We start from the raw sequence: 113,143 nt of genomic DNA, 5'->3' as shown, positions 1-113,143 counted from the left end.
CTGCACCAGGCCCTGCTTCACCGGGTGCGTGACGGAGGCCGTGGCGCCCGCGTTGGGGGCGGAGCCCAGGCCCGCCTCGTTGGAGAACATGCCGCGCTTGATGCCCTGCAGGATGACGGTTCCGAGACCGCCGCCGATGGCCGACTGGAAGTTGAAGGCCTCGGAGTAGATCAGGCCGAACACGCGGGGCAGCTGCTCGATGTTCAGGGCGACGATCACGAGGCCCAGGATGATGTAGAGCACCGCCATGAGGGGCACGATCGACTCCGTGACCTTCGCGATCCGGCGGATCCCGCCGAACACGACCAGGGCGGTGAGCAGCGCCAGCACGGCGCCGACCGCGATCGCGAGCCCACCGTCGGCGGCGTCGGCGCCGACGGCACCGGCGACCGCTTGGGTGATGGTGTTGGCCTGCAGCGAGCTGAAGGCGATGGGGAAGGTGACGAGCAGGATGATGGCGAACAGGATGCCCATCCAGCGCGCGCCCAAGCCGCGCTGCATGTAGTAGGCGGGCCCGCCGCGGTAGCCGTCCTTGGTGCGGACCTTGTACAGCTGGCCGAGGGTCGACTCGACGAAGCTCGAGGCCCCGCCGATGAACGCCATCGTCCACATCCAGAACACGGCGCCGGGACCGCCGACGGCGATGGCGGTCGCCACGCCCGCGACGTTGCCGACGCCGACCCGGGAGGCGGCCGAAACGGTGAACGCCTGGAAGGCCGAGATCGACCTGCGGTGCCCGTCGACGTCGACCATGGCGCGGTCCGTGAGCGTCCGCAGCATGTTCGGCAGCAGGCGCAGTTGGACGGCCCCGGAGCGGATCGTGAAGTAGAGGCCGGCGCCGATGACGACCGGGAGGATGATCCAGGTCCACAGCAGGTCGCCGTTGTCGGCGAGCCATGCCTCCAGCGCGGGATTCGAGAAGAGTTCCATGGCGGCGAGCCTAGCGAACGGGGTGGCCTCGATCACCCCCTGCCGCCGCGGCTCGCCGGACGGCTTCGTGTTGACTGCCCCACACCGGTCGCATATCCTGACTGAACGAACGGTCAGTAAATATTTCCCTGTCTTGAACGACTTGAAGAAGAGGTGAGCACGATGGCCGCACTGAACGACGCCGGCGGGCACCTGTCCGCCGTCCTGTCGCCCGAGGACGCGGAGGGCCAGGCGCGCTTCGACGCGATCATCGCCGAGGACTCCCGCATCGAGCCCCGCGACTGGATGCCGGAGGGGTACCGCAAGACCCTCACCCGGCAGATCTCGCAGCACGCGCACTCCGAGATCATCGGCATGCAGCCCGAGGCGAACTGGATTACCCGCGCCCCGAGCCTGAAGCGCAAGGCCATCCTCATGGCCAAGGTCCAGGACGAGGCCGGCCACGGGCTCTACCTGTACTCGGCCGCCGAGACGCTCGGCACCGGGCGGGACACGCTCAACGAGCAGCTCCTGACGGGCCGCGCCAAGTACTCGTCGATCTTCAACTACCCGGCGCGCACCTGGGCGGACATGGGCGCGATCGGCTGGCTGGTCGACGGCGCCGCCATCGCCAACCAGGTCCCGCTGTGCCGCGCCTCCTACGGCCCGTACGGCCGTGCCATGGTGCGCGTCTGCAAGGAGGAGTCCTTCCACCAGCGCCAGGGCTTCGAGATCCTGCTCGAGCTCTCGCAGGGCACCCCCGCGCAGAAGCAGATGGCGCAGGAAGCCGTGGACCGCTTCTACGAGCCGGCCCTGATGATGTTCGGCCCGCCGGACGCGGATTCCCCGAACTCGCAGCAGTCGATGGCGTGGAACATCAAGCGCTTCTCCAACGACGACCTGCGGCAGCGGTTCGTCGGCATGATCGTCGAGCAGGTCAAGGTGCTCGGGCTGACGCTGCCCGACCCCGAGCTGCGCTTCGACGAGGAGACCGGCCAGTGGATCCACAAGGACCTGAACTGGGACGAGTTCACGCGCGTGATCGGCGGCGGCGGCCCGTGCAACGCCCAGCGCATGGCGCGCCGGCGCGAGGCCCACGAGAACGGCGCCTGGGTGCGCGAGGCCGCGGCGGCCTACGCCGCGAAGCAGAACGAGGAGAAGGTGGCGTAGCGATGACCCAGACCGACGGTTGGCCCCTCTGGGAGGTCTTCGTGCGTTCGTCCCGCGGACTGTCCCACGTCCACGCAGGCTCGCTGCACGCGGCTGACGCGGAGATGGCCGTGCAGAACGCCCGCGACCTCTACACGCGCCGCAACGAGGGCGTGTCCCTGTGGGTCGTGCGCTCCGAGGACATCATCACCTCCGACCCGGGCGACAAGGACGCGCTGTTCGAGTCGCCCAAGGGCAAGGACTACCGCCACGCCACGTACTACAAGAAGAGCGAAGGGGTGAAGCACCTGTGAGCAGGCCGGACACCGACCACTCCCTGGACAGCTTCGGCGACTCCGCCGCCTCCGCCACCCGCGTGACCCCGGGCAACGCCCTGCGCCCCGAGGACATCGCCCTGCGCGAGGACCGCCCCGGCAGCGAGACCGTGGCCCAGTACGCCCTGCGGCTCGGCGACGACGCGCTCGTCCTGGCCCAGCGGCTCTCCCACTGGATCTCGCGCGGCCCGGAGCTGGAGGAGGACATCGCCCTCGGAAACATCGCCCTGGACCAGCTCGGCCACGCCCGCTCCTTCCTGACCTACGCCGGCAAGGCGTGGGGCAAGACCGAGGACGACCTGGCGTACTTCCGCGAGGAGGAGGAGTTCCGCTCCCTCCACCTCGTCGAGCAGCCCAACGGCGACTTCGCCGAGACGATCGTGCGCCAGCTGTTCGTCTCCATCTACCAGCACCTGCTCTACACGCGGCTGCTCGACTCCGCCGACGCCACCCTCGCGGCCATCGCCGCGAAGGCCGTCAAGGAGGTGGACTACCACCTCGAGCACTCCGAGCTGTGGACGGTGCGCCTGGGCCAGGGCACCGAGGAATCCGCCCGCCGGATGCGCCGGGCCCTGGAGATGCTGTGGCCCTACACCGAGGAGCCCTTCCTCGACGAGCCGCTCCACGACGAGCTGGAGGGCACGGCCGTGCGGCCGTCCACCCTGCGCGCCGACTGGGAGCGGGCACTGACCGACATCCTGGGCCGCGCGGGCCTCGAGGTCCCGCAGGTCCCGTACGCATGGTGCGCCGGCCGCGACGGCGAGCACTCGGAGCACCTCGGCTACATCCTGGCCGAGATGCAGGTGCTGGCCCGCAAGCACCCCGGCGCCACCTGGTAGGAGGCACCGCATGACCGCCGGAACCCGCACCGACCACCTGCTCGGCATCGCCGCCCGGGTCACCGACCCGGAGATCCCGGTGCTCACCATCGAGGACCTGGGCATCCTGCGCGGGGTGCGCGAGGACGACAGCGGCGCCGTCGTCGTCACCATCACCCCCACCTACTCGGGGTGCCCCGCGATGGACGCCATTCGGCAGGACCTCGAGCGCGAGTTCGCCGCGGCCGGGTACGCCGACGTCCGCGTCGAGCTCGTGCTCTCCCCGGCCTGGTCGACGGACTGGATGACCGACGCCGGCAAGGCCAAGCTGGAGGAGTACGGCATCGCGCCGCCCACCGGCAAGGGCCACCGCGGCCCGGTCACCCTCGGCATGGCGGTCAAGTGCCCCCGCTGCCACTCGCTCAACACCCAGGAACTCTCCCGCTTCGGCTCCACGTCCTGCAAGGCGCTCTACACGTGCCGGGACTGCCTGGAGCCCTTCGACTACTTCAAGGTGCTGTCATGACGGAAACCACCACCCCCGGCACGCCCGCCGACGCCGACCAGCCGGGCACGGGCGAGCCCGCCGGGCGCCGCCGCGCCGCGTTCCACCAGCTCGAGGTCGCCGAGGTGCGCCGGCTGACGGCCGACGCCATCGAGGTCACCTTCGCCGTGCCCGAGGACCTGGCCGGGGAGTTCGACTACCTGCCCGGCCAGTACGTGGCCCTGCGCAAGGAGCTGCCGGACGCGGAGGGCACGCTCCACGAGGTGCGGCGCAGCTACTCGATCTGCGCCGAGCCGCGGCCCGGCGAGGTCAAGGTCGCCATCAAGCGGGACCTCGGCGGCGTCTTCTCCACGTGGGCGAACGAGCAGCTGGCCGCGGGCGACACCATCGACGTGATGAGCCCGTCCGGCGCGTTCATCTCCAAGCACAAGATGACCGGGCTGAACGACCCCGAGTCCATCGACACGGACACCGAGCACACCTTCGTCGCCGTCGCCGCCGGCTCCGGCATCACGCCCGTCATGGCCATCGCGCGCACCGTGCTGGCCGCCAACGAGAACGTGCGCTTCGACTTGATCTACGCGAACAAGGCCGCCATGGACGTGATGTTCCTCGAGGAGCTCGCGGACCTGAAGGACCAGTACCCGTCCCGCTTCGCGCTGCACCACGTCCTGTCGCGCGAGCAGCGCATCTCGCCGCTGCTGTCCGGGCGCATCGACTCGGAGAAGCTCAAGACCATGCTCTCGAGCGTCATCCGCACCGACCAGGTGGACGAGTGGTTCCTGTGCGGGCCGTTCGAGCTCGTCCAGCTCGTCCGCGACGAGCTCTCCGGGCTCGGCGTCGACGCCGAGAAGGTCCGCTTCGAGCTGTTCACCACCGGGCAGCCGAGCAAGCCCGAGGGGCACATCGGCCGCCCCGTCGTCGTCGACGAGGCCGGCGACAACTTCGAGATCTCCTTCAAGCTCGACGGCCTGCAGGGCGAGGTCAAGTCGCCGCGGGACGCCCGCGAGACGGTCCTCAACGCCGCCCTGCGCGTCCGCCCGGACGTGCCGTTCGCCTGCGCCGGCGGCGTCTGCGGCACCTGCCGCGCCAAGGTCGTCGAGGGCAGCGTCGAGATGGACGAGAACTACGCGCTCGAGCCGGACGAGATCGAGCGCGGGTACGTACTCACCTGCCAGTCGCACCCCACCACCGACAAGCTGCTCGTCGACTTCGACGCCTAGGAGGCACCCATGATCGAGCTGGCCATCGCGGACGGCGTCGCCGAGGTCGTCCTCAACGCCCCGGAGAAGATGAACGCCCTGGACGAGGCGGCCCTGGCCGAGCTGGGACAGGCGTACGACGACGCCGCGGCCGCCGCCGGGCGCGGCGAGGTCCGCGCGCTGCTGCTGCGCGGCGAGGGCCGCGGCTTCTGCGCGGGGCGGGACATCTCCGGGGTGGTGCCCGCCGACGACGACGTCCTGGGCTACCTCGGGGGGAAGGTCCAGCCCCTGCTGGAGAAGATGGCGGCGTTCCCGGCCCCGACCTTCGCCGCGGTCCACGGCCCGTGCCTGGGCGTGGGGCTCGGCCTGGCGATCGCCACCGACGTCGTCTACGTGGCCGAGAACGCGAAGATCGGCTCGCCGTTCGCCAACCTCGGGGCCACGCTGGACTCCGGCGGGCACTGGCTCTTCACGGAGCGCCTCGGCGCGCACCGCACCCTGGACCTCATCTACACCGCGGAGCTGATCGGCGGGGCCGAGGCCGTGGCGTCCGGGCTCTTCTCCCGCGCCATGCCCGCCGAGGAGCTGCTCGAGGCCACCCGGGGCATCGTCGCGAAGGTCGCCACCGGGGCCACGGGGGCGTTCCTGGCCTCCAGGGAACTCGTGTCCCAGATCCGCGACCGGCGGATCGGGCTGTGGGAATCGATGGCCGCCGAGAACCAGGCCCAGGCCGACCTCTGCGCCACCGACGACTACGCGGAGGGCTTCAGCGCGTTCCAGGAGAAGCGCAAGCCCGTCTTCCGGGGAGCGCCCGCCCAGGCGTAGCGCCCGCACGCAGTCCGGAGGCCCCGGGGAGCACCGCTCCCCGGGGCCTCCGTGCGTTCACGGGCGGCGCGCGCACCGGTGGCCGGCGGCGGCCCGGGGCTCCGGCTCGGCCCGCAGGACCCCGGCCGCTCAGCGGGTGTCCAGGTCCTCGAAGATCAGGAACGTCTGGGTGTCCAGGACCCCCGGCATCGACTGGAGCCGGTCGAACACGACGCGGCGCAGGTCGACGTTGTCCCGGGCCCGCACCAGCAGGATCACGTCGAAGTTCCCGCCCACCAGCCCGATGTGGTGCACCTCCGGGATGGCCGCGAGCTTCTCCCGCAGTTCCCGCCACGAGTGCTGGCGCAGCTTGAGCGTCACGTACGCCGACGAGCGCAGGCCCGCCCGCACCGGGTCCACCACCGCCGTGTAGCGGGTGATGACGCCCTCTTCCTGCAGCCGCCCGATCCGCGAGTAGGCGTGCGCGCGCGAGACGTGGACCTTCTGCGCGACCGCGGTGACCGATTGGCGCCCGTCGCGCGTGAGCTCGGCAAGGATCCGCTCGTCGACGTCGTCCAGCCGCACTGGCGTCTTTTCCATGGCCACCTTCCCTGCCCCCGACGAAACGGACTGTCGTCGGCCTCACACTCTTCAATCGTCCACCAGAATACGGACAGTGGACGCAATCTTCCAGAGTTTTCCGCACGACTGGATACGATCCGTCTCCTTGGAGAGACTTGAGCCACCAAAACGCCATGTGTCGTGGCGTGAGTCACAGCCACCGGAAGGGAGAGGCCATGGGCCACCCGCCACAGGAGGGGACGACGGCGCTCGACGACGTCGCCCGGCGCTTCGGGATCACCCCCGAGGACTACATGCTTCCGGCCCGCCACCTGATCCGGATGGTGGACCCGGAGGGCAACCTGCTGCCGCCCGGCGAGCAGGGCACCGAGCCCGGCCACGAGTACCCGCTGCCCGACGACGCGGACCTGCTGCGCGCGTACGCCCAGCTCGTCGCCGGCCGGCGCATCAACGACCAGAACTCCGCGCTCGTGCGCCAGGGCCGGATGGCGGTCTACCCGTCCAGCCACGGCCAGGAGGCCTGCCAGGTCGCCGCCGCCGCCTGCCTGGGCGGGGACGACTGGATGTTCCCCACGTACCGCGACGCCGTCGCCGTCATGTCGAAGGGCGTGGACCCCGTCGAGGCCATGACCATCTTCCGCGGCGACTGGCACGGCGGCTACGACCCGAGCGAACACCGCGTGGGGATCCAGTGCACGCCCCTGACCACGCAGCTGCTCCACGCCGTCGGCGTCGCCCACGCGGCCCGCCTGCGCGGCGAGGACACCGTCGTCCTGGCCATGTGCGGCGACGGCGCCACCAGCGAGGGGGACTTCCACGAGGCGCTGAACTTCGCGGCCGTCTTCAAGCTGCCCGTGGTCTTCTTCGTCCAGAACAACCAGTACGCGATCTCCGTGCCGCTCGCGCACCAGAGCGTCGCCCCGTCGCTGGCCCACAAGGCCGTGGGCTACGGGATGGCCGGCGAGCGCGTGGACGGCAACGACCTGGTGGCCCTGCTGGCCGTGCTCGAGCGCGGCATCCGGCTGGCCCGCGAGGGATCCGGACCGTTGCTCGTCGAGGCCCAGACGTACCGCATCCAGGCGCACACCAACGCCGACGACGCGACCCGCTACCGCGAGGACGCCGAGGTCCAGGAGTGGCTGGCCAAGGACCCCGTGAAGCGGATGCGCGCCTACCTGACCGGCCGCGGCCTGCTCGACGACGCGACCCAGGCGCGGATCGACGCGGACGCCGAGCGCATCGCCGCCGCCCTGCGCGAGGGCCTCAACGCGGACACCACCCCCGACCCGGGGGAGCTGTTCCGCCACGTCTACACGACCCCCACCCCGCAGCTGGCCGAGCAGGCCGCGAAGCTCGCGGAGGAACTGTCCCGCGAGGAGGCCCAGTGAGCACCGCGAGCCCGGACACCGGTCCGCTGAAGATCGCCGTCGAGGCCGCCCGCGAGGCGACCACCCGCGCCGGGGGCGCCGGCGTCCGCCGGGAGCAGGCGGCCGCCGCCCCCGTCACGTTCGCCAAGGCGCTCAACGCCGCGCTGGCGGACGCGCTCGAAGCGGATCCCGCCGTCGCCGTCTTCGGCGAGGACGTGGGGACGCTCGGCGGCGTCTTCCGCATCACGGACGGGCTCACGGCCCGCTTCGGGACCGAGCGCTGCTTCGACACGCCGCTCGCCGAGTCCGGCATCGCCGGCATGGCCGTGGGCATGGCGATCAACGGGATGCGCCCGGTCATCGAGATGCAGTTCGACGCGTTCGCCTACCCGGCGTTCGAGCAGATCGCCTCCCACATCGCGAAGATGCGCAACCGGACCCGCGGCGCCCTCGGCATGCCGCTGGTCATCCGCATCCCGTACGCCGGCGGCATCGGCGGCGTCGAGCACCACTGCGACTCCTCGGAGGCGTACTACGCCCACACCCCGGGGCTGAAGGTCGTCACGCCCGCCACCGTCGCGGACGCGTACACGCTGCTCCGCGCGGCGATCGATTCGGACGACCCGATCGTGTTCCTGGAGCCGAAGAAGCTCTACTTCTCCAAGGACCAGGTGGACCTGGCCGCGCTGCGCCAGCAGTACGAGTCCGACCGGGACGGGGGCGCGCCCGCGGCCCTGGACGCCGGGGGCGCCGCCGTCGCCCGCACCGGCACCGACGCCACCCTGATCGCCTACGGCCCGTCCGTGCCGACCGCGCTCGCCGCCGCGGCGGCCGCCGCGCAGGAGGGCCGGTCGCTGGAGGTCGTCGACGTGCGCACCATCGTGCCGTTCGACGACGCCACCGTCGCCGAGTCCGTCCGCAAGACCGGCCGCGCCGTCGTCGTCGCGGAGGCGCCGGGCTTCGCCTCCGTCGCCAGCGAGATCGCCGCGCGGGTGCAGGAGCGCTGCTTCCACTCGCTCGCCGCGCCCGTGCTGCGCGTGACCGGCTTCGACGTGCCGTACCCGGCCCCCAAGCTGGAGCACCACTTCCTGCCGAGCGTCGACCGCATCCTCGACGCCGTCGACGACCTGCAGTGGGAGGACTGACCATGGCCGTGCGCACGTTCCTGCTCCCCGACCTGGGGGAGGGCCTGACCGAGGCCGAAATCGTGGCCTGGATGGTCAAGGTGGGCGACACCGTGGCCATCGACCAGCCGATCGCCGAGGTGGAGACCGCCAAGTCCCTCGTCGAGGTGCCCAGCCCGTTCGCCGGCACCGTGCGCGAGCTGCACGGCGCGCCCGGGGACACGATCGACGTCGGCAAGCCGCTGCTGTCGGTCGCCGAGGGCGACGACGACGGCGGCGCCCCGGCCCCGGAGGCCGCAGGGGCGGAAGCCCCGGACGGCGTCGCGGAGGCGGGGGCGCCCCGGGGCGGCGCCGTCGGCGGGGCGCAGCCCTACCGCGAGGAGGAGCGCGCCGGCACCAGGCCCGAGGCCGCCGCCGAGGCGCGGCCCACCGCGGCGGGGGAGTCCGCCGCGGCCGCCCAGGGGGCCGAGTCCGGATCCGGCAACGTCCTCATCGGCTACGGCACCCCGGGCGGGGCGGCCCGCGGCCGGACGCGCCGGCCGAAGCGCGCCGCCGCGCCCGCCGGGGCCGGCGAGGCCCCCGCCGGGGCCCCGGACGACCAGCGCGCGCCGCTGGTCGTGAACCCGCTCGTGCGCAAGCTCGCTCGCGAGCGCGGCGTCGACGTGTCCGCGCTGCGCGGCTCCGGCCCGGACGGGCTCGTGCTGCGCGCCGACGTGCTCGCCGCCGCCGAGGGGGCCGCGGCCCCCGCGGGCGCAGCCGCCGCGGCCCAGGCGGCCGCTGGCCCGGGCCCCGGAACCGCCGCCCCGGAGGCCGGCGGGCAGGACGCCCGCACCGGTCTGGGCGTGGCCGCCGTCGCCCCGGTCACGGGAGTGCGCAAGGTGGTCGCCGCGGCGATGGCCCGCTCGCGCACGGAGATCCCGGAGGCCACCGTGTGGGTGGACGTGGACGCCACCCCGCTGCTGGAGCTGCGCGCCGCGATGAAGGCCCGCGGCGACGCCGCCGTCCCGGGCGTGCTCGCGTTCGTGTCGCGCTTCGCGCTCGCCGGCCTCGCCCGGTACCCGGAGCTGAACACCCGCATCGAGGGCGACGGCGCCGGCGGGCAGCGGATCGTCTCCTTCGACGGCGTGAACCTCGGCTTCGCGGCGCAGACGGACCGCGGGCTCGTCGTCCCGTCCATCCACCGGGCGGACACGCTGAGCGCCCGGGGGCTCGACGCCGAACTGCGCCGGCTCACGGAGGTCGCCCGCGCGGGCAAGGCCACGCCGCGGGAACTGGGCAGCGGCACGTTCACGGTCAACAACTACGGCGTCTTCGGCGTCGACGGCTCCGCGGCGATCATCAACCACCCGGAGGCCGCCATCCTGGGGCTGGGCCGCATCGTGGACAAGCCGTGGGTGGTCGACGGCCGGCTCGAGGTGCGCAAGGTCGTCCAGCTGACCCTGGCGTTCGACCACCGGGTGTGCGACGGCGGGACCGCCGGCGGCTTCCTGCGCTACGTCGCCGACTGCATCGAGAACCCCGGCGGCGTCCTGGCCGACCTCTAGGGGCCCCGGCCGGGGGCGGCGGGCGCGTGCCCCCCGTCCCCGGCCGGCCCCTATCGTTTGCGGCGGCCCGGGCCTACCCTTGGGCCATGGAAATCCTTCCCGCCTCCTACGAGGACTACCTCAAGACGCTGGACCCGCACCTCGCGGCGGCCCTGCGCCCGATCTTCCTGGAATCGGCCGCGGACGGGGAGCACGGGGTCCACATCCGCGGGCTCGGCACCCACTACGACCAGGCCTTCGTGGACGACCGCGTGCCGTACGGCGAGGTCCGCGTCGAATAGCGTCCACGTGCCGTCGCCGAGTGGGTCCCCGGCCCGCCCGGCCTGTAGTTTGGTGTGTCCGGGAGAACGTCGGAGACACCAAGGGGACCCATGAGCACGAACATGCCGAGCGACGAGTTGCGGGAGCGGGCCGAGGCGGCCGGCTGGGAGTACATCGGCGAGCGCAGCTGGGTGCTCGTCAACGCCGGCTGGGACATGAACACCGGCCTGGTCGTGGGGGAGGAGCGTGCCCTGGTCATCGACCCCGGCGCCGGCCCCCGGGAGGCGGCGCCCACCTACGAGGCCATCCGCGCCGTCACTGACCTGCCGCTGTCGCTCGTGAACACGCACGCCCACGGGGACCACTTCTTCGGCAACGCCTACTTCCGCGCCCAGGGCGCGGACGCCGTCTGGGCCCACCACCGCACCGCGGAGGCCATCGCCACGCGGGGCGAGGACCAGCGCGCCCTGGTCGCCCGCACCGAGCCGGAGATGGCCGCCGGCCAGGGCGAGCACACGGACATCGTGGTGCCGGACCACCGGGTGGAGACCCACCCGGTCGACCTGGACCTCGGCGGGCACACCGTCACCCTCTTCCACCTGGGCCGCGGCCACACGGACGGGGACCTGCTCGTCTCCGCCGGGTCGGTCCTGTTCGCCGGGGACCTCGTCGAGCAGGGCGCCCCGCCGTCCTTCGAGGACTCCTACCCGCGCGAGTGGCTGAAGGTCCTCGGCAAGCTCATCGCGATCGACGACCTCTACACCGTCATCGTCCCGGGCCACGGCCGGCCCGTGGACCAGGACTTCGTGCGCTCCCAGTTCCACCAGCTCTCCCTGGCGGTCCGCACCTGCACGGGCGCGATCCACGAGCACGCGGACGACTACACGAAGGCCGTCCCCGTCCTGCCGTACGGGCCCGTCCAGTCCCGGCACCTGCTGAACCGGCTCAAGGCGGAGGAGGGGGCGGCCGCCTAGGCGGCGCGCCGTGGCCGGAGCGCATCCGCTGCGGCGCAGCGTCTTCCGCATCTACGCGCCGTCCGTCCTCTACGCCGTGGGCGTGGGGGCCATCCTGCCCGTCATCCCGCTGACGGCCCGCGACCTCGGGGCGAGCCTGGCCCTGGCCGCGCTCGTCGTGACGCTGGTCGGGGTCGGCGGGCTCCTGGCGAACCTGCCCGCCGCCGTGCTCACGGACCGCTACGGGGAGCGGGCGGCGATGGTGGCCGCCGCCGCGTGGGCGGCAGCCGGCATGGTGGCCGCGCTGGCCGCTCCCGCCGCCGGCGGCGCGGCGCTGGCGCTGTTCTCGCTCGGCGTGCTCATGGTGGGCATGGCCGGATCGGTGTTCAACCTGGCCCGGCAGAGCTACCTCACCGTGGCCGTGCCCCTGGCCTACCGGGCGCGCGCCATGTCCGGGCTCGGCGGCAGCATCCGGGTCGGCACGTTCGCGGGGCCGTTCGCCGCGGCGGGCGCGATGGCCCTCTGGGGCCTCTCCGGGGCCTACTGGACGGGACTCGCGGCGCTGCTGGCGGCGGCCGCGGTCTGCCTGCGGATCCCGGACCTGGCGGCACCGGCCGGCACCGCGGCGCGGCCCGGTCCCGCGGAGTCCCCGGCCGGCCCCGCGGCGCCGGCGCCGCGGGCGGGGTTCCGCGGGATGGCCCGCGCCCACCGGGGCGTCTTCGCGACCCTGGGCACCGCCGTCGTCCTGCTCTCCGCCGTCCGGGCGGCGCGGCAGGCCGTCATCCCGCTGTGGTGCGAGCAGCTCGGGCTCGACCCGTCCGCGGCGTCGCTGGTGTACGGGCTGGCCGGCGCCGTCGACATGCTCGTCTTCTACCCGGCGGGCAAGCTGATGGACACGCGGGGCCGGGCGTGGGTCGCCGTGCCGTGCATGGCCACCATGGGGCTGGCGCTGGCGCTGATGCCCTGGGCTCCCGGCGTGCCGGCGCTGGTGGCCGCGTCCATGCTCCTCGGGTTCGGGAACGGGATCGGGGCCGGGATCGTCATGACGCTCGGGGCGGACCACTCCCCGGACTCGGGCCGGGCCGCGTTCCTGGGCCTGTGGCGGCTGCAGTCCGACGCGGGGACCATGGCCGGCCCGGTGCTGCTGTCCGCGGCGACGGCGGCCGCCTCGCTGGCCGTCGGCACGTGGGCCGTGGCGGCGGTGGCGTTCCTCGGGGCGGCGGGCTTCGCCTACTGGATCCCGCGCAGCGGCTCGCCCGCGTCGCGGTAGCGGGCGGCCCGGGACAGCTGGCGCGTGGTCCAGCCGAACACGAGCGTCGCGGAGCCCGCGATGAGCAGCAGGCCGAACACCAGGTGCCAGAAGAGGCCGTCCGCGCCGGTGACGGCCGCGTAGCCCGCGCCGGTCAGGGCGACGACGGCGGCGCCCGCCAGCCCGAGCAGGCCCGGGCCCCAGAGGAGCCGCTCCCAGAGCCGCGCGGAGCCGACGCGTCCGTCCGGTCCGTCCCAGCCGTTCCAGTGGGGCTGGAGGCCGACGACGACCCAGCCCGAGAGCAGGGCCCAGAACGCGGAGACCAGGAAGGCACCGGCCACGTCCGCCGGGCGGTGCCAGCCCAGCGCGAGCGTCGCCCCGCCGGCGACGGCGGCGAACCACCCGCCCAGGGCGCCGACGAGGGGGCGCCACCGCGGCGCCGCCACCAGCAGGACGGCGAACGCCGCGGACGCGGCAAACGTGGTGTGGCCGGAGGGGAAGGAGTTCAGGGCGGCCTCGGACACGCCGTGGTCGGGGCGGTCCAGGACGAGGTTCTTGAGGACCTGGGTGGTGGCGACGGCGGCGCCGAACCCCGCGGCGGCGACGGCCGGGGCGAGCCAGGAGCGGCGGATGAGGCCGGCCGCGACCAGCGCGACGGCGCAGACGAGCGCCGCCACCGCCGGCATTTCGCCGAGGAAGGAGACGGCCGGAAGGCGCGTGGCGTCGCCCCCGAGGTACTGGTCCGCGCCGCGCAGCGCGCGCTCGTCGAGGACCTGCCCGGCGTGCGTGGCGATGAACGCCCAGTACAGGGCCGCGAATCCGGCGGCGCTGGCGGCCAGTCCGGCAAGCCAGCCCAGCGGGTTCAGCCGGCGGGTGCGCGGCGTCCGGGCCGGACGGGGCGGTGCCGAGGCGTCCCGCCGGGCGTCGTCCAGCGGGCCGTCGTAGGGCTCGACCGCGGGCACGGCCGCCGGCGCCGGCTCCAGGGGGCGCGACGCCTCGATCCGCTCGGTCTGCGGGTGCGCGGACCCGACGGGGCGGGTCCGCGGCTCCCCGGGCCGCGCGGTTTCGGCCGCGGGGGCGGGGGAGCGGAGGGCCTCGGTCGGGGCGCCCGCGAGGCCCACGGGGCGCGTCTCGGGGGCCGCGTCCCGTTCGGCCGCGCCCGCCGGCGCGGGCGCCTGGCGCCGGGGCACGGCCGGCTTCCGTGCCGGGGCGGCCCGGTGGGGGAACGAGGCGGTCGGGGCGTCCGCCCGGGGCATGGCCTGGGTCCGGTCCGGGTTCTGCTCCGCGCGCGCGGGGGTGCGGTTGCTCGTGTCCATCCCGTCGAGGGTCCCACAGGTTGCTGTGGAATCGCTGGGGCGCACGCCACCCGCGGCCGTGGGGCCCGCCACGGCGGCGTAGGTTGGGAGGCGTGGACGCGACCGAGACCCCCCTTCCGGACCTGGACGACGTGCTGGCGCGCACCCACGTCGTCGCCCTGCCGCTGCGCGTGCGCTTCCGCGGCGTGACCGTGCGCGAGGCCGCGCTGCTGGACGGCCCCGCGGGCTGGGCCGAGTTCTCGCCGTTCACCGAGTACGGCGACGCCGAGGCGTCGGCCTGGCTGCGTTGCGCGCTCGAGGCCGGCTGGGAGGGCCACCCGGCCCCGGTCCGGGACTCGGTGCCCGTCAACGCGACCGTCCCCGCCGTCGGCCCGGACCGCGTCGCCGACGTCCTGGCCGGGTTCGACGCGGCCCACACCGTCAAGGTCAAGGTCGCCGAGGCGGGCCAGGACCTGTCCGACGACGTCGCCCGGGTCGCCGAGGTGCGGCGGCTGCTGCCGGACGCGGCGCTGCGGGTCGACGCGAACGCCGGCTGGGGGCACGAGGCGGCCCTCGCCGCCCTCGAGGCCCTGGCCGGATTCCGCCTCCAGTACGCGGAGCAGCCCGTGCCCGGCATCGACGGGCTGGGCCGGCTGCGCGCCGAGCTGGCCCGCCGCGGCCTGCCCGTGCCGATTGCCGCCGACGAGTCCGTGCGCAAGGAGGACGACCCGCTCGCCGTCGCCCGCGCCGGGGCCGCCGACCTCATCGTCGTCAAGGCCCCGCCCCTGGGCGGGGTGCGCCGGGCCCTGCGGATCGTCGCGGAGGCGGGGCTCCCCGCCGTCGTCAGCTCCGCGCTGGACACCTCGGTGGGCACGCGGACCGGCGCGGCCCTGGCCGCGGCGCTGCCCCGGCTCGAGCACGCGTGCGGGCTCGGAACCGTGGCCCTGTTCGCCGCGGACGTCGCCGCCGAGCCCTACACCGCGCGCGCGGGCGCCCTGGACCTGCGCACGGTCGCCGCGGACCCCGGCCTGCTCCGCGCCCACGCGGCGCCCGCGGAGCGCGTCCAGTGGTGGCGGTCACGGATCGCCCGCTGCCACCGGCTGCTGGTGGCCCGCGCATAACCCCCGGTTCACCTGCGCGTGGCCGTCCGGTCGCCCTCCGCTGAAACGGTGTGAAGCACCCATGAATCAACCACACGAAGGGACCCGCCACCATGGCCCCGGCTCTCAAGCTGCTCCCGATGTTCGGGCACACCCGCGGCAACCGTTCCGCCGCGACCTGCCACTTCAAGTGCGGCAACGCCTGCGCGAAGGACGTGTGCAACACGTCCACCAACAACTACTTCCGCGACATCGCCGACGCGGCCCTGTCCCGCCGCGCCCTGCTCGGCTTCTCCGGGGCCGCGGCGGCCGCCGTCGTCATCGGGGCCGACCTGGGCCAGGCGCCCGCCGCCGTTGCCGACAACGGCGGGTTCGGCCAGGGCGGCGGCAAGCTGCCGTTCGGGGCCATCAAGCCGGTCCCGCGCACGGTCGACGACGTCACCGTCCCGGAGGGCTACGACTGGGACACGATCATCCGCTGGGGCGACCCGGTCTTCGCCGACGCCCCGGCGTTCGACGCGGAGCGCCAGTCCGCGGCCGCCCAGTCCCGGCAGTTCGGCTACAACTGCGACTACCTCAACATCCTCGCCGACGGTGGCAACGGCCGCACCGGCGTGCTCGTGGCCAACCACGAGTACACGAACGAGGACATGATGTTCGATCCCGAGTGGTTCGAGGCCAACCTCGACGAGGCCCGCCGCACGGCGATCGCCGCCCACGGGTTCTCCGTCGTCGAGGTCAGGCGCGCCAAGGCCGGCGGCAAGTGGGAGTACGTCCAGGCCGGGCAGCGCAACCGCCGCATCACCGGCACGACCGAGTTCGCGGTCGACGGGCCGGCGGCCGGCTCCGACCTGCTGAAGACCACGGCCGACCCGTCCGGACGCCGCGTCCTCGGCACGCTGAACAACTGCGCCGGCGGCACCACCCCGTGGGGCACCGTCGTCTCCGGCGAGGAGAACTTCAACCAGTACTTCCAGGGCCGCGGCACCCCCGAGGAGGCCCGCTACGGCATCGGCACCTCGCCGAGCGGGCGCGGCTGGGAGCACGTCGACCCGCGCTTCAGCGCGCAGAACGCCGGCTACGAGAACGAGGCCAACCGCTTCGGCTGGATCGTCGAGATCGACCCGCAGGACCCGACCTCCACCCCGGTCAAGCACACCGCCCTGGGCCGCTTCAAGCACGAGGGCGCCAACGTCACCCTCTCGGCCGACGGCCGCGCCGTGGCGTACATGGGCGACGACGAGCGCTTCGACTACGTCTACAAGTTCGTCTCCTCCGAGCGCTACCGCGAGGGCGACACCGCCCACAACAAGACGCTGCTCTCCAGCGGCGACCTGTTCGTCGCGCAGTTCACGGGCGACTCCCCGGCCGAGGAGTTCGACGGCTCCGGGCAGCTGCCCTCGGACGGCGCGTTCGACGGCTCCGGCCGGTGGCTGCCGCTGGTCCGGGACGGGCAGTCCCAGGTCGCCGGCATGTCCGTGGCGGAGGTCCTGGTGCACACCCGCCTCGCCGCCGACAAGGCCGGCGCCACGAAGATGGACCGCCCCGAGGACGTCGAGCCGAACCCCGCCACCGGCAAGCTCTACATCGCCCTGACGAACAACTCCAACCGCGGCGTCGGCTCGTACCCCGGCGTCGACGAGGCCAACCCCCGCACCGGCAACCGCGACGGCCACGTCATCGAGCTCACCGAGGCGGTCAACGACGCGGCCGCGACCGCGTTCAACTGGAACATCCTGCTGGTGGCCGGCGACCCGGCCAAGTCCGAGTCCGCCTACTTCGCCGGCTACCCGGCGGAGAAGGTCTCGCCGATCTCCTGCCCCGACAACCTCGCCTTCGACTCCCGGGGCAACCTGTGGATCTCCACCGACGGCGCGCCGGGCAAGATCGGCTACAGCGACGCCCTGCACAAGGTCACGCTCACCGGCGCCGAGCGCGGCCGCGTCGAGCAGTTCCTGGCCGTGCCGGTCGGCGCCGAGACGTGCGGCCCGCTGATCCACGACCGCGACGACTCCGTGTTCGTCGCCGTGCAGCACCCGGGCGAGGGCGGCACGTGGAGCGAGCCGACGTCGTTCTTCCCCGACTACCTCTCGAGCCGCAGCCAGGCCGGGGCGAACCGCTTCTACGGCCCCCGCCCGTCGGTCGTGCAGGTGTTCAGCACCCGCGGCAACAAGGGCGTCGGCCAGGCGCGCGGCTCCCGGTAGCGCAGCGCGTCCCACGGCCCCGTGGCGCCGCCACACCGGATGCACCCGGTGTGGCGGAGGCCACGGGGCCGTTCCGCCTTCCCGCCTAGGATGGAGCCATGACCGAGCCCACACCGCCCCTGACGGCCCTGCACACCGCCCGGACCACGCTGCGCACGCTCGTCGACGGCGGGCTCGAGCACCTCGTCATCAGCCCCGGGTCCCGCAGCGCGCCCCTCGCCTACGCGGCGGCCGAGGCGGAGGCGGCCGGGCGCCTGCGCCTGCACGTGCGCGTCGACGAGCGCGACGCCGGGTTCACCGCCGTCGGCCTGTCCCTGGCCACGGGCCGCCCCGTCGCCGTCGCGACCACGTCCGGCACGGCCGTCGGAGAGCTGCTGCCGGCCGTCATGGAGGCCAACCACGCGGGCGTGCCGCTCGTGGTCCTCTCGGCGGACCGCCCGGCGGAGCTGCGCGGGACCGGCGCCAACCAGACCACGCTGCAGGCGGGGCTGTTCGGCGTGCACGTGCGCCACGCCGTCGACATCCCCGCGGGCCAGGACCCGGAGCCGGACGTGCGCCGGGCGCTGCTGGCCGCGGACGGGATCACCGCCAGCGACGGGGCGCGCGAGGAGGCGCACCACCCGCCGCACGGGCTGCCGGCCCCCTCCGGGGTGACCGTCCACGCGACCCCGCCGGGGCCCGTGCACGTGAACCTCGCCTTCCGGGACCCGCTGGTGCCCGGCCCCTCGGACGGGATCGACGCGGGCGCCGACTGGTGGGCGGCCGGCGACGCCGGCCCCGCGCGGCCGGCCGACGGTCCCGCGCCCGGGGACGACGGCGGGGCCCCCGGCAGCGACACGCGCCCGCTGCCGGAGCTCCCGGCCCGGCGCACGGTCGTCGTCGCCGGACACGACGCCGGCCCCTCCGCGGAGCGCTTCGCCCGCGCGCACGGGCTGCCGCTGCTGGCCGAGCCGAGCTCCAACGCCCGCTTCGGGCCCCACGCGATCGGCCCCTACCGGCTGCTGGTCGGCCCCTTCCGGGACCTGATCGAGCGCGTGGTCGTCTTCGGCCGGCCCACGCTCTCCCGGCCCATCGCCGGGCTCCTGAGCCCGGACGGCCCGCCGTCGGCCCTGTACGCCCCGGAGCCGGCCCCCTGGTTCGAGCCGGGGCGCCGCCACGAGCGCATCATCGAGGAGCCCGAGGACCTGGCCCGCTTCGCCGGGCACGGGGCGCCGGGCTGGCTGGACGCGTGGCGGGCGGCCGGCGATGCGGCCATGGAGGCCATCCGGGACGGCCTCGCGGACCGCAGCGTCTCCGGGCTGCACGTGGCCCGCCGGGTCTGGGAGCACGCGCGCGGCCCGCTCGTGCTCGGGTCCTCCAACCCCATCCGCGACGCCGACCTGGCCGCGGCGCCCGGCGCGGGCGGGCGGCGCGTCTTCGCGAACCGCGGCCTGGCCGGGATCGACGGCACCGTCGCGACCGCGGCCGGCATCGCGCTGGGCCTGGGGGAGCGGACGACCCTGCTGGTCGGGGACCTGACCCTGCTGCACGACGCGGGCGGGCTGCTCCACCCCGACGCCGAGGAGGAGCCCGCGCTCGACATCGTCGTCGCCAACGACGCCGGCGGCGCGATCTTCTCCACGCTCGAGCACGGCGAGGTCGCCGAGCGGGGCCGGTACGGCGGCGCCGTGGAGCGGCTCTTCGGGGCCCCGCACTCCGTCGACCTGCGCGCGCTGGCCGCCGCCCACGGCATCGGCTACGTCCGCGTCGACGACGCGGCGCGCCTCGCGGAGCTGCTGGCCGCCCCGCCCGCCGGGCGCCGCATCATCGACGCCGCGATCGACCGCACCGACGTCCGGGCCGTGCACCGGCGGATTGCGGACGCCGTCGCCGCCGCGGTGGCGCCCCACGTCCCGCAGGCGGTCGCCGCCGAGTAGCCGGCCGACGCAGCGGTGCCCCGGGCCGATCGGATCGGCCCGGGGCACCGCTGCGCAGGGGAGTGGCAGGACCCCGCTACAGGACCTTCGAGAGGAAGGCCTGCGTGCGCTCGTGCTGGGGGTTGGCGAGGATCTCGCGCGGGTCGCCCTCCTCGACGACGACGCCGCCGTCCATGAAGACCAGCCGGTCGCCGACCTCCCGGGCGAAGCCCATCTCGTGGGTGACGACCATCATCGTCATCCCCTCCGCGGCGAGTTGGCGCATGACCTCGAGCACGTCGCCGACCAGCTCGGGGTCCAGGGCGGACGTCGGCTCGTCGAAGAGCATCATGTCCGGATCCATGGACAGCGCCCGCGCGATCGCGACGCGCTGCTGCTGCCCGCCGGAGAGCTGGGTGGGGTGGGCGTCCGCCTTGTGCGACATGCCGACCTTCTCCAGGTTCGCGCGGGCCACGCGCTCGGCCTCCGCCTTGCCGCGCTTCTTGGCCCGGCGCTGGGCCAGGGTCAGGTTCTGCACGACGGACAGGTGCGGGAACAGGTTGAACTGCTGGAACACCATGCCGATCCGGGTGCGGACCTTGTCCAGGTCGGTGTCCGGGTCGGTGATGTCGATGCCCTCCACGAGGATCGTCCCGCGGCTGGGCTCCTCGAGCCGGTTCACGCAGCGCAGCAGCGTGGACTTGCCGGAGCCGGACGGTCCGATCACGCAGACGACCTCGCCCTGGTTGACGTGGAAGTCCACGCCCTTGAGGACCTCGTTGGCGCCGAAGCTCTTGTACAGGTCGCGGACCTCGATCGCGGGCTTCCCGGGGTTCTTCTCGGCCACGCCGCTCACCGTCCCTTCTTGGTGCGGCGCTCCATGTGCGCGACGAGCTGGGTCAGCGGGAGCGTGATGATCAGGTACATGAGCGCGGCGGCGACCAGCGGGGTGGCGTTGGCGAACTCGGAGACGCCGTCGCGGGCGAAGGTGGTCAGTTCGCGGTCCGCGAGCGCCATGCCGGCGATGAACAGCAGCGACGTGTCCTTGATCAGGATCACGAGCTCGTTGGTCAGCGGCGGGGTCACGATGCGGAACGCCTGCGGCAGCACGACCGAGACCATGGTCCAGGTCGGGTTCATGCCCAGGGAGCGCGCGGCCTCGCGCTGGCCGGCCGGGACGGCCTCGATGCCTGCGCGGATGGTCTCCGCCATGTAGGCGGCCGAGACGATGATCAGGGCGATCAGGCCGGCGCCGGCGCTGCCTCCGGGCGGGCGCCAGTTGAACGCGATCGGCACGGCGAACGCGAAGCCGAAGATGACCAGCAGCGCGGGCAGCCCGCGGAAGAGCTCGATGTACGCCGTGGCGACCCAACGGTAGGGCGGGACGGGGGAGAGCTTCATCAGCGCCAGGACCAGGCCCAGGAGCAGGCCGCCCGTGAACGCGATGAGGGTGTAGACGATGGTGTTCTTCGCGGCCGTGACGATGATCTCGGGGAACGCGGCGCCGAAGACCTCGGGGTTGAGGAAGTTGGTTTGGATCGCCTTCCAGTCGGCGGCCAGGACGACGGCGACGACGGCGACGGCGAACACCGCGTAGAGCGTGCCGCGGAAGACGCGGCGACGGGTGGTGGGTTTCACAGGGGGCCTTCCGGCTCGGGGCGGCGCTCCGCCCCGGCCGCTCGGGCCGGGGCGGGCGTCTCGGCAGGGGCTACTTGGTGAAGTACTTGTCGTAGATCTCCTGGTACTTCCCGTTCTCGCGCAGCTCGGCCAGCGCCTCGTTGACGGCCGTCACGAGCTCCTCGGAGCCCTCCTTCTTGGCGGCGAAGCCGTACTGCTCGTCGGTCGGGTACTCCTCGACGATCTTGAACTTGCCGTCCTCGGTGTGGCCGAGGTTCACGGGGAGGTCCTGCAGCAGGGCGTCGACCTGGCCGGCCTGGATCGCCTGGTACATCTCGGCGTCGGACGGGAAGGCGCGCACCTCCGCGCCCTCCGGCGCGTTCTCCTGCGTGTAGGACTCGCCGGTGGTGCCGTCCTGGACGCCGACGGTGGCGCCATCGAGGTCCTCGATCGAGGCGACGTCCGAGTCGGTCGGGACCAGCAGCGACTGCAGCGAGTCGTAGTAGGGGTCCGTGAACGCCAGGTTCTTCTCGCGCTCGGGCGTGATCGTGATGGCGCTGACGCCGAGGTCGCACTGGCCGGCCGCCAGGGTCACGCCGGACTGCAGGCCGTCGAAGCCCACGTCCTGGACGGCCAGCTCCAGGTCCATCGACGTGGCGACCTCCCGGATCAGGTCGATGTCGAAGCCGGTGTACTCGCCACCGCGCTCGAACTCGAACGGCGGGTAGGGGATGTCCGAGCACACGGTCAGCGTGCCCTCCTGGACGAGCTGCAGGCCGGTGTCGTCGCCGGCGGCGCCGGCATCGCCGTCGCCTCCGCCGCAGGCGGTCAGGGTGAGACCGGCAGCGGCCGCGAGGGCCACGGCCTTGCCGAGCGTGGGGATGATCCGCATGTGGATTCCTTCAGGGTGTGGGCAACGGTGCCAGTGGGCGACGCCAGTCTATGCCGTCGCCACCGGAATTGAGATGTGCATCACAGGCTACAGGAGTATCCCGTGGGTAACCAGCGTCCGGGGCGATTCGAGTCTGGCCGACGAGACAGCTTACCCGGAGGTAGCGCTCAGGCGTTGAGGGCCTCGCGCATCGGGCGCAGCTTCGCCTCGGTCTCCGCCAGCTCGGCCTCGGGATCGGAGGCCGCGACGATGCCGCAGCCCGCGTAGAGGCGCACGCGCGTGGGCGACTCGACCATCCCGCCGCGCAGCGCGATGCCGAACTCCCCGTTCCCGGCCGCGTCGACCCAGCCCACCGGGCCCGCGTACGGCCCCCGGTCCAGGCCCTCGAGCTCGCGGATCAGCTCCGCGGCCGCGCCCGTGGGGGTGCCGCAGACCGCGGCCGTGGGGTGGAGGGCCTCCGCCAGGTCCAGGGCCGACGGGCGGGCGCCGTCGGCGTCCACGGCCAGCCGGGCCCGCACGTCGGTCGCCAGGTGCCACACGTTCGGCAATTGCAGCACGAACGGCTCGTCGGGCGCCTCCAGTCCGGTCGCCAGCGGGCCGAGCTGGCGCGTCAGCGAGTCGATCGCCAGCTGGTGCTCGTGGCGCTGCTTCTCGCTGCCGACCAGCAGGCGGCGCGCGTAGTCAGGGTCCCCGGCCGGCGCCCCGACCCGGTCCAGGGTCCCGGCGAGCACGCGCGCGCTGGCCGTGTCGCCCTCGACCTTGACGAGCATCTCCGGCGTCGACCCGATCAGCCCGTCCACCGAGTAGGTCCAGCAGTCGGCGTAGCGGACCGCGAGCTCGCGCAGCACCTGCGCGGTCGCGATCGGGGAGGACAGCTCCGCGACGGCGTCCCGGGCCAGGACGAGCTTCGTCAGCCGGCCCTCCGCGATCGCCGCGACGCCCCGCGCCACGGCGGCGCGGTAGGCGTCCGGAGTCACGCCGCCGGGCACGATCCGGCTGCGCGCCCCGGCCTCCCGCTCGGCGGAGGGCTCCTCGAGCCAGGCGGCCAGCCGGCGCTGGGCGGCCGCCTCGTCGACGTCCGCGTCCGGGTCCGCGGTCGTGTAGGTCAGCCACGTGCCCCCGCCGCGGCGGGCGACCAGGACCTCCGGGACCACCATGCGCGAGGCGTGGGCGCTGGTGCGCGAGAACGCGAAGGACGCGAACGCGACGGGGCCGGTCCCCGGCAGGCCCACGGCGTCGCGGACGACGGCGGCGCGCCCCGCCGCCTCCCACCAGCGCCGTGCCGCGGCGAACCGGTCCGGGCCCGACGACGCGAAGCGGGCGGCCTCGCCGAACGCCACCATGCCGTCGCCCCGCCGGCCCCACACGAGGGCCTCGTCGCGGACCAGGTACTCCAGCAGGCCGAACTCCGGCAGCGCGGGCCCCGGCACGGTCACGGAGCGCAGGGTCGGGACGCCGGGTCCGGCGGGCGCGGCCGCCGGGGCGGTGGGCAGGGCCGTGCCCGGGACTTCGAAGCTCATGGTCCCCCTAGGGTACCCGTGCGCCGCGGCCGCCCCGGCCCGCCGGAGGGGCGCGCGCGGGGCCGTGGAGCCGCGCGGGCGGGGCGCGCCGGCGGCCCGGACGGGCGCCGCGTTACGCCCCCGCCGCCGGGTTTGCGACAATGGCCGGGTGAGCCGTGCATCGCTGCAGAAGCGCCCCGAAGAAGTCCAGGCCATGTTCGACGACGTGGCGCCCCGCTACGACCTCGTCAACGACATCCTCTCGCTGGGCCAGACCCGCCGGTGGCGCCGCATCGTCGTGGACGCCGTGGGGGCCGTCCCGGGCCAGCGGGTCCTCGACCTGGCCGCCGGGACGGGAACGTCGGCCGAGCCCTACGCGGACCGGGGCGTCCAGGTCGTCGCCTGCGACTTCTCCCTGGGCATGCTGCAGGTGGGCAAGCGCCGCCGCCCCGACATGGACTTCGTCGCCGGGGACGCCATGAACCTGCCGTTCGCGGACGACAGCTTCGACGCGGCGACCATCAGCTTCGGCCTGCGCAACGTCGAGGACCCGCGCCGGGCGCTGCGGGAGATGCTGCGGGTGGTCAAGCCCGGCGGGCGCCTGGTCGTCGCCGAGTTCTCCCACCCGGTCTTCGCGCCCTGGCGCACCGTCTACACCGAGTACCTGATGCGCGCGCTGCCGGCCATCGCGCGCAAGGCCGCCTCCAACCCGGAGGCGTACGTCTACCTGGCCGAGTCCATCCGCGCGTGGCCGAACCAGGACGGCCTCGCCGCCTGGATCGCCGGCGCGGGCTGGGCCGACTGCCGGTACCGCAACCTCACCGGCGGCATCGTGGCCGTCCACCGCGCCGTGAAGCCCGCCGCGGCCCCCGACGGCGGGGGACGGTAGCGCCCGTGTCCGTGCTGATCATCGGCGCCGGCCCCGCGGGGTCGACGGCCGCGTACCACCTGGCCCGGGCGGGCATCGAGACCACCGTCCTGGAGAAGACGTCCTTCCCGCGGGAGAAGGTGTGCGGCGACGGGCTGACCCCGCGCGCCGTGCGCGAGCTGCAGCTGCTGGGCCTGCCGCACGACGAGGCGGACGGCTGGCGCCGCAACCGGGGACTGCGCCTCGTGGCCGGCGGCCGGGCCCTCGAGGTGGCCTGGCCCGACCTGTCCGACTTCCCCGACTACGGCCTGGTCCGCACCCGGCTGGGCTTCGACGAGGCCCTGGCCCGCCACGCCCAGTCCGCCGGCGCCCGGATCCTGGAGCGCCACGCCGTCACCGCGGCAGTCCGCGACGCGTCCGGCCGCGTCACCGGCGTGCGGGCCAACGTCCTGGACGAGCGCGGCCGGCGCACCGGCGAGGAGCGCGAATTCGCCGCGGACCTGGTCCTGGCGGCGGACGGGAACTCCACGCGCACCGCCGTCAGCCTCGGCTACGAGAAGCGCGACGACCGCCCGCTCGGCGTCGCCTACCGCACCTACTTCGACAGCCCGCGCCACGAGATGGACTGGATGGAGGGCTGGCTCGAGCTGCCCGACGCGTCCGGGCGGCCCCTGCCGGGCTACGGCTGGGTGTTCGGCGTCGGCGACGGGACCTGCAACGTGGGCCTCGGGATCCTGAACTCGTCGAAGCAGTTCGGCCGGATCGACTACCGGCAGGTCCTGCGCGACTGGACCTCCGGGCTCCCCGCCGAGTGGGGGTTCACCGAGCAGAACCAGCGCGGCCCGGTCCGTGGCGCGGCCCTGCCCATGGGCTTCAACCGCACGCCCCACTACTCGCCGGGCCTGCTGCTGCTCGGCGACGCCGGCGGCATGGTCTCGCCCTTCAACGGGGAGGGCATCAGCTACGCCATGGAGTCGGCGCGCCTGGCCGCGGAGCTCGTGGCCGACGGCGGGGCCCGGCTGGCCGGGGCGTCCACGGCGGCCCGGGACGCCCACTACGCCCGGTACGCGCAGATCGTCCGCGAGAGCTGGGGCAGCCACTTCACGCTGGGCCGGGCGTTCGCCCGGCTCATCGGGGACCCGCGCATCATGCGCCTCGCGCTGCGCACCGGCATGTCCGTCCCGCCGCTGATGCGCATCGTCGTCCGCCTCCTGGCGAACCTGTCCGACCGCGACGGGCGGGCCTTTGAGGATAGAGTGATCCATGTCCTCGAGGGGCTCGCGCCCCCGACCAACAACCAGCGGCCGCCGCGCACCCCCGCCGGCCCGGCCCAGGACCACCAGAGATAAGCGCCACCGTGACTGAATCCCAGAGCAACTGGACCGCGGCCGGACACGGCCTGCCCGAGTCCTACGACGCCAACCCGGCCACCGCCGCCCTCGCCGCGGGCATCGCGCTTCCGGCCGGCTTCCGGGCCGTCGCCGAGGACCCGGAGTTCGGGCCCGCGATCAGTACGGCCATGGCCAAGGTGGAGAAGCTGCTGCGCGACGCGGTGGCCAACTCCGACCCGCTGATCGACGCGACCAGCCGCCACCTCGTCGAGGCCGGGGGCAAGCGCGTGCGCCCGCTGCTGGTGATCCTCGCGTCCCTTCTCGGCACGGGCGTCAACGACGACGTCGTCCAGGCCGCCGCGGTGTGCGAGATGACCCACCTGGCGACCCTGTACCACGACGACGTCATGGATTCGGCCCCCTACCGGCGCGGCGCCCCCACGGCGCACGAGGTGTGGGGCAACTCGGTGGCCATCCTCACCGGCGACCTGATCTTCGCGCGCGCGTCCGTCCTCGGCGCGGAGCTCGGGGCCGAGGCGGTGAACCTCCAGGCGCGCACGTTCGAGCGGCTGTGCCTGGGCCAGCTGCACGAGACGGTCGGCCCGCGCGAGGACCAGGACCCCGTCGAGCACTACCTGCAGGTCATCGCGGACAAGACCGCGTCCCTGCTCTCGACCTCCGGCGTCTTCGGCGCGCTCTTCGGCGGCGGCGGCCAGTGGGCCGAGACCATGCGCGACTACGGCGAGAAGGTCGGGACGGCGTTCCAGCTGGCCGACGACGTCATCGACGTCACCGGCGCGCAGGTCCGCTCCGGCAAGACCCCGGGCACGGACCTGCGCGAGGGCGTGCCCACGCTGCCCGTGCTCCTCCTGCGCCAGGCGGCGGCCGACGGCGACGCCTCCGCCGCGGACGCGCTCGCCAAGGTCGACGGGGACCTCAGCGGCGACGCGGAGCTGGCGGACGCGGTGGCCGCCGTCGCGGCCCACCCCGCGACCGAGCGCGCGTGGGCCGTGGCCCGCGAGTGGGCCGACGCCGCCCGCGACGCGCTCGCGCCGCTGCCCGAGGGGCCCGTCAAGGAGTCCCTCGCGGCGTTCGCGGACGCCGTCGTCACCCGCGAGATGTAGGCGCCGGCGGACGGCCGGTCCGCGGGTGCGGGGCGCGGCGGCCCCGGCTCAGCCGGCGCCGAAGGCGGCCCGCAGCTCGGCCGCCTTGCGGGCCCGCTCCTCGACCGCGACCCGGTGGCGCACCTGCCCGTAGAGCATGTCCCCGTGGTAGCGCGGGAACACGTGCTGGTGGTAGTGCCACACGTGCTGGTTCCCGGCCGGCTCGTTGTGCTGGCGCGTGCTGGTGCCCTCCGGGTTCCAGGCCGCCTTCATCGCCAGCGCGGTGCGCCGGGTCGCCAGCATCACGGCCCCCGCCGTCGCGTCGTCCAGGTCGTAGAGCGCCTCGTGGTGGGCCTCCGGGATGACCATGGCATGCCCGCCGTAGGGGCCGAACCCGTCGCACGCCATGATCACGGCCACCCTCCCGTCGCGCCACACCAGGTCCGTGGGCGCGCACAGGTTGCCGGGGGAGAAGGGCCCGCCGGCGAGCAGCTCGCAGAAGGGGCAGGCGTAGCCGTCGGGCGCGTGGCTGCGCCAGGACGCCGCGCCCACCCGGCTAGTCCTCCAGCTCCGGCTCGAGCTCCTCGAAGACCCACGCGAACATGTCCAGGACGTACTCGCTGAACGTCCCGTCCTCGCTCTTCCACGTGCCGCGGGCGTTGTTCCGGCGGTGCACGATCGGGTCCGCGACGTCGAGCTGGTCCGCCCGCACGCCCCACACGTAGCGCTCGTCCTCGTCCTCCATGAACAGCAGGTAGCCGTCCTCGACCTCGAGCTCGTCCGGGTCGAAGAAGAAGTAGTAGGCCTCCATGAGGTCGTCGCACCCGCCGAGCGCGCGGTAGAACTCGCGCATCGACTGCGGCAGCTCCTCGACGCCGGCGTCGTCCAGGGCCCCCGCGAGCTCCGTCGCGGCCAGCCCGTCCTCCGGGACCCACGCGTCGTCGAGGTACTGGGGGACCAGCGAGCGGAACTTGTCCAGGAAGATGTCAGCCATGGTTCCGATCCTATCCGTCCCCGGTGCCCCGCCCCACGTCGCGGGCGGCCAGCGCGAGCCACAGCTGGACCCGGTCCGCTGTGGTCGTCGGGTCGAACCCGGACAGCTGCGCGATCTGGCCCAGCCGGTAGCGGACGGTGTTGCGGTGCAGGCCGAGGTCCTCGGCCACGGCCCCCACGCTGCCGTCGAGCTCCAGGTAGCGGCGCAGCGTCTCCAGCAGGCCCCCGCCGTGCGCGGCGTCGAAGTCCGTCAGCGGGTCCAGCGCCTCCGCGGCGAGGTCCCCGATCGGCACGTCCCGGGCCGTGAGCAGCAGGGACGTCAGGGACAGCCGGGAGGGGTGGTTGACGTCCTGCCCGTGCCGCAGGGCCTCGACCGCCTCGAAGTAGCTCCAGCGCAGCCCGGTCGCCTCCGCGTAGCCGCCGCCGTAGGACACGCGGGCCGGCACGCCGGCCCCGGCGAGGTAGCCGGCCAGTCCGGCCGCGGCCTCGCGTCCGTCGGCGGTGGGCAGGACGACGGCGAGGCGCCGGTCCACGAGCGCCGCCGTCGCATCCTCCAGCCCCGGCGGCAGGGGGAGGGTCGCCAGCGTGCGCTGGGCGGTCCCGTCCGCGTCCGCGACGAGGACCGCGTGCCGCGCGGCGGCGGCGATGCCGACGGACTGCAGGCGCAGGACCGCGTCCTGGCCCGCCACCCTGCCGCGGGCGAGGTCGCCGAGGACCTGCCCCGCCGTCGTCCGCCGCGACTCCCGCAGCCGCGCCTGCGCGGCGAGCTCGACGCCGATCAGCGACTGCGCGTAGCCGACGATCGCGTCGTCCGCCGGGGGGCCGGCCACGTGCAGCGTGCACGCGTCCTTCAGCCCGGTGGCCACCGGGACCCGGTGCCACTCGCCGCCGTCGGTGCGCCCGTGCAGGAACGCGCCGTACTGCTCGAGCGCCACGCGCGTGCCCAGCCGGGCGGCCAGCTCCTCGAGCAGCCGCTGCAGGCCGCCGCCGGAGAGCAGGGCCGACGCCAGCCGCTGGTGGCCGCGCAGCAGCCGTTCGAGCCGGTCCACGTGGTCGCGGTTGATCGACTCGGACACCATGCGAGTGATGGCGACGAACGGCGTCGCGTAGGGGACCTCGAAGACGGGGAGGCCGACCTCGGTGGCGCGCCGCACCGTGGCCGCCGGGACGCGGGCGTGGGTCAGGCCCGTGGCGTAGCCCAGGGCGACGACGCCGGCGGCCCGGGCCCGGTCCACGAAGGAGGTCTGCGCGGCCACGGTCTTCTGGCGCACGCCGGTGGTCAGCAGGATCTCGCCGCCGGAGAGGAAGGGCGAGGGGTCGGCCAGCTCGGTCACGGCCGCCCACGCAATGGGCTGGTCGGCGTCCGGCCCCGGGTCGGTGACGGGGCGCAGGTCGAGGGAGCCGGCGGCAAGCAGCCCGGCGAGCGTCATGGCCATGCACCGATTCTAGTTGTGCATTGGACCGAATCACCGCGCGTGGCACTGGTCGGATGCCCTGCCCCGGAGGACGGGGTGCGCCGTGCCCGGAGTGGTTCGTTGTGGCCAATGTGGCACGGGTCTACCGTATGGCCATGACCACTCACACACCGGGAGGGACGGCGCCGGCCCCGGCGGCCCGCGAGACGTTCTCCTCGCGCAAGCTGTTCATCCTCTCCGCAGTCGGCTCCGCCGTCGGGCTCGGGAACATCTGGCGGTTCCCGTACGTCGCCTACGACAACGGCGGCGGGGCCTTCCTCATCCCCTACCTTGCGGCCCTGCTGACCGCGGGCATCCCGCTCCTGTTCCTCGACTACTCGATCGGCCACAAGTTCCGCGGCTCCGCGCCGCTGGCCTACCGGCGCCTCCACCGGGGCGCCGAGTTCCTGGGCTGGTGGCAGGTGCTCGTCTGCTTCATCATCGCCATCTACTACGCCGTCATCATCGCGTGGGCCGCCATGTACGCCGGGTTCTCCGTCACGGAGGCCTGGGGCGACAGCCCCGGGGACTTCCTGACGGGCGAGTTCCTGCAGGTCGCCGCGGCCCCCGGCATCGAGCTCGACTACGTGCCGGCCGTCTTCTGGCCGCTGCTGGTCGTCTGGCTCGTGGTCATCGGCATCATGGTCGGTGGCATCCGCAAGGGCATCTCCGCGGCCAACTCGATCTTCATGCCGCTGCTGACCGTCATGTTCCTCCTGCTCGTCGTCAGCGCCCTGTTCCTGCCCGGCGCCGTCGAGGGCCTGAACAACTTCTTCACCCCGGACTGGGCGGCCCTGGCCGACCCGACCGTGTGGGCCGCCGCCTACGGCCACATCTTCTTCTCGCTGTCCGTGGCCTTCGGCATCATGATCACCTACTCGTCGTACCTCAAGCGCAAGACGGACCTGACCGGTTCCGGAATGGTCGTGGGCTTCGCGAACTCCGGCTTCGAGCTGCTGGCCGGCATCGGCGTCTTCGCGGCGCTCGGCTTCATGGCGCAGGCGGCCGGCCAGAGCGTCGGCGACGTCGCGACCGCGGGCGTCGGCCTGGCGTTCGTGGCCTTCCCGACGATCGTCTCCCAGGCCCCGTTCGGCGCGGTGCTGGGGCTGCTCTTCTTCGGTTCGCTCGTGTTCGCGGGGCTCACGTCGCTGATCTCCATCCTCGAGGTCATCGTCGCGGCCGTGCAGGACAAGCTGGGCTGGGCCCGCGTGCCCGCCTCGCTGGTCGTCACGGTCCCCGTCGCGCTGATCTCGATCGTGCTGTTCCCGACCGTCACCGGGCTGTACCTGCTGGACACGTTCGACGCGTTCGTCAACAGCTTCGGCATCCTCGCCGGCGCGCTGGTCGCGGTCATCGTCGTCGCCTGGATCTTCCGCAAGCTGCCGACGCTCTCGGGCCACCTGAACAGGGTCTCGTCCGTGAAGATGCGCGGCACGTGGATGGCGCTCGTCGCCGTCGTCGTCCCGCTGGCGCTGGCCTACATGCTCTACAACGAGTTCGCCACGAAGATCGCGGAGCCCTACGAGGGCTACCCGCTGGACTTCCTGGCCGTGTACGGGTGGGGCATGGCCGGGGCCCTGGTCGTCGTGGCGGTCCTGCTCACGCTCATCCCCTGGGGCCCGAGGTCCCGGGCCCACGATCCCGAGTACGACGCGATCCGCGACCGGGAAGAGAAGGAGGCCTCCCGATGACACCGCTTGCCATCACGTTCCTGGTCATCGCCATCGTCACCATCTGGGGCGGGTTCGTCCTGGCCCTGGTGAACCTGGCGCGCCATCCCGAGGACGAGGAGGCCATGCCCGACGAGCTCCGCACGGAGCTCTAGGCCGCAGGCCAACACACCGCGCCGGCCGCCGCGCCCGGTGCCCGACAGGGGCCGCCTCCCACCCGTGGGGGGCGGCCCCTCGCGCGTGCGGCCCCTCGCGCGTGCGGCGCCGGGCTCCATGCGGGCGCCGGCCCCGGGCCCCCGCGCACGGGCCGGCGTCACACGGGCGCCCGCACCGGGGCGGGGACGTGAATTCCTGGGGACGGCGAGGCGGCCGCGAGGGAACCGGCGGCCGCGCGGCGGCCCTCCCGACGGAGGGGCTGTGCACCTGCACTGCGTTTTCCGGGATCCCCTGTCGCCTTGGCCGTGGCACCGGTTGGCGCCGTCCGCGTAGTCTCGATAGCGAGACGGGGATCACGCCCCGCCGGGGCGCTCCGCGCCCGCAGTCCAGACCGACCGCCCCACCAAGGAGCCACCGCCCGTGGAGACCACCACCAGCCACCGCCTGGAGCAGAAGCGCAACATCGTCGGCCCGTTCCCCGGCCCCAAGTCGAGGGCCCTGGCCGAGCGCCGCGACCGGGCCGTCGCCGCCGGCGTCGCCTCCGTCGCCCCGGTGTACGCCGCCGACGCGGACGGCGGCATCATCCTGGACGTCGACGGCAACAGCCTCGTCGACATGGGCTCCGGCATCGCCGTGACCACCGTCGGCGCCTCGCACCCGAAGGTCGCCGCCGCCGTCGCCGAGCAGGCCGGGCGCTTCACCCACACGTGCTTCATGGTCACGCCGTACGAGGGCTACGTCGAGCTCGCCGAGCAGCTCGCCGAGCTCACCCCGGGCACCCACGCGAAGAAGGCCGTGTTCTTCAACTCCGGCTCCGAGGCCGTGGAGAACGCCATCAAGGTCGCGCGCCTCGCCACGGGCCGCCAGGCCGTCGTCGCCTTCGACCACGCCTACCACGGCCGCACCAACCTCACGATGGGCCTCACCGCGAAGTCCGCCCCCTACAAGCGCGGCTTCGGCCCGCTGGCGCCGGAGATCTACCGGGTGCCGATGAGCTACCCCTTCCGCGAGGAGAACCCCTCGATCACGGGCAAGGAGGCCGCCGAGCGCGCCATCCTGGCCATGGAGAAGCAGATCGGCGGCGACCAGATCGCGGCCATCATCATCGAGCCCATCCAGGGCGAGGGCGGCTTCATCGTCCCGGCCGAGGGCTTCCTGCCCCGGGTCGCCGAGTGGGCCAAGGAGCAGGGCATCGTCTTCGTCGCCGACGAGGTCCAGTCCGGCTTCTGCCGCACCGGCGCGTGGTTCGCGTCCGAGCACGACGGCGTCGTCCCCGACATCGTCACCCTCGCCAAGGGCATCGCCGGCGGCATGCCGCTCTCCGGCATCGTGGGCCGCGCCGAGCTGCTCGACGCCGTCCACCCGGGCGGCCTCGGCGGTACCTACGGCGGCAACCCGGTCGCCGTCGCCGGTGCCCTGGCGGCCATCCAGGCCATGCGCGACGAGGACCTCAACGGACGGGCCCGGGCCATCGAGTCGGCCTTCTACGGCCGGCTGCGCCCGCTCGCCGGCGAGTTTGCGTCCATCGGCGACCTGCGCGGCCGCGGCGCCATGCTCGCCATCGAGTTCGTGAAGCCCGGCGGCAAGGAGCCGGACGCGGACCTGGCCAAGGCGATCGCGGCGGACTGCCTCGCCGAGGGCGTCCTCATCCTGACCTGCGGCACCTACGGCAACGTCATCCGCCTGCTGCCGCCGCTGGTCATCGGAGACGAGCTGCTCGCCGACGCGCTCGACGTCCTCGAGGCGGCGATCCGCAAGAACGCCTAGCGCGCCACGCACCACGCGGGCCGCGGTGCGCCCGAGCCGGTGACGCGCCGGCGACGGGGGGGCGTCAGGCGCGGACGACGGCGGGGTTGGAGCGCTGCCGCCGCCACATGTCCACGGCCAGCAGGACCACCGCGACCCAGACGAGGACGAAGCCGGCCAGCCGCTCCGGCGGCATCGGCTCGCCGAAGACGGTCAGCGCCAGGATGAACTGCAGTGTCGGCGTGATGAACTGCAGCGTGCCCACGGTGCTCAGCGGCAGGCGGCGGGCGGCGGAGCCGAACAGCAGCAGCGGCACGGCCGTGACCGCCCCGCTGGCCACGAGCAGCCACGTGTGCAGCGGCCCCACGGCCAGGAACGTCCCCTCGCCGCGGAGGCCGAGCCAGACGAGGTAGGCGACCGCGGGCAGCACCACCAGCGCGGTCTCCACGGTCAGGCTGGCCGCGGCCCCGACGCTGCGGCCCACCCGGTTCTTCACGAACCCGTAGAGACCGAACGAGCACGCCAGCGCCAGGGCGATCCACGGCACCGAACCGTACGCGAACGCGAGCACGAGGACGGCCGCCAGCCCGAAGCCCAGGGCCGTCCACTGCAGCCGGCTCAGGCGCTCCTTGAGGAGGAGGACGCCGAGCCCGGCGGAGACGAGCGGGTTGATGAAGTAGCCGAGGGCCGCCTCCACTGCGTGCCCGGTCAGCACGGCCAGCGCGTACACCACCCAGTTGACGGAGATGAAGACCGCGGCCAGCGCCAGGGTGCCCAGCGCGCGCGGGGTGGCCGCGGCGGTCCGCACATTCCGCCAGCCGCGCGTGGCCGTGAGCAGGACGGCCAGGAACAGCAGGCTCCACGTGATCCGGTGCGCGACGATCTCGGTCGGCGCGGCCGCCGACACGGACAGGAAGTACAGCGGGAACAGGCCCCAGAGGCCGTACGCCCCGAGCCCCTGCAGCAGGCCCGTCCGGTCCAGGGACGGCGCGGCCGCGGGGGAGTGGGCACGGCGGGCCGCCGCGGGCTGGGAGGGGCTCATGTCCGCACCAACCGCCGGCGGCCCGGTCCTATTCCGCCTCACCCGGGGGTGCCCGGGTTCAGGAACGTCTGGATCGTCTGCACGGGCCGGCCCGTCTGGACCAGTTGGCCGCGGCCCGGGGGCAGCGGGCGGGCCCGGATGTTGTTCACGAGCGCACCCTCGGAGCGCTCCCCGTTCATGACCAGGGCCGAGGTGCCCGAGTCCCGCAGGGTCGCGAAGAACGACTCGTACAGGCCGCGGCTCGCGCCGCGCACCTTCCGGGTGAGGACCACGTTCAGGTCGAGCTCCGCGGCCATCGGCAGGTACGAGCCCAGCGCCCCCAGGGGCCGGCCGCCGCCGGCGGTGAGGATGTCGTAGTCGTCGACGAGGACGACGAGCCGCGCAGTGCCCGGCCGCTCGTCGCCGGAGCCGCCCGTCGTGCGCAGCTGCAGCTCCTTGGCCAGGGCGGCGGAGAGCTGCTCGCCGACGGCGGCGCTGCCCGCGTACCCGCCCAGGTAGTCGTCCGGGACGACGTCGTCGAGGCCCTTGCGCGGGTCGTACACGGCGAACAGCAGCTCGTCCGGGGTGTGCTGCTCCACGAGCGTCGAGACGACCGTGCGCAGCAGGTTCGACTTGCCGCTGCCCTCGTCGCCGAGGACGACGAGGTGGCGGTCCTTCGACGTCGTGTCCAGCAGCAGCGGGGACAGGTCCACCTCGCGCAGGCCCAGCGGCACGACGCCGCGCGCGGCCGGGACCGGCACGGAGGACAGCGGGGTGGCGGGCGGAAGCACCCGCACGCGCATCGCCGTCTCGCGGGTGGACTCCGCCACCTGGGCCACGAGCGCCGCGAGGCCCTCCGGGAGGTCCTCCACGCCCGCCGACCCGTCGATCCGGGGCAGGGCGATGTGTCCCACCAGCCGGCTGTCGTCCAGGCCGCGGCCCGGCGCCTCCTGGCTGACGCCGGCGGCGGCCTTGCGGTCGATCGCCGAGTCGGCCGGGTCCGTCAGCGCCAGCTCGATGCGGTGGCCGAAGAAGCCCTGCTGGGCCATGCGCAGCTCGGCGCTCCGGTTCAGGGTGGCGACCACGTGGATGCCGTAGCCGCCGCCGCGCGTGATGAGCGTGTTGACGCCCTCCCGGAGCTCCTCGAAGTCCTCCGCGACCTGCCCGAAACCGTCGACGACCAGGAACACGTCGGCGCTGGGCAGTTCGGGCAGCCGGCCCTCCGCCTTGAGCCGGCGCATCGTGGCGAGGGAGTCGATCTGCCGCTCCTCGAACACGCGTTCGCGCACGAGCAGCATGCCGAGCAGCTCCTCGACCGTGCGGCGGACCACCTCGCGGTTGGTGCGGATCGCGGTCCCGCCGACATGGGGCAGCCCGCCCAGCGGGAGCAGGGCGGACCCCAGCAGGTCGACGCAGTAGACGCCGACCTCGCGGGGGGAGTGCGTCAGCGCCAGCGCCGCCACGATGGTGCGCAGGGCGGTGCTGCGGCCGGACTGGGGGCCGCCCGTGATGGCGAGGTTCCCGCCGGCGGCGGCGAAGTCGATCTCCCACAGGCCCTGCCACTGGCGGGCCGGGTCGTCGAGCAGCCCGATCGGCACGCGCAGACGCCCGCCGGCGGCCAGGCGCAGGCCCTCCTCGCCCGGGCGGATGCCGCCCGCGGCGGCGTCCAGGGCCACGGCGTCCGGCAGCGGGGGCAGCCAGATCTCCTGCACGGAGCGCGGGAACGTGCGCAGCGTGTCCATCAGCGTGGACATCACGGTCGGGCCGGTGGAGCGCCGCGGCGCGCGGCTGGCCGGAGCGGCGCCAGCGCCGCCGTCGGCCTCCCCGCCCGCGTACAGCGGGACGGGGACGACGGCGGGGACCTCGGCGGCCACCGGCCGCTCCGGCTCGCGCTCCGCCTCGAGGGGGCCGGAGACGTAGCCGGACTTGAACCTCGTGTAGACCGTCGTGTCTACCTTGAGGTAGCCGTAGCCCGGCACCGGGGGCAGGTGGAACGCGTCGGGCGTGTCCAGGACGGTGCGGGACTCGGACTCGGACAGCGTGCGCAGCCCGATCCGGTAGGACAGGTACGTCTCCAGGCCGCGCAGCTTGCCGGACTCGACGCGCTGGCTGCTCAGCAGCAGGTGCACGCCGATCGAGCGGCCGATGCGCCCGATGGAGAGGAACAGGTCGATGAAGTCCGGGCGCGCGGTGAGCAGCTCGCCGAACTCGTCGATGATGACCACCAGGTGCGGCAGCGGCTCCAGGTGCTCGCCGCGGGCCAGCGCCTCCGCCCGGCGGGCCTGGTAGTCCGTGATGTTCGCGATGTTCCCGGCCGCCTTGAGGACCTCCTGCCGGCGCAGGATCTCCCCGTTGAGGCTCGCGTACACGCGCTCGACCAGGGACAGGTCGTCGGAGAGGTTCGTGATGATGCCCGCGACCTGCGGGGCCCCCTCGAACGGGGCGAACGTCGCGCCGCCCTTGAAGTCGACAAGCACCAGGGCGAGCCGGTCCGGGGAGTGCGTGGCCAGCAGGCCGAACACCAGGGAACGGAGCATCTCGGACTTCCCGGACCCCGTGGCCCCGACGCACAGCCCGTGCGGGCCCATCCCGAGCTGCGCGGACTCCTTGAGGTCGAGCATGGCGGGCCGGCCCCGGTCGTCGGGCCCGAGCGGGACGCGCAGGAAGTCTGCGTCGGAGCGCGGACGCCACGTGCGCTCGACGTCGGCCCGGTCCAGCCGCGGCGTGAGCCCGAGCATCTGCAGGAAGCTGGCCGACCCCTCGCCGGCCCCCGGGTGCTCGAGGGAGTCCGGGCTCAGCCGCAGCGGCGCGAGCTCGCGCGCCAGGGCCTCGGCCGTCGCCACCGGCAGGGCGTCCAGCCGGCCCTCGACGGTCTCCGGGTGGACGCGGTCGCGCCGGTAGTCCTGGACGCGGAAGCCGTCGCCGGTCTCGGTGATGCGCACGGCGACGTCCGAGGGCTCGTCCGCGCGGTCGGCGACCAGGTGCACCACCGTCAGGGCCATGACGGCGGGGTCGGCGAACGCGTCGCCCAGCGGCAGCTCCGCGCTGCGGGAGCCGTGCGTGTCGGAGACGACCAGCAGGCGGGACAGGGCCTGCCCCAGGGAGCGGTCCGTCTTGCGGGCCTCCACGGCGGCCTTGGCGCGGGCCGCCAGATCGTCCGCGGCCAGGGCGCCCAGGGACTGGAGGTCCGGGGCGATGCGCCGCGCCGGGCCCGTGGGCTCCTGCCGGCCCTGGTCCGCCAGGTGCGGCAGCCACGTGACCCAGTCCCAGTCCGCGTGCGCGTGCCGCGGGACCGCCAGCCCCAGCTCGAGGTCCTCGGGCGAGTGGAACGCGGCGGCCCCGGCGAGCAGGTTCCGGGCGACGGCCAGGGCGAAGCCCCGGGACCCGACGACGCTGACGTTGCCGACCGAGTCCAGCGGGACCGTGATCGGCAGCTCCGGGCTCGCCGCGTAGCGGCGGCGCAGGAACTCCGCCTCGGCCACCATGAACGCGTCGGCCTGCTGCGTCGAGGCGGCCTGCTCCGTGACCGTGATGGCGCGGCACGGGCGCTCGCCGGTGCCGAGGCGCACCGAGAGGAAGTCCTCGTGGCCGCGCCGGCGCTCCCACAGGCGCAGGGGCGTGCGCACGATGTCGAAGAGCGCCTGCGGCGGCGGGCAGCTGGCGCGGGCGGCGGCGACGGCCTCCTGTTCGTCCGCGCGCAGGGCCACGCGCGTCCGCTCGAGGTAGTCGGTGTAGGCGCCGCGGGCCTCGGCGCGCTGCCGCTGCCGCCTGCCGCGCTGGCTGAAGAGCATGAAGACCGCGATGACCACGGTCAGGACCATCATCATGGCCCCGACCGCCGCGAACGGTGAGTTGCGGAACACCATCATCACCGTCATCGAGACGGCGCCGCCGAGCATCGGCACGATGCCCATGAGGTTCAGCCCGGGGGCCTCGCCCTCGACCGGCGGCGGGCCCTCGATCGCGAACGGGCGGAACGCGCGCAGCGGCGGGGTGGTCCGGGCGGGACGGTGGACGATGCGCTGGCCCACTACGCCCTCCCGTTGGCCAGGGCCAGGGCCTTCGCGGCCAGCCCCGCCGCGGCCTGGCGGTGCCGCGGCGCCATCCGGGCCGGATCGAGCGTCGAGCCCGCGGCCAGGTGCGCGTCGTAGCCGAGCGCGTAGGCGGGCAGGCCCAGCCGGGACAGTCGGCCGGCCTGGTCCAGGGCGGCCAGGGCCGAGGCGCGGTCCTGCTGCAGGACCAGCACCGCGAACGGGATCGGCGCCAGGCGCGGGTCGGCGCGCCACTCGGCCAGCCGGTGGAGGGCGTCGTCCAGGCCGGAGAGCGTCGCCGGGACCGCATACACGGCGGCGTGGCAGTCCGCCAGCGCCGCCTGCGCGGCCGGCGACTCGGTCCCGGTCGGGCAGTCCAGCAGCGTGATCGGGAAGTAGCGGGAAACGGCCGCGCAGGTCTGGCGCAGCGCGGGCGCCTCCGCCGGCGCCACACCGGAGCGCGGCCCGGTCGCGAAGAGGTTCGGGGCCGCGGGGGCGAGCAGGCCCCGCAGGTCCGCGGCGGACGGCGCGCGCCCGGCCGTGGTCCGCGGGACCAGCGCATCGACCGGGGCCGCGCGGTCCAGGCCCAGGCGCAGCGCGAGGCTCCCGTGGCCGGGGTCGAGGTCCAGGACGGAGACGGAGTCGGGGCGCACGGAAGCGTAGACGCGTGCCAGCAGGGCCGCCGCCGTCGTCTTCCCGGCGCCGCCGCGCGAGGAGACGACGGCGATCCGCCGCCCCGTGGTGACGGCCGCCTGGGCGCCGGCCGCCGCCTCGGCCAGGTCCAGCGGCGTCCGGTCGGACGTGAATAGGGCGCGCAGGGCGCCGAGCGGTCCGCGGCCCGCCGCCGTCGTGCGGGCCAGCCGGAGGCGGTCGGCCTCGAGCGGCGCGCCGACGCCGTCCGGGGCGGACGCCGGAGGTGCGGCGCCGGGGTCCCGCGGCCGGGACTCCTCCGTCTGCCGGCGGCTTCTCCGGGACGGAGGGGCGGGCGCCCAGGGGTCGGCGGGGCGCCCGTCGGCGCCGTGCGGCTGCCCGGGGGACTGGTGGGGGCTCATGCGCGGCGCTTCCTTAGAACGACTCGAGCAGCCGGGCGAAGACGCCGTAGTGGCCGATCAGGAGGGGGACCGTGGCGAGGATGGCGAGCGTCTCGAGGCGCTCGAAGACCTGGCGCATCCGCGCCTGCGTGTGGTCCGGCAGGCGCACGGCCAGGCCGAAACCGATGCACAGGGCCAGGGCCAGCAGGCCCGCGGCCACCAGCCAGGCCAGGCCCGGGGCGAGGGCGACGACGGTGCGCAGGCCGGACCACGCGCCGGCGGCGGCCGCGGCGAACAGGGCGTGGCGCTGCACGGCCAGCGGGAAGGAGCGGGCCCGGAGCGCCGTCGCGAGCACCAGGGCCAGCAGCAGCGGCAGCGACCATTCGGGGTGGGCCGTGCCGGCCCCGACCAGCCACAGGGCCACGCCCGCCGAGGTGGCGGCCGCCAGGACGGCCAGGCTCAGGCCGTGGTGGGCCGACTGCAGGGCGGCAACGGCGTCCGTGCGCAGGATGCTCCCGCCGCGGGCCCGCGAGTCGTCCAGCGTGGCCAGGCCGGACGCGGACAGGGCGAGCGGGGGCAGCGCGCCGAGGAGCAGGACGGTGGCCACGGCGGCGAATCCGCCGACCCCCGCGGCGTCTCCGGGGCCCGTGGACGCCCACGACGCCAGCGGAACGGCGACGGCCCACGCGGCCGTGAGGACGGCGGCGACGGCGGCGCCGGTGAGCGGTCCCCGCGGGCGGCCGGCGATGGCGCCGAGCGCGGCCAGCAGCGCGACGGCGGCCGCGGCCGCGGCCAGGGCGCGCCAGCCCGCCTCCGCGTCCCAGCGCAGGACGCCGAGCACCGCGGCGGCGAACCCGGTTCCGGCCAGCGTGGCCGCGACCGGCCGGGACGCCCGGCCCAGCGCGGCGCCGAGGCCCAACAGCACGGCCCCCGCCGCGAGCAGCACCCACCACCCGGCCGCCGGCAGGGAGCGGGCGACGAGCAGCTCGAGCCCGGCCAGGAACGCCGCGCCGGAGAACACCCCGGACGCGGCCACGAGGTGGCTCCGCGTCCACAGCCCGGGCACGCGCCCGGTGCCCTCGACGACCGTGTCCGCGAGGTCGTACACCACGGCCGGGGGAGGGGCCTCGTGGCTGTTGAGCAGGGTCAGGCGCGCGCCGTCGGCCACGCCGGCGTCCGCGAGGGACGCCTGCGCCGCGATCGGCTCGCCCGCCGGGTCCAGCAGGACCTTGGCGGCCAGGCGCTCGCCGGGCCCGTCCCCGAGCAGGTCCAGCAGCTGGGGCATCAGCGTCCCCGTCGCGGCCGTGGACGGGAGGAGCAGGTCCACGTGGCGGCGGGCGCCGAGCAGGGTGACGCGGGTGTAGGGCCCGGACACGGTCAGGCCCCCCGGGCCGTCGCGGGCGCCGGCCGGACCGGCTCCAGCTCGAGGACGACCGCGGGCCCGGCCTGGCCGCGGCGGCGCTCCTCCTCGGCCTGCCGGTCGGCGAGCAGGTCCGCCACGAACGCGACGCCCACGCACACGGCGGCGACGAGCGCCGCGGCGACGAGGCTGAACAGGAAGTGCCGGGCGCTGGGCCGGTACCTGCGCTGGATGGGGTTCTCCCCGAACAGCAGCGCGTTCGCCAGCCGGCTCCGCCGCACCGCCACCGACTCGATGAGTTGGCTGTCGAATTCCGTGGCCAAATCTGTCCCCTCCGTCTTCCCGCGCCGAGCGATCGTTCCGCGCTCCATCATGTCAGGCCAGGGCCCCGCGGGGCGGCCGCCGCGGGCCGGAAGGGCGGTTCCGCCCTGGGGGAGAACTCCCCATGGCCGGTCCTTGACCCCGTCTTGCTCCCGGCGTTGGATTAATCCCGGACCACACACCACCCGGACAGCGTCCGGGCAAGCGAAGGGGAACCAGGGGCATGGGCTTCAAGGGCAAGATGAACGTCGACGCGATGGGCAGCGCCGTCCAGCAGTCCGAGGACTCGGGCGTCCAGCTGATCAAGCTGGTCGAGGAGCTCGCCGACGGCGTCGAGGACCTCAAGAGCACGTTCAAGGGCAACGCCGCCGCGGCGTACCACGAGTTCATGCGCGAATCGAACCGGGTGCAGGGCCAGCTCGTGGCCGCGCTGGCGTCCATCAACCGCGGCCAGGCGGACACCGCCAAGGCCTACATCGAGATGGACGACACGATGGAGTCCGACGGCAGCTCCGCCGCGGGCCGCGCCTCGGGCGTCTCCGTCCGCGGCTTCAACATCGGCTCCTAGCCGCACCCCCTCCACGACACCGGCGCACCGCGCCCGGAAAGGACCAGACATGACCATCTCATTCGACGAGGGACACGCCGCGCGCATCGAGGGCGACGTCCTCCGCATCGCCGGCCAGATCGAGGGCATCATCGGCGACCGCGAGCAGCAGAAGGCGTTCGTCGCCGAGAACTGGGAGGACGCGCAGAACCGCGAGGGCTACGACGCCAAGGAGAAGGCCTGGATCGACGCGGCCAACGAGACGCTCGACCTCGTCCGCCAGGCGCGCGAGCTGCTGAACAAGAACCAGGTCACGGCCAACCAGACGGGCTCCCGCGTCGGCAGGATCGTCGACGGCATCTGACCGCTCCCGGTGACGCCCGGCACACGCGGGTGCCGCCCGGCGCGCCGGGCAATTAGACTAGGGTGCCGTGCGCTATTCCGGCGCGCCCATCCGGCCCCGACGTGAGGAAGTCCCGTGCCCCAGACCGCAGCCGACCGCCCGCTCCGCGTTGCCATCATCGGCGCAGGACCGGCAGGCGTCTACGCGGCTGACATCCTGACGAAGGCCGAACGCGAGTTCGAGGTCTCGATCGACCTCTTCGACGCCTACCCGGCCCCGTACGGGCTGATCCGCTACGGGGTCGCCCCGGACCACCCCCGGATCAAGGGCATCGTCAACGCCCTGCACAAGGTCCTGGACCGCGGCGACATCCGCTTCCTCGGCAACGTGACCTACGGCCGCGACCTCAAGCTCTCCGACATCCGGGACATGTACGACGCGGTGATCTTCGCGACCGGCGCCATCAAGGACGCGCCGCTGGACGTCCCCGGCGTCGAGCTGGAGGGCTCGTTCGGGGCCGCGGACTTCGTGTCCTGGTACGACGGGCACCCGGACGTGCCGCGCGAGTGGCCGCTGGAGGCCAAGGAGGTCGCGGTCATCGGCAACGGCAACGTCGCCCTGGACGTGGCCCGGGTGCTGTCCAAGCACGCGGACGACCTGCTCTCCACGGAGATCCCGGAGAACGTGTACGCGGGGCTGAAGGCCTCGCCGGTGACGGACGTGCACGTCTTCGGCCGCCGCGGGCCGGCCCAGGTGAAGTTCACGCCCCTGGAGCTGCGCGAGCTCAGCCACAGCCGGGACGTGGACATCGTCCTGTACCCGGAGGACTTCGAGTTCGACGAGGCCTCCGACGCGGCGATCAAGTCCAACAACCAGGTCAAGACCATGGTCAACACGCTGACCAACTGGCTTGTCGAGGAACAGGACACCGGGGCCTCCCGGCGCCTGCACCTGCACTTCCTGCATTCCCCGGTCGAGGTCCTGGGCGAGGACGGGAAGGTGGCGGGCATGCGCTTCGAGCGCCAGGAGCTCGACGGCACCGGCAACGTGCGCGGCACCGGCGAGATGGTGGACTACCCGGTCCAGGCCGTCTACCGGGCGATCGGCTACTTCGGCTCCGAGCTGTCGGAGGTCGGCTACGACCCCCAGCGGGGCGTGATCCCGAACGATGGCGGGCGCGTCCTCGACGCCGCCGGCCAGCACATCCCGGGCCTGTACACGACCGGGTGGATCAAGCGCGGCCCCGTGGGCCTGATCGGCCACACCAAGGGCGACGCCCTCGAGACCATCGGGAACCTCCTCGAGGACCGCCCCGACCTGCCGCCGGCCGAGCACCCGGAGGAGGACGCCGTGGTCGGCCTGCTCGAAGAGCGCGGTGTCGCCTACACCACGTGGCAGGGCTGGCTGGCCCTGGACGCGCACGAGCGGGCCCTCGGCGAGGCCGCCGGGACCGTGCAGACCCCCGCCGGCGAGATCACGCGCGAGCGCGTGAAGGTCGTGCCGCGCGAGGACATGGTGCGCATCTCCCAGGGGGAGTAGCCGCGCCGCCGCCCCTGCCCACCGGGGGCGGCCGACGGGACTTGGGGATCGCAGCGCCGTCGGACACTATTGAGGTGGCCCAAGGACCGGGGAACGCCTTGGGACGGACTGACCGCCAACCGAAGGCCCCCCGTGCACCCAGAACAGACCCCCGAGACCAGCGGAACCGTTCCCGAGCAGGCCAGCGACCCCGAACTGATCGGCCGCGTCCGCGCGGGCGACGCCGAGGCCTACGCGGCCCTGTACGAGCGGCACCACGCGGCCGCCCTCGCCGTCGCGCGCCGGCGCGCCTTCAACGACTCCGACGCCGAGGACCTGGTCTCGGAGGGCTTCGCGCGGGTCTACGCTGTCCTGCGCGACGGCGGCGGACCGGACACGTTCTTCCGCGCGTACCTGTGCACCGCCGTGTCGCGGCTCGCGTTCGCCCGCAACGACCAGGCCGCGCGCCAGCGCCCGACGGACGAGATCGAGCTCTTCGAGCGGGGCGACGAGCACGCCGACCCGGTGATGCGCCGCTTCGAGGCCGGCGTCGTGGTCGGCGCGTTCACCTCCCTGCCCGAGCGCTGGCAGGCGGTCCTGTGGCACACCGAGGTCGAGGGCCTCAAGCCGGCCCAGATCGCCCCGCTGCTGGGCCTGACCCCCAACGCCGTCTCGGCCCTCGCCGTCCGGGCGCGCGAGGGCCTGCGGCAGGCCTACCTCCAGGGGCACGTCGGTGCCGTCGACCAGCGGCGCTGCTCCGAGACGGCCGGCCTGCTCGGCGCCTACGCGCGGAACGGGCTCCGCCAGCGGCAGCGGGCCGCCGTCGAGGCCCATCTGGACGGCTGCGGCCGGTGCACCGCGGTGCTCGCCCAGGTGAATGACGTCGGCGCCTCCCTGCGCGGGATCGTCGTGCCGCTGGTGCTCGGTGCCGGATCCGGAGCCTGGCTGGCCCCGGGCTTCCTCGCGGCCGGCGCCGCCGCGCCGCTCGGCCCCTGGCCAGCGGCCGGGGCCTGGGTCCAGGATGCCGCTGGCCGCGCGGCCGGCGTCGTCCGCGCCAACGCCCCCGCGGCGGCCGCCGCGGCGGCGGCCATGGCCGTCGCCCTCGCCGGGATCGCCGGCTGGACCGTCTGGTCCGGCGGCCAGATCGCCGACGCGTCCCTGGACCGCCCGGCCCGCCCCACTGCGGGGGGCCAGACCCCGGACGCCGGTGCCTCGGCGCCCGCCCAGGGGGCCGAGCCGACGGCCGAGCCCCCGGCCCCCGTCGCCAGCCTCGTCCCTGCGCCGCCCACGAGCGAGCGCCCCGAGGCCACGATTTCGGCCATGCCCTCCGCCGGCGGCGCCGGCGGCGTCCCCGGCCCTTCGACGCCGCGGCACCCGGCCGAAACCGCCACGCGGCCGGCGCCGACGGGGGACCCGTACGTGTCCGGGGTCCCCGCGCCGACCGGCACCGGCGCCGCGACGGGGGAGTCCGTGGAGGATGCCCCAGGTGCGGCGTCCGGCGGGACGCAGGACGGGACCCAGGGTCCGGACGGCACCCAGTCGCCGTCGGAGTCCGGCTCGCCCACGGCCACGCCGTCGGAATCGGCGGTCCCGAGCGAATCCAGCCCGGCCCCGGGCGACCCCAGCCCGACCCCGACCCCGACGCCGTCCGACGACACCTCCCCGACGCCCTCCGACGACACCTCCCCGGCGCCGTCCACGGAGCCCGCCACGGAGACCACTCCGGAGGAGACCGATGCCGCGCCGCCGTCGGCCACCGGCTCCGGCTCCGGGTCCGGGTCCGGTGGGATCCTTGCCGTCGGCACGGCCAGCGGAAGCGGGAAGACCCGCACCGTGGACCTGGTGCTGCCCTGGCGGTAGGCCGCCGGAGGGCCCGGGGGGCCGGCTCCGGCCGCCCCCTTAACGCGCCGGTGGCCGGCCCCCGAAGGGACCGGCCACCGGTCGGTGCGGGCGCGCGGGGCCCGGGCGGTGCGCTAGGCGCGGGCGGCCAGCTCGGCCGCGCCGTCCTTGACACCGGCATCGCCGGCGGCGAAGCGCTCGCGCAGCAGCGAGCCCAGGTTCGCGTCGACGTTCGTCCAGTACTGGAAGAAGCGCTCGCGGATGTCCTCGCGGGTGATCGCGTCGGCCTGGCCCAGGAGCGTCTCGTGGAAGCGTTCCTTCTCCCCGGCGTCGAACACGTCGCGGTACAGCGTCCCGGCCTGGCCGAAGTCGCTGTCCTCGGAGTGCAGCGTCTGGGCCGAGCGGACCAGCGCGCCGTCGGACTCCCACGAGGCCTCGGCGCCGCGCGCCGGCTCGGCGACCGGGCCGCCGAACGAGTTCGGCGTGTAGACGCGCGCGTCGGCATCGTTGAAGTGGTACTGCATGTTGCCCTGGTGCATGTAGTTGCGCACCTCGGCCGCGTGCGGCTGGTTCACCGGCAGCTGGTTGTAGTTGGTGCCGATGCGGTAGCGCTGGGCGTCCGGGTAGGAGAACACGCGCGCCATGAGCATCTTGTCCGGGGAGATGCCGGTGCCCGGGACCTGGTTGCCCGGGGAGAACGCGGCCTGCTCGATCTCGGCGAAGAAGTTGCGCGGGTTGCGGTTCAGCGTGAACGTGCCGACCTTGACCAGCGGGTAGTCCGCGTGCGGCCAGACCTTCGTCATGTCGAACGGGTTGAAGCGGTAGGTCTTCGCGTCCTCGTACGGCATGATCTGGACGTTGACGTCCCACGACGGGAAGTCGCCGGCCTCGATGGACTGGTAGAGGTCGCGGCGGTAGTAGTCCGCGTCGGAGCCGGCCAGGCGCTCGGCCTCGTCGGCGGCCATCGGGACGACGCCCTGCTGGGAGATGAAGTGGTACTTCACCCAGAAGCGCTCCCCGGCGGCGTTGACCCACTGGTAGGTGTGGGAGCCGTAGCCGTTCAGGTGGCGCCACGACTTGGACAGCCCGCGGTCGCCCATGACGTAGGTGACCTGGTGCGCGGACTCGGGGGAGAGGGTCCAGAAGTCCCACTGCATGTCGGCGTCGCGCAGGGCGGACCCGCCGAGGCGCTTCTGCGAGTGGATGAAGTCCGGGAACTTCATGGCGTCGCGCAGGAAGAACACCGGGGTGTTGTTGCCGACGATGTCGAGGTTGCCCTCGGTCGTGTAGAAGCGCAGCGCGAAGCCGCGGACGTCGCGCCAGGTGTCGGGGGAGCCCTGCTCGCCGGCGACGGAGGAGAAGCGCAGCAGCGTCTCGCTGGTCGCGCCCTTCTGGAACACGGCCGCGCTGGTGTAGCGGGAGACGTCCTCGGTGACGGTGAACTCGCCGAACGCGCCGCCGCCCTTGGCGTGCGGGTTGCGCTCCGGCACGCGCTCGCGGTTGAACGACGCGAGCTTCTCGACCAGGTAGCGGTCGTGCAGCGCGGTCACGCCGTCGGCACCGGTGGTCAGCGAGAACTGGTCGCTGGCGACCGGGGTGCCGGTCTGGGTGGTGGTGAAGTTCTCCGACAAGAGACTCTCCTTCTTTTTCGGTGGGTACGTCTGCGGCCCGGGCCTAGCCAACGCCGGCTTCGGCCCTGGTCCTGCAGTCTTGACAGACGCCCTGGTACAGGACGTCGGCAACTTGGATCGCCATCCCGTGGTCCTCGGACGGCGTGAGGCAGGGGGCGTGCCCGACGGCGCACTCCACGTCCTCGACGCGCCCGCATTCCGTGCAGACGGCATGGTGGTGGTTGTCGTCGACGCGGGTCTCGTAGAGCGCGGGGGAGCCCGGCGGCGTGAACCGCCGGAGGATGCCCCGTCCCGTCAGGTCGTTGAGCACGTTGTAGACGGACTGGATGGACGTGTCCGGCAGCTCCCCGCGCACCTCGGACACGACGGTGTCCGCCGAGGAGTGCGGGTGGGCCTCGAGGGCCTCCAGCACGGCCAGGCGCTGGCGCGTGACGCGCAAGCCCTGGTCGTGCAGCCGGTCGGAGAAGTCCATGCCCCTATTCCACCGACTTATTTTGAGTAAGTCAAGATAATCTTTTGAGTGTGTCAGGATAACGGCGCGTGACGTGCTGGCGAATGAGGGGTGCCGGGACCGGGGCGGTGCTGGCCGGACCGCTCGGTAGACTCCTGCGGTGCCCCGCCTCCTCGCCGATCTCACGCCCCTGCGCGCGAGTCCCGCGTACCGGCGGCTGTGGATCGGCAACACATTCGCGGCCCTGGGCGGGCAGCTGACGCTGGTGGCCGTGAGCCTCCAGGTCTACGAGCTGACCGGGTCGAGCTTCGCCGTCGGCCTGCTGGGGCTCTTCGCGCTGGTGCCGCTGGTCCTGGCCGGACTCTACGGCGGGTCCATCGCCGACTCCCGCGACCGCCGCGCCGTCGCCCTCGCGTCCGGGGCCGTGCTCTGGGTCGCGACGGCGGCGATCGCCGCCCAGGCGTGGCTCGGACTGGAGAATGTGTGGGTCCTCTACGCCCTGATCGCCGTCCATTCCGGGGCCGGGGGCATCAACCAGCCCACGCGCGGCGCCATCATCCCCGCGCTGGTCGGGATGAAGCTGCTGCCGGCGGCGAACTCCCTGAACATGGTGACCTTCGGGATTGCCCAGATGGCTGGCCCGGTCCTCGGCGGCGTGCTGGTGGCCCAGGTGGGCTACGCGTGGACGTATTCGGTCGACGTCGTCACCTACCTGGCCGCGCTGTGGTCGGTGTACCGGCTGCCGCCGCTGCCGCCCGCGCGGCGCGGCGGGAAGGCCGGTGTGCGGGCCGTGGCGGAGGGCTTCGCGTTCCTGCGGACCCAGCCGAACATCCGCATGACGTTCCTGGTCGACATCGCGGCCATGGTCCTCGCCGCCCCGCGGGCCCTGCTGCCGGCCGTCGGCGCCGTCCTCATCGGGGGCGGCGAGACGACCGTCGGGATCCTCTTGGCCGCGACCGCGCTCGGCGCCTTCCTCACGGGGGTGTTCTCCGGTCCGCTCGGCCGGATCCACCGCCAGGGCGCGGCCGTGTACCTCGCCGTGCTGGGCTGGGCGGTGGGCATCGGGGGGTTCGGCGTCGTCGTCCTCGCCGCCGGCCGGAGCCCGCTGCCGGCGGACGGGTCCGCCGGCGCCTGGGTCTGGGCCGCAGCCGCCTGCATGGCGTTCGCCGGGGTCTGCGACTCGGTGAGCGGCATCTTCCGCAACACGATCCTGCAGTCGGCTACGCCCGACCACCTGCGTGGCCGGCTCCAGGGGGTCTTCATCGTCGTGGTCGCGGGCGGTCCCCGCGTGGGCGAGCTCGTCTCCGGCGGCGTGGCCGACCTGGTGGGCGAGGGGTGGACGCTCGCCGCCGGGGGCGTGGCGTGTGCGCTGGCGGCGACGGCGCTCGTGCGGTGGCAGGCCGGGTTCCTGCGCTACGACGCGCGGCGCCCGGAACCGTAGCGGGCCGCGGGACGGCCCCGCCGGGCGACGCCTTGGGCGGGGCGACCGACGGGCCGGTCGCCGGGCGGTGGGGTGGGCCGGGGAGCATACCGGCGGGTCCGGACGTTGGATAGATTGGACCCGCAAGGCCGCACCGTGCGGCCGGCGGACCAGGAAAGGGAGACGGCGACCCGTGCACCAACACCACAACGGGCTGAAGACGGCCGCCCTGCTCGGCGGCATGTTCGCCATCCTGCTGGCGATCGGCTGGCTGATCGCCTCGGGGACGGGCAATTCGGCGTTCATCTGGATCTTCACGCTGATCGGCCTCGGCACCACGGCGTACGGCTACTGGAACAGCGACAAGATCGCGATCCGCGCCATGCGGGCCTATCCGGTGACGGAACAGGAGCAGCCGGCGATGTACCGGATCGTGCGCGAGCTCTCGATCACGGCCCAGCAGCCCATGCCCCGCCTCTACGTCTCGCCGACGATGGCCCCCAACGCGTTCGCCACGGGCCGGGACCCGCAGCACGCGGCCGTGTGCTGCACGGAGGGGATCCTGCACCTGCTGGACGAGCGCGAGCTGCGCGGCGTGCTCGGCCACGAGCTGATGCACGTCTACAACCGCGACATCCTCACGTCCTCCGTGGCCGCGGCCGTCGCCGGGGTGATCACGTCGGTGGCCCAATTCATGCTCTTCTTCGGCGGCGGGGACCGGCGCAACGCGAATCCCCTCGCCATGATCGCCACCGCGCTGCTGGCGCCGCTGGCCGCCTCGCTGATCCAGATGGCGATCAGCCGCACCCGCGAATACGACGCCGACGAGGACGGCGCACGGCTCACGAACGACCCGCTGGCCCTGGCCTCCGCGCTGCGGAAGCTCGAGGCCGGCGTCCAGCGCGCGCCGCTCCCGGAGGACCAGCGCCTGGTGAACGCGTCGCACCTGATGATCGCCAACCCGTTCCTGGGCGGAGCCAAGAAGCTGCTCGCGACGCATCCGCCGATGGCGGACCGGATCGCCCGGCTCGAGCACCTCGCGGGACGCCCCCTCGGGTACTGAGCCGGGCGGCCTCGGCGCCTAGCGGAAGTTGACGAACTGCAGGTCCGCCTCTTCGAAGTCCTTCAGCAGGGCGATGGTCGTCTGCAGGTCGTCGCGCGACTTGGAGGAGACGCGCAGCTCGTCGCCCTGGATCGTGGACTTGACGCCCTTGGGGGCCTCGTCGCGGATCAGCTTGTTGATCTTCTTGGCGTGCTCCTGGGAGATGCCCTCCTTGATGGAGGCCTCGATCCGGTACTCCTTGCCGGAGGCGAACGGCTCGCCCGCGTCGAGGGACTTCAGGGAGATGCCGCGCTTGACGAGCTTGGACTGGAAGACGTCCAGCACCGCCTTGACGCGCTCCTCAGAGCTCGCCTTCATCAGGATCTTCTCCCCGCTGAAGTCGACCTCCGCGCCCACGCCCTTGAAGTCGTACCGCTGGGCGATCTCCTTCTGCGCCTGGTTCAGGGCGTTGGACACCTCCTGGGTGTCGACCTTGCTGACAACATCGAACGTCGAATCGCTCGCCATGGGCTCCTCCTCGGTGGGTGGTCGGTTCGCATCACAGAGTACCGGCGCGGCGCCGATTCGATTCCGCGGGACTTTTTCGGTAGAGTCTCTACTCGTTCCGCACGGAACGTTCGGCAGATTACCCGAGCGGCCAAAGGGGGCTGACTGTAAATCAGCTGGCATTGCCTACGGGGGTTCGAATCCCTCATCTGCCACCGTTTCCCGCCAGGGACGAAGGCCCCGGACCATCAGGTCCGGGGCCTTTCGCGTGTCCGCCGTCACGCGGCCGCCACCCCGTCGGCGGCCACGGTTCCGAGCTCCCACAGCAGCAGGTGCGCGCGCGGCCCGGCGGCCATGACCGCCCGGTAGTGCGCCCACTGCCACGCCGTCGCCCCGCCGTCCGGGGCCGGCGCGGCCGGGCAGTCGTCGGGGCTGATCCAGCGGCCCGCCGCCCACACCGCGTGGACCTCGCCCACCGCCGTCGCGGCCGGGCCGCGCCCGGGCGCGGGGCCGGGAGGCGGCAGTCGCCGCTGGATCCGGGCGGCCTCCCCGACGGCGTAGAGCTCCGGCGTCGTGCCGGCCCACCCCGCGGCACCGGCAGGACCCGGCCCGCGGCGGCCTCCGCCCGGACGGGCGCCCTCCCCGCCCGGACGGGCGCCTTCCCCGCCTGGACGGGCGCCCTCCCCGCGCCCGGCAGCGACGCGTGCCGCGTAGGCGGCCGCAAGCCCGGCGCCGGCCGCCAACGCGCCAGGGAGCGGCCGGCCCTCGATGATGGTCAGGACGGTGTGGCGCGGCACGGCGCCCTCCTTCGGCTCGACGGCAGGTGCGGCGACCATAGCCACGGCGGCGGGGGCCGCGCCGGGCCCCCCGCCCGGATTGTGGATAACCTGCCCCGGCGTGGCCCCCGGTCCACAGGCCGAGGGCGACCCGCGACAGGCGGCGGGCCAGCGGCTACGGTTAGGTCATGGCAACCATCGACATCACCGAGGCCGGATTCGCTGAGACGCTCGAGGACAACGACATTGTCTTCGTCGACTTCTGGGCCGCGTGGTGCGGGCCGTGCCGCCAGTTCGCCCCCGTGTTCGAGCAGGCCTCCGAACAGCACCCCGACATCACGTTCGCCAAGGTCGACACGGAGGCGGAGCAGGGCCTGGCCGCCGCCGCCGGCATCACCTCCATCCCGACCCTCATGGCGTTCCGCGAGAAGGTGCTCGTGTTCTCGCAGCCGGGCGCCCTGAACTCCTCGCAGCTGGGCGACCTCATCGATGCCGTCAAGGGCATCGACATGGCCGACGTGCACGCCCAGCTCGAGCAGCAGCAGGACGAGCAGGCCTCCCGACCGTGACCGGGGCCGCTCCCGGCGGGGCGCCTTCACACACCGCCGGGGACACGTCCCTGCCCGTGCTCGACGAGACGATCGGCGGGCACTTCCGCGCGATGGCCCGCCGGTACGCGGAACGCGACGCCATCGTCGAGGCCTCCACCGGGCGCAGGTGGACGTACGCCGAGATGGACGAGGCCACGGACCGGCTCGCCCGGGCCCTCCTCGCCGCGGACATCCGGCCCGGGGAACGCGTGGGCATCTGGAGCCCGAACTGCGCCGAGTGGACGCTGGCCCAATACGCGACCGCCAAGGCCGGCATCATCCTGGTCAACGTCAACCCCGCCTACCGGACGCACGAGCTCTCGTTCGTCGTCGGCCAGTGCGGCATGCGGGCCCTGATCGTCGCGCCCGCCGACGCGAACAGCGACTACCCGGGCATGGCCCGCGCCGCCCACGCGGAGCACGAGTGCCTGCGCGAGCTCGTGTTCCTCCCGGAGCCCGGCGACGCCGACGCGCCCGGTGCCCACGGTTCCCTCGGCGCGGCGGGAGGCGGCGAACACACGTGGGCCCAGCTGCTGGCGCTCGCCGACCGCGTGCCTCCCGCGCGCCTCGACGAAACACTGGCCTCCCTCTCGCCCGACGACGCGATCAACCTCCAATACACGTCCGGAACGACCGGGTTCCCCAAGGGCGCGACGCTCTCGCACCGGAACATCCTCAACAACGGGTTCCACATCGGCGAACTGCTCGGCTACGGCCCCGAGGACCGGGTCGTCCTGCCCGTGCCTTTCTTCCACTGCTTCGGCATGGTCATCGGGAACCTCTCCGCCTTCAGCCACGGCGCCGCCACAGTCCTGCCGGGCCGTGCGTTCAAGCCGGCGGAGGCGCTGGAGGCGGTCCAGCGCCACGGCGGGACGAGCCTCTACGGGGTCCCCACCATGTTCATCGCGGAACTGGCCCTGCCCGGGTTCGCGGACTACGACCTCTCGACCCTGCGGACCGGGGTCATGGCCGGGTCGACGTGCCCGGTCGAGACCATGGAACGGGTCGTCTCCGAGATGAACATGTCCGGCGTGGCCATCTGCTACGGCATGACGGAGACGTCGCCCGTGTCGACCATGACGCGCCGCGACGACCCCCTGGAGCGCCGGACGCAGACGGTGGGCCGGACCATGCCGCACCTCGAGACGAAGATCTTCGACCCGGCCACGGGCGAGACCGTGCCGCGCGGGCAGGCGGGCGAGCTGTGCACCCGCGGCTACGCGGTGATGGCCGGCTACTGGAACGAGCCCGGGAAGACCGCAGACGCCATCGACGCGGACGGCTGGATGCACACCGGCGATCTGGCCTCCATGGACCGGGACGGCTACGTGCGCATCGAGGGCCGGATCAAGGACATGGTCATCCGTGGCGGCGAGAATATTTCGCCGCGCGAGATCGAGGACTTCCTGCACCGCCATCCCGCCGTGCGTGACGTGCAGGTCATCGGCGTCCCCGACGAGCGCTACGGGGAGGAGCTCATGGCCTGCGTCATTCTGCACGACGGTGCCGGGCGCTTCGGCGAGGAGGAGCTGCGGGAGTACTGCAGTGGCCGGATCGCGCACTACAAGATCCCGCGCTACGTCCAGGTCCGCGAGAGCTTCCCCATGACCGTCTCGGGGAAGATCCGCAAGGTCGAGATGCGCGAGGAGGCCGCCCGGCTGCTGCGCGGCTAGCGGCGGCGGTGGTCCATCGGCGCCAGCCGCGGGCCGAACTTCGGCTTGCGGAAGCCGGAGAGCCCGATCATCCGCACGACGCGCTGGCGGTGCCCGCGCCACGGCTCCAGGAGCCGGAGCATCCCCGCGTCGTCCGTGGGGCGCCCCGTCAGGGCGTAGCCGACGTACGCCGCCAGGTGGAAGTCGCCCACGGACACCGCATCCGGGTGGCCGTGCGTGCGCTGGAGGACCTCGGCCGCGGTCCACGGGCCGATCCCGGGGATGGACTGCAGCGGGCGCCCCGGATCGTCCGCGAGCGAACGGGCGCCCAACCGGTCGATCGCCGTCGCGCGCTCGGCGGCGCGCAGGACCGTGGCCCGGCGGTGGTCGTCGACGCGCGCCGCGTGCCAGTCCCACGACCCGATCCGGCGCAGCGCGGCGGGCCCCGGGGCCAGCCGCAGCCCCTCCGGCACCGGCCCCGGCGCAGGCTCGCCGAAGCGCGCCGCCAGGAAGCGCCACGCGAAGCGGGCCTCGATGGTCGTGACCTTCTGCTCCAGGACGACGGGAACCAGCGCGTCGAAGACCCGGCCCGTCGCCGGCAGGCGCACGCCGCGGTGGCGGCGGCGCGCCTCGGCCGCCATGCGGGGCAGGGGAGCCGCGAAGGGCGCCGGCCCGCCGGATCCGGCCGCCCCGGGCCCGGCGCCACCGGGCCCGGCGCCACCGGGCGCGGGGCCACCGGGCGCGGGGCCCTGCGAGCCGACGACGGCGGCGTCGAACCCGGACCAGTCGTCCTGGTGTCCGAGCAGCCCGGGCACGCCCTCGACGGCCCGGCCGGCTCCGGCACCCCACGCCCGGGCGGCCACGCACCCCGACATGGCATCGTGGCGCAGGTGCAACGAGGCGGGGCCGTCCGGGGTCGCGAAGCAGAGCCAGGCCTGCCCGTCGCCGACCCGCACGGTCGGGTCGTGGCTGCCCCGCTGGAGGATGCCGAGCGTCCGGGCGAGGTCGAGGGGCCCGGCGACCGGGAACCCGGCCTCCGCGTCCGGCACGCTCGGATCCGGGTCCAGGGCTCCGGCGTGGGGCGCAGGCGAAGGGAGGCGGGACGTCACCCCACCATGGTGCCACCGCCGCGGGTCAGTTCCGTGCCGCGGCGTCCGTCTCCAGGGTCCGCAGCGCCGCCCGGCACCGGGCGACGACCTCGGGCCGCGGCATGACGCCGGCCAGGGCCCGGGCCCGCGCCAGGCCGCCTGGGCCCAGCGCCTTCCCCAGCCGCTCCCGGACCGCGCGGTACTCCCCGATGTCGTCGTTGACCAGGACCGGCGCCGCCGGATCGAGGTCGGCGGCCGCGAGCACGACTTCGGCCTCCCCGTGGTGGCCGCCGCGCTCGAGCAACTCCGCGGCCAGGCGCAGGATCGTCCACGTCGTCGGCCAGTCGCCCGCGTGCCCCTGCCGGTCCAGCAGCTCCTCCGCAAGCCCGAGCACCTCGCCGCCGGCGTGCCGAAGCCGCGTCCGCAGGGTCGCGATCCGGGCCATGACGGACACGTGGGACGCCCCGAGGGCGTCCGCGTCCCGGGCCGCCTGGGCGAAAAGCCCCAGGGCGAACTGTGGATCGGACGCCGCCGTCGTCGCACCGTACGTCAGCAGGCAGAAGGCCCGGGCCGCGCTGCCGGTCCCGCCGGCGGCGGCGACGGCCGCGCGCGCGATCTCGGCGGCCTCGTCGGCGACGCCGTCGAAGAGCCGCAGCAGGGCGAGCGAGGACAGGGCATCGGCGCGGAGCGACGCCGGGGCCGCGGGCAGCGCCAACAGGCGGTCCCACGTGGTGCGTGCCCGCGCGGCGTCGGCCGCGTAGTGGCTCGCGATCCCCTCCGCGAGCAGGGCCAGGGCGCGGGCCTCGGAGTCGGCGGCCGGGTCGCGCAGCACCCGGTCCGCCCGGGCCAGGCCCTCCGCGTGCCGTCCACGCTCCGTGGCGACGAAGGCCGCCGACGCCCGGGCGAGCGCAGCGCCGTGGCCCGCCCCCAGCCCGGGGTGGTCGGCGACGGCCTCGACGAGGTCCCACAACTCCCGGCCGGGACGCCAGTGCGCGAGCAGGCTGAGGGGGCCGGTGATCGCGGCCGCCGCATGGGGTTCCCCGGCGGCGAGGGCACTGCGGATGGCGAGGGCGACCTGGTGCCGGTCGGCCTCGAGCGCGCGTAGGTCGGCGCCTCCGGGCTCCCGACCGCGCTCCTCGGCCTCCGCCGACCGCCTCACGAGCGTCCCGGCCCAGCCGATCAGGGCCCGCTCCGCTTGCCCCCGGTGCTCCGAGGCCGTCAACTGCTCCGCCGCGTAGGCCCGGATGGGCCCCAGCAGCCGGTAGGCGGGGCGGTCGATGGTCCCCGCGACCTCGACCAGCGAGGCGTCGGCCAGCTCGGCCAGGCAGTCCAGCGCGTCGGGCCCGGCGATCGCCTCGGCCGTCTCGGCGTCGAAGGGCCCGCGCAGGACCGATAGGGCTGCGAGCGCCGCACGGGCGCGTTCGCCGAGCAGGTCGTGGGACCAGGCGACCACGTCGCGCAGTGTCCCGGCCCCGTCCGCACGCAGGTCCAGTCCGGTGCCCAGACGGTCCAGCAGCGGGGCGACGCCGAGCGTGGCCGCCCGGTGCGCGGCCAACTCGATGGCGAGCGGCACGCCGTCGAGCGCGCGGACGAGCCGCGCCGCCGCGGCGACGGCCTGATCCGTGACGGTGAGGCCCGGGCGCCGCTGCAGGAGCCGTTCCAGGAACAGCCGGACCGAGGGGGAACGGCCCGCCTCCACCGGAGTCGCAGCCCGGGCGGGCAGGCCGAGCGGCGCCAGCGGCACGACGCGCTCGCCGGGGATCCCGAGGCGGACCCGGCTCGTGGCCAACAGCCGCACGGCGGGCGCCCGGTCGGCCAGGACCGCCGCGAGCCGGCCCACCTCGCCGGCCCGGCGCCCGCAGTGCAGGAACACGAGCAGCTGGGGCTGGTGGGAGAGCTGCTCCAGGAGGGGCTCGATCCCGGCTGCGTCGGCCGCCAAGCCGATGGCGTCGGCCACGGCCGCGGCGAGCGTGCCGGGCTGGCGGTCGCCCACCGGGACGACGGCGGCCGGCAGGCCGAGGGCCGCCTCGAGGTCCGGCAGCGCCTCGAGGGCCAGCCGCGCCTTCCCGACCCCGGCGGTCCCGGTGAGGCACACGACGCGGTGCGCGGCCACGAGGGTGGCGAGCCGCCGTAGGTCTTCCCCGCGGCCGACGAAGGCGTCGTCGGGGGGCACGGGCCCCTGCCGGGACGGGACCGGCGAGGGGCTCGCCGCGCCCGCGGCCCGCGCGGCTTCCGCGGCCGCCTCCCGGAACCCGGGCGAGGGGCGGCCCCACAGCCCCTCCTCGGCGGCCCGCCGGTGTGCGTCGGCCGCGTCGCGGGCCTCGTCCGGGTGCCCCGCAGCCGTCAGTGCGCGGACCAGGAGCTCGGCGGTCCGGTCGCGGTCCGGGGATTCAGCCAGCTGGGAGCGCAGCGGGCCGACGCAGTCCGCGGGGCGGCCGCAGGCGATCAGGGCGGCCGCCCAGCGGTCGCGGGCGTCCAACCGCAGGGCGTCGAGGCGGGCGGATTCGGCGACGAGGAACGGCCGGTCCCGCACCCCGTCGTAGGCCGCCCCGGACCACAGGTCCAGCGCGCCCGCGAGGGTCCGGGCCGCTGCGGGGGGAGGGAGATCGCCGGCGGCGTTGATGGCCGCCTCCGCAGCCGCGACGTCGAGCCAGGCGCCGTCGAGCACGATCCGGTAGCCGGCGTCGCCCGAGGCCACGGCGTCCTGGCCGATCGCGCCACGCAGGCGCGAGACCACGGTGTGCAGGGCCGCGGCGCCGCGCTGCGGCGGGGTGGACTCCCACACCGCCTCGACCAGGTCGTCCACGGACACGGTCCGGCCGCCCGCGGCCAGCAGGGCGGCCAGCAGGACCCGGCAACGTCCCGCCGGCACCGGGACCTCGGCGTCGCCGTCCGCCGCCCGGACCGGGCCCAACACGGCGTAGCGGCGACCCGGACTCGGCATGGTTCCATTGTGTCGCGGAGCGTCCGCGACTGAAAGGCCAGTGAAAGGGCCGTGTCCCATGCTGGTCGTCAGGAGCCGGACCGGTGCCGGGGGGGACACCGGGGCCGGCCCCGAAGGCGGACCGGAGCGGTGCCGGGGGGACACCAGTCCGGTCCGAGTGCGGGACGGCCGGCGGTCCCCGGGGGGAGGGCCGCCGGCAGACCCCTGCCCGGAGCGTCCGCGGGAACGCCCAAGACATGACGGACCATGGCGGGCGATGCGCCCCGCCCCCGGCCCCGCCGGTAAAGTCGCGGGCATGAAGTACGCCAATTCCGTCCTGGACCTCATCGGCAACACGCCCCTCGTCAAGCTCTCCAAGGTGACCGACGGCGTCAGGCCCACCGTCCTCGCCAAGCTGGAGTACCTGAACCCGGGCGGGTCGATCAAGGACCGCATCGCCCTGCGGATGATCGAGGAGGCGGAGCGCAGCGGGCAGCTCGCTCCGGGCGGGACGGTCGTGGAGCCGACCAGCGGCAACACCGGGGTCGGTCTGGCCCTCGTGGCCCAGATGAAGGGGTACAAGACGGTCTTCGTCACCCCGGACAAGGTCGGCGAGGAGAAGCGGGACGTCCTGCGCGCCTACGGGGCCGAGGTCGTCGTCACGCCCACCGCCGTCGCCCCCGACTCGCCGCTGTCCTACTACGGCGTCTCCGACCGCCTCGTCCGCGAGATCCCCGGGGCGTACAAGCCGGACCAGTTCAACAACCCGGCGGCGCCGGCGAGCCACTACGAGACCACGGGCCCGGAGATCTGGAACGACACCGACGGGAAGGTCACCCACGTCGTCGTCGGCGCGGGCACCGGCGGCACCATCACCGGCACGGGCCGCTACCTCAAGGAGGTCTCCAAGGACCGGGAGTCCGGCCCGGTGAAGGTCATCGGCGCCGACCCCGACGGCTCCGTCTACTCCGGGGGCACGGGCCGGCCCTACTTCGTCGAGGGCGTCGGCGAGGACATGTGGCCGGACAACTACGACAAGACGGTTCCGGACGAGGTGCTGCCGGTGACGGACGCCGAGTCGTTCGCGATGACCCGGCGCCTCGCCCGCGAGGAGGGGCTGCTCGTGGGCGGCTCCTCGGGCATGGCCGTCGTGGCGGCGCTGCGCGCCGCGGAGGGGCTGACCGAGGACGACGTCGTCGTCGTCGTCCTGCCCGACGGCGGCCGCGGCTACCTCGCGAAGATCTTCAGCGACCCGTGGATGGCCGAGCGCGGCTTCATCGCCCCGGACACCGAGGGGACGCGCATCCGCGAGGCCCTGCCGGGGGACGCCGGCGCCCTGCCGCACGTGCGGGCCGAGGCCACGCTCGACGACGCCGCCGCGGCGCTGAAGTCCAGCCACCTGCCGGCCCTTCCCGTGCTCGGCCACGAGCCGCCCGCGGTGATTGGCGAGGTCCGCGGCACGGTCACGCCCGAGGCCCTGGCCGCCGCGACCGCGGCGGGCGTGCCCGGCAGCACGCCGCTCGCCGAGCTCTTCGAGGGACCGCTGGGGGAGGCCCTGCCGCTGCTGGGCGCCGACCAGCCCCTGTCCGTGCTTGAGGGCGCGTTCGTCGCGGGCGCCCCGGCCGTGCTCGTCGCCGAGGCCGGCGTCATCGCCGGCGTTGTGACCGCCGATGACGCCGCCCGGGCCACCCAGGGCGCGACGGCGTAGGCTCGGGGCCATGGCTGAGACGACCAACACCGGATTCAACACCCGCGCGATCCACGCGGGCCAGGCCTTCGAACCGCGCACCGGCGCCGTCGTGCCCCCGGTCCACTTCTCGACCACCTACGCGCAGGACGGCATCGGCGGCCTGCGCGAGGGGTACGAGTACGGCCGCGGGACCAACCCGACCCGCGACGCGCTCCAGGACCAGCTGGCCGCGCTCGAGGGCGGGGCGCACGCGTTCTCGTTCTCGTCCGGGCTGGCGGCCGAGGACGCGATCGTGCGCGCCGTCGCCCGGCCCGGGGACGCGATCGTCCTCGGCAACGACGCCTACGGCGGCACCTATCGGCTGTTCGCGCGCGTGCTGGGCGAGTGGGGCATCGGCAACCGGCCCGTGGACATGGCCGACCTGGACGCCGTCCGGGCCGCCGTCGCGGCCTCCCAGACGCGGATCGTGTGGCTGGAGACGCCGTCGAACCCGCTGATGAAGATCACGGACGTCGCCGCGATCGCGCAGATCGCCCACGACGCCGGCGCCCTGCTGGTGGTGGACAACACGTTCGCCTCCCCGTACCTGCAGCAGCCGCTGTCCCTCGGCGCGGACATCGTCGTGCACTCGACGACCAAGTACATCGGCGGGCACTCCGACGTCGTCGGCGGGGCCGTGGTCGTCAACGACGCCGAGCTGGCCGAGAAGATCGGGTTCGTGCAGTTCGCCGTCGGCGCCGTCTCCGGACCGATGGACGCCTTCCTGACCACGCGCGGGCTCAAGACGCTCGGCGTGCGCATGGACCGCCACTCGGACAACGCCCAGAAGATCGCCGAGTGGCTGCTGACGCGCCCCGAGGTGGAGAAGGTCCTCTACCCGGGCCTGCCCGAGCACCCCGGCCACGAGCTGGCGGCGCGGCAGATGCGGCGCTTCGGCGGCATGGTCTCGGTGCAGTTCGCGGGCGGCGAGGGCGCGGCGCGCACGATCGCCGAGTCCACGCGGGTGTTCACCCTGGCCGAGTCCCTCGGCGGCATCGAGTCGCTGATGAACTACCCGTCCGAGATGACCCACGCGTCCGTCAAGGGCACCGAGCTGGCCGTGCCCGTGAACCTGCTGCGCCTGTCCGTCGGCATCGAGGACGTCGAGGACCAGATCGCGGACCTCGAGCAGGCGTTCGGCCGCCTGTAGCGCGCGCCGCCCACGAGGCCCCGCACCCCGGAAGCACCCGGGGGCGGGGCCTCTGGCGTGCCCGGGGCCGGACGGTGCCCCCGTCCGGGACGCATCGACGCCCGCCAGATGGTTGACGCGTCACGGAGGACCGCGTACGCTGGTTGAAGAATCAAGCAACCTCGGTGAAAGAAGGCCCCCATGTCCTGGTTCAAGAAGCTCTTCGGCTCCCCGTCCGGCCGCCGCGCGGCGGGCGCTCCCGCGGAGGCCCCCGGCGCGGAGTCCCCGGTCGAGGCCACGCCGGCCGCCCCCGCGGCGCGTCCCGAGCCCACGGCCGACGCGCCGCGCATCGCCATCGTCACCGGTTCCACGCGTCCCGGCCGGCTGAACCGCCAGGTGGCGGAGTGGGTCCTCGAGCAGGCCCGCCAGCGCGGCGACGCCGCCTACGAGCTCGTCGACATCGCCGACTACAAGCTGCCGCTGCTCGACGAGCCGTACCCGGCCGCCTACGGGAACTACCAGCACGCGCATACGCAGGCGTGGGCCGCGGCGATCGCCGGGTTCGACGGCTACGTCTTCGTGACCCCGGAGTACAACCACTCCGTCGCCCCGGCGCTGGCCAACGCCCTGTCCTACCTGAACGCCGAGTGGGCCAACAAGGCCGCCGGCATCGTCTCCTACGGCTCCGCCCACGGCGTGCGCGCCGTCGAGCACCTGCGCGGGATCCTCTCCGAGCTGCAGGTCGCCCACGTGCAGAAGACCGGCATGTTCTCCCTCTTCACCGACTTCGAGGAGTTCGCCACCTTCAAGCCGACCGAGCTGCAGGCCGCCTCCCTGGCCCCGGTCCTGGACCAGCTCGTCCCGTGGACCCGCCAGTTCGCCGCGGTGCGCAAGGCCCAGCTGGTCGCCGCCTAGCAGGCCACCGGCCCCACGGCTGCCTCCACGGCGGCACCCGGCACGAAGGCCCCGGACCGCGACAGCGGCCCGGGGCCTTCCCCGTCCGGGCCTGAGGGGAGCGCCGCGGCGTCCCGGTCCTCCGGCGCTGCCGCCGTCACCGGCCCCGCCCGGCGGCCTTGCGGGCGGCGCGGCGGTCGGCGCGCGCGGCCCGCGACTGCTCCTTGAAGAACCGCAGGCTCGGCGGCAGCCACAGCGGCAGCACCCCGACCAGCAGGGCGACGCCCACGACCGTCAGCCGCAGCCCCCCGCTGACCAGCATGGGCACGCCCGCCATGACGCCGAACGTCGTGAGCGTCCCGCGCCCGCCGAGCCGGCCGCGGGCCAGTTGCCACGCGCCGACGGCGATCACGGCGGCCAGCCCGAGCAGCAGGATGGCGAGGGAGACGAGGCCGTGGCGCTCGCCGCCGACCGGATCCGAACCGGCCAGGGACGCGATGCCGAAGGCGGCGACCACGACGGCGGCGGCGCCCCACCACCACACGGCCACGCGCAGGGTCACGGGTAGGTTTTTCACACGCCGAGCCTAGCGGTCCGCGCGACTACGCTGGTGGCATGCCCACCGCCGAGACCACCTCCACCGGCACGCTGCTGGCCGTCTGCCGCGTCCACCAGCTGCTGCCGGATCCCGGCGGGCCGGCCGGAGTGACCGCCATCGACAAGCGCGGCGCCGACGGCAGGGTCAAGGTCGGGGTCCTCGGCGTCTACGGCGACGTCCAGGCCGACCGGGCCCACCACGGTGGCGAGGACCAGGCCGTCTACGCGTACGCCGCCGCGGACATGGGGCGCTGGGCGGCCGAACTCGGCCGGGACCTGGCGCCGGGGGCCTTCGGGGAGAACCTCCACGTCGACGGCGTGGCCGCCTCGGACGCCGTCGTCGGGGAGCGGTGGCGCGTCGGCGCCGACGTCGTCCTCGAGGTCACCGGCCCGCGCATCCCGTGCAAGACGTTCGCCCGCCGCATGGGCATCGGCGACTGGGTGGCCCGCTTCACCGAGCGCGCCGACACCGGCTGCTACCTGCGGGTGGTGCGGCGCGGGAGCGTCCGGGCCGGGGACTCCGTGACCGTCGAGTCCCGCCCCGCCCACGGCGTGACCGTGCGCGACGCGTTCCGGGGCCTGACCCCGGACCAGGCGCGCGCGCTGCTCGACGGCGAGGCCGACGGCGGATACACGCTCGGGGAGAAGCCGCGGCGGAGCGCGGAGCAGGCGCTCCGCCGCTAGCCCTGTGCCCAAAGGCACAGCACCCGGGCCTCGCGCCGGGCGCCCGCGGCTGTAGAATGGAGTGTTCACCGAATTCCGGTCTTCCCTCGCATCCGGCCCAATTCTTGAGGCAGGAGCATTTACGTGTGTGGGCCCGTGCGCCGCGGGCCAGTGGTCATAGGGGAGGGGCCGGAGCGATCGGTGCCAGTCCGATTGCGCCGCGCACCGCGCGGCCCCGCCCCCCACAGTGAGGTTGCCCCACCGTGTCCACAGACATGCCCACCACCGAATCCACCGAGAACCAGACCGAGACCGAGAACCAGGGCCCCGCGTTCGGGGACCTCGGCATCGACGGCCGCGTCCTGGCCGCCCTGAACGACCTGGGCTACGAGACGCCGTCCCCGATCCAGGCCGCCACCATCCCGCTGCTGCTCGAGGGCCGCGACGTGGTCGGGCTCGCCCAGACCGGCACCGGCAAGACCGCCGCGTTCGCCGTGCCGGCCCTGTCCCGCATGGCCGAGCTGGCGGAGGTCAACGGCCCGACCCGCAACACGCAGGTCCTGGTCCTGGCCCCGACCCGCGAGCTCGCGCTGCAGGTCGCCGAGGCGTTCACCTCCTACGCCAAGCACCTGGACCAGTTCACGGTCCTTCCCGTCTACGGCGGCTCCCCGTACGGCCCGCAGCTGAACGGGCTGCGCCGCGGCGCCCAGGTCGTCGTCGGCACCCCCGGCCGCGTGATCGACCACATCAACAAGGGCTCCCTGGACCTGTCCGAGCTGCAGTACGTCGTCCTCGACGAGGCCGACGAGATGCTGCGCATGGGCTTCGCCGAGGAGGTCGACCACATCCTCGAGGCGACCCCCGAGGACAAGCAGGTCGCGCTGTTCTCCGCCACCATGCCGGCCTCGATCCGCCGCATCGCCCAGCAGTACCTGCGCAACCCGCAGGAGGTCTCGGTCAAGTCCAAGACCACGACCGGCAAGAACATCCGCCAGCGCTACGTGCAGGTCATGGGCCCGCACAAGCTGGACGCCATGACCCGCATCCTCGAGTCCGAGGATTCCGACGGCGTCATCGCGTTCGTGCGCACCAAGATGGCCACCGAGGACCTGGCCGAGAAGCTGAAGGCCCGGGGCTTCACCGCCGCGGCCATCAACGGCGACATCCCGCAGCAGCAGCGCGAGCGGACCGTCGAGAACCTGCGTGCCGGGAAGATCGACATCCTCGTCGCCACCGACGTCGCCGCCCGCGGCCTCGACGTCGAGCGGATCAGCCACGTCATCAACTACGACATCCCGCACGACACCGAGTCCTACGTGCACCGCATCGGCCGGACCGGCCGTGCCGGCCGCACCGGCGACGCGATCCTCTTCATGACCCCGCGCGAGCGCTACCTGCTCCGGGCGATCGAGAAGGCCACCCGCCAGAGCGTCGAGCAGATGCACCTGCCCAGCGTCGAGGACGTCAACGACCGCCGCCTGGCGAAGTTCGCGGACCAGATCACGGAGACGCGGACCTCCGAGGACCTCACCGTGTTCCGCAACCTCGTCGAGAAGTACGCGGGCGAGCACGAGGAGCTCGACCCGCTCGAGATCGCCGCGGCCCTGGCCCACATGGCACAGGGCGGGCGCCCGCTGCTCATGGAGGACATCCCGATGCCGCCGGCCAAGCAGGCGCGCATGCAGAAGGGCTCCCGCGAGGGCGGGCCCCGCGATCGCGACGGCGGCCCCCGCGGCCCCCGCGTCGCAGCGGAGGGCAACGCCATGTACCGGATCGCCGTCGGCCGCCGCCAGCGCGTGCTGCCCGGCTCGATCGTCGGCGCCCTGGCCAACGAGGGCGGCTTCCGCTCCAACGAGATCGGCGGGATCGACATCCGTTCGGACCACTCGCTCGTCGAGCTGCCCGCCGACCTGCGCCCCGACCAGTGGGACGCCCTGTCGGGCACCCGGATCGGCGGCGAGCTGATCCGCCTGGAGCTGGACTCCGGTCCGAAGCGCGGCGGCGGCGGGTTCCGTGGCGGCGACCGCGGTGGCTTCCGCGAGGGCGACCGCGGCGGATTCCGCAAGCGCGAGGGCGGTGGCGGCTTCCGCAAGCGCGAGGGCGACCGCGAGGGCGGCCACGAGGGCGGCGGCTTCCGCAAGGAGCGCGGCGGCTTCGGCTCCCGCAAGCCCCGTGGCGCCCGCTTCGACGGCCCCAAGGGCCGCGGCGGCCGCAACTACTAGGAGGCACCCGTCCGGGCGCCCTTCCCTGCGGGGGAGGGCGCCCGCGGCGTTTCCGGGCGCCGGCGCTTCCCCCCCCCGGTGCGGGGGAGGGCTCCGTTCCTGTCGGCCGGGCCTGCCGGGCGCCCCGTCGAAAAATCGTCGCGGATCGGACAAAACGCTGTCGGAATCCCAGCGCTTTGTCGGATCGGCGACGGTTTTCCGGGGCGGCCGCCGCGCGGTTGTGGAACCGGCCACAAGAGGGTCTCCCCGTTTTTGCATCGCGGCCAACTGCTGGTAGAGTTTTTCTCCGTTGCCCCCCTAGCTCAGTGGTAGAGCGCAGTCTTGGTAAGACTGAGGTCACGGGATCGATTCCCGTGGGGGGCTCTGAATGGTGGCCCGCGTCTGGGTCCACGCAACGCGAGTTGAGGACGCAGGCGCGGGCACTCCCATTCGTGGCGGTGTAGCTCAGCTGGTTAGAGCGCACGACTCATAATCGTGAGGTCCCGGGATCGAGTCCCGGCACCGCTACCGAACAATCCCCGGTGCCCAGGCGCCGGGGATTTTTTCGTGTCCCGCCCGGCCGCGCAAGGGCAATAGGCTATGGGGTGGAAACAGCTTTCCTCGGCACGTTGAAAGGACACGCCAGATGGCCCTGGGGGGACCCGAGCAGAACTTTCCGTCGCGCGCGGCATTGCGCCGTGCGCGCCAAGCGGAGGAGGAGGCCCGGCGCAGCGGGCGCGAGGACGATCTGGTCCACGCCGCGCAGCGTCGTCGGGCGGCCCTGGCCCCCGCGGTCCCGGCTTCGGGCCGCGTCGCGGACGTCGCGGAACCCGACGAGTTCGACGCTATCGAAGAATCCCGGCCCGAGGACGGCGAAGCGTGGTCCACGTCGTGGATCGTCCCTGTCGCGGTCCCCGGCGAGCGGTCCGCGGACGAGGCCGCGGCGGGTTCCGGCGCCGCGGACGACGACGGAGGCAGCGACGCGTCCGGCCCCGCGGACGACGACGGCGGCGCGGGCGCGACCCCGTCCGTCCGCCCGGCAGAGGCCGGTCCGGCGGCGACCGTCCCCGCCGGCGGCGCCCGGGCCAGCGCCGAGGCCCGCCGCCAGGCTCTGCGCGGCACCAGCCCCGCCCTGGACTCCCGCGAGACGTTCCTGCGGCCCGAGGACGCCGCGGACCTGCCCCCGCAGCAGGGGATGCGCGGGCTGCTGGCCCGGGTCGGCTTCAGCGTGCAGCCCTCCGCACAGGAGCTCCAGGAGCGCAAGTGGCGCCGTGCCATCGCCGCGCCCCTGCCGAAGGCCCGCACCGTCTCCGTGGCGAACGGCAAGGGCGGCGCGAACAAGACGCCGACCGCCGTGCTGCTCGGGGCCGCGTTCGGCCGGCACAGCGGCGAGACCGTCCTGGTCTGGGACAACAACGGCACCCGCGGGACCCTGGGCTGGCGCACCGTCGACGCCGGGCACCCGCGCCACTCCATGGACCTGCTCGCCGTCGCGCCGGAGCTGGCCGAGGCCAAGGCCGGGGATCGCCGCATCGACGAGTACGTCCACTACCAGCCGGAGGACCGGTTCTCCGTCCTCCGCACGGACCCGCGCCTGCTCGCGCACGAGCAGCACCTGGACGCCTCGGGCTTCGACGCGCTGCACGCCGCGGCCAGCCGCTACTTCCGGCTCACCGTCGTCGACTCCGGCAACGACGAGTCCGCCGAGCGCTGGCTGCGGATGATCGACCACACCGACCAGCTGGTCATCGCGTCGACCACCGTTGAGGAGCACGCCGAGGCCGGCGCCCTCCTGCTGGAGGCCCTCGCGTCCCGCGGCGGCCACTACGCCGAGCTCGCGCGCAACGCCGTCGTCGTCGTCAGCCAGCACCAGCAGCGCGGCGGCGGGGACCAGCTCTCCCGCATTGCCGACGGCTTCCGCCGCCTGTCCCGGGCGGTCGTGACCATCCCCTACGACCCGGCGCTGGTCAAGGGGCCGATCCGCTTCGACGCGCTGCGCCCCGGCACCCGCCGGGCCTGGCTCGAGGCCGCCGCGGCCGTGGCCGCCGGGCTGGACTAGGGGAAGCCGGTGATCGGGACCCCCTGGGACGCGGCCTCGGCCCTCTACAAGCGGATCGTCGTCGCGTCGATGGCGCTCTCCGCCGTCGGCATCGTGCTGGCCCTCGTCGGAGCCAACACCGGGAACCGCCCCCTGATGTACACGGCGATCGGGATCATCGGGCTCGGACTGCTCAGCCACGTCGCCGGCCTCGTCGTGCGCGGCCGGGACGCGCGCGACTACCGGCGGAAGAACCCGCCGACCCGCCGGTAGGGTCGCGTAGGCTGGGGGAGGCGCACCGCGCCGCAACCGCACCGCAGGACGCGAAGGACAGCATGAGCATCGACCCCGGCCTCAAGGGCCGCACGTACCCGGCCGGCGAGCCGTACGCCGTCGGACGGGAGAAGATCCGGGAGTTCGCCCGGGCCGTCAAGGCGACGCACCCCGCCCACTTCGACCCGGCAGCCGCCGCGGAGCTCGGCCACGCGGACGTCGTGGCCCCGCCGACGTTCGCCGTGATCGTGGCCCAGCGCGCCGATGCCCGGCTCATCGCCGACCCGTCCGCCGGGATCGACTTCTCCCGCGTCGTCCACGCGGACCAGCGGTTCACCCACCACCGCCCGATCGTCGCCGGCGACGAGCTCGTCGCGGAGCTGCACGTGGACAACGTGCGGGCCGTCGGCACCGGGGGCATGGTCACCACCCGCGCGGAGATCGCCACCATGGCGGGGGAACCGGTCTGCACGGCCGTGTCCTCGCTGCTCGTGCGCGGAGAGGAGCAGTAGATGGCGCGCATCGACTTCGGTTCCCTCGAGGAGGGCCAGTCCATCGGCACGTCGACCGTGGCCGTCAACCGGGCCGACCTGGTCCGCTACGCGGGCGCCTCCGGGGACCTGAACCCCATCCACTGGAACGAACGCTTCGCCACGGAGGTCGGCCTGCCGGGCGTGATCGCCCACGGCATGTTCACCATGGGCGCCGCCGTCCAGCTCGTCGTCGACTGGGCCGGCGACCCCGCCGCCGTCGTCGACTACCAGACCCGCTTCACGAAGCCCGTCGTCGTCGCGGACCCGCCCGGCTCCAACCCCTCCGAGGCGGACGGGACGCCCGTCGAGGTCGCCGGGACGGTCGCGAAGCTCGACGCGGAGGCCCGCACGGCCCGCGTGGACCTGACCGTCACGGCCGCCGGCGAGAAGGTCCTCGTGAAGGCCCAGGCCCTGGTGAGGCTCTGAGCCCTTGGCGGTGGGCGCACCAGCAGCGCCCAGGGATCCCGGGCCGGCCGGGCCCCCGGACGGCGGCATCGGGGCACCCGGGGCGCCGCCGCGCCTCCACCGCCGCGTGGCGGAACGCCACGCTCACCGCCTACCTCGCGTCGGGGCTCGTCGTCTCCACGCTGGTGTCCCGGCTGCCGTCGATCCGCGACAGCCTCGAACTGACCCACGGCGGCGTGGGCCTGCTGCTGCTGTGCCTGACGCTCGGCTCGTTCATCAGCGTCTCGCTCTCCGGCTGGCTGGTCCAGCGCGCCGGCTCCGGCCGCTGCATCACCGGCGGCGCCCTGCTGGTCGCCGCCTCCCTGGCCGCGATCGGCGTCGGGGCCGGGGCCTTCGGCTCGGTGCCGGCCGCCGTCGGCCTGGCGGTGACGGGGCTCGGCACCGGGTGCTGGAACATCGCCGCCAACGTCCAGGGGGCAGCCCTCGAGCTCGCGGTCGGCCGCGTGGTCATGCCGCTGCTGCACGGCGGGTTCAGCCTCGGGACCGTCGCCGGCGCGGGGATCGGGTCCCTGGCGTCGTGGCAGGAGGTCCCGCTCGGCGTCCACCTGGGCGGGATGGCCGCCGCCGTCGCCGCCGGCGTGCTCTGGGCCGCCGGGGCGTTTCGCCCGGACGGGACCGGAGCGGGCGAGGCCCGGCCCACCAGCCCGACGGGCGCGGCCACGGGCGGCCGGGGCAGCGCGGCGCGCGCCTGGCGGGAGCCGCGCACGGTGATGCTCGGCGTCATGGTCCTGGGCCTGGCCCTGGCGGAGGGGGCCGCCGGCGACTGGGTCGCGCTCGCCCTCGCCGACGGCTACGGGACCGACAACCACGTGGGCGCGCTCGGCTACGGGACGTTCGTCGCGTGCATGACGGCGGGGCGGCTCGGCGGCGGCCCCGTCCTGGAGCGCTTCGGCCGGGTCGCCACGCTGCGGGCCAGCGCCGTCGCCGCCGGGGCCGGGGTGCTCCTGTTCGTCCTCGGCGGGTCCCTGCCGGTCGCGTTCGCCGGCCTGGCCCTGTGGGGGTTCGGCGTCGCGCTCACGTTCCCCGTGGCGATGTCCGCGGCCGCCGACGAGCCGGTCCTCGCCGCCGCCCGGGTCTCCGCGGTGTCGACGCTCGGCTACGGGGCGTTCCTCTGCGGCCCGCCCGTCCTGGGCCTGCTCGCGGACCGGACCGGCCTGCTCAACGCCCTGCTGCTGCTGGTGGTGCTCGTGGGCGTCTCCTTCGCGCTGGCCGGCAGCGCGCGCCCGCCCCGGTCCGCGGCCGCGCCCGGGCCGGCCGACGCCGGGCATTAGGCTGGAGGGCGTGACTGAAACGCTGCTCTCCTCGCTGACCACGACCGCCGTCGGCGGTCCCGCCGGCCGCTTCGTGGAGGCGGACGCCGCCGACGCCGTCGTCGCCGCCGTCGAGGCCGCCGACGCCGCCGGCGAGCCCCTGCTGATTGTCGGCGGCGGCTCCAACCTCGTGGTCTCCGACGCCGGCTACGCCGGCACCGTCCTGCGCATCGCGACGCGCGGGCTGGCGGTGGCGGGGGACGACGACGGCGCAGCGACCGTCACCGTGCAGGCGGGCCACCCGTGGGACGCCGCCGTCGCGGAGACCCTGGCCCTGGGCCTGTCCGGCCTGGAGGCGCTCTCCGGGATCCCGGGGGCCACCGGGGCCACGCCGGTCCAGAACGTCGGCGCGTACGGGGCGGACGTCGCCCAGACGGTCTCCGCCGTCGTGGCCTGGGACCGCAGTGAGCGCCGGCGCCGGACGTTCGCGCCGGGCGAGCTGGGCTTCGCCTACCGCGACTCCCTGCTCAAGCGCACCACCGAGAACGGGTCGCCCCGGTACGTGGTCCTGGAGGTCTCGTTCCGGCTGGAGCGGACCGCGCAGTCCGCGCCGGTGGCCTACGCCGAGCTGGCCCGCAGCCTGGGCGTGGCCGCGGGGGAGCGGGCGCCCGCGGCCCGGGTGCGGGAGACGGTCCTGCAGCTGCGCGCGGGCAAGGGCATGGTGCTCGACCCGGAAGACCGGGACACGTACAGCACGGGCTCCTTCTTCACGAATCCCATCCTGGCCGAGGCCGACGCCGGGCACCTGCCCGCGGACGCGCCCCGGTTCCCGGCGGGGGAGGGCCGGGTGAAGCTCTCGGCGGCCTGGCTGATCGACCGGGCCGGCTTCGCCAAGGGCTACGGGCTGCCCGGCACCGCCGGCGAGCCGCTCGCGCAGGGCCGGGCGTCCCTGTCGACGAAGCACACGCTGGCCATCACGAACCGCGGCTCCGCGACCGCCGCGGACATCCTCGCCGTCGCCCGCGCCGTCCACGCGGGCGTGCGGGAGGAGTTCGGGATCGAGCTGCACAACGAGCCGCTGATCATCAACGACAGCCTGTAGCCCGGTCCCGCGTCACCGAACCGTTACCCACAGCGCACGGCGGAGCGTGGACATTTGACGGGGCCCCGGCGCACGATGGGGCTATGGAACGTGTGGAGCACGAGACGAGCCTGGAACACGCCGCCGAGCTGGCCGACGCCAACGCCAAGGAGGCCAAGCGCCTCCTCGAACAGGGGCGCAAGGCCCACGCCGCCGGCGACATCACCGACGAGCGCCTCGACGCGCTGGAGCGGCTCTACGAGACCGCCGTCCAGGACCAGGGCCGGACGCACCGCGAGGTGTAGCCGGCGCCGCCGGAGGCCCCCGGGAATGCGCGAAGGCCCGTCCGCGGTGCGGACGGGCCCTCGCGTCGGCGCTGGGGGCGGTGCTAGAGGCGGCCCAGCGCGATCGCCAGCATGCGGCGCAGCGGCTCGGCCGCGCCCCAGAGGAGCTGGTCGCCGACGGTGAACGCCGAGATGTACTCCGGGCCCATCTCCAGCTTGCGGATGCGGCCGACCGGGATCTCGAGGGTGCCGGAAGCGGCGACCGGGGTCAGCTGCTTCATGGACGCGTCCTTGGTGTTGGGCACGACGGTGGCCCACTCGTTGTCCGCGTCGATCAGGCGCTCGATCTCCTCGACGGGAAGGTCCTCGCGCAGCTTGATGGTCAGGGCCTGCGAGTGGGAGCGCATGGCGCCGACGCGCACGCACAGCCCGTCCATGCCGATGTGGCTCTTGTCGTCGGTGCCGAGGATCTTGTTGGTCTCGACCCCGGCCTTCCACTCCTCCTTGGACTGGCCGTTGCCGAGGTCGGCGTCGATCCACGGGATCAGCGAGCCGGCCAGCGGGACGCCGAACTGGCTGGCGTCGAGGTCGCCGCGCTGGGTCTCGAGGACCTTGCGGTCGATGTCCAGGATCGCGGAGGCCGGGTCGGCGAGCTCCGGGGCGACGGAGCCGTTGATCGCGCCGAACTGGGTGATCAGCTCGCGCATGTGGCGGGCGCCGCCGCCGGAGGCCGCCTGGTAGGTCATGGAGGTGGCCCAGTCGACGAGGCCGTTCCGGAAGAGGCCGCCCAGGCCCATGAGCATGCAGGACACGGTGCAGTTGCCGCCCACGAAGTCCTTGACGCCGCGCTCGAGGCCGGCGTCGATGACGTTGCGGTTGACCGGGTCGAGGACGATGATCGAGTCGTCGTTCATGCGCAGCGCGGAGGCCGCGTCGATCCACAGGCCGGTCCACCCGGCCGCGCGCAGCTTCGGGTGCACTTCCTTGGTGTAGTCGCCGCCCTGGGCCGTGACGATGATCGGCAGCTTGGCCAGCTCCGCGACGTCGTAGGCGTCCTTCAGGGCGGGGGCACCGGCGGCGAAGGCCGGCGCGTCGCCGCCTGGGTTGGACGTGGAGAAGAACACCGGGTCGATGCCCTCGAAGTCCCCCTCCTCGCGCATGCGCTGCATCAGCACGGAGCCAACCATGCCTCGGTATCCGACAAATCCAACGGAAGAATTCATGCGTTCCATGGTACGGGCCGGGCCGCGTCCGGCGCAGTTGGGTAATTCACATGGGCGCAACGGGGGCGCGGGCGTCCCGGTTCAGGGGCGGTCCGCGGGCTGCCCGTCGAGGATCCGGCGGCGGCGGGCCACCAGCCACAGCGCGCCGAACGCGAAGGCCTGCGTGACCACCAGGAGCACGACGAGCCCGCCGACGACCCGGTCCGTGAGGACGAGCCAGAGGCCGAGCCCGGCGCTGATCAGCCCGAACAGGGGCAGGAGGAGGTAGCCGAGCAGGAACAGCGCGTCGGGCTGCGTGCCGAGCGCCCGGAACGCCTCCCTCACGCCCGCTTCTCCCACAGCTCGATCCGGTAGCCGAGGCCGGAGGCGGACTCGGTCCAGCCGTCCGCGGGCTCGGACAGCGCCAGCGTCCACTCCGGGCCGAGCCCGGGCGCGCGGGTGTCGCCGTCGAAGTCCTCGCGCAGCCGCGTGACCAGGGCCGTGTCGGCGACGCCGGCCGCCGCGGCGTAGACCTTCCCGCCGCCGACGATCCAGACCTCCTCGGAGCCCTCGGCCGCGGCCGCGGCGGACAACGCCGCGTCGAGGTCGGCCACGACGGTCCCCCCGGCCGCGCGCACCTCGTCGGCCGTGTCCCCGTGGGAGGTGAGCACGATGTTCGTGCGGCCCGCGAAGGGCCGGAACCGCTGCGGGATGGATTCCCAGGTGTGCCGGCCCATGATGACCGGGTGGCCCATGGTCGTGCGCTTGAAGTGGGCCATGTCCTCGGGCAGGCTCCACGGCATGGTGCCGTCGCGGCCGATCGTGCCGTTGGCGGCCTGGGCCCACACCATGCCGATGCGGGTCGCGGCCGGCGCGGCGGGCGCGGCGCGGTGGGAGGGCTGGTTCTCGCTCATGCGTTCCTTGGTCCTAGACGGCGACGGGGGCCTTGATGGCCGGGTGGTGGCGGTAGTCGTGGAGGACGAGGTCCCCGCAGCCGTAGTCGAACAGGCTCTCGGGGCGGCGCGCCAGCTCCAGCCGGGGGTACGGGTACGGGTCGCGGGAGAGCTGCTCGCGGACCTGTTCCGTGTGGTTGTCGTAGATGTGACAGTCGCCGCCGGTCCAGACGAAGTCCCCGACCTCGAGGCCGGTCTGCGCGGCGACCAGGTGTGTGAGCAGCGCGTAGGAGGCGATGTTGAAGGGGACCCCGAGGAAGAGGTCCGCGCTGCGCTGGTAGAGCTGGCAGGACAAGCGCCCGTCGGCCACGTAGAACTGGAAGAGCGCGTGGCACGGGGGCAGGGCCATGTTCTCCAGCTCGCCGACGTTCCATGCGGAGACGATGTGCCGCCGCGAGTCCGGGTTGCTGCGGATGGACTCGACGACCTGCGAGATCTGGTCGATGTGCCGCCCGTCCGGGGTGGGCCAGGAGCGCCACTGGACGCCGTACACCGGGCCGAGCTCGCCCTGGGCGTCCGCCCACTCGTCCCAGATCGTCACGCCCTGCTCCTGGAGCCAGCGCGCGTTGGAGTCCCCGCGCAGGAACCAGAGCAGCTCGAGGGCCACGGACTTGAAGTGGACGCGCTTGGTCGTCACGAGGGGGAACCCCGCGGAGAGGTCGTAGCGCAGTTGGCGGCCGAAGACGCTGCGCGTTCCCGTCCCGGTGCGGTCGGATTTCGGCGTGCCGTGCGTCAGGACGTCGGCCAGCAGGTCCTCGTAGGGGGTGGGGATGCTCACCGGGCCCATTCTAGCCGCCGGGACCCTGCCCCCGGGCAGGGGGTGGGACGTCTCACTCGGGGCACGATCAGCGCTAGGACTCGCGGGCGACCAGGTCCGCGTACTCGGGGTAGCGGCGCAGGTAGTCCTGCACGTACGTGCATTCCGGGACGATCCGCCGCCCCTGCCCGCGCAGCTCGTCGAGGACCAGGGTGACGAGGGCCCGCGCGTAGCCGCGCCGGCCGAAGTCCTCCTTGATGATGGTGTGCTGGAGGACGACGGCGCCGTCGTCCTCGACCGAGTACCCGAGGAAGCCGACGTACGTCGCGCCGTGCCACAGCGACCAGCGGCCGCGGTCGGTGTCGTGGTCGATCCGCAGCCCCTCGTGCACGATCTTCTCCGGCTGCGTCTGGCTGGTGCCCATCGTTCCTCCTCGTCCCCGCCGCGCCCTGCGCCGGGTCAGTCCTGGTACGGCTCGTACAACTCCACCGACACCAGTGTGCCCCGTTTCGAGCGCGGCTGGTGGACCACGACCATCGAGCCGGGCCGCAGGTACGGGTCCTGCGCCGGGAGGTGGGCCGCGGCCGCGGCCGGGAGGCGCTCGCGCAGCGTCGCCAGGGCCAGCGGCAGCACCGGGCGGTGGGTGCACACGGCCCCGGCGACCGCCTTGTCCAGGAGCTTGGAGAACGCCCTGCGCGCCTTCTCGGGCTTGCGGCGCGCCGCATGCTCGGTGATCGCGGGGACCAGCTTCAGGTTCAGCCGCTGCCGCTTGGCGTACGGCGTGAACGTCTGCAGGCACCGGGTCCAGGGGCTGGTCGCGACGCGGTCCGGGTGCCAGGCCGCCAGGAGGCGGCAGACGGCCAGCGCCTGGCGGCGGCCGGTCGCGGCCAGGGGCCGCTGGCCCTCCTCCTTGGTCCACGTCGAGCGCGGCTTGGCCTTGGCGTGGCGGACGAGGACGAAGGGCAGGGTGTCCAGCTCGCCCCGGCCGAACGCCGCGTCGAGGGCGTCGAGCGGGAGCCGGTCGTTCGGGTTCGTCAGCAGGCGGGCCGCCTCGCCCACGGAGACCCAGCGCGCCTCGTCGACCTCGTCCCCGTCCGGCCGGACCTCGGAGGCACCGGCGTCGATGGCCCAGTAGTAGACGACCTTCGCCCCGGCGGGCACCCGGTAGGCCACCGCCGGCAGGGGGATGCCGAGCCGGCCCTCGATGCCGGTCTCCTCCCGCAGCTCCCGGACGGCGCACTCGGGCAGGGTCTCCCCGTCGTCGAGCTTGCCCTTCGGCCAGGACCAGTCGTCGTAGCGGGGCCGGTGGATGACGAGCACCTCGACGTGCGAGTTGGCCCACCGCCACGGGAGGCATCCGGCGGCGACGACGGCGAACCCGCCCGCCGCCGCGCGCTCCGTGGTCTCCGCGTCGTCCGACGAGCGGACGGCGTGCGGACACCGGAGGGCGGACACCGTCACCGTCGGCCCGCGCTGCGCTGGCGGCGGCGGGAGTCCAGCAGCCAGGACTGCACGTCGGAGAGCGGCTCCCCGTCGGGGCCCTTGTGGTGGCGGATCCATTCGCCGTGCTCGTCCAGGTGCCAACTGGCGGTGCCGTCGTCCATGTAGCGGTCCAGAAGCGCGAGCGTCTCCACGATGTCCTCGCGGTTGGCCAGGCGCACCAGGGCCTCGACGCGGCGGTCGAGGTTCCGGTGCATCATGTCGGCCGAGCCGATGAACACCACGGGGTCCCCGGCGTTGTGGAACGCGAACACGCGGGAGTGCTCCAGGAACCGGCCCAGGACGGAGCGGACCCGGATGTTCTCGCTCAGGCCGGGAACGCCGGGGCGCAGCGCGCAGATGCCGCGGACGACGACGTCGACCGTGACCCCGGCCTGGCTGGCCCGGTAGAGGGAGTCGATGATGGCCTCGTCGACCATCGAGTTCACCTTGATCACGACGCGCGCGGCCAGCCCGGCCTTGCGGTTGGCGATCTCCTGCTCCACGCGGTCGATCAGGCCCGAGCGCAGCGAGCGGGGGGCCACGAGCAGGCGCTTGAACGTGGAGCGCGGGGCGTAGCCGGAGAGCTGGTTGAACAGGCGGGAGACGTCCTCGCCGACCTGCTCGTCGCACGTGAGCAGGCCCAGGTCCTCGTAGTAGCGGGCCGTGCGCGGGTGGTAGTTGCCCGTGCCGATGTGGCAGTACCGGCGCAGCCGCTCGCCCTCCCGGCGGACCACGAGCGAGAGCTTGGAGTGCGTCTTGAGGCCCACGATCCCGTAGACGACGTGCACGCCGGCCTGCTCGAGCTTGCGGGCCCAGGTGATGTTGGCCTGCTCGTCGAAGCGGGCCTTGATCTCCACCAGGGCCAGGACCTGCTTGCCGGCCTCCGCGGCGTCGATCAGCGCGTCCACGATCGGGGAGTCGCCCGACGTGCGGTAGAGCGTCTGCTTGATGGCCATGACCTTCGGATCGGCCGCGGCCTGCTCCAGGAACGCCTGCACCGACGTGGAGAACGAGTCGTAGGGGTGGTGCAGCAGGATGTCGCGCCGGCGCATGGCGGCGAACACGTTCGCGGCCTTGGACGTCTCGGACTCGTTGAGGAACCGGGACGTGTGGGCCAGCTGCTTGGGGTAGTGCAGGTCGGCGCGGTCGATGCGGGCGATCGCCTCGAGGCCGCGCAGGTCCAGCGGTGCCGGCAGCTCGAAGACCTCGTCCTCCTCGACGCCGAGCTCGCGCACCAGCAGCGCGCGGACCGCGGGATTGATGTCGCTGGCGACCTCGAGGCGCACGGGCGGACCGAACCGGCGGCGCAGCAGCTCCTTCTCCAGGGCCTGCAGCAGGTTCTCGGCGTCGTCCTCCTCGACCTCGAGGTCCTCGTTGCGGGTGACGCGGAACGTGTGGTGCTCCACGACCTCCATGCCCGGGAAGAGCTGGTCCAGGTGCTCGGCGATGACGTCCTCGAGCGGGATGAACCGGGCGACGCGCCCGGGGACGTTCCCGGCGCGCGGCCCGTCCACGGAGATCAGGCGCGGCAGCACGTCCGGCACCTTCAGACGCGCGAACAGCTCCTTGCCGGAGACGGGGTTGCGCACGATCACGGCCAGGTTCAGGGACAGGCCGGAGATGTACGGGAACGGGTGCGCCGGGTCGACGGCCAGCGGCGTCAGGACCGGGAAGACCTGGTCCACGAACCAGCGGCGCAGCGCGTTCTGGGCGGCCTCGTCGAGCTGGTCCCAGGGGGTGATGAGGATCTGCTCCGCGGCCAGCGCGGGGCGCACCTGCTCCGCGAACACGCGGGCGTGGCGCATCTGCAGCGCGTGGGCCCCCTCGAGGATCGCCTCGAGCTGGTCGATGGGGCTCACGCCGGCGGCGGAGGGCACGGCCAGGCCGGTGGCGATGCGCCGCTTGAGTCCGGCGACCCGGACCATGAAGAACTCGTCGAGGTTGGACGCGAAGATCGACAGGAAATTGACGCGCTCCAGCAGGTGCAGCTCCTCGTCCGCCGCGAGCTCGAGGACGCGCTGGTTGAAGCTGAGCCAGCTCAGCTCGCGGTCCAGGAACCGGTCCAGCGCGAAGTCGCCCTCGGGCCGCTTGGACGGCTCGAACTCGGGCAGCTCGATGCGGTCCTGGCTCGCGCGGGCCGCGGGCATTTCGCCGAAGGTCCGGGTGGCGACGGGTTGGGGGTCCATGTCGGTCCTGCTCCTCGGTTCGCGGATGGGTGGGGGGAGGGTCCGCGGCGGCGCGGGGCGCCGGTGGGCGCCCCTCAACCTTACCGCCGGGCGTCCTCCGGCCCGGCGGCCGCGTCGCCTGCCGCGGCGTACATCACGTCCACGTCCCAGCGCGTGAATCCGAGCGCGCGGTAGAGGGCGACGGCGGGGGCGTTGTCCGCGTCCACGTACAGCATCACGGCCCCCAGCCCCTGCCGGCGGAGGTGTCCGATCCCGGCCAGCGTCAGCGCCCGGCCCAGGCCCCGGCCTTGGGCGCCCGGGACGACGCCGACGACGTAGACCTCGCCGAGCGCGTGGTGCTCGCCGGTCGTCGGGCTCGCGACGGCGGGGTGGACCTTCGTCCAGTGGAACCCGGCGATCGCCCCGTCGGCGTCGACGGCCAGCAGGAATCCGGCCGGGTCGAACCAGTCCTCGGCCATGCGGGCGTCCAGGTCCTGGCGGGTCATCTGCCCCTGCTCCGCGTGGTCGGCGAACGCCGCAGCGTTGGCCGCGAGCCAGGCGTCCTCGTCGCGCCCCGGCTCGAACGCGCGCAGGCGCAGTCCCTCGGGCAGGTCCGGCTCGGGCAGGGCCGGGCCGTGGGCCAGGCGCATCCGCCACAGTTCGCGCACGGGGGCGAACCCGTGGCGCTGGGCCAGGGCGGCGGCCCCCTCGTGGTTGCCGTGCGACCAGGCGCGCAGCGCGGACGCGTCGGTCGCCTCCGCCAGGGCGGCGGCGAGCGCGCCGCCGATGCCCTGGTTGCGGTACTCGGGGTGCACGACGAGCTCCAGCGTGCCGGGGTGCCCGGGCGCCTCCGGGAGGACGGCCGCGGCGATCCCGACGAGCTCGCCGGAGCGGCGGTCGACGCCGTCGGAGAGCCACGCCGTGACGAGCAGCAGGGCGTCGGCGTCGTCGTTGGTGCGCAGCTCCACCAGGGTCTGCTCGCTCAGGGGCGGGTTGCCGTCGGAGTCCTCGGCGTCGGCGGCGAGCGCGCGGATCTCCCGCAGCACGTCCGCCTCGGGCCGGCCCTTGTCGGTGGAGAGGGTCCACTCGGTGCTTTCGATCGCGCTCATGGCACCCAACATAGTGCCCCGGGCGCGGGGGTGCCACGGCCCGCGGCCGCGCTGCTACGCGCCGTCGCCGGCGCCGCGCGGCGCCGCGAACCGGTACCCGACGTTGCGCACCGTGCCGATGAGCTGCTCGTGGTCGGCGCCGAGCTTCGCGCGCAGGCGCCGCACGTGCACGTCCACGGTCCGGGTGCCGCCGTAGTAGTCGTAGCCCCACACCTCGTGCAGCAACTGGTCGCGGGTGAACACGCGGCCGGGGTGCTGGACCAGGTGCTTGAGGAGCTCGAACTCCTTGTAGGTGAGGTTCAGGGGGTCGCCGTGGACCTTCGCGGTGTAGCTGGCCTCGTCGATGACCACGCCGCCGGCGCGGATCTCCCCGGGGCCCTCCTCCGTGGGCGCCGTCCGCACGGAGGCCAGGCGCAGCCGGGCCTCGACCTCCGCCGGGCCCGCCGACTCGAGCACCACGTCGTCGGCCTGCCACTGCGGGGAGACGGCGGCCATGCCCCCCTCGGTGAGGACGAGCAGGACGGGGACGGCCACGCCCGCGGTGCGCAGCAGCCGGCAGAGCGTGCGGGAGCCGGCGAGGTCGGTGCGAGCGTCGACGAGGAGCACGTCGCAGTAGTCGGTGTCGGGCAGCGCGGTCGCGGAGGCGGGGCCGATGTGCACATCGTGGGCCAGCAGTTCCAGGGCCGGCAGCACCGTGCCGCTGGGGCCCTGCGCATTGGTCAGCATCACGATGCGCGCCATGTGCGTCTCTCCCTTCGAGCCCGTGCCAGCCGGGCGCGCCGTCGGGCCGGATTGGGACCAAGTATAGGGGCGCGGGCCGCGCCGCCTGCGCGGGGAGGGCCACCATGGGGCAGGATGGGACGGGTGAAGACGGGAACGAGCGCACTCGCAGCACTGGCCGCCGTGGCCGCCCTCGCAGGTGCCGGCTACCTCGGGCCCGGGGCCGTCGGCACCACCGCCGTCTGGATCGTCGCCGCCGTCGCCGTCATCGTCCTGGCGGCCGCGTTCGCGCGCGTCCTGGCCCTGCCGGTGCCCGTCGCCGCCGTCGTTATCCCCGCCGTCTCCGGCGTGGCGGCCGCGACGCTCGCCGCCACCACGGCCGTGCCCGGCGCCCTGGACTGGATGCCGCTGTGCGTCGCGCTCGGCCTGATCGCGGTGTTCATGGTCCAGCTCGTCCGGGGCACCGGCGGGCGCCGCCGCCTCGGCGCCACGCTGGCCGGCGCGGCCGCCGTCCTCGCGGCCGTGCTCGGCAGCGGCTGGGTGGGCGCCGACCGCCTGCCGGCCAACGCCGGGGACTCGCCGGCGCTGGCCACGGCGGGGGCCGGGCTGGCGGCGGCGCTCGCCGTCGGTGCCATCCGCTGGCCGGACCGGATCACCGCGCCGCTCGGGCTGTTCGCGGCCGCCGTCGTGTCCGGCGCCGTGGCCGCCGGCTTCGGCGCGGACTGGGTCGCCGCGGCGGCCACGGGCCTGGTGGCCTCCGTCCCCGCCGTGGCGCTGCGCGCCGTCGCCGTGGCCGAGAAGGCGCTGCGCACCCCGGCCGGCGCCATCGCGGTCGGGCTCGCCCAGGTGCTGAGCGCCGGGGCCATGGTGTACTTCACGCAACTGCTGCTGCTGCACTGAGAGCCGCCGGGCGCGGTTAGGATGGGCCCATGGAAAGCAACTACCTCGCGCTCGAGATCTTCTTCATCTCCCTGCTCGTCGTCGCCGGCCTGGGCATGGCCGGCATGGCCGCCCTTGTGGTGAAGGGCCTGTTCAAGGGCCAGAAGTAGCCCCCTGGCCGCCATGCCCATCGAGATCCCCACGGACCTGACGCCCGAGCTCGTCCCGCTCTCGTGGCTGATCGGCGTCTGGGAGGGCGCCGGCCGCCTCGGGGAGGGGGAGGAGTCCGACGCGCACTTCCAGCAGCGCGTCGAGTTCACCCACAACGGGCTGCCGTACCTGCAGTACCGGGCGGAGAGCTGGCTCGCCGACGCCGACGGCACCCGGCTGCGGCCGCTCGCGGTCGAGACGGGCTTCTGGGCCCTGGACCGCCCGCTGACCGAGGCCGACGGCGGCCCCGGCATGGTGCCGGCCGACCTCGTGCCGGCCCTGCGGACCGCGGACGACGTCGAGAAGCTGCGCACCGGCGACGGCTTCCCGCTGCAGGTGGCGATCACCCACCCGCGCGGCGTGTCCGAGCTGTACTACGGCAGCATCGACGGGCCCCGCGTCAACCTCGCCACGGACCTGGTGATGCGCGGCGCGAACTCCCGTGAGTACGCGTCCGCCACGCGCATCTACGGCCTGGTCAACGGCGACCTGTTCTGGCGCTGGGACGCCGCGACCGGCGAGGACGGCCTGCGGGCCCACGCCTCCGCCGTGCTGGCGAGGCAGCCGTGAGCGCCGACGCGCCGGCCCGGCGCTCCCCGCTGCTGGACCGCCCGGGCGCCGTCGAGGGCTCCGGCGCCGACGCCGGGGTCGCGGCCCACTACGGCGCCCCGCTGCCCGAGCAGCGTCGGCTCGCCGTCGGGGACGCCGCCGTCGACCTCTCCCACCGCGGCGTCGTCACGGTCTCCGGCCCCGACCGCCTGACGTGGCTGACCACGCTCTCCTCGCAGGACGTCGCCCGGCTCGCGCCGGGCGGGTCCGCGCAGCTGCTGCTGCTCAGCGTGCAGGGGCGCATCGAGCACGACTGCCATCTCGTCGACGACGGCGAGACCGCGTGGCTGGTCGTCGAGGGGCCCGACGCGCCCGCCCTGGCCGGCTTCCTGGACTCGATGCGCTTCATGCTGCGCGTCGAGGTCGCGGACGCCACCGCGGACTGGGCCGTCGTCGGCGCGGCGGCGGAGCTGCCGGCGCTGTCAGGCCGGACGGCGTGGATCGACCCCTGGCCGGGCGTCGTCGAGGGCGGCTTCGCCTACACGGCGGGTGAGCACGCCGGCGCGGACTGGTCCTGGCGCGAGTACCTGGTGCCGCGCGCCGAGCTGGCCGCGGCGCTGGAGGGCGTCGAGCTGGCCGGGACGATGGCGGCCGAGGCCCTGCGCATCGCCGCCTGGCGCCCCCGCACCGTCCTGGACGCCGACGACAAGACCATCCCGCACGAGCTGGACCTGCTGCGCACCGCCGTGCACCTGTCGAAGGGGTGCTACAAGGGCCAGGAGACCATCGCCCGCGTGCACAACCTCGGCCACCCGCCGCGCCGCCTCGTCTTCCTGCACCTGGACGGCAGCGAGCACACGCTCCCGGCCGCGGGCGCGGAGGTGCGGCTGGGGGAGAAGACGGTCGGCCGCATCACCAGTGCGGCCCTGCACCACGAGGCCGGGCCCATCGCGCTGGCCGTGGTCAAGCGGAACACCGATCCGGGGGCCTCGCTCACCGTCGTCGACGGGGAGCAGCAGTACGCGGCGGCCCAGGAGGCCATCGTCGCGCCGGACGCCGGGAAGGTCGTCGGACGCCAGACCGGGTTCCTCCGGGGTCCGCGCTAGGCGGATTCCGCGGGGCGGTCCCGGCCCGACCGGGCCGCCCGCCGGCCCGTCGCGGCCCCTGCCCGGCGCAGAGCGGCGGTCCGCCCCGGGGGCGGATCAGTGGAGCGTCGCGCCGGTCAGCGAGCCGGTGAGGACGAACCCGAGGTTGTCCGCCGTCAGGTGCGCGGCCCGGTGGTTGGCCGGGGCGCGCCACTGCGGGACGAGGCCCTGGGCCAGCGCGTGCTGCACTGCCGCGCCGGCGATGTAGGTGCCGAGCCCGTGCCGGCGCAGCTCCGGGACCGTCAGGACCCTCACGTCGGCGACGAGCCCCTCCCACACCGTGTAGCCCGCCCCGGCCAGCGGCACCTGCTCCTGCTCGGACACCAGCGTGAACGTGTGCTCGTGCCGGGAGAGCCGCACCGCCGCGACGTCGTCGTTCGGGCAGGCCGCCTCCAGCTCGCGCGCCGGCCCCACCTCCGCCGTGACCAGGGTCGACTCCGACTCGCCCAGGTCGAACGGCTCGTCCAGGTAGTAGAGCCCAGTCTCTCCGGTGCCGCGGGTGTCCGGGGCGCCGCCGTGGGCGCGGACCAGGCGCAGCAGGGTCGATTCCTGGGCCAGCTCGTCGTCGCCCAGGCCCTTGGCCGCGTCGACGAGCCAGCCCGGGCCGGCCAGGGCGGAGCCGCGCAGCAGCCGCAGGAACCGCACCTCTCCGGCGTCGTCGTCCCTGGCCGAGACCCGCGGCGCCGTGTACCCGAGCGCCGCCGGGTGCAGGGCGGAGTCGGACAGCCCGAGCCTGCGGGCCCACGCCAGCGCGACGATGGCGCGCGTGCCCGCTTCGAGTTCCATGGTGCCCACCCTACTGCCGGGCCCCGGCGGGCCGAGGGGTGTCGGGCGCTGGCGCGCCCCAAACCCGGGACGTCGGGCCCCTGGGGCCCGGGCGCCCGGCATCGCTAGCCGAAGAGGATCGCGGCCTCGTCATAGCGGTGCTGCGGCACGCGCTTGAGGTCCTGCAGGGCCGCCCGGAACGGGACCAGGCGGATGTCCGTGCCGCGCAGCGACACCATCTGGCCCCACGCCTTGTCCGTCGCGGCCTCGACGGCCGCCATGCCGAGGCGGGTGGCCAGGACGCGGTCGAACGCCGTCGGCACGCCGCCGCGCTGGATGTGGCCCAGCGTGGCGCACCGCGTCTCGATGCCCGTGCCCTCCTCGATCCAGACGGCCAGTTGCTCGCCGATCCCACCCAGGCGGGGGCGGCCGAACGCGTCGAGGCCGCGCTCGGCGTGGGCCTCCCGCTCGCCGTCGGGAACCCAGCCCTCCGCGACGACGACCAGCGGGGCGCGGCCGCGGTCCCGGGCCTGCGTGACCCACTCGCGGACCTGCTCCATGGTCGTGGTCTGCTCGGGGATGAGGATCGCGTGGGCGCCTGCGGCCATCCCGCAGTGCAGGGCGATCCAGCCGACGTTGCGGCCCATGACCTCCGCGACCATGCAGCGGTGGTGGGACTCTCCGGTGGTGCGCAGGCGGTCGATCGCCTCCGTCGCGATCTGGACGGCCGTGTCGAACCCGAACGTGTAGTCCGTGCCGTCGAGGTCGTTGTCGATGGTCTTGGGGACGCCGACGATCGGCAGACCCGCATCGGTGAGGCGCTCGGCGCCGGCCAGGGTCCCCTCGCCTCCGATCGCGATGACCGCGTCCACGCCGAGCCGGTCCAGGGTCGCGGCGATGTTCTCCGGGCCGCCGTGGGGGCCGTCGAAGGGGTTGGTGCGCGACGTCCCGAGGATCGTGCCGCCCTGTTTCGAGATGCCGCGGACGGTGTGCCGCGGGAGGTCGATGGTGTCGGCCTCGACGAGGCCCCTCCAACCGTCCCGGAAGCCGACGAACTCGTGGTCGTGGCTCTTGATCCCGTTGAGGACCGCCCCGCGGATGACGGCGTTCAGGCCGGGGCAGTCCCCGCCGCTGGTCAGGATACCGATGCGCATGCGCTCAGCTTTCTCTCGTGGCGGCACCGCGTCGCGGCGCCCGGGCAGATGCTGCACGACGCTGGGCTGGCCCCGGTGCGAAAAAGGCGCCCCCGGGGCCCCCACCCTCTCCCCCCCCGCCGCCGGACCGGACGCAGGTCAGCGGCGGGCGCCGCCCACGATCCGCTCGAGCGGGATCGACTCGTCGTGCCACGGCAGCAGCAGCCACAGCACCAGGTAGAGGCCGATGCCGACGACGGGGAGCAGGAAGCTCAGCAGCACGCCGATGCGCACCAGGGTCACATCCCAGCCGAGCCGGGCGGCGATGCCGCCACAGATGCCGGCGACGACCCGCTGGGGGCCTCGGCGCAGGGGCTGGGAACGGAGGGCACGGTACACGGATTCCATATCCGCATCCTTTCAGGGGTCGGGGGACGGGGAAAGGGGCGCGGCCGGGCGGCCGCGCCCCGTGGGGTGTCAGGGACGACGGCGCTGGCGGCCGCCGACGAGACCGCCGACGATCAGCACCAGCCCGGCGCCGACCAGCAGGCCGACGGCGACGACGCCAGGCTGCAGCGTGATGTCCAGCGTCAGCGTGGCCAGCAGGAGCAGCCCGACGGCGACGACGACCAGGCCGAAGACCAGGGTCCCCAGCGGGAACCGCTCGCCCTCGTCCGGGGAGGGGTGGCCGGGGGCCGGGTCGACCGCGGCGGCGGGGGACGGGTCCCCGGGCCAGGGGGCCCCGGCGTCCGTGTCCGCGGCGGGCGGGAGGTAGCCGTCGCGCGGTTCGCTCAGCGGGCGGGTCGCGTCGCCGTCGCCGGGTGCGCCGAGCGGGCGGGTCTGCGCCGCGTCGGCGCCGGCTGTCGCGCCCTCGGGGCGCTCATCGGGGTGCTGGGTCTCGGGGCTCATCGCTGGTTCTCCTCGGTGGTCACGGTGACGCTGCTGAAGGCGCCGTCGATCCTCACGGCCAGGGCCGGGCCGGCGGCGTCGGTGTTAAGGCGGACGGTTCCCGCATCACCGCGGGGCCCGGACAGGTCCGGCGCGCCGTCGACCTCGACCTCTTGGAAGGCGCCGTCCGCGGTCACGGTGACCGGGCGGTCCGCCGGGACCACGACCTCGACGTCCGCGAACACCGCCTCCACGCTGTAGCTGCGCCCCGCCCCCGCGGTCCCGGTGAGGTCGACCGTTCCGTCGGTGAAGACGTACGTGTACTCGTTGCCGTCGCGGATGGCCACCGGCCCGCGGTTCCCGCCCGGCCCGAAGTCCGGCGGAAGGTGCCGCATGGCCGCGGTGCCCATCCCGATGGCCAGGGCCGGCACGAGCGCGGCGATGGACAGCCCCGTCAGGGCGCCGCCCGAGCGGCGGGCGATGGCGGCGCCCACCAGGCCAAAGCCCATCACGGTGAGTCCGGACGCGAGGGCGGTCGCTCCCGTGGCGAACCCCAGGTCGATCCAGCCGAGCAGGTTGGCGAGCAGGACCAGCCCGGCCACGATGACGGCGACGCCGACGATCACCGCCACGGTCGGTCCCGGCAGCGACGGCGGCCGGGGAACCACGGGCCGCGGAAGGGCCGGCGCGGGAGCCGGTGCCGGGGCGTAGGCGGCCGGCGCGTGGAAGGACTGGGCCTGCGGGGAGGGTCCGGCTGCGCCGTCGTCGTCCCCGGGGGCCGGAAGCGGGCCGTACGGCGCGGCACCGGGGTGCGGACCGCCCGGCTGGCGGCGCCGGCTCAGCGCCACGATCAGCCACACGATGCCGCCGACCACCACGACCGTCCAGAAGGAGCCCTCCCACCAGCCGTACCAGCCCCGGTCCTCCCAGTCGCCGAACGGGCCGGGCCGGCCGACCAGTCCCAGCAGGAAGAACACGAGGGCGCCGGTCATGCCGGCGGACCAGCGGCCGCGGCCGGCCTGCTGGAGGTGGATGCGGCCGTCGGGCTCGGGCAGCAGGGCCCAGGCGAGGGCGTAGAGGAGCAGCCCCAGGCCCGTGAAGAGGGACAGGACCACGACCAGGCCGCGGGCGAGGATCGGGTCGATCCCGAAGCGCTCGCCGAGCCCGGCAGCGACGCCGCCGATCCAGCGGTTGGGGCTGCGCCGCACGCCGGTGCCGCGGGCCCAACGGAAGACGGGGCTCTCGAGAGGTGTTTCGTTCATGGCATCCATCGTTTCGCCCCCAGGGCGCGCCGGCCATCGGGGTCGCCCCTGAACGGCCCCTGATCCCCGGGCCCGGGGTCCCCGGATTCCGGGCCCGGGACCCCTGAGCGGCCCCGGGTCCGGGCCCGTCCGGCCCCGCGGCGTGCTTGGATTAAGCCATGTCCACGGTCCCCGTCCGCCCGCCCCTGCTGCGGGCCAGCCCCCGCGTCCTCGGCGGCGTGTGCTCGGGCGTGGCCCGGCACCTGGGCCTGGACACGCGGGTGCTGCGCGTCGCGATCGTGCTGCTGTCCCTCTTCGGCGGGGCGGGCCTGGTCCTCTACGCGTGGCTGTGGATCCTGGTCCCGAACGAGGAGGACGCCGCCCGCGACGCCGAGCGGGAACGCGCCGGGGGGCCTGGCCTGAGGCTCCCCGGGGGGCCAGGCGTCGCCGGGCCCGGGGGACCGGACGCCGCCTCCGGGCCCAGCGGGCCGGCGCCCGTCGGAGCCGCGGGCTTCGGGCAGGCCCGGAGGGGCCCGCGCGAGGTGCTCACCGGGCTCGGGCTGCTGGTCGTCGCGGGACTGCTGGTCGCCCAGCTCTCCGGCGTGGCGATCGACTGGGGGCTCGTCTGGCCGACACTCGCGGTCGTCGCCGGCGCCGTCATCGCCTGGCTGCAGCTGGACTCGGCGCGCCGGGCCGGACTCCGGCGCTCGGCAGGGGCCGACCGGGTGGGCGGTCTGGCCCGCATCGCCGGCGGGCTGGGGCTCGTCGTCGCGGGCCTGGTGCTGCTCGTCTCCGGCGCCGTGGACTGGGAGGCCCTCTGGTCCGGAGCGCTCGTGGCGCTGGCCGTGCTCACCGGCGTCGTGCTCGTCCTGGCCCCGTGGGGCGTGCGCTTCTGGAGGGACTTCGTCTCCGAGCGCGCCTCCCGCGTGCGCGCCGCGGAGCGGGCGGACATCGCGGCCCACCTGCACGACTCGGTCCTGCAGACCCTGGCCCTCATCCAGAAGCGCTCGGGCGACGGGCCCCAGGTGCTCCGGCTCGCCCGGGCCCAGGAGCGGGAGCTGCGCCAGTGGCTCTACCGCGACGTCCCGGAGGCGGAGGGCGAGATCACCGAGGCCCTGCGGGGCGAGGCCGCCGCCGTCGAGGAGCGGCACGACGCCGTCGTCGACATCGTCACCGTCGGCCAGCTCGCCGGGCTCGGGGGCCACGACGCGCTCGTCCAGGCCGCCCGCGAGGCCATGGTCAACGCGGCCAAGCACGCCGGGGGGACCGTGAGCGTCTACGTCGAGGCGCGCCCCGACGGGGTCGACGTCTTCGTCCGCGACCGGGGGAGCGGCTTCGACCCGGACGCGGTCGCCGAGGACCGGCTCGGCGTGCGCGAATCCATCGTCGGGCGGATGCGCCGCAACGGCGGGACCGCGGCCATCAGCAGCGGCGGCTCCGGAACTGAGGTCCGCCTCTCCATGCCCCACACCCCGTGACCCAGGAGGAAACCATGAGCGAGCAGCACCAGGCCGCTGGCCGGCCCCCGATCCGCGTGGTCATCGTCGACGACCACGCGATCTTCAGGTCCGGCCTCAAGGCCGACCTCGACGCGCGCATCGCCGTCGTCGGGGAGGCCGCCACCGTCGAGGACGCCGTCCGCACGGTCACCGCGACCCGGCCGGACGTGGTGCTCCTCGACGTGCACCTGCCCGGCGGCCGCGGCGGGGGAGGGGCCGAGGTCCTGGCCGGGTGCGCGGGACTGCTGGGCGCGGTGCGGTTCCTCGCCCTGAGCGTCTCCGACTCCGCAGAGGACGTGGTCTCCGTGATCCGGGCCGGGGCGCGCGGGTACGTCACGAAGTCGATCTCCGGCTCCGAGATCTCCGACGCCGTGGAGCGGGTCGCCGGCGGGGACGCCGTGTTCTCGCCGCGGCTGGCCGGGTTCGTGCTGGACGCGTTCGGAACGCAGGCGGCCGTGAGCGCCGACGACGAGCTGGACCTGCTCTCGGCGCGGGAGCTGGAGGTCATGCGCCTGATCGCGCGCGGCTACAGCTACAAGGAGGTGGCCAAGGAGCTGTTCATCTCCGTGAAGACCGTGGAGACGCACGTGTCCTCGGTCCTGCGCAAGCTGCAGCTCTCCAACCGGCACGAACTCACGCGCTGGGCGGTGGACCGCCGGCTCCTGTAGGCCCGGGGCGCTTCCGCCCGCCCGTGGGGACGACTGGGACACATCCCGGCGGGCGCCTCCCGGACGTGGGGATGTCTGGGACACATCCGGGCGAGCGTCTCCCGCCGGTGGGGACGCCTGGGACACATCCCGGCCGGGGCTCGCGGGGGCTACGGCGTGTCGCCACGGACACGCCGTGTGGGGACTCCAGGACGACGCTTTCGGACGGGCAATGTGTCCCAGCCGTCCCGCCGTCGTCGGCTGCCCGCTCCCCATCCGCCCTCCACAGGAGGCCCGGGGTCCGATTTTCCGGTGCGCTCATCCACAGCGGCCCTGGGACGGCCCCCGCCGCCGCCTCTCCCGGGCGAGGATCCCTCTATGGATCGCCCCAGGTCGCCGGATGTCCTTGAACAGCTGGCGCGGCGCGGGGGAGCGGCGAGCATGGCGGAGCTGCGGAGGGCCGGTGTCGGCTGGCGCTCGCTGCGGAAGGAGTCCCTGCCCCCTGCGGTCGCCCGTACCCCCTCGGGCCCCCTGTACCTCCGAGGCGCCGACTGGTGCGATGTACTGGCTGCCGAACACCACGGTGCCATCGCCTGCGTGACCGCGGCGGAGCGGCAAGGGGCGGCCGTCTGGCGGAGGGCGACCGACGTCCACCTCGGAGTCGGGACGGGCCGGCCCCCGCGCGCATGGGCGGCGGCTCCCCTCGTGGTGGCGCACAGGATGCGCGGGGCCCAGTCGGGAACCGTCCCCCTGCCGCAGGCCCTCCGCCAGGTGGCCGCCTGTCTGCCACCCCTCGATGCGACGGTCGTTCTGGAGTCGGCCGTGTCGCGGGGGCTGCTCACCATCGATGAACTCCGGGACGCGTGCACGGGCCGCGGATCGAGTGCGGCGGCGGCGCTCGTGCCGCGCATCAACCCGAAGTCCCAGTCTCCCGCGGAGACCCTGGCGCGTCTGGTGCTCGAGGAGGCCGGGTTCGGCGTGGCGGTCCAGGTGCCGGTCCCCGGCATGGGGCATGCGGACCTCGAGGTGGACGGCGCGCTTCTGGTGGAGATCGACGGACGGGCCTACCACTCCGGCAGGGTCGACTTCGAGGAGGACCGCCGGCGATCCAACGCCGCGAGCCGGCTGCGTCGCCACATGCTCCGGATTCCCGCCGCCTGGGTCCTACAGACCCCGGAAACCGTCGTGACCGAGGTCCGGATGTGGTTCACGCTGGGCGGGCAAGGGGCCTGACGCCGAAGCCGTTGTGTCCGGACAGGCGCACCTGCGGACCCGGCCCGTGAGGGGCGACTGCAACATCACTGGGCGCTGCTCCTCCGGCCTGTGGGGACGACTGGGACACATCCGGACCGGCACCCTCGTCGAGCCACGGCGTGTCGCCGCGGACACGCCGGAGGGGGACTCCATTGCGGCGCCTCCGGACGGGCCATGTGTCCCAGGCGTCCCCACACAGTGGACGCGGGTGGCCCGGACGCGGGGGCCCGGACGCGGGTGGCCCGGACGCAGCGGGGCCCGGGACGCCGCAGCGCCCCGGGCCCCGTGCCGGAAACTACTTCGCGCGCCCGAGCAGGTCGGCGATGCGCCCCACGCCCTCGGCCAGGTCGTCGTCGCCCAGCGCGTAGGACAGGCGCACGAAGCCGGAGGGCCCGAACGCCTCGCCCGGCACGATCGCGACCTCGGCCTTCTCCAGGACCAGAGCGGCGAGCTCGGCGGAGGTCTCCGGCCGGGCGCCGTCGATCTCCCGGCCCAGCACGCCGCGCACGTCGGCGTAGGCGTAGAACGCGCCCTGGGGCACCGGGCAGTCGATCCCGTCGATGGCGTTGAGCGCCTCGACCATGGCCTTGCGGCGCCGGTCGAAGGAGCGCTTCATCTCCTCGACGGCGTCCAGCGGGCCCGACACGGCGGCCAGCGCGGCCATCTGCGAGACGTTGGAGACGTTGGACGTGGCGTGCGACTGCAGGTTCGTCGCGGCCTTGATGACGTCGGCCGGCCCGGCCATCCAGCCCACGCGCCAGCCGGTCATCGCGTAGGTCTTGGCGACGCCGTTGAGGATGACCACGCGGTCGCCCAGCTCCGGGGCGGCGGAGGCGATGGAGGTGAAGGGCACGCCGTCGTAGGTCAGGTGCTCGTAGATCTCGTCGGTGACGACCCACAGGCCCTTCTCCGCGGCCCACTTGCCGATCTCGGCGGTCTGCTCGGCCGAGTACACGGCGCCCGTCGGGTTCGAGGGGGACACGAACAGGAGCACCTTGGTGCGCTCCGTCAGGGCGGCCTCGAGCTGGTCCACGGTGGCGAGGTAGCCCTGCTCCGGTCCGGCGAACACCTCGACCGGGACGCCTCCGGCGAGGCGGATCGCCTCCGGGTACGTGGTCCAGTACGGGGTGGGGACGATGACCTCGTCGCCCGGGTCCAGGAGCGTGGCGAAGGTGTTGTAGACGGCCTGCTTGCCGCCGTTGGTCACGAGGACCTGGCCCGGCTCGATCGAGTACCCGGAATCGCGCATCGTCTTCTCGGCGATGGCCGTCTTCAGCTCCGGCAGCCCGCCGGCCGGCGAGTAGCGGTGGAAGCGCGGCTCCCGCGCCGCGGCGATCGCCGCCTCCACGACGTAGTCGGGGGTCGGGAAGTCCGGTTCCCCGGCGCCGAAGCCGATGACGGGGCGGCCGGCGGCCTTCAGGGCCTTGGCCTTCGCGTCGACGGCGAGGGTGGCGGACTCGGCGATGGAGCCGATGCGGCGGGAGATGCGTGCCATGGGTTGCGCTTCCTGGGGGGTTGGGAGTCGTGGCCGGTCCCAGCTTATCCACCGGCGTCCGCCGGTTCGACCCGCGCGGGGACGACGGCGGCGCCCGCGTCCGGCGGGAGGGGACGACGGCGGGGCTTCGCCCGGTGAACCGGACGACGGCGGGGCTTCGCCCGGGGACGGCACGACGGCGGGGCTCCCGCCCGGAACCGGCTCCGGCCACTGCGGCGTCCGGGCCGCTCGCCGGCCGGTTCGACATTCCGGTGCCGGATTGCGTAGACTTGTTCCTCGGTGTTGGAAAACGCCTCGATGGACCGTGCTTCGGATGCGGGCCAGCGGAGCGGAAGCCGACCCGAAGGGTAGTGGCGCAATTGGTAGCGCAGCGGTCTCCAAAACCGCAGGTTGCAGGTTCGAGTCCTGTCTGCCCTGCGCAGTGGCAATCCCCGTCTCGGACGGGGTGCTCGGCGAAATCCACGCGGTGCGTCGCGGCCGAAGGTTGCGGTGCACCGCAGCTGTTTCCGACACGAAACGAGGCACAGTGACCGATTCGGCCGCCAGCCGCTCCGCCGGAGCGTCGGGGTCCAAGCCGGACAAGAAGCGTGGACCCTTCGCCGCGATGATGCTCTTCTTCCGCCAGGTCATCGCGGAGCTGAAGAAGGTTGTCGCGCCGACCCGCAGTGAACTGGTCAACTACTGGCTCACGGTGCTCGGGTTCGTGCTCGTCGTGATGCTGCTCGTGTCGGGGCTCGACTTCCTCTTTGGAAACGCCTCGATCTTCGTCTTCACGAACCCGACCGAGCAGTAGGCGGGGACTTCCCGCCGCCAGCCAGAGTCTAAGAAAGCAGGAACCGTAGTGTCCGACCAGGAACTCGAACCGCAGGACAACGGCGCCGAGGATCAGGCGACCGTGGCCGACGCCTCGCAGGCGCCGGCCGATTCCGGCATCTCCGGCGACATTGAGTTCACCGACGCGGCCGACACCGCGCGGGGCGCGTCCGATTCCGCCGCCGACCGGGACGTCGAGCCCGGCGCGTTCGACCCGGCCGAGGAGGAGAACGTGTCCGCCGCGACGGTGGGCGCCGAGTCCGACGCCGACGATGCCACCATGCCCGCCGACGTGGCCGAGGACATCGACGCCGAGGCCGAGCCCGAGGAGACCCTCAACGCCGCGGCCGAGGAGGCCGTCGGGGAGCAGCCCGCCGAGGAGGCCGCCACCGGCGAGCAGCCCGCCGAGGAGGCCCCGGCCGGGGACGCCGCCGCGACCGCCGAGGAGGCGAAGGCCGAGTTCCGCTCCAAGCTCCGCCGCCAGCCGGGCGATTGGTACGTCATCCACTCCTACGCCGGCTACGAGAACCGCGTGAAGGTGAACCTCGAGACCCGCATCCAGACGCTGGGCATGGAGGACTTCATCTATGAGATCCAGGTCCCCATGGAAGACGTCGTGGAGATCAAGAACACGACGCGCAAGATCGTGCGCCGCGTCCGGATCCCCGGCTACGTCCTGGTCCGCATGGAGCTCACCGACGAGTCGTGGGGCGCCGTCCGCCACACCCCGGGCGTCACCGGCTTCGTGGGCAACGCGCACGACCCGGTGCCGCTGACCCTCGACGAGGTCTACTCCATGCTCGAGCACACGATCGTGCCGGAGCAGCCCGCCGAGTCCACGCGCCCGGCCCGCCAGCCGATCAGCGCGGTCAACGTGGACTTCGAGGTCGGCGAGTCGGTCACCGTCAACGACGGCCCGTTCGAGACCCTTCCGGCGACGATCTCCGAGATCAAGCTGGAGTCGCAGCAGCTGGTGGTCCTCGTCTCGATCTTCGAGCGCGAGACCCCCGTGACCCTGTCCTTCGGCCAGGTCACGAAGATCCAGTAGCACACAGTCTTCGCCCCCCGGCGGCCGCTTACCGGCGGGGGACGACCCGGCCACCGCGCCACGGTGGCCAACCCTCCGCGGCACGCTCCTGTGCCGCGGGGCAACGTTTGAGTAGAAGGACCCGTTCATGGCCCCGAAGAAAAAGGTCACCGGCCTCATCAAGCTGCAGATCCAGGCAGGCGCCGCTAACCCGGCCCCGCCGATCGGTCCCGCGCTTGGTCAGCACGGTGTCAACATCATGGAGTTCTGCAAGGCGTACAACGCCGCCACGGAGGCCCAGCGCGGCAACGTGATTCCGGTGGAGATCACGGTCTACGAGGACCGTTCCTTCACCTTCATCACGAAGACCCCGCCCGCCGCGGAGCTCATCAAGAAGGCCGCCGGCGTCGCCAAGGGCTCGGCGACCCCGCACACCGCGAAGGTCGCGAAGCTGACCGACGCGCAGGTCGAGGAGATCGCCAACACCAAGATGGCCGATCTCAACGCCCGCGACGTCGAGGCCGCGAAGAAGATCATCGCCGGCACCGCCCGCTCCATGGGCATCACCGTCGAGGCCTAACCAGGCCCCGGCGCCCCTCCGCGGAGGGGAACCAATCACGAAATCACGACGGCGGGGGACCCCGCCGCGTAGTGGCAGGGCCGGGCGCGGCCCAGATGACCACGACTGCATAAGGAGAACAACGCAGATGGCAAAGCGCAGCAAAGCATACGAGGCAGCCGCCGCCAAGATCGACGGCGACAAGCTGTACGCCCCGGCCGAGGCCGTGGCCCTGGCCAAGGAGACCGCCAAGGACGGCTCGACCGTCGAGGTCGCCTTCCGCCTGGGCGTCGACCCCCGCAAGGCCGACCAGATGGTCCGCGGCACCGTGAACCTGCCGCACGGCACCGGCAAGACCGCCCGCGTGCTGGTCTTCGCGAACGGCGCCAACGCCGAGGCCGCCGTCGCCGCCGGCGCGGACTTCGTCGGCTCCGACGACCTGATCGAGAAGATCCAGGGCGGCTGGACCGACTTCGACGCCGCCGTCGCCACCCCGGACCTGATGGGCAAGGTCGGCCGCCTCGGCAAGATCCTGGGCCCCCGCAACCTGATGCCGAACCCGAAGACGGGCACGGTGACCATGGACGTCACCAAGGCCGTCAACGACATCAAGGGCGGCAAGATCGACTTCCGCGTCGACAAGCACTCCAACCTGCACTTCATCATCGGCAAGACCTCGTTCGACGCCGTGAAGCTGGCGGAGAACTACGCCGCCGCGCTGGAGGAGGTGCTTCGCCTGAAGCCGTCCGCCGCCAAGGGCCGCTACATCCAGAAGGCCACCGTGGCCACGTCGTTCGGCCCGGGCATCCCGGTCGACCCGAACGTCACGAAGGTCGTCATCGGCGCCTAGCCTTTCCGGCGCCCACGCAACAGCCCGTCCCGCACCGCGGGGCGGGCTGTTCCGCGTCCGGGGCCTGTCAAATGACTGTGGAAGGCCCTGTTCGCCGGCCGGGCGCGGGCGTATGCTCTGTGCACGAGGTCCCCGGGAGCCGTTGCCCGGGCGCGGCCGGGGAGAGGTCACCATGGCGTCCCCACGCATCCACCCGCAGGCTTCCGGCGCGCCGGGGGGCGCGCCGCCGAGGGGAACACGCGGACCCGGGACCTCGGACCCACCGGGCCGCCCCTCCCGCCGGACGGTGCTGGCCGGGGGCGCCGCCGTCGGCCTCGGCCTGGGCGCCGCCGGCCTCGTTGCGGGCGCGGCGCACGCCGCGGTGCCGGGCAAGGTCTACACGGTGACCCGCCGCAACACCGGCACGTCCACCGTCCAACCGCGGAGCGAGTTCCGCGGGCTGTGGGCGGCCAGCGTCGTCAACATCGACTGGCCCTCCGCGCCGGGGCTGAGCGTCGCGCGGCAGCAGGCGGAGCTGCGCTCCCTGCTGGACCTGGCGGTCTTCCGGAAGCTCAACGCGGTCCTGCTCCAGGTCCGCCCGGCCGCGGACCGGATGTGGGTCTCCACGCTCGGCGAGCCGTGGTCCCGCTACCTCACCGGCACGCAGGGCACCGCGCCCGGCTACGACCCGCTGGCCTACGCCATCCAGCAGGCCCACCGGCGCGGGCTGGCCCTCCACGCGTGGATCAACCCGTTCCGCGTCTCGATGGAGCCCTCGCTCTCCTCGCTCGTGGCCTCGCACCCGGCCCGCACCCACCCCGCGTGGAGCTTCGCGTACGGGGGCCGCCGCTACTACAACCCGGGCCTGCCGGAGGTCCGGAACTTCGTGCGCTCCGTCGTCGTCGACCTCGTGCGCAACTACGACGTCGACGGCGTCCACTTCGACGACTACTTCTACCCGTACCCCGTCGCGGGGGAGGCGATCCCCGACTCGGCGGCGTTCGCGGCCCACCGGGGGAGCTTCACGTCCCTCGCGGCGTGGCGGCGGCACAACATCAACGTGTTCGTCCGCGACACCTACAACTCCATCAAGACGGTGGACCCGCGCGTCGTGTTCGGGATCAGCCCCTTCGGGATCTGGCGCAACAACACGTCCTCGTCCCTGGGCTCGGCCACGGCCGGCCTGGAGAGCTACTCCGCCCTGTACGCGGACACCCGGGCGTGGGTGAGGTTCCAGTGGCTGGACTACATCGCGCCCCAGCTCTACTGGCACCAGGGCAACCCGCCGGCGAACTACAACGTCCTCGTCGACTGGTGGGCCCGGCAGGTGGCCGGGACCCGCGTGAAGCTGTACACGGGCGAGGCGGCCTACAAGGTGGGCGACCCCGCGACCGCCGCGTGGCGCGACCCGAACGAGCTGCGCGACCACCTGACCAAGTGCCGCTCCGTCCCCGCCGTGGCCGGGCACGCCTTCTACAACACGACGGCGTTCCGGGCCAACCGCCTCAACGCGATCGCGATCCTGGCCGGGCGCCACTACTCGCGGCCCGCACTGCCGGTGCCGATGCCGCACCTCGGTGCCGTGCGGCCCGCGACGCCGACCATCACGTCAGCCGTGCGCCAGGCCTCGGGGATCCGGCTGGCCTGGGACTCCGGGGCCGCCGGGGAGCCGGTCTCGCACGTGGCGATCTGGCGGATCCAGCATTCGGGGTCCTCGATCCCCGGCATCCAGTCCACGGCCACCCACCTGCGGACCGTCCGGGCCCGCACCGCCCGGGCCCAGGCCTGGTTGGACACCGGGGTCGTGGCGGGCCGCGGGTACTGGTACCTGGTGCAGTCCCTGAGCCGGACGGGGGTCGACTCGGCGGGGGCGAGCGCCGTGTTCGTGCGGGCCTGACCGGCGGCGCCTTCCCGCCCGGACCGCGCCGTGCCCGCGTGGCGCGGGGGCCGGAATTCACGCGGCTGCCTTTTGGCTGCCCTAGTTTGGGGCGGACAGGGGGCCTATGGTGTGGCCATGACCACGGATTCCACGGTAGGGGACTCGAACGGATCCACGGCGGGGGAGGGGCGCCGCGCCGCCGGGCCGGACGGGCCGGGCACGGACGCGATGCTCAAGCTCGGACGCTTCTTCACCCGGTGGGAGCAGAGCGACGACGGCCGCGCCGTCTACCGCGAGGGAGGGCGGAAGGGCGACTCGTTCTACCGGGACCGATGGAGCCACGACAAGGTGGTGCGCTCCACCCACGGGGTGAACTGCACGGGCTCGTGCTCGTGGAAGGTCTACGTCAAGGACGGGATCATCACCTGGGAGGCGCAGCAGACCGACTACCCGTCGGTGGGCCCGGACCGGCCCGAGTACGAGCCGCGCGGCTGCCCGCGCGGGGCCGCGTTCTCCTGGTACACGTACTCGCCCACGCGGGTCCGCTACCCGTACGTGCGCGGGGTGCTGCTGGACCTGTACCGGGAGGCCAAGCACCGGCTGGGCGACCCGGTCCTGGCGTTCGCGGACGTCGCCGCGGACCCGGAGAAGCGGCGCGCCTACCAGTCCGCGCGGGGCAAGGGCGGCCTGGTGCGGACGAGCTGGGCGGAGGCCGTCGAGATCGCGGCGGCCGCCCACGTGAACACGATCAAGACCTACGGCCCCGACCGCTGCGCCGGCTTCTCTCCCATCCCCGCCATGTCGATGGTCAGCCACTGCGTCGGCACCCGCTTCATGCAGCTCATCGGCGGCGTGATGACCAGCTTCTACGACTGGTACGCCGACCTGCCGGTGGCCAGTCCCCAGGTCTTCGGCGACCAGACCGACGTGCCGGAGTCCGGCGACTGGTGGGACGCGACCTACCTGCTGATGTGGGGATCCAACGTGCCCGTGACCCGGACCCCGGACGCGCACTGGATGGCGGAGGTCCGCTACCGCGGCACGAAGGTGGTCGGCGTCAGCCCCGACTACGCGGACAACACGAAGTTCGTGGACGAGTGGCTCCCCGCGCAGGCCGGCACGGACGCGGCCCTGGCGATGGGCATGGGGCATGTGCTGCTCAAGGAGTTCTTCGTGGACCGGCAGGTCCCGTTCTTCACCGACTACGTGTCGCGGTACACGGACCTGCCGTTCCTGGTCACCCTGACCGAGCACGCCGACGGCGGCGGGCTGGTGCCGGGCAAGTTCCTCACGGCCGCGGACCTGGGCACGGGCGGGGCCGACGCCGCATTCAAGACCGTCCTGTTCGACCGGGCCACCGGGGAGCCGGCCGTCCCGAACGGCTCCCTCGGGTTCCGCTACAACGCGGAGGACGAGGGCAAGTGGAACCTGGACCTCGGGGACATCGACCCGGTCCTGACGCTGCTCGGCCGGGAGGGCGCCACGGGCGAGGCCGTGCGGCTGCCCGCCTTCGACGACCCGTCCGGCGCCGGATCGGTCCTGCGCCGCGGCGTTCCGGTGCTGGAGGTCGGGGGCCGGAAGGTCACCACCGTGTTCGACCTCATGCTGGCCCAGTACGGGGTCGGCCGCGAGGGCCTCCCGGGGGAGTGGGCCCAGGGGTACGACGACGCAGGCACCGCCTACACGCCGGCCTGGCAGGAGGAGATCACCTCGGTCCCGGCCGAGGCGTGCATCCGCATCGCCCGGGAGTTCGCGCACAACTCCGAGGTGTCCGGCGGCCGGTCGATGATCATCATGGGCGCGGGCATCTGCCAGTGGTTCCACGGCGACGCGACGTACCGGGCCATCCTCTCGCTGCTGATCCTCACGGGGGCGATGGGCCGCAACGGGGGCGGCTGGGCCCACTACGTCGGGCAGGAGAAGTGCCGGCCGATCACCGGCTGGGTGTCCCTGGCGAACGCCCTGGACTGGTCCCGGCCGCCGCGCACCATGATCGGGACCGGCTACTGGTACATGCACACCGACCAGTGGCGCCAGGACGGCTACTCCGCCGACGCCCTGAAGTCCCCGCTGTCCGAGGGGTCGCTCGACGGCGTGCACACCGCCGACGCGATGGCCTCCTCCGCCGCCCTGGGCTGGATGCCGTTCTACCCGCAGTTCTCGGAGAACCCGCTCTCCGTGGCCGAGCGCGCCGAGACCGCCGTCAACGGCGGCACGGCGGAGAGCGCGGCCCGGTTCGTGGCCGACGAACTGAAGTCCGGGCGGCTGCGCCAGGCCATCGAGGACGTGGACGCACCGGAGAACTGGCCGCGCACCCTGGTGCTGTGGCGCTCGAACCTCTTCGGCTCGTCCGCGAAGGGGAACGAGTACTTCCTGCGCAACCTGCTGGGCACGCACCACAACGTGCTGGGGGAGGACACCCGGGAGTCGGAGCAGCGGCCCCGGACCGTGGCCTGGCACGAGGACGCGCCGGAGGGCAAGCTCGACCTGCTGGTCTCCGCGGACTTCCGCATGACGAGCACGACCCTGCTCTCCGACGTCGTCCTCCCCGCCGCCACCTGGTACGAGAAGCACGACCTGTCCTCGACGGACATGCACCCGTTCGTCCATGCGTTCAGCCCGGCGATCGACCCGCCGTGGCAGGCCAAGACGGACTTCGAGGCGTTCCACCTGCTCGCCCGCGAGCTCTCGAAGCAGGCGCGCACCCACCTGGGGACCGTGAAGGACCTCGTGGCCACGCCGATGCAGCACGACACGCCCGGCCAGCTCGCGCAGCCCGGCGGCGGGGTCCCGGACTGGCGCGGCACCGACATTCCGGGCGTGCCCGGCGTGAACATGCCGAACTTCCAGGTCGTCGAGCGGGACTACACGGCGATCGCCGACAAGCTCGCCAGCGTCGGCCCCCTCGCTGACAGGCTCGGCTTCACCGTCAAGAACGTCACCTACAAGGTGCGCGGGGAGGTCGAGCGGCTGGGGCACCTCCACGGCGTGATGCCCTACGGGCCCGCCGCCGGGCGCCCGGCCATCGACACCGACGCGAAGCTGGCCGAGGCCATCCTGTCCTTCTCCGGCACCACGAACGGCCAGCTCGCCGTGCAGGGGTTCCGCGACCTGGAGCGCCGGACCGGCCGCCGGCTCGTCGACCTGGCCGAGGGGTCGGAGGAGAAGCGCATCACGTTCCCGATGACGCAGCAGGCCCCGCAGCCGGTGATCACGAGCCCTGAGTGGTCCGGGTCGGAGACCGGCGGGAGGCGCTACGCCCCGTTCACCGTGAACATCGAGCGGCTCAAGCCCTTCCACACGCTGACCGGGCGGATGCACTTCTTCCTGGACCACGACTGGATGCGCGACGTCGGCGAGCAGCTTCCCCTCTACCGGCCGCCGCTGGACATGCACCGCCTCTTCGGCGAACCCAAGCTGGGCCCGGACGGGAACCTCGAGATCACCGTGCGGTACCTGACCCCGCACAGCAAGTGGTCCATCCACTCCGAGTACCAGGACAACCTGTTCATGCTCTCCCTCTCGCGGGGCGGGCCGACCGTGTGGATGGCTCCGGGGGACGCGGGGGCGATCGGCGTCGCCGACAACGACTGGGTCGAATGCGTCAACGCCAACGGCGTGCTGGTGGCCCGGGCGATCGTCAGCCACCGGATGCCGGCTGGCGTCGCCTACGTCTACCACGCGCAGGAGCGCACGATCGACGTCCCCAAGTCGGAGGCGACGGGCCGCCGGGGCGGCATCCACAACTCCGTGACCCGGCTGCTGGTCAAGCCGACGCACCTGATCGGCGGCTACGCCCACCAGTCCTACGCGTTCAACTACCTCGGACCGACCGGAAACCAGCGCGACATGGTCTCGACCATCCGCCGCCGCAGCCAGGAGGTGACCTACTGATGCGCGTTATGGCCCAAATGGGCATGGTGATGAACCTGGACAAGTGCATCGGCTGCCACACGTGCTCCGTGACGTGCAAGCAGGCGTGGACCAACCGCGCCGGCACGGAGTACGTCTGGTTCAACAACGTGGAGACCCGGCCCGGCCAGGGCTACCCGCGCCGCTACGAGGACCAGGAGCGGTGGAAGGGCGGGTGGACCCTGAACCGGCGCGGCCGGCTCAAGCTCAAGGCCGGGGGCCGCGTGGCCAAGCTCTTCGGGATCTTCGCGAGCCCGGTCCAGCCCGAGCTCAAGGACTACTACGAGCCGTGGACCTACGACTACAAGACCCTGGTGGACGCGCCGCTGGGGGACGACTTCCCCGTGGCCCGGCCCAAGTCGCTGATCACCGGCGAGGACACGAAGGTCACCTGGAGCGCGAACTGGGACGACAACCTCGCGGGCGCCGCCGAGATGGGCCACCTGGACCCGCTCGTGGAGAAGGTCCGGCAGGAGTCGAACGACAAGATCAAGTTCGACTTCGAGAAGACCTTCATGTTCTACCTGCCGCGCATCTGCGAGCACTGCCTCAACCCGTCCTGCATGGCCTCCTGCCCCTCGGGGGCCATCTACAAGCGGGTCGAGGACGGGATCGTGCTCGTGGACCAGGACCGCTGCCGCGGCTGGCGCCAATGCGTCACGGGCTGCCCCTACAAGAAGATCTACTTCAACCACAAGACCGGCAAGGCCGAGAAGTGCACGTTCTGCTACCCGCGCGTGGAGATCGGGCTGCCGACCGTGTGTTCGGAGACGTGCGTGGGGCGCCTGCGCTACCTGGGCCTGTTCCTCTACGACGCCGACCGGGTCACGGAGGCGGCCTCCACCCCGGAGGAGACGGACCTCTACGAGGCCCAGCTCGACGTGATCCTGGACCCCCACGACCCGGCCGTGCAGGCCGCGGCCCGCGAGCAGGGGATCCCGGACGACTGGCTCGAGCACGCCCGGCGCTCGCCGGTGTACAAGCTGGCCAAGGAGTACCGGGTCGCGCTGCCGCTCCACCCGGAGTACCGGACGATGCCGATGGTCTGGTACGTCCCGCCGCTGTCCCCGATCTCCGACCTGCTCAAGGAGCAGGGCCACGACGCGGAGGACCACGGCAACCTGTTCGGGGCGATCGAGTCCCTGCGCATCCCGGTCGAGTACCTGGCGGAGCTGTTCACGGCCGGGGACACCGCGGTGGTCGACGGGGTGCTCAAGCGGCTCGCGGCGATGCGTTCCTACCTGCGCGGCATCACGCTCGGGCAGGACCCGGACGACTCGATCCCGGAAAGCGTCGGCATGGACGGGGAGGCCCTGTACGAGATGTACCGGCTGATGGCCATCGCCAAGTACGAGGAGCGCTACGTCATCCCGAAGGCCCACGTCGAGCAGGCGCACGACCTCGAGGAGATGGGCTGCTCGCTGGACTTCGACGAGGGCCCGGGCATGTACGAGGACTCGCCGTTCGGGGAGGCCTCGGGGACGCCGACTCCGGTGGCGATCGAGAACTTCTACGCCCTGCAGGCGCGGCAGACCTCGGACGAGCCGGCCGGGGAATGGTCCATGCGCGGCCGGGTGAACCTGCTCAACTGGGACGGCAACGGCAACCCGGACGGGCTCTTCCCGCCGCGGCGCGAGGGGGACCGGGCATGAGCCGGACCCTGTACCAGGTGGTCTCCGCCTGCCTGTGCTACCCGGACGCCCGCCTGCTGGCGCAGGTGCCGCTGATGCGGACCCTGGCGGAGGACGACGGCGGCGCCCCCGCGCGGGCCGGCTCCACGCCGCGGCCCACCCTGCGCGAGCGCCTCCTCGGGGCCCCGCCGGCACCGGAGCCGCCACCTGACGGGTGGCCCGCGGGCGCGCGCGCCGCCGTCGTCGGCTTCCTCGCCCACCTCGAGGCGACGCCCGCGCGCGAGCTGGAGACCGCCTACGTGGAGACGTTCGACTTCACGCGCCGGCACGCGCTGCACCTGTCCTACTGGACGGACGGGGACACGCGCCGGCGCGGCGAGGTCCTGGCCCGCTTCAAGCGGGCCTACCGCCACAGCGGGCTGTTCGTCACCCCGGACGGCGAGCTGCCCGACTACCTGCCGATGGTCCTCGAGTACGCGGCGCACGACGACGCCGGGCGGGACCTGCTGCTCGAGTACCGGCCCGGGCTGGAGCTGCTGCGGATCGCGCTCGAGGAGGAGGACAGCCCCTACGGGCCGCTCGTGGCCGCGGCGTGCGCCACCCTGCCCGGGCCGTCGCCGCGGGACCGCCAGGCGGTCATGGAGCTGGCGGGGGCCGGGCCGCCCCAGGAGAGCGTCGGGCTGGACCCGCACGACGCGCGGCTGCTGCCGCTGACGGACACGACAAGGGGAGGGTGACATGGCCGTCTGGGACATCGTGTGGTGGGGCGTGCTGCCCTACGTCATGGTGGTGGTCCTGGTCGGGGGCTCCATCTGGCGCTACCGCTACGACCAGTTCGGCTGGACCACCAGGTCCAGCCAGCTCTACGAGTCGCGCCTCCTGAGGATCGCCTCGCCGCTGTTCCACTTCGGGATCCTCGCCGTCGTCGCCGGCCACTTCTTCGGGCTCGTGATCCCCAAGTCGTGGACCGACGCCGTGGGCATGAGCCAGGACTTCTACCACTTCAACGCGCTCTTCGTCGGCGGCGTGGCCGGGTTCGGCACGCTCGTGGGCATGGTCCTGCTGATCGTGCGGCGGCGTACGACCGGGCCGGTCTTCATGGCCACCACGAAGAACGACAAGCTCATGTACGTCGTGCTCTTCGCGGCCATCGTGTTCGGCCTGTGGACCACGCTCGCGTCCGTGTTCCTGGGCGACCACGGGCACAACTACCGCGAGACGGTCTCGCCCTGGTTCCGTTCCCTGTTCATCTTCCAGCCGGACATCGCGTCCATGGCCGCCGCGCCGTTCAGCTTCCACCTGCACACGCTCGTCGGGATGCTGCTGTTCGCGATCTGGCCGTTCACGCGCCTGGTCCACGCGTTCACGGCGCCGCTGCACTACCTGTTCCGGCCGTACATCGTGTACCGCTCGCGGGACGCCCACCAGAGCAGCGTCCCGGTGCGCCGGGGATGGGCCGGCGTGGGGACGGCGGACCGGTCCCGGGAGGGCCGGTGAGCGCCCCGGCGGGGCGCGGCGCGGGGCGGCGCCCGAAGGCCGGGGGATCCGCCGCCTACAACCTCGCGCTCGCGACCATCGCGTCCACCATCGGGTTCTGGGGGTGGATGGTCATCTCCCCGTTGGCCACCCGCTACACGCTCGAGCTGGACCTGTCGGCGACGGCGGTGTCCGTCCTGGTCGCGATGCCGATCCTCGTCGGCTCGCTCGGGCGGATCGTCGTCGGGGCCCTGACCGACCGGCTGGGCGGCCGGGCCGTCTTCACCGGCGTGCTGTGTGCGACGCTGCCGCCGGTCGTGCTCGTGGCCGTCGCCGGGTCCGTCGGCTCGTACGCGATGCTGCTCGTCGTGGCGTTCTTCCTCGGCGTGGCGGGCTCGATCTTCGCGTGCGGCGTCCCGTTCGTCTCCGCCTGGTACGCGGCGGAGCGGCGCGGCTTCGCCACGGGCGTGTTCGGGATGGGCATGGGCGGCACGGCCCTGGCCGCGTTCCTGATGCCCCGGCTCGTCCAGGCCATCGGCTACCTGGCAACCCACCTGTTCGTGGCGGGCCTCGTCCTGGCGATGGCCGCCGTCGTCTGGTTCACCATGCGCGACGCCCCGGCGTGGCGGCCCGTGACCGAGCCCGTTGTTCCGAAGCTCGCCGCGGCGCTGCGCCTGCCGGTGACCTGGCAGCTGTGCTTCCTCTACGCGGTCGTGTTCGGCGGGTTCGTCAGCTTCTGCGCCTACCTGCCGACCTACCTGCGCGACATCTACGAGATGGACCCGACGGCCGCCGGGTCCCGCACGGCCGGGTTCGCGCTGGCCGCGGTCATCGCCCGGCCCGTCGGGGGCACCCTCGCCGACCGGGTCGGACCCAAGCCCGTCGTCGCGTTCTCGCTGGCCGCCGTGGCGGTGCTGGCCCTGGTCGTCATGGCCCAGCCGCGCCCGGAGATCGCGACCGGGGCCACGTTCCTGGCCATGGCCGCGGCCCTCGGGCTCGGGGCGGGCGGCGTGTTCGGGTGGGTCGGAACCGCGGCCCCGGCCGGCAGCGTCGGGTCCGTGGCCGGGATCGTCAGCGCCGCCGGCGGCTTCGGCGGGTACCTCCCGCCCATGGTCATGGGGGCCACGTACGACCCCGTGACGAACAGCTACGGGATCGGCCTGCTCCTGCTGGCGATCACGGCGGGGGCGGCCCTGGCGGTGACGCTGCTGCTGAAGGGACGCCCCCGCACGGCGCCCGCCGGGGCGGGGCCGGTGCGCTGAGCCGGCCCCGGGGCGCCCGTTGACGGGCCGAACCACCCGACGTAGTCTCATTGGGAAACGCCAATCAGTCGGGGGAGTGGGCCGTGCCCGTGGAGATCGTCGCCGTCGACCGCCCGTGGGACGCGGGTGGGCCCGAGCGCGCCCGGGCGCGGGACTGCGCCTCGCTCCTGGACGCCGCCACCGCCGCGGAGCTCGGCCACTCCGACCTCGCGTGGGGCCCGGGCTGGCGTCTGGCGACGTGGTCGCCGAGCCGGTACGGGTCCTCCGTCCTCTTCGCAGCCGTCCGGGATGGGCGCGTCGTCGGGGCCGCGCACGGGCGGCGCTCGTTGGCCGAGAACGCCGACCTGCTCTCCGTGGACGTCGCCGTGGCGCCCGGGCAGCGCGGGGGCGGCGTCGGTTCGCGGCTGGTGGCCCGGCTCGCGGAGCACGCGCGCGGGAACGGCTGTGCCCGCATCGCGTCCTTCGTGACCTACCGGCCCCCGCCCGCCGGCGGGGGAGTGCGCCCCGCCGGGGGCGCCGGGGCCGTCCCCGCCGACCATCCCGCCACGCGGTTCGCCCAGGGCCTCGGGGCCGTCCTGCAGCAGGTGGAGCGGCTCAGCCGCCTCGACCTCGATGCGCCGGACGCCCCTGTCCCCGGGGGCGGCACTGGTTCCCCGGGCGCGCGGCCGACGGGTGGGCCCCGGCGCGACGCCGCGGACGACGGGTACCGGCTGGTCGGGTGGGGCGACGACGTCCCGGAGGAATACGTCGACGCGTACTGCCGGCTCATGGAGCGCATGGACACCGATCCGCCGGCCGGGGGAATGGTCTGGGAGCCGTCCGCGTGGGACCGCGGCCGCCTGCGCACGGCGGAGTCCCGTCGGCGGGAGCGGGGCGAGCGGCTCGTGCAAACGTGCGCCGTCGGCCCCTCCGGGTCGCTGGTGGCCTTCACGGTGCTGGCCTACGGCGTCCTGCCCGGCGTCGCGGACCAGGAGGACACGCTGGTCTTGCCGGGCCACCGCGGCCACGGCCTCGGACTTCGCGTCAAGCGTGCCAACCTGGGGCGCTTGCGGGAGGCGGCACCCGGGGTGCGGCGCGTCTACACCTGGAACGCCGAGGAGAACGGGCCGATGCTGGACATCAACGCCGCCCTCGGCTTCCGCCCCGCGCACTCCGAGGCCCTGTGGGAACTGTCGCTGGACGCCGCTGGTTCAAACCGCGGCCGTCCGTCGACGCCCGAGGCTGACTAGGGCCGATGCGTCCCCTCGCGGGCGGCGCAAACACCGCCGTCGGGGCGGGGAAGCGGGCGCGGAATCCCGTATCGCCCATCCGCATTAAAGAGTTTGCAGAAGTTGTTGCACGGGGACTGTGGGCTGATACGATATGTGCAGCGGTATCGAGAATGCCGTGACGCGCATGACGCGTCCCGCCTCGGAGGTGTCCCCCAAGCGCCTCCGGAGCGAAGAAGGCCACGGTGCGATCCCCCAAGCCGCACCGTGGCGGAAGCCGGGTCGTTCCCGCTGTCCCCCAAGCGGCGGTGAACGGCCCGGTTTCGTTCGTCCGCTGCCGATTTGGCCGCCGCGCCCGGTCCGGGCTACGATGGACGCACCTAAGACCGTCGGTCGATGTCTCCCCGTGTCCGTCACGGGAAAACCATCCGAAAGTCCCTCACAGGGCGGCCTACGCAGGTGGACGAACGCTTGTCGCCCCGGCATCGGCCGGATGGCGCCACACGCCCCGTGCATCTGCGCGGGGCGTTTTTTGTGGGCGCGGGCCACCTGGCCCCGGACCGGAACCACCGGCACTACCGATCCCCGGAAGGAGGGTTATGGCAACGCCGAGCAAGGTTTCCGCTGTTGAGGAAATCACCGCCGACTTCAAGGAGTCGTCCGCCGCTGTCCTGACCGAATACCGCGGGCTCTCTGTTGCGCAGCTCCAGGAACTGCGCCGCGCCCTTGGCAACGAGACCAAGTACGCGGTCGTGAAGAACACCCTGACCGGCATCGCAGCCAAGGAAGCCGGCATCGACGCGTTCGATGAGCAGCTGTCCGGCCCGACCGCCATCGCCTTCATCAAGGGCGACCCGGTGGCCGCGGCCAAGAGCCTGACGGACTTCGCCAAGGACAACAAGCAGCTGGTCATCAAGACCGGCTACTTCGAGGGCAAGGCCATGGACGCGGCGCAGGTCGCCGCGCTGGCGGCCCTGGAGTCCCGCGAGCACCAGCTGGCCCGCGTGGCCGGTGTGCTGCAGGCCCCGGCCTCCGCCGCGGCCCGCATCATCGAGGCCCTGCGCGCCAAGCGCGAAGAGGAGGGTGGCGCGGCTCCGGCCGAGGCCGCCGCCGAGGCCCCCGCCGAGGAAGCCCCCGCTGCCGAGGCCACCGAAGAGGCCTAAGGCCGCTTCACCACCCCACAAACTCGCGGCGCGCACGCGCCGCCCCATGGAAAGGACGCCAACATGGCGAAGCTCACCACCGAAGAGCTCCTGGATGCTTTCAGCGAGATGTCCATCATCGAGCTCTCCGAGTTCGTGAAGTCCTTCGAGGACAAGTTCGAGGTCACGGCCGCCGCCGTGGCCGTGGCCGGCCCGGCCGGCGGCGGCGAGGCCGCTGCCGCCGAGGAGCAGACCGAGTTCGACGTCGTCCTCGAGGGCGCCGGCGACAAGAAGATCGCCGTCATCAAGGAGGTCCGCGCGCTGACCTCGCTCGGCCTGAAGGAGGCCAAGGACCTCGTCGACGGCGCTCCGAAGGCCGTCCTCGAGGGCGTCAACAAGGAGACCGCCGACAAGGCCAAGGAAGCTCTCGAGGGCGCCGGCGCCTCGGTGACCGTCAAGTAGCCTTCCGCGCTGCAGGGCACGCCCCGTCCACCCCCGTGGTGGACGGGGCGTTTCCGTGTCCGGGGCGGGCCGGGCCGCGTCGCCGCCCCGGGGTCCGTGGACGCCCGAATCGTGATCGGATACGCTGGAAGATCACGAGACGGTAACAAAGGGTCCCGGGGACCGCCCACGCGCGGCGCCGGGCGGAAAGGCGTGCATGGCACTCGAGACGCGCGTTGAGCCCGTCGCGGCAGCGCAGTCCCCGCGGGCCCGGTCCCGTCTCGCCCTGCTGGATGGACTGCGCCTGCTGGCCGCGGTCGCCGTCGTCCTCTACCACTGGACCGCGTGGCACCACGGCAACTGGGGCGTGGAGCCCGCCAAGGACGCCTGGCCCGTGCTCTCGCGGTTCAGCCTGTTCGGCAACATGGGCGTGCAGCTGTTCTTCATCATCAGCGGCTTCGTCATCCTGCTCTCCAGCTACGGCAAGCGCCCCGCGCAGTTCGTCGGCTCCCGGGTGGGCCGCCTCTACCCGGCCTACTGGGTCGCGGTCGCGGCCACCGGGGCGCTCGTCTTCCTCATCTGGCCGCAGGTGGGGGACCGCCTGACCCCGTGGGACTGGCTCGTGAACCTCACCATGTTCCAGGGCGCCACGGGCAACGCCAACATCGACGGGGTCTACTGGACCCTGTGGGCGGAGATGCGCTTCTACCTGCTCGTGCTGCTCCTCATGGTCCTCGGCTGGCAGACCCCGCGCCGGCTGCTCGCCTTCGCCGCGGTCTGGCCCGTGGCCGGCGTCGTCGGAAGCCTGCTGCCCGGCGAGATGATCGAGGTCGTGCTCGTCTCCGAGCACGCACCCCTCTTCGCCGGCGGCATGGTGGTCTTCCTGATGCACCGCTTCGGGCAGACCCCGCTGCGCTGGGCGGTCCTCGCGCTCAACGTCGGGCTCGCCGCGCACCACACGGGCGTCACGGGCAGCCGCGAGGCCGTGGAACTGGTCGGCTACGAGGTGGCACCGCCCGTCTACTGGGGGATCGTCGTGGGCATCTTCGCCCTCGTCTGCCTGCTCACGCTCACCCCGCTGAACCGGGCCCGCGTGCCGGGCATGGCCCTGGCCGGCGCCCTCACCTACCCGCTGTACCTGCTGCACCAGCTGTGGGGCTGGTGGATCATCGACCTGCTGAGCCCGCAGCTGCCCCGCGGGGCCGTGCTGGCCATCGGCCTCACCGTCGTCTTCGCGGCGGCCTACCTGGTCCACCGCTTCGTCGAGAAGCCCTACGGCCGGCGCCTCGGCCGGGCCACGACGCGGCTGCTCGACTCCCGGATCGTCCGCGGGCAGGACGCGCCCGCGGAGCCGGCCGACCGGCCCGCCGCGGCCCGCGACCTGCAGTCGGCGGCGCGGGGCTAGCCGGGGCGGCGGGCGCGCTCAGCCCTCCGGCTCCGTGAGGTCGGCGACCTCCGCCTCCAGCGCGGCGAGCAGGGCCCCGGACTCGACGAACGCCGAGTGCCCGTGGTCCCCGGCCCCGAGCGAGACCCGGCCCGCGACCGTCGCGTCCGCGTACACCGGCCACGGCGTCGTGGAGCCCAGCGGCGTGATCGTGCCGCGGCGGAAGCCCGTCGCCGCGAACGCCGCGTCGGCGTCGGGCATCGACACCCGGTTCACGCCCAGCACCGCGCGCAGCTTCGGCCAGGAGATCGCCCGCCCGCCAGGCACGAGCACGAACAGGTAGCTGCCGTCCGGGTGGCGCACCACCAGCGTCTTGACGATCCGCGACGGCTCGATCCCGAGCAGCGCCGCGGCCTCCTCCAGGCTGCGGGCGCGGGGGCGCGGGACCACCTCGACGTCCAGGCCGCGGGCGGCCGCGTCGGCCCGGAAGCGCTCCAGCCCGGCGCCGCCGTCATCCGTCACGCCCGCTCCAGCAGCAGCGCCTCACCCTGCCCGCCGCCCCCGCACAGCGACACGGCCGCGCGGCCGGAGCCCCGACGGGCGAGCTCCAGCGCCGCGTGCAGCGCAAGCCGCGCGCCCGAGGCGCCGATCGGGTGGCCCAGCGCGATGGCCCCGCCGTGGAGGTTCGTCCGCTCCAGCGGGTAGTCCAGGTCCGCGAGCGACTGGCAGGCGACCGCGCCGAACGCCTCGTTGATCTCCACGAAGTCCAGCTCGTGCGTGGACCAGTCGGCGCGGGCGAGGGCGGCCCGGATGGCGTTGGACGGCTGGGAGTGCAGCGACGTGTCCGGGCCCGCGACCTGCCCCGGCTCGCCGATCGTGGCCAGTACCGCGAGCCCGTGGGCCTCGGCGTACTCGCGCGAGGCGACGACGAGTGCCGCGGCGCCGTCGGAGAGCGGGGACGAGTTCCCGGCCGTGATGGTACCGTCCTGCGCGAACGCGGCGCGCAGCCCGGACAGCGACTCGACGCTGGTGTCCGGCCGGATGCCCTCGTCCTCGGCGACGATGCGCGGCCCGCCCTTGCGCTGCGGCACGGAGACGGGGACGATCTCCTCCGCGAAGACGCCGGAGGCCGTGGCCTCCGCGGCGCGGCGGTGGGACGCGGCGGCGACCTCGTCCTGCTCCGCGCGCCCGATGCCGAGCTCCGCGTTGCGCCGCTCCGTGCTGGCGCCCATGGACTCGCCGTCGAACGCGTCCGTCAATCCGTCGTGGGCCACCGCGTCGACAGCCGTGAAGCTGCCGTACGTCCAGCCGGAACGGCTGCCCGGCAGCAGGTGCGGTGCGTTGGTCATGGACTCCTGCCCGCCGGCGACGACGACGTCGGCCTCGCCGAGGCGGACCATGCGTGCGGCGTCCGTGACGGCCGCGAGCCCGGACAGGCACACCTTGTTCACGGTCACGGTGGGCACGTCCCACCCGATGCCGGCGGCGATGGCCGCCTGGCGGGCCGGGTTCTGGCCGCAGCCGGCCTGGACCACGTGGCCCATGACGACGGCGTCGACCGCCGCCGCGGGCACCCGGGCCCGCTCGAGGGCGCCGGCGATCGCGGCGGCGCCGAGTTGGACGGCGGTGAGCGACGCGAACTGGCCCTTGATGCGGCCGAACGGCGTGCGCGCGCCGGAGACGATGACTGCGTCGCGGGGTGATGGCATGGCGTGCTGCTCGCTTTCACGGATCGGATGGCGGTCGGTCGGCGGATGCCTCCAGCCTAGCGTGAAGCCCGTCACAGGAGGTGGGGGCCGGTTTTCCGGGGGTCCGGAACCCGGAGGGGGAGGGTCCGGGGGAGGGGTGCCGCCGGTCGCGCGGGCCCCGCGCCGGGCGACACTCCGCCAAGGACCGCTTGTCACCGGGGTGTTCGACATGGTAGGAGAGCGGTGGTAGTATGGAGCTTTGCGTCTTCCCTCTTTTGCCGTCGGCCTTCATATAGCGGTGGGTTCGATTTTCCAGGTGTCGTTCCGGGCTGCCCCGGGACAGGGGGCGGGCGCCGGAAACCTGACGGTCTGTGGAAGGATCCATCTTGGTCGCCTCGAGCACCTCTAACAACCAAACCGCTAGCTCGGCCCGCACCGCTGAAGCGGCCGGCCGACTCTCTTTCTCGAAGATCCCCGAGCCGCTGGACGTCCCGAACCTGCTGGCCCTCCAGACCGAGTCCTTCGACTGGCTCGTCGGCAACGAGCGGTGGAAGGCCCGCCTCCAGCGCGCCGCGGCCGAGGGCGACAAGTCCGTCGCGGGCACGTCCGGCCTGTCCGAGATCTTCGAGGAGATCTCCCCGATCGAGGACTTCCAGGAGACGATGTCCCTGAGCTTCTCGGAGCCGGAGTTCGCCGACCCGAAGTACACGATCGCGGAGTGCAAGGACCGCGACGCGACCTACTCGGCGCCGCTGTACGTCAAGGCCGAGTTCATGAACAACAACACGGGCGAGATCAAGCAGCAGACCGTGTTCATGGGCGACTTCCCGCTGATGACCGACAAGGGCACGTTCATCATCAACGGCACCGAGCGTGTCGTCGTCTCCCAGCTGGTCCGCTCCCCGGGCGCCTACTTCGAGCGCACGCCGGACAAGACCAGCGACAAGGACATCTTCACCGCGAAGGTCATCCCGTCCCGCGGCGCGTGGCTCGAGCTCGAGATCGACAAGCGCGACCAGGTCGGCGTCCGCCTCGACCGCAAGCGCAAGCAGTCCGTCACCGTCCTGCTCAAGGCCCTCGGCTGGACCGAGTCCCAGATCCTCGAGGAGTTCGGCGAGTACGACTCGATCCGCGCCACCCTCGAGAAGGACGGCACGAACACGCGCGAAGAGGCGCTGCTGGACATCTACCGCAAGCTGCGCCCGGGCGAGCCGCCGACGGTCGACGCCGCCGACGCGCTCCTGCGCAACCTCTACTTCGAGCCGAAGCGCTACGACCTCGCCAAGGTCGGCCGCTACAAGCTGAACCGCAAGGTCGGCGTCGACAAGCCGCTGGACGCACCCAACGCGTCCGTGCTGGACAACGACGACATCGTCGCCATGATCAAGTTCCTCGTGGCCCTCCACGCGGGCGAGCGCACCGTCAAGGGCGTCCGCGACGGCGAGGAGGTCGACGTCCGCGTCGAGGTCGACGACATCGACCACTTCGGCAACCGCCGCATCCGCGCCGTCGGCGAGCTCATCGAGAACCAGGTCCGCACCGGCCTGTCCCGCATGGAGCGCGTCGTCCGCGAGCGCATGACCACCCAGGACGTCGAGGCCATCACGCCGCAGACCCTGATCAACATCCGCCCGGTCGTGGCCGCGATCAAGGAGTTCTTCGGGACCTCCCAGCTGTCGCAGTTCATGGACCAGAACAACCCGCTGGCCGGGCTGACCCACAAGCGCCGCCTGTCCGCGCTCGGCCCGGGCGGCCTGTCCCGCGACCGCGCCGGCATGGAGGTCCGCGACGTCCACCCGTCGCACTACGGCCGCATGTGCCCCATCGAGACCCCTGAAGGCCCGAACATCGGCCTCATCGGCTCGCTCGCGACCTACGGCCGGATCAACTCCTTCGGCTTCATCGAGACCCCGTACCGCAAGGTCGTCGACGGCCAGGTCACCAACCAGGTGGACTACCTGACCGCGGACGAGGAGCTCGACGCGATCATCGCCCAGGCGAACGCGCCGATGACCGAGGACCTGCGCTTCGCCGAGGACCTGGTCCTCTGCCGCGAGCGCGGCGGCGGCGGCGAGCCCGTGCTCGTCGAGCCGGCCGAGATCGACTACATGGACGTCTCCCCGCGCCAGATGGTTTCCGCGGCCACCGCGCTGATCCCGTTCCTGGAGCACGACGACGCCAACCGCGCGCTCATGGGCGCCAACATGCAGCGCCAGGCCGTGCCGCTGCTGCAGTCCGAGGCCCCGCTGGTCGGCACCGGCATGGAGAAGTACGTGGCGGTCGACGCCGGCGACTCCATCACGTCCGACCAGGGCGGCGTGGTCTCCGAGGTCTCGGCGGACCTGGTCACCGTCCTGAACGACGACGGCACCGAGACCCACTACCCGGTCATGAAGTTCGCCCGCTCCAACCAGGGCAACGCCTACAACCAGCGCGTGCGCGTCTCCGAGGGCGACCGCGTCGAGTACCAGAGCATCATCGCCGACGGCCCGTCCACCGACACGGGCGAGCTGGCGCTGGGCAAGAACCTGCTCGTCGCGTTCATGTCCTGGGAGGGCCACAACTTCGAGGACGCGATCATCCTCTCGCAGCGCATGGTCTCCGACGACGTGCTCACCTCGATCCACATCGAGGAGCACGAGGTCGACGCCCGCGACACCAAGCTGGGCGCCGAGGAGATCACCCGGGACATCCCGAACGTCTCCGAGGAGGTCCTGTCGCAGCTCGACGAGCGCGGCATCGTCCACATCGGCGCCGAGGTCGAGGCCGGGGACATCCTGGTCGGCCGCGTCACCCCCAAGGGCGAGACCGAGCTGACCCCGGAGGAGCGCCTGCTGCGCGCCATCTTCGGCGAGAAGTCCCGCGAGGTCCGCGACACGTCCCTCAAGGTGCCCCACGGCGAGTCCGGCACGGTCATCGGCGTGCGGATCTTCGACCGGGACAACGACGACGAGCTGCCCCCGGGCGTCAACCAGCTGGTCCGCGTGTACGTGGCGCAGAAGCGCAAGATCACGGACGGCGACAAGCTCGCCGGCCGCCACGGCAACAAGGGCGTCATCTCCAAGATCCTGCCGGTCGAGGACATGCCGTTCCTCGAGGACGGCACCCCGGTCGACGTGATCCTGAACCCGCTGGGCGTTCCGGGCCGCATGAACGTCGGCCAGGTCCTGGAGATCCACCTGGGCTGGGCCGCGAAGCAGGGCTGGAAGATCGAGGGCGCCCCCGAGTGGGTCTCGAACCTGCCGAACCTGCCGCGCGAGTCCGGGCCGACCACGGTCGCGACCCCGGTGTTCGACGGCGCCGAGGAGGGCGAGATCCGCGGCCTGCTCGACCACACGAACCCGACCCGCGACGGCGTGCGCCTGGTGGACAACTCCGGCAAGGCCCGCCTGTTCGACGGCCGCTCCGGCGAGCCGTTCCCGGACCCGGTCTCGGTCGGCTACATGTACATCCTGAAGCTGCACCACCTGGTCGACGACAAGATCCACGCGCGCTCCACCGGCCCGTACTCGATGATCACCCAGCAGCCGCTGGGCGGTAAGGCGCAGTTCGGCGGCCAGCGCTTCGGCGAGATGGAGGTGTGGGCCCTGGAGGCGTACGGCGCGGCCTACACCCTCCAGGAGCTGCTGACCATCAAGTCGGACGACATCCACGGCCGCGTGAAGGTCTACGAGGCGATCGTCAAGGGCGAGAACATCCCCGAGCCGGGCGTCCCCGAGTCCTTCAAGGTGCTCATCAAGGAAATGCAGTCGCTGTGCCTGAACGTGGAGGTCCTCTCCACGGACGGCAGCGCGATTGAAATGCGTGACTCGGACGAGGAAGTCTTCCGGGCCGCCGAGGAACTCGGCATCGACCTCTCGCGGGCCGAGCCGAGCTCCGTCGAGGAGGTCTAGCCGCGACGGCGGGCCCGGCCAGTCGCCGGGCCCCGCCGTCGTCCCCCATCCTC

101 protein-coding genes and 4 tRNA genes (1 of these 105 cut by a window edge) are annotated in these 113,143 nt (G+C 73.7%); 66 read left to right on the top strand and 39 right to left on the bottom strand.

Going from position 1 to position 113,143, the window contains the following annotated elements; translation table 11 throughout:
- Positions 1-930 carry the 5' portion of an alanine/glycine:cation symporter family protein gene (locus AC1Q5D_RS07140; RefSeq protein ID WP_481737885.1) on the bottom strand. The gene continues 552 nt to the left of window position 1, outside the view, so only the first 930 of its 1,482 coding nucleotides appear in the window; the start codon lies at positions 928-930; the stop codon falls past the left edge of the window.
- A 162-nt stretch (positions 931-1,092) separates the two neighbouring features.
- Between AC1Q5D_RS07140 and paaA the strand changes: the two genes are divergently transcribed.
- From paaA to AC1Q5D_RS07110, 6 genes are read left to right on the top strand one after another with little or no spacing between them, the layout of a single operon-like run.
- Complete coding sequence (gene paaA, locus AC1Q5D_RS07135; protein WP_481737902.1) at positions 1,093-2,079, top strand: 1,2-phenylacetyl-CoA epoxidase subunit PaaA; 987 nt, start codon at positions 1,093-1,095, stop codon at positions 2,077-2,079.
- 2 nt (positions 2,080-2,081) lie between these two features.
- Complete coding sequence (paaB, locus tag AC1Q5D_RS07130; protein ID WP_481737884.1) at positions 2,082-2,372, top strand: 1,2-phenylacetyl-CoA epoxidase subunit PaaB; 291 nt, start codon at positions 2,082-2,084, stop codon at positions 2,370-2,372.
- A complete protein-coding gene (gene paaC / locus AC1Q5D_RS07125; protein ID WP_481737883.1) occupies positions 2,369-3,232 on the top strand; it encodes a 1,2-phenylacetyl-CoA epoxidase subunit PaaC in 864 nt (287 codons plus the stop codon). Before paaB ends, paaC begins: the two co-directional genes overlap by 4 nt.
- A gap of 10 nt (positions 3,233-3,242) precedes the next feature.
- Positions 3,243-3,737 carry a 1,2-phenylacetyl-CoA epoxidase subunit PaaD gene (paaD, locus tag AC1Q5D_RS07120; RefSeq protein WP_481737882.1) on the top strand — a complete coding sequence of 165 codons (495 nt, stop codon included), beginning with the start codon at positions 3,243-3,245 and terminating at the stop codon, positions 3,735-3,737.
- On the top strand, positions 3,734-4,939 hold the full coding sequence (paaE, locus tag AC1Q5D_RS07115) for a 1,2-phenylacetyl-CoA epoxidase subunit PaaE (RefSeq protein WP_481737881.1): 1,206 nt from the start codon (positions 3,734-3,736) through the stop codon (positions 4,937-4,939). The genes paaD and paaE overlap by 4 nt, the downstream gene beginning before the upstream one ends.
- 9 nt (positions 4,940-4,948) lie before the next feature.
- Entirely contained in the window at positions 4,949-5,743 is a 795-nt protein-coding gene (locus tag AC1Q5D_RS07110) for an enoyl-CoA hydratase/isomerase family protein (protein ID WP_481737880.1), read from the top strand.
- A gap of 129 nt (positions 5,744-5,872) precedes the next feature.
- Here AC1Q5D_RS07110 and AC1Q5D_RS07105 read toward each other — a convergent pair whose 3' ends face one another.
- Positions 5,873-6,322, bottom strand: coding sequence for an Lrp/AsnC family transcriptional regulator (locus AC1Q5D_RS07105; protein ID WP_481737879.1), 450 nt, complete (start codon positions 6,320-6,322; stop codon positions 5,873-5,875).
- Positions 6,323-6,519: 197 nt separating this feature from the next.
- On the opposite strand from AC1Q5D_RS07105, the gene AC1Q5D_RS07100 reads away from it, so the two are divergent.
- The 6 genes from AC1Q5D_RS07100 to AC1Q5D_RS07075 all read left to right on the top strand — a co-directional run bounded on the left by AC1Q5D_RS07100 (position 6,520) and on the right by AC1Q5D_RS07075 (position 12,823).
- Positions 6,520-7,692, top strand: coding sequence for a thiamine pyrophosphate-dependent dehydrogenase E1 component subunit alpha (locus tag AC1Q5D_RS07100; protein ID WP_481737878.1), 1,173 nt, complete (start codon positions 6,520-6,522; stop codon positions 7,690-7,692).
- Positions 7,689-8,816 carry an alpha-ketoacid dehydrogenase subunit beta gene (locus AC1Q5D_RS07095; protein ID WP_481737877.1) on the top strand — a complete coding sequence of 376 codons (1,128 nt, stop codon included), beginning with the start codon at positions 7,689-7,691 and terminating at the stop codon, positions 8,814-8,816. Before AC1Q5D_RS07100 ends, AC1Q5D_RS07095 begins: the two co-directional genes overlap by 4 nt.
- Before the next feature lie 2 nt (positions 8,817-8,818).
- A complete protein-coding gene (locus AC1Q5D_RS07090) occupies positions 8,819-10,339 on the top strand; it encodes a dihydrolipoamide acetyltransferase family protein (RefSeq protein WP_481737876.1) in 1,521 nt (506 codons plus the stop codon).
- An 86-nt stretch (positions 10,340-10,425) separates the two neighbouring features.
- Positions 10,426-10,620, top strand: coding sequence for a hypothetical protein (locus AC1Q5D_RS07085; RefSeq protein ID WP_481737875.1), 195 nt, complete (start codon positions 10,426-10,428; stop codon positions 10,618-10,620).
- Between the two features lie 90 nt (positions 10,621-10,710).
- Entirely contained in the window at positions 10,711-11,574 is an 864-nt protein-coding gene (locus AC1Q5D_RS07080) for an MBL fold metallo-hydrolase (protein WP_481737874.1), read from the top strand.
- A gap of 10 nt (positions 11,575-11,584) precedes the next feature.
- The gene (locus AC1Q5D_RS07075) at positions 11,585-12,823 is read left to right on the top strand and encodes an MFS transporter (protein ID WP_481737873.1); all 1,239 of its coding nucleotides are present in this window, start codon (positions 11,585-11,587) and stop codon (positions 12,821-12,823) included.
- On the opposite strand, the gene AC1Q5D_RS07070 is transcribed toward AC1Q5D_RS07075, so the two are convergent.
- Positions 12,784-14,118: a phosphatase PAP2 family protein gene (locus AC1Q5D_RS07070; protein ID WP_481737872.1), complete on the bottom strand. Its 1,335-nt coding sequence runs from the start codon at positions 14,116-14,118 to the stop codon at positions 12,784-12,786. The genes AC1Q5D_RS07075 and AC1Q5D_RS07070 overlap by 40 nt on opposite strands.
- Before the next feature lie 92 nt (positions 14,119-14,210).
- On the opposite strand from AC1Q5D_RS07070, the gene AC1Q5D_RS07065 reads away from it, so the two are divergent.
- The 3 genes from AC1Q5D_RS07065 (at position 14,211) to menD (ending at position 19,317) form a co-directional block, all read left to right on the top strand.
- The gene (locus tag AC1Q5D_RS07065; protein WP_481737871.1) at positions 14,211-15,218 is read left to right on the top strand and encodes an o-succinylbenzoate synthase; all 1,008 of its coding nucleotides are present in this window, start codon (positions 14,211-14,213) and stop codon (positions 15,216-15,218) included.
- Positions 15,219-15,310: 92 nt separating this feature from the next.
- Complete coding sequence (locus AC1Q5D_RS07060; RefSeq protein ID WP_481737870.1) at positions 15,311-17,401, top strand: PhoX family protein; 2,091 nt, start codon at positions 15,311-15,313, stop codon at positions 17,399-17,401.
- A gap of 98 nt (positions 17,402-17,499) precedes the next feature.
- Positions 17,500-19,317: a 2-succinyl-5-enolpyruvyl-6-hydroxy-3-cyclohexene-1-carboxylic-acid synthase gene (menD, locus tag AC1Q5D_RS07055; RefSeq protein WP_481737869.1), complete on the top strand. Its 1,818-nt coding sequence runs from the start codon at positions 17,500-17,502 to the stop codon at positions 19,315-19,317.
- 76 nt (positions 19,318-19,393) lie between these two features.
- Here menD and AC1Q5D_RS07050 read toward each other — a convergent pair whose 3' ends face one another.
- The 4 genes from AC1Q5D_RS07050 to AC1Q5D_RS07035 form a co-directional block, all read right to left on the bottom strand.
- Positions 19,394-20,152 (bottom strand): amino acid ABC transporter ATP-binding protein, encoded by a 759-nt coding sequence (locus tag AC1Q5D_RS07050; RefSeq protein WP_481737868.1) that lies wholly within the window; start codon positions 20,150-20,152, stop codon positions 19,394-19,396.
- Positions 20,149-20,934: an amino acid ABC transporter permease gene (locus AC1Q5D_RS07045; RefSeq protein WP_481737867.1), complete on the bottom strand. Its 786-nt coding sequence runs from the start codon at positions 20,932-20,934 to the stop codon at positions 20,149-20,151. Before AC1Q5D_RS07045 ends, AC1Q5D_RS07050 begins: the two co-directional genes overlap by 4 nt.
- Positions 20,935-21,004: 70 nt before the next feature.
- A complete protein-coding gene (locus AC1Q5D_RS07040) occupies positions 21,005-21,805 on the bottom strand; it encodes a basic amino acid ABC transporter substrate-binding protein (RefSeq protein ID WP_481737866.1) in 801 nt (266 codons plus the stop codon).
- A gap of 167 nt (positions 21,806-21,972) precedes the next feature.
- Positions 21,973-23,325 carry an isochorismate synthase gene (locus AC1Q5D_RS07035; protein WP_481737865.1) on the bottom strand — a complete coding sequence of 451 codons (1,353 nt, stop codon included), beginning with the start codon at positions 23,323-23,325 and terminating at the stop codon, positions 21,973-21,975.
- 148 nt (positions 23,326-23,473) lie between these two features.
- On the opposite strand from AC1Q5D_RS07035, the gene AC1Q5D_RS07030 reads away from it, so the two are divergent.
- The 3 genes from AC1Q5D_RS07030 to AC1Q5D_RS07020 are packed head-to-tail and all read left to right on the top strand — an operon-like array spanning position 23,474 to position 26,627.
- Positions 23,474-24,193 carry a demethylmenaquinone methyltransferase gene (locus AC1Q5D_RS07030; RefSeq protein WP_481737864.1) on the top strand — a complete coding sequence of 240 codons (720 nt, stop codon included), beginning with the start codon at positions 23,474-23,476 and terminating at the stop codon, positions 24,191-24,193.
- Between the two features lie 5 nt (positions 24,194-24,198).
- Entirely contained in the window at positions 24,199-25,521 is a 1,323-nt protein-coding gene (locus tag AC1Q5D_RS07025; protein WP_481737863.1) for a geranylgeranyl reductase family protein, read from the top strand.
- An 8-nt stretch (positions 25,522-25,529) separates the two neighbouring features.
- Positions 25,530-26,627 (top strand): polyprenyl synthetase family protein, encoded by a 1,098-nt coding sequence (locus AC1Q5D_RS07020; protein ID WP_481737862.1) that lies wholly within the window; start codon positions 25,530-25,532, stop codon positions 26,625-26,627.
- 48 nt (positions 26,628-26,675) lie between these two features.
- Here the strand turns inward: AC1Q5D_RS07020 and AC1Q5D_RS07015 are convergent, their stop codons facing one another.
- Genes AC1Q5D_RS07015 through AC1Q5D_RS07005 form a run of 3 tightly spaced genes read right to left on the bottom strand, consistent with a single transcriptional unit; the run spans position 26,676 to position 29,035 of the window.
- Positions 26,676-27,158, bottom strand: a complete 483-nt coding sequence (locus AC1Q5D_RS07015) for an HIT family protein (protein WP_481737861.1) — start codon at positions 27,156-27,158, stop codon at positions 26,676-26,678.
- A 4-nt stretch (positions 27,159-27,162) separates the two neighbouring features.
- Positions 27,163-27,600 carry a hypothetical protein gene (locus AC1Q5D_RS07010; protein WP_481737860.1) on the bottom strand — a complete coding sequence of 146 codons (438 nt, stop codon included), beginning with the start codon at positions 27,598-27,600 and terminating at the stop codon, positions 27,163-27,165.
- 10 nt (positions 27,601-27,610) lie between these two features.
- Positions 27,611-29,035, bottom strand: coding sequence for a PucR family transcriptional regulator (locus AC1Q5D_RS07005; protein WP_481737859.1), 1,425 nt, complete (start codon positions 29,033-29,035; stop codon positions 27,611-27,613).
- 134 nt (positions 29,036-29,169) lie between these two features.
- Between AC1Q5D_RS07005 and AC1Q5D_RS07000 the strand changes: the two genes are divergently transcribed.
- From AC1Q5D_RS07000 to gabT, 3 genes are all read left to right on the top strand, one after another.
- On the top strand, positions 29,170-30,744 hold the full coding sequence (locus AC1Q5D_RS07000) for a sodium-dependent transporter (RefSeq protein ID WP_481737858.1): 1,575 nt from the start codon (positions 29,170-29,172) through the stop codon (positions 30,742-30,744).
- Positions 30,741-30,878 (top strand): methionine/alanine import family NSS transporter small subunit, encoded by a 138-nt coding sequence (locus AC1Q5D_RS06995; protein ID WP_481737857.1) that lies wholly within the window; start codon positions 30,741-30,743, stop codon positions 30,876-30,878. Before AC1Q5D_RS07000 ends, AC1Q5D_RS06995 begins: the two co-directional genes overlap by 4 nt.
- A 421-nt stretch (positions 30,879-31,299) precedes the next feature.
- A complete protein-coding gene (gene gabT / locus AC1Q5D_RS06990) occupies positions 31,300-32,646 on the top strand; it encodes a 4-aminobutyrate--2-oxoglutarate transaminase (RefSeq protein ID WP_481737856.1) in 1,347 nt (448 codons plus the stop codon).
- Between the two features lie 64 nt (positions 32,647-32,710).
- On the opposite strand, the gene rarD is transcribed toward gabT, so the two are convergent.
- Genes rarD through AC1Q5D_RS06965 form a run of 5 tightly spaced genes read right to left on the bottom strand, consistent with a single transcriptional unit; the run spans position 32,711 to position 40,391 of the window.
- Positions 32,711-33,667 carry an EamA family transporter RarD gene (gene rarD, locus AC1Q5D_RS06985; protein ID WP_481737855.1) on the bottom strand — a complete coding sequence of 319 codons (957 nt, stop codon included), beginning with the start codon at positions 33,665-33,667 and terminating at the stop codon, positions 32,711-32,713.
- 38 nt (positions 33,668-33,705) lie between these two features.
- On the bottom strand, positions 33,706-37,677 hold the full coding sequence (gene eccCa / locus AC1Q5D_RS06980; protein WP_481737854.1) for a type VII secretion protein EccCa: 3,972 nt from the start codon (positions 37,675-37,677) through the stop codon (positions 33,706-33,708).
- Positions 37,677-38,729, bottom strand: a complete 1,053-nt coding sequence (locus tag AC1Q5D_RS06975) for a nucleotide-binding protein (protein ID WP_481737853.1) — start codon at positions 38,727-38,729, stop codon at positions 37,677-37,679. Before AC1Q5D_RS06975 ends, eccCa begins: the two co-directional genes overlap by 1 nt.
- A gap of 13 nt (positions 38,730-38,742) precedes the next feature.
- Positions 38,743-40,083: a type VII secretion integral membrane protein EccD gene (gene eccD / locus AC1Q5D_RS06970; protein ID WP_481737852.1), complete on the bottom strand. Its 1,341-nt coding sequence runs from the start codon at positions 40,081-40,083 to the stop codon at positions 38,743-38,745.
- A 2-nt stretch (positions 40,084-40,085) separates the two neighbouring features.
- Positions 40,086-40,391, bottom strand: coding sequence for a hypothetical protein (locus AC1Q5D_RS06965; protein ID WP_481737851.1), 306 nt, complete (start codon positions 40,389-40,391; stop codon positions 40,086-40,088).
- A gap of 221 nt (positions 40,392-40,612) precedes the next feature.
- On the opposite strand from AC1Q5D_RS06965, the gene AC1Q5D_RS06960 reads away from it, so the two are divergent.
- The 4 genes from AC1Q5D_RS06960 to AC1Q5D_RS06945 all read left to right on the top strand — a co-directional run bounded on the left by AC1Q5D_RS06960 (position 40,613) and on the right by AC1Q5D_RS06945 (position 44,657).
- The gene (locus AC1Q5D_RS06960; protein WP_481737850.1) at positions 40,613-40,957 is read left to right on the top strand and encodes a WXG100 family type VII secretion target; all 345 of its coding nucleotides are present in this window, start codon (positions 40,613-40,615) and stop codon (positions 40,955-40,957) included.
- Between the two features lie 49 nt (positions 40,958-41,006).
- Positions 41,007-41,300, top strand: coding sequence for a hypothetical protein (locus AC1Q5D_RS06955; RefSeq protein WP_481737849.1), 294 nt, complete (start codon positions 41,007-41,009; stop codon positions 41,298-41,300).
- Between the two features lie 114 nt (positions 41,301-41,414).
- The gene (locus AC1Q5D_RS06950) at positions 41,415-42,818 is read left to right on the top strand and encodes an FAD-dependent oxidoreductase (protein ID WP_481737848.1); all 1,404 of its coding nucleotides are present in this window, start codon (positions 41,415-41,417) and stop codon (positions 42,816-42,818) included.
- A 132-nt stretch (positions 42,819-42,950) separates the two neighbouring features.
- A complete protein-coding gene (locus AC1Q5D_RS06945) occupies positions 42,951-44,657 on the top strand; it encodes a sigma-70 family RNA polymerase sigma factor (RefSeq protein WP_481737847.1) in 1,707 nt (568 codons plus the stop codon).
- A gap of 113 nt (positions 44,658-44,770) precedes the next feature.
- On the opposite strand, the gene AC1Q5D_RS06940 is transcribed toward AC1Q5D_RS06945, so the two are convergent.
- Positions 44,771-46,267 carry a catalase gene (locus AC1Q5D_RS06940; protein ID WP_481737846.1) on the bottom strand — a complete coding sequence of 499 codons (1,497 nt, stop codon included), beginning with the start codon at positions 46,265-46,267 and terminating at the stop codon, positions 44,771-44,773.
- Between the two features lie 43 nt (positions 46,268-46,310).
- On the bottom strand, positions 46,311-46,739 hold the full coding sequence (locus AC1Q5D_RS06935) for a Fur family transcriptional regulator (RefSeq protein ID WP_481737845.1): 429 nt from the start codon (positions 46,737-46,739) through the stop codon (positions 46,311-46,313).
- A gap of 139 nt (positions 46,740-46,878) precedes the next feature.
- Here AC1Q5D_RS06935 and AC1Q5D_RS06930 point away from each other — a divergent pair, with 139 nt between their 5' ends.
- Both AC1Q5D_RS06930 and htpX read left to right on the top strand, forming a co-directional pair.
- Entirely contained in the window at positions 46,879-48,159 is a 1,281-nt protein-coding gene (locus AC1Q5D_RS06930) for an MFS transporter (RefSeq protein ID WP_481737844.1), read from the top strand.
- 172 nt (positions 48,160-48,331) lie between these two features.
- Positions 48,332-49,201, top strand: a complete 870-nt coding sequence (htpX, locus tag AC1Q5D_RS06925) for a zinc metalloprotease HtpX (protein WP_481737843.1) — start codon at positions 48,332-48,334, stop codon at positions 49,199-49,201.
- 18 nt (positions 49,202-49,219) lie between these two features.
- Here htpX and AC1Q5D_RS06920 read toward each other — a convergent pair whose 3' ends face one another.
- Positions 49,220-49,708 (bottom strand): YajQ family cyclic di-GMP-binding protein, encoded by a 489-nt coding sequence (locus tag AC1Q5D_RS06920; protein WP_481737842.1) that lies wholly within the window; start codon positions 49,706-49,708, stop codon positions 49,220-49,222.
- A gap of 112 nt (positions 49,709-49,820) precedes the next feature.
- Between AC1Q5D_RS06920 and AC1Q5D_RS06915 the strand changes: the two genes are divergently transcribed.
- Positions 49,821-49,902 (top strand) — tRNA-Tyr (locus tag AC1Q5D_RS06915).
- A 63-nt stretch (positions 49,903-49,965) separates the two neighbouring features.
- Here AC1Q5D_RS06915 and AC1Q5D_RS06910 read toward each other — a convergent pair.
- Positions 49,966-50,484 (bottom strand): hypothetical protein, encoded by a 519-nt coding sequence (locus tag AC1Q5D_RS06910; RefSeq protein WP_481737841.1) that lies wholly within the window; start codon positions 50,482-50,484, stop codon positions 49,966-49,968.
- A 167-nt stretch (positions 50,485-50,651) separates the two neighbouring features.
- Here AC1Q5D_RS06910 and trxA point away from each other — a divergent pair, with 167 nt between their 5' ends.
- Both trxA and AC1Q5D_RS06900 read left to right on the top strand, forming a co-directional pair.
- Complete coding sequence (gene trxA / locus AC1Q5D_RS06905) at positions 50,652-51,032, top strand: thioredoxin (RefSeq protein WP_481737840.1); 381 nt, start codon at positions 50,652-50,654, stop codon at positions 51,030-51,032.
- The gene (locus AC1Q5D_RS06900; protein ID WP_481737839.1) at positions 51,029-52,726 is read left to right on the top strand and encodes an AMP-binding protein; all 1,698 of its coding nucleotides are present in this window, start codon (positions 51,029-51,031) and stop codon (positions 52,724-52,726) included. The genes trxA and AC1Q5D_RS06900 overlap by 4 nt, the downstream gene beginning before the upstream one ends.
- On the opposite strand, the gene AC1Q5D_RS06895 is transcribed toward AC1Q5D_RS06900, so the two are convergent.
- Both AC1Q5D_RS06895 and AC1Q5D_RS06890 read right to left on the bottom strand, forming a co-directional pair.
- Positions 52,723-53,754, bottom strand: a complete 1,032-nt coding sequence (locus AC1Q5D_RS06895) for a DNA-3-methyladenine glycosylase family protein (RefSeq protein WP_481737838.1) — start codon at positions 53,752-53,754, stop codon at positions 52,723-52,725. The genes AC1Q5D_RS06900 and AC1Q5D_RS06895 overlap by 4 nt on opposite strands.
- Positions 53,755-53,839: 85 nt before the next feature.
- Positions 53,840-56,737, bottom strand: a complete 2,898-nt coding sequence (locus AC1Q5D_RS06890; RefSeq protein WP_481737837.1) for an AfsR/SARP family transcriptional regulator — start codon at positions 56,735-56,737, stop codon at positions 53,840-53,842.
- Positions 56,738-57,032: 295 nt separating this feature from the next.
- On the opposite strand from AC1Q5D_RS06890, the gene AC1Q5D_RS06885 reads away from it, so the two are divergent.
- The 3 genes from AC1Q5D_RS06885 (at position 57,033) to AC1Q5D_RS06875 (ending at position 60,489) form a co-directional block, all read left to right on the top strand.
- Positions 57,033-58,424 (top strand): cystathionine beta-synthase, encoded by a 1,392-nt coding sequence (locus AC1Q5D_RS06885; protein WP_481737836.1) that lies wholly within the window; start codon positions 57,033-57,035, stop codon positions 58,422-58,424.
- 10 nt (positions 58,425-58,434) lie between these two features.
- On the top strand, positions 58,435-59,595 hold the full coding sequence (locus tag AC1Q5D_RS06880; protein WP_481737835.1) for a cystathionine gamma-synthase: 1,161 nt from the start codon (positions 58,435-58,437) through the stop codon (positions 59,593-59,595).
- Positions 59,596-59,775: 180 nt separating this feature from the next.
- Positions 59,776-60,489: an NADPH-dependent FMN reductase gene (locus tag AC1Q5D_RS06875; RefSeq protein WP_481737834.1), complete on the top strand. Its 714-nt coding sequence runs from the start codon at positions 59,776-59,778 to the stop codon at positions 60,487-60,489.
- A gap of 136 nt (positions 60,490-60,625) precedes the next feature.
- Here the strand turns inward: AC1Q5D_RS06875 and AC1Q5D_RS06870 are convergent, their stop codons facing one another.
- Positions 60,626-61,045 (bottom strand): hypothetical protein, encoded by a 420-nt coding sequence (locus tag AC1Q5D_RS06870; RefSeq protein WP_481737833.1) that lies wholly within the window; start codon positions 61,043-61,045, stop codon positions 60,626-60,628.
- Between the two features lie 38 nt (positions 61,046-61,083).
- Here AC1Q5D_RS06870 and AC1Q5D_RS06865 point away from each other — a divergent pair, with 38 nt between their 5' ends.
- From AC1Q5D_RS06865 to AC1Q5D_RS06815, 11 genes are all read left to right on the top strand, one after another.
- Complete coding sequence (locus AC1Q5D_RS06865) at positions 61,084-61,749, top strand: MOSC domain-containing protein (RefSeq protein ID WP_481737832.1); 666 nt, start codon at positions 61,084-61,086, stop codon at positions 61,747-61,749.
- A 254-nt stretch (positions 61,750-62,003) separates the two neighbouring features.
- Entirely contained in the window at positions 62,004-63,950 is a 1,947-nt protein-coding gene (locus tag AC1Q5D_RS06860; protein WP_481737831.1) for a DEAD/DEAH box helicase, read from the top strand.
- A 291-nt stretch (positions 63,951-64,241) separates the two neighbouring features.
- Positions 64,242-64,313 (top strand) — tRNA-Thr (locus AC1Q5D_RS06855).
- Between the two features lie 70 nt (positions 64,314-64,383).
- A tRNA-Met gene (locus AC1Q5D_RS06850) sits at positions 64,384-64,457 on the top strand.
- A gap of 118 nt (positions 64,458-64,575) precedes the next feature.
- Positions 64,576-65,988, top strand: a complete 1,413-nt coding sequence (locus AC1Q5D_RS06845) for a MinD/ParA family ATP-binding protein (RefSeq protein WP_481737830.1) — start codon at positions 64,576-64,578, stop codon at positions 65,986-65,988.
- 9 nt (positions 65,989-65,997) lie between these two features.
- Positions 65,998-66,240: a hypothetical protein gene (locus AC1Q5D_RS06840; RefSeq protein ID WP_481737829.1), complete on the top strand. Its 243-nt coding sequence runs from the start codon at positions 65,998-66,000 to the stop codon at positions 66,238-66,240.
- A 62-nt stretch (positions 66,241-66,302) separates the two neighbouring features.
- Entirely contained in the window at positions 66,303-66,752 is a 450-nt protein-coding gene (locus AC1Q5D_RS06835) for an FAS1-like dehydratase domain-containing protein (RefSeq protein WP_481737828.1), read from the top strand.
- Positions 66,753-67,199 (top strand): MaoC family dehydratase, encoded by a 447-nt coding sequence (locus AC1Q5D_RS06830; RefSeq protein WP_481737827.1) that lies wholly within the window; start codon positions 66,753-66,755, stop codon positions 67,197-67,199.
- Positions 67,200-67,363: 164 nt separating this feature from the next.
- Positions 67,364-68,509: an MFS transporter gene (locus tag AC1Q5D_RS06825; protein WP_481737826.1), complete on the top strand. Its 1,146-nt coding sequence runs from the start codon at positions 67,364-67,366 to the stop codon at positions 68,507-68,509.
- A gap of 10 nt (positions 68,510-68,519) precedes the next feature.
- Positions 68,520-69,590, top strand: a complete 1,071-nt coding sequence (locus AC1Q5D_RS06820) for a UDP-N-acetylmuramate dehydrogenase (RefSeq protein ID WP_481737825.1) — start codon at positions 68,520-68,522, stop codon at positions 69,588-69,590.
- Positions 69,591-69,673: 83 nt separating this feature from the next.
- Complete coding sequence (locus tag AC1Q5D_RS06815) at positions 69,674-69,874, top strand: hypothetical protein (protein ID WP_481737824.1); 201 nt, start codon at positions 69,674-69,676, stop codon at positions 69,872-69,874.
- Positions 69,875-69,957: 83 nt separating this feature from the next.
- Here the strand turns inward: AC1Q5D_RS06815 and asd are convergent, their stop codons facing one another.
- The 9 genes from asd to AC1Q5D_RS06770 all read right to left on the bottom strand — a co-directional run bounded on the left by asd (position 69,958) and on the right by AC1Q5D_RS06770 (position 78,262).
- The gene (gene asd, locus AC1Q5D_RS06810; protein ID WP_481737823.1) at positions 69,958-71,076 is read right to left on the bottom strand and encodes an aspartate-semialdehyde dehydrogenase; all 1,119 of its coding nucleotides are present in this window, start codon (positions 71,074-71,076) and stop codon (positions 69,958-69,960) included.
- 81 nt (positions 71,077-71,157) lie between these two features.
- Positions 71,158-71,400, bottom strand: coding sequence for an NF038396 family protein (locus AC1Q5D_RS06805; protein ID WP_481737822.1), 243 nt, complete (start codon positions 71,398-71,400; stop codon positions 71,158-71,160).
- Complete coding sequence (locus AC1Q5D_RS06800) at positions 71,397-71,969, bottom strand: dihydrofolate reductase (protein WP_481737821.1); 573 nt, start codon at positions 71,967-71,969, stop codon at positions 71,397-71,399. Before AC1Q5D_RS06800 ends, AC1Q5D_RS06805 begins: the two co-directional genes overlap by 4 nt.
- A 13-nt stretch (positions 71,970-71,982) precedes the next feature.
- Positions 71,983-72,786, bottom strand: coding sequence for a thymidylate synthase (locus tag AC1Q5D_RS06795; protein ID WP_481737820.1), 804 nt, complete (start codon positions 72,784-72,786; stop codon positions 71,983-71,985).
- 73 nt (positions 72,787-72,859) lie between these two features.
- Positions 72,860-73,189, bottom strand: coding sequence for a GNAT family N-acetyltransferase (locus tag AC1Q5D_RS06790; RefSeq protein WP_481737819.1), 330 nt, complete (start codon positions 73,187-73,189; stop codon positions 72,860-72,862).
- A gap of 35 nt (positions 73,190-73,224) precedes the next feature.
- Positions 73,225-74,220 (bottom strand): NUDIX hydrolase, encoded by a 996-nt coding sequence (locus AC1Q5D_RS06785; RefSeq protein ID WP_481737818.1) that lies wholly within the window; start codon positions 74,218-74,220, stop codon positions 73,225-73,227.
- A 2-nt stretch (positions 74,221-74,222) separates the two neighbouring features.
- Complete coding sequence (locus AC1Q5D_RS06780) at positions 74,223-76,433, bottom strand: RNA degradosome polyphosphate kinase (RefSeq protein WP_481737817.1); 2,211 nt, start codon at positions 76,431-76,433, stop codon at positions 74,223-74,225.
- A gap of 80 nt (positions 76,434-76,513) precedes the next feature.
- Complete coding sequence (gene mshD / locus AC1Q5D_RS06775; protein ID WP_481737816.1) at positions 76,514-77,521, bottom strand: mycothiol synthase; 1,008 nt, start codon at positions 77,519-77,521, stop codon at positions 76,514-76,516.
- Between the two features lie 54 nt (positions 77,522-77,575).
- The gene (locus tag AC1Q5D_RS06770; protein ID WP_481737815.1) at positions 77,576-78,262 is read right to left on the bottom strand and encodes a winged helix-turn-helix transcriptional regulator; all 687 of its coding nucleotides are present in this window, start codon (positions 78,260-78,262) and stop codon (positions 77,576-77,578) included.
- A 123-nt stretch (positions 78,263-78,385) separates the two neighbouring features.
- On the opposite strand from AC1Q5D_RS06770, the gene AC1Q5D_RS06765 reads away from it, so the two are divergent.
- From AC1Q5D_RS06765 to ygfZ, 3 genes are all read left to right on the top strand, one after another.
- A complete protein-coding gene (locus AC1Q5D_RS06765; protein ID WP_481737814.1) occupies positions 78,386-79,141 on the top strand; it encodes a hypothetical protein in 756 nt (251 codons plus the stop codon).
- Between the two features lie 162 nt (positions 79,142-79,303).
- Positions 79,304-79,900, top strand: a complete 597-nt coding sequence (locus tag AC1Q5D_RS06760) for a heme-binding beta-barrel domain-containing protein (RefSeq protein ID WP_481737813.1) — start codon at positions 79,304-79,306, stop codon at positions 79,898-79,900.
- Positions 79,897-80,985, top strand: coding sequence for a CAF17-like 4Fe-4S cluster assembly/insertion protein YgfZ (ygfZ, locus tag AC1Q5D_RS06755; RefSeq protein WP_481737812.1), 1,089 nt, complete (start codon positions 79,897-79,899; stop codon positions 80,983-80,985). Before AC1Q5D_RS06760 ends, ygfZ begins: the two co-directional genes overlap by 4 nt.
- 96 nt (positions 80,986-81,081) lie before the next feature.
- Here ygfZ and AC1Q5D_RS06750 read toward each other — a convergent pair whose 3' ends face one another.
- The 5 genes from AC1Q5D_RS06750 to AC1Q5D_RS06730 all read right to left on the bottom strand — a co-directional run bounded on the left by AC1Q5D_RS06750 (position 81,082) and on the right by AC1Q5D_RS06730 (position 85,072).
- Positions 81,082-81,810 (bottom strand): GNAT family N-acetyltransferase, encoded by a 729-nt coding sequence (locus AC1Q5D_RS06750; protein ID WP_481737811.1) that lies wholly within the window; start codon positions 81,808-81,810, stop codon positions 81,082-81,084.
- Positions 81,811-81,914: 104 nt separating this feature from the next.
- A complete protein-coding gene (locus tag AC1Q5D_RS06745; RefSeq protein WP_481737810.1) occupies positions 81,915-82,943 on the bottom strand; it encodes a 6-phosphofructokinase in 1,029 nt (342 codons plus the stop codon).
- 138 nt (positions 82,944-83,081) lie between these two features.
- On the bottom strand, positions 83,082-83,330 hold the full coding sequence (locus AC1Q5D_RS06740; protein ID WP_481737809.1) for a PspC domain-containing protein: 249 nt from the start codon (positions 83,328-83,330) through the stop codon (positions 83,082-83,084).
- Positions 83,331-83,399: 69 nt separating this feature from the next.
- Positions 83,400-83,831, bottom strand: a complete 432-nt coding sequence (locus AC1Q5D_RS06735; RefSeq protein ID WP_481737808.1) for a hypothetical protein — start codon at positions 83,829-83,831, stop codon at positions 83,400-83,402.
- Positions 83,828-85,072 carry a PspC domain-containing protein gene (locus tag AC1Q5D_RS06730; protein ID WP_481737807.1) on the bottom strand — a complete coding sequence of 415 codons (1,245 nt, stop codon included), beginning with the start codon at positions 85,070-85,072 and terminating at the stop codon, positions 83,828-83,830. Before AC1Q5D_RS06730 ends, AC1Q5D_RS06735 begins: the two co-directional genes overlap by 4 nt.
- Before the next feature lie 158 nt (positions 85,073-85,230).
- On the opposite strand from AC1Q5D_RS06730, the gene AC1Q5D_RS06725 reads away from it, so the two are divergent.
- The 3 genes from AC1Q5D_RS06725 to AC1Q5D_RS06715 all read left to right on the top strand — a co-directional run bounded on the left by AC1Q5D_RS06725 (position 85,231) and on the right by AC1Q5D_RS06715 (position 88,430).
- On the top strand, positions 85,231-86,529 hold the full coding sequence (locus AC1Q5D_RS06725; protein WP_481737806.1) for an ATP-binding protein: 1,299 nt from the start codon (positions 85,231-85,233) through the stop codon (positions 86,527-86,529).
- Between the two features lie 14 nt (positions 86,530-86,543).
- Complete coding sequence (locus AC1Q5D_RS06720; RefSeq protein ID WP_481737805.1) at positions 86,544-87,218, top strand: LuxR C-terminal-related transcriptional regulator; 675 nt, start codon at positions 86,544-86,546, stop codon at positions 87,216-87,218.
- A gap of 699 nt (positions 87,219-87,917) precedes the next feature.
- A complete protein-coding gene (locus AC1Q5D_RS06715) occupies positions 87,918-88,430 on the top strand; it encodes a hypothetical protein (protein ID WP_481737804.1) in 513 nt (170 codons plus the stop codon).
- 316 nt (positions 88,431-88,746) lie between these two features.
- Here the strand turns inward: AC1Q5D_RS06715 and AC1Q5D_RS06710 are convergent, their stop codons facing one another.
- The gene (locus AC1Q5D_RS06710; protein WP_481737803.1) at positions 88,747-89,946 is read right to left on the bottom strand and encodes a pyridoxal phosphate-dependent aminotransferase; all 1,200 of its coding nucleotides are present in this window, start codon (positions 89,944-89,946) and stop codon (positions 88,747-88,749) included.
- 344 nt (positions 89,947-90,290) lie between these two features.
- On the opposite strand from AC1Q5D_RS06710, the gene AC1Q5D_RS06705 reads away from it, so the two are divergent.
- From AC1Q5D_RS06705 to AC1Q5D_RS06635, 15 genes are all read left to right on the top strand, one after another.
- Positions 90,291-90,363 (top strand) — tRNA-Trp (locus AC1Q5D_RS06705).
- Between the two features lie 109 nt (positions 90,364-90,472).
- On the top strand, positions 90,473-90,739 hold the full coding sequence (gene secE / locus AC1Q5D_RS06700) for a preprotein translocase subunit SecE (protein ID WP_481737802.1): 267 nt from the start codon (positions 90,473-90,475) through the stop codon (positions 90,737-90,739).
- 48 nt (positions 90,740-90,787) lie between these two features.
- Entirely contained in the window at positions 90,788-91,807 is a 1,020-nt protein-coding gene (gene nusG / locus AC1Q5D_RS06695; RefSeq protein ID WP_481737801.1) for a transcription termination/antitermination protein NusG, read from the top strand.
- Between the two features lie 127 nt (positions 91,808-91,934).
- Positions 91,935-92,366 carry a 50S ribosomal protein L11 gene (gene rplK, locus AC1Q5D_RS06690; RefSeq protein WP_481737800.1) on the top strand — a complete coding sequence of 144 codons (432 nt, stop codon included), beginning with the start codon at positions 91,935-91,937 and terminating at the stop codon, positions 92,364-92,366.
- Positions 92,367-92,493: 127 nt separating this feature from the next.
- Positions 92,494-93,195, top strand: coding sequence for a 50S ribosomal protein L1 (gene rplA / locus AC1Q5D_RS06685; RefSeq protein ID WP_481737799.1), 702 nt, complete (start codon positions 92,494-92,496; stop codon positions 93,193-93,195).
- A gap of 286 nt (positions 93,196-93,481) precedes the next feature.
- Positions 93,482-95,071, top strand: a complete 1,590-nt coding sequence (locus tag AC1Q5D_RS06680) for a glycoside hydrolase family 10-like protein (RefSeq protein WP_481737798.1) — start codon at positions 93,482-93,484, stop codon at positions 95,069-95,071.
- A 117-nt stretch (positions 95,072-95,188) separates the two neighbouring features.
- Positions 95,189-98,947, top strand: coding sequence for a nitrate reductase subunit alpha (locus AC1Q5D_RS06675; protein ID WP_481737797.1), 3,759 nt, complete (start codon positions 95,189-95,191; stop codon positions 98,945-98,947).
- A complete protein-coding gene (gene narH / locus AC1Q5D_RS06670) occupies positions 98,947-100,617 on the top strand; it encodes a nitrate reductase subunit beta (protein WP_481737796.1) in 1,671 nt (556 codons plus the stop codon). The genes AC1Q5D_RS06675 and narH overlap by 1 nt, the downstream gene beginning before the upstream one ends.
- Positions 100,614-101,333 carry a nitrate reductase molybdenum cofactor assembly chaperone gene (gene narJ, locus AC1Q5D_RS06665; protein WP_481737795.1) on the top strand — a complete coding sequence of 240 codons (720 nt, stop codon included), beginning with the start codon at positions 100,614-100,616 and terminating at the stop codon, positions 101,331-101,333. The genes narH and narJ overlap by 4 nt, the downstream gene beginning before the upstream one ends.
- A 1-nt stretch (position 101,334) precedes the next feature.
- On the top strand, positions 101,335-102,093 hold the full coding sequence (narI, locus tag AC1Q5D_RS06660; protein ID WP_481737794.1) for a respiratory nitrate reductase subunit gamma: 759 nt from the start codon (positions 101,335-101,337) through the stop codon (positions 102,091-102,093).
- Entirely contained in the window at positions 102,048-103,334 is a 1,287-nt protein-coding gene (locus tag AC1Q5D_RS06655) for an MFS transporter (RefSeq protein ID WP_481737793.1), read from the top strand. Before narI ends, AC1Q5D_RS06655 begins: the two co-directional genes overlap by 46 nt.
- Positions 103,335-103,417: 83 nt before the next feature.
- Positions 103,418-104,563, top strand: a complete 1,146-nt coding sequence (locus tag AC1Q5D_RS06650) for an N-acetyltransferase family protein (protein WP_481737792.1) — start codon at positions 103,418-103,420, stop codon at positions 104,561-104,563.
- A 578-nt stretch (positions 104,564-105,141) separates the two neighbouring features.
- Positions 105,142-105,705 carry a 50S ribosomal protein L10 gene (rplJ, locus tag AC1Q5D_RS06645; RefSeq protein WP_481737791.1) on the top strand — a complete coding sequence of 188 codons (564 nt, stop codon included), beginning with the start codon at positions 105,142-105,144 and terminating at the stop codon, positions 105,703-105,705.
- 63 nt (positions 105,706-105,768) lie between these two features.
- Positions 105,769-106,146 carry a 50S ribosomal protein L7/L12 gene (gene rplL, locus AC1Q5D_RS06640; protein WP_481737790.1) on the top strand — a complete coding sequence of 126 codons (378 nt, stop codon included), beginning with the start codon at positions 105,769-105,771 and terminating at the stop codon, positions 106,144-106,146.
- A 196-nt stretch (positions 106,147-106,342) separates the two neighbouring features.
- Positions 106,343-107,530 carry an acyltransferase family protein gene (locus tag AC1Q5D_RS06635; RefSeq protein ID WP_481737789.1) on the top strand — a complete coding sequence of 396 codons (1,188 nt, stop codon included), beginning with the start codon at positions 106,343-106,345 and terminating at the stop codon, positions 107,528-107,530.
- Between the two features lie 18 nt (positions 107,531-107,548).
- On the opposite strand, the gene AC1Q5D_RS06630 is transcribed toward AC1Q5D_RS06635, so the two are convergent.
- Positions 107,549-108,031 (bottom strand): aminoacyl-tRNA deacylase, encoded by a 483-nt coding sequence (locus tag AC1Q5D_RS06630; protein ID WP_481737788.1) that lies wholly within the window; start codon positions 108,029-108,031, stop codon positions 107,549-107,551.
- Positions 108,028-109,218 carry an acetyl-CoA C-acetyltransferase gene (locus AC1Q5D_RS06625; protein WP_481737787.1) on the bottom strand — a complete coding sequence of 397 codons (1,191 nt, stop codon included), beginning with the start codon at positions 109,216-109,218 and terminating at the stop codon, positions 108,028-108,030. The genes AC1Q5D_RS06630 and AC1Q5D_RS06625 overlap by 4 nt, the downstream gene beginning before the upstream one ends.
- Before the next feature lie 365 nt (positions 109,219-109,583).
- On the opposite strand from AC1Q5D_RS06625, the gene rpoB reads away from it, so the two are divergent.
- Positions 109,584-113,090: a DNA-directed RNA polymerase subunit beta gene (gene rpoB, locus AC1Q5D_RS06620; protein ID WP_481737786.1), complete on the top strand. Its 3,507-nt coding sequence runs from the start codon at positions 109,584-109,586 to the stop codon at positions 113,088-113,090.
- The last annotated feature ends 53 nt before the right edge of the window (positions 113,091-113,143 follow it).

Source organism: Arthrobacter paludis (genome assembly GCF_056782315.1).
Note: the sequence above shows the minus strand (reverse complement) of the source record. Positions and strands in the feature narration are given on the sequence as shown.

Excerpts from the sequence above, each read along its gene's own strand:
- paaA (WP_481737902.1), top strand. The coding sequence starts at position 1,093 with ATGGCCGCACTGAACGACGCCGGCGGGCACCTGTCCGCCGTCCTGTCG.
- paaB (WP_481737884.1), top strand. The coding sequence starts at position 2,082 with ATGACCCAGACCGACGGTTGGCCCCTCTGGGAGGTCTTCGTGCGTTCG.
- paaD (WP_481737882.1), top strand. The coding sequence starts at position 3,243 with ATGACCGCCGGAACCCGCACCGACCACCTGCTCGGCATCGCCGCCCGG.
- paaE (WP_481737881.1), top strand. The coding sequence starts at position 3,734 with ATGACGGAAACCACCACCCCCGGCACGCCCGCCGACGCCGACCAGCCG.
- AC1Q5D_RS07110 (WP_481737880.1), top strand. The coding sequence starts at position 4,949 with ATGATCGAGCTGGCCATCGCGGACGGCGTCGCCGAGGTCGTCCTCAAC.
- AC1Q5D_RS07105 (WP_481737879.1), bottom strand. The coding sequence starts at position 6,322 with ATGGAAAAGACGCCAGTGCGGCTGGACGACGTCGACGAGCGGATCCTT.
- AC1Q5D_RS07100 (WP_481737878.1), top strand. The coding sequence starts at position 6,520 with ATGGGCCACCCGCCACAGGAGGGGACGACGGCGCTCGACGACGTCGCC.
- AC1Q5D_RS07090 (WP_481737876.1), top strand. The coding sequence starts at position 8,819 with ATGGCCGTGCGCACGTTCCTGCTCCCCGACCTGGGGGAGGGCCTGACC.
- AC1Q5D_RS07085 (WP_481737875.1), top strand. The coding sequence starts at position 10,426 with ATGGAAATCCTTCCCGCCTCCTACGAGGACTACCTCAAGACGCTGGAC.
- AC1Q5D_RS07080 (WP_481737874.1), top strand. The coding sequence starts at position 10,711 with ATGAGCACGAACATGCCGAGCGACGAGTTGCGGGAGCGGGCCGAGGCG.
- AC1Q5D_RS07070 (WP_481737872.1), bottom strand. The coding sequence starts at position 14,118 with ATGGACACGAGCAACCGCACCCCCGCGCGCGCGGAGCAGAACCCGGAC.
- AC1Q5D_RS07060 (WP_481737870.1), top strand. The coding sequence starts at position 15,311 with ATGGCCCCGGCTCTCAAGCTGCTCCCGATGTTCGGGCACACCCGCGGC.
- menD (WP_481737869.1), top strand. The coding sequence starts at position 17,500 with ATGACCGAGCCCACACCGCCCCTGACGGCCCTGCACACCGCCCGGACC.
- AC1Q5D_RS07040 (WP_481737866.1), bottom strand. The coding sequence starts at position 21,805 with ATGCGGATCATCCCCACGCTCGGCAAGGCCGTGGCCCTCGCGGCCGCT.
- AC1Q5D_RS07035 (WP_481737865.1), bottom strand. The coding sequence starts at position 23,325 with ATGAGCTTCGAAGTCCCGGGCACGGCCCTGCCCACCGCCCCGGCGGCC.
- AC1Q5D_RS07010 (WP_481737860.1), bottom strand. The coding sequence starts at position 27,600 with ATGGCTGACATCTTCCTGGACAAGTTCCGCTCGCTGGTCCCCCAGTAC.
- AC1Q5D_RS07005 (WP_481737859.1), bottom strand. The coding sequence starts at position 29,035 with ATGGCCATGACGCTCGCCGGGCTGCTTGCCGCCGGCTCCCTCGACCTG.
- AC1Q5D_RS07000 (WP_481737858.1), top strand. The coding sequence starts at position 29,170 with ATGACCACTCACACACCGGGAGGGACGGCGCCGGCCCCGGCGGCCCGC.
- AC1Q5D_RS06995 (WP_481737857.1), top strand. The coding sequence starts at position 30,741 with ATGACACCGCTTGCCATCACGTTCCTGGTCATCGCCATCGTCACCATC.
- rarD (WP_481737855.1), bottom strand. The coding sequence starts at position 33,667 with ATGAGCCCCTCCCAGCCCGCGGCGGCCCGCCGTGCCCACTCCCCCGCG.
- AC1Q5D_RS06975 (WP_481737853.1), bottom strand. The coding sequence starts at position 38,729 with ATGAGCCCCCACCAGTCCCCCGGGCAGCCGCACGGCGCCGACGGGCGC.
- AC1Q5D_RS06960 (WP_481737850.1), top strand. The coding sequence starts at position 40,613 with ATGGGCTTCAAGGGCAAGATGAACGTCGACGCGATGGGCAGCGCCGTC.
- AC1Q5D_RS06955 (WP_481737849.1), top strand. The coding sequence starts at position 41,007 with ATGACCATCTCATTCGACGAGGGACACGCCGCGCGCATCGAGGGCGAC.
- AC1Q5D_RS06935 (WP_481737845.1), bottom strand. The coding sequence starts at position 46,739 with ATGGACTTCTCCGACCGGCTGCACGACCAGGGCTTGCGCGTCACGCGC.
- AC1Q5D_RS06920 (WP_481737842.1), bottom strand. The coding sequence starts at position 49,708 with ATGGCGAGCGATTCGACGTTCGATGTTGTCAGCAAGGTCGACACCCAG.
- trxA (WP_481737840.1), top strand. The coding sequence starts at position 50,652 with ATGGCAACCATCGACATCACCGAGGCCGGATTCGCTGAGACGCTCGAG.
- AC1Q5D_RS06890 (WP_481737837.1), bottom strand. The coding sequence starts at position 56,737 with ATGCCGAGTCCGGGTCGCCGCTACGCCGTGTTGGGCCCGGTCCGGGCG.
- AC1Q5D_RS06885 (WP_481737836.1), top strand. The coding sequence starts at position 57,033 with ATGAAGTACGCCAATTCCGTCCTGGACCTCATCGGCAACACGCCCCTC.
- AC1Q5D_RS06880 (WP_481737835.1), top strand. The coding sequence starts at position 58,435 with ATGGCTGAGACGACCAACACCGGATTCAACACCCGCGCGATCCACGCG.
- AC1Q5D_RS06875 (WP_481737834.1), top strand. The coding sequence starts at position 59,776 with ATGTCCTGGTTCAAGAAGCTCTTCGGCTCCCCGTCCGGCCGCCGCGCG.
- AC1Q5D_RS06865 (WP_481737832.1), top strand. The coding sequence starts at position 61,084 with ATGCCCACCGCCGAGACCACCTCCACCGGCACGCTGCTGGCCGTCTGC.
- AC1Q5D_RS06860 (WP_481737831.1), top strand. The coding sequence starts at position 62,004 with ATGCCCACCACCGAATCCACCGAGAACCAGACCGAGACCGAGAACCAG.
- AC1Q5D_RS06845 (WP_481737830.1), top strand. The coding sequence starts at position 64,576 with ATGGCCCTGGGGGGACCCGAGCAGAACTTTCCGTCGCGCGCGGCATTG.
- AC1Q5D_RS06835 (WP_481737828.1), top strand. The coding sequence starts at position 66,303 with ATGAGCATCGACCCCGGCCTCAAGGGCCGCACGTACCCGGCCGGCGAG.
- AC1Q5D_RS06830 (WP_481737827.1), top strand. The coding sequence starts at position 66,753 with ATGGCGCGCATCGACTTCGGTTCCCTCGAGGAGGGCCAGTCCATCGGC.
- AC1Q5D_RS06815 (WP_481737824.1), top strand. The coding sequence starts at position 69,674 with ATGGAACGTGTGGAGCACGAGACGAGCCTGGAACACGCCGCCGAGCTG.
- asd (WP_481737823.1), bottom strand. The coding sequence starts at position 71,076 with ATGAATTCTTCCGTTGGATTTGTCGGATACCGAGGCATGGTTGGCTCC.
- AC1Q5D_RS06800 (WP_481737821.1), bottom strand. The coding sequence starts at position 71,969 with ATGAGCGAGAACCAGCCCTCCCACCGCGCCGCGCCCGCCGCGCCGGCC.
- AC1Q5D_RS06790 (WP_481737819.1), bottom strand. The coding sequence starts at position 73,189 with ATGGGCACCAGCCAGACGCAGCCGGAGAAGATCGTGCACGAGGGGCTG.
- AC1Q5D_RS06780 (WP_481737817.1), bottom strand. The coding sequence starts at position 76,433 with ATGGACCCCCAACCCGTCGCCACCCGGACCTTCGGCGAAATGCCCGCG.
- mshD (WP_481737816.1), bottom strand. The coding sequence starts at position 77,521 with ATGAGCGCGATCGAAAGCACCGAGTGGACCCTCTCCACCGACAAGGGC.
- AC1Q5D_RS06770 (WP_481737815.1), bottom strand. The coding sequence starts at position 78,262 with ATGGCGCGCATCGTGATGCTGACCAATGCGCAGGGCCCCAGCGGCACG.
- AC1Q5D_RS06760 (WP_481737813.1), top strand. The coding sequence starts at position 79,304 with ATGCCCATCGAGATCCCCACGGACCTGACGCCCGAGCTCGTCCCGCTC.
- AC1Q5D_RS06750 (WP_481737811.1), bottom strand. The coding sequence starts at position 81,810 with ATGGAACTCGAAGCGGGCACGCGCGCCATCGTCGCGCTGGCGTGGGCC.
- AC1Q5D_RS06745 (WP_481737810.1), bottom strand. The coding sequence starts at position 82,943 with ATGCGCATCGGTATCCTGACCAGCGGCGGGGACTGCCCCGGCCTGAAC.
- AC1Q5D_RS06740 (WP_481737809.1), bottom strand. The coding sequence starts at position 83,330 with ATGGAATCCGTGTACCGTGCCCTCCGTTCCCAGCCCCTGCGCCGAGGC.
- AC1Q5D_RS06735 (WP_481737808.1), bottom strand. The coding sequence starts at position 83,831 with ATGAGCCCCGAGACCCAGCACCCCGATGAGCGCCCCGAGGGCGCGACA.
- AC1Q5D_RS06730 (WP_481737807.1), bottom strand. The coding sequence starts at position 85,072 with ATGAACGAAACACCTCTCGAGAGCCCCGTCTTCCGTTGGGCCCGCGGC.
- AC1Q5D_RS06725 (WP_481737806.1), top strand. The coding sequence starts at position 85,231 with ATGTCCACGGTCCCCGTCCGCCCGCCCCTGCTGCGGGCCAGCCCCCGC.
- AC1Q5D_RS06720 (WP_481737805.1), top strand. The coding sequence starts at position 86,544 with ATGAGCGAGCAGCACCAGGCCGCTGGCCGGCCCCCGATCCGCGTGGTC.
- AC1Q5D_RS06715 (WP_481737804.1), top strand. The coding sequence starts at position 87,918 with ATGCGCGGGGCCCAGTCGGGAACCGTCCCCCTGCCGCAGGCCCTCCGC.
- AC1Q5D_RS06710 (WP_481737803.1), bottom strand. The coding sequence starts at position 89,946 with ATGGCACGCATCTCCCGCCGCATCGGCTCCATCGCCGAGTCCGCCACC.
- rplK (WP_481737800.1), top strand. The coding sequence starts at position 91,935 with ATGGCCCCGAAGAAAAAGGTCACCGGCCTCATCAAGCTGCAGATCCAG.
- rplA (WP_481737799.1), top strand. The coding sequence starts at position 92,494 with ATGGCAAAGCGCAGCAAAGCATACGAGGCAGCCGCCGCCAAGATCGAC.
- AC1Q5D_RS06675 (WP_481737797.1), top strand. The coding sequence starts at position 95,189 with ATGACCACGGATTCCACGGTAGGGGACTCGAACGGATCCACGGCGGGG.
- narH (WP_481737796.1), top strand. The coding sequence starts at position 98,947 with ATGCGCGTTATGGCCCAAATGGGCATGGTGATGAACCTGGACAAGTGC.
- narJ (WP_481737795.1), top strand. The coding sequence starts at position 100,614 with ATGAGCCGGACCCTGTACCAGGTGGTCTCCGCCTGCCTGTGCTACCCG.
- narI (WP_481737794.1), top strand. The coding sequence starts at position 101,335 with ATGGCCGTCTGGGACATCGTGTGGTGGGGCGTGCTGCCCTACGTCATG.
- AC1Q5D_RS06655 (WP_481737793.1), top strand. The coding sequence starts at position 102,048 with ATGGGCCGGCGTGGGGACGGCGGACCGGTCCCGGGAGGGCCGGTGAGC.
- rplJ (WP_481737791.1), top strand. The coding sequence starts at position 105,142 with ATGGCAACGCCGAGCAAGGTTTCCGCTGTTGAGGAAATCACCGCCGAC.
- rplL (WP_481737790.1), top strand. The coding sequence starts at position 105,769 with ATGGCGAAGCTCACCACCGAAGAGCTCCTGGATGCTTTCAGCGAGATG.
- AC1Q5D_RS06635 (WP_481737789.1), top strand. The coding sequence starts at position 106,343 with ATGGCACTCGAGACGCGCGTTGAGCCCGTCGCGGCAGCGCAGTCCCCG.
- AC1Q5D_RS06625 (WP_481737787.1), bottom strand. The coding sequence starts at position 109,218 with ATGCCATCACCCCGCGACGCAGTCATCGTCTCCGGCGCGCGCACGCCG.